Raw genomic sequence first — 115,343 nt, forward strand, 5'->3', positions numbered from 1 at the left:
CCTGCCTATGGCTATAAAGTGCTGCGCTGCCTGGAGTCGCTCTCCTGATACGTTGCTACACATGCTGCTAGTGAGACTAAATTGAAATAACATACACTCCATTGCTACAGGCAAGACCGTGTTCCTCCAATCAGAGGTCACGGTCTTGCCTATTCTGCCCTTCCTATAGGAATAGCATACACAGATAGCATGATCCCACATCGCTCAGCAAGGACATTCGCTTTGTTGTCCTACACGCGCAACGGCTATTTTACACATTTATCCTAAAATAGACTTGCCTCCAGCGCGTATATGGCATATGGTTGTATACGCACAATCGCCGTACAGACCCTCATGTTAGGATATGAAGTAAGCTTATAGATGGCATACCTCATACTTCATCATAAGAGTAAGGGCGAATCGATTGGCTTCTTTTTGCATCCTTTTGGAGTTGCATACGCCTCCCAATAAGCGATGGTGAGGCCTAAAGAAGCCGGGTTGCAGTTTGATTATTTTCATGGCAGGAGGGCCTTTCACTTATGAGTGTTTCCAATGCTTCATCTATGCTGGCTGCCTGGCTCAGTCTGTTCAGTAATATTGCGTTAACACTGCTCAAGCTGATTGTCGGCTTTTTATTTAACAGTCAGGTCTTGATTGCCGATGGTATTCACAATGCTGGCGACGTGATTGCTTCTGCGACAGCGCTTGGCTCGATGCGCATCTCAGCGATTCCACCGGATGAGGATCATCCGTATGGACATGGTAAGGCCGAGGTGGTCGGGGCAAGTATGGTAGCGGTTATTTTGATGCTGGCGGCATTTTATATTGGGTATCATTCGATTATGCTTCTGTTTGAACCACCCGCGCAGCCGCATGTGATCGCGCTGATCGCGGCGGCGATATCGATGGTATGGAAGCTCGCACTGTATGTGTACACGATGAAGGCAGGACGTGCAGCGAACAGCAAGGGGCTGATCGCAACCGCACAGGATCATCTAGCCGATGTGTATGCATCTGCGGCGGCATTTCTCGGAATCGGGCTGGCGCTGATCGGAGAATATTATGGCTATTCCTTGTTAGCGTATGGCGATCCGATCGCAGGTATTATTGTCGCGCTGCTTATTTTAAAGCTCGCCTACGAGACAGGACGCGAATCGATCGATATTTTAATGGAAAAAGCTGTTCAGCCACAAAAGATCGACGATTATACTGCGGTGCTGAGCGCTATGCCAGAGGTAAAACGGATCGACCGTATCCGCGCTCGTGAGCATGGTCATTATATCGTCGTCGATATTCGTATCGGTGTAGACGCGACGCTGACAATTCAGCAAGGGCATGACATTTCCAGATTGATGAAGAGGAATATTATGCAGGCTGATGCACAGGTGACTGAGGTGCTGGTGCATTTGAATCCTTGGTATGCCGATGAAAAAGAGGCTCCGTCTGCGACTGTCACAACGAAGTCTGCTCCACCAACTTCCTCTCCATAAAAGCAGATAGACTGTATCGCGCATGCGATAGATCGGCAGTATGACACCATGTTATATGGAATGTTTTAGTTTAGAATTGCCATTGTGATATGCAAGTAGCCTGATAAATGATAAGATCAGGCTGCTTGCTTACTGCTTACTGCTTACTGCTTACTGCTTACTGCTTACTGCTTACTGCTTACTGCTTACTGCTTACTAAGTATGCCATCATCTCTAAAGCAATTCCTCCCTCTGCTTCTCCCTTCTTCTCCACTCTTTTCTCAGCGAGCTTTCTTTTTAGCAAATTATTGTGTGTATGTTTAGACAAGTTTATTCGCGGTTTAATACATATCGTATACATGCAATTTATGGTATTTTTGCCAACTAACTTATACCTCTCTATCGGGCACTTCCATATTCACGATCCAGCAATGATGAGTATGTCGTTATTTGTCACATCATGATGGTGTGTTTTACGGTTAGCCGCTTGTCATTTTTATACATACACCGCCACGCGGCTGAAGTGCATTTCCTCTTATCCCATCTTTACTTTCCTTTATTTGCAAGGCTTTCTTTACCTTTGTCCCTTATGCACAGAGGACAATTTATGGCATCTTTCAATTGATGTCGACGGATGAAAGGCATAAAATTTGAAATATAGAACCTAGTTCTTCTTTCTTAGTAGAATGTTCATGGTATCGTTTACAATCGGATATTTGGAAAGGAGGTTTTCGATTTTGAAGAAGCTGACCGACAGGCTGACGATGATGCTTCAGTTTTTGATCGGTTCACATGGCGAATATATTACGATCCGCGATGTGTCGGATCATCTGGACGTCAGCGAAAAAACGGTCAAGCGTGAGCTACCTGCGGTCGAGGAATGGTTACGTCAGCATGAGCTCAAATTGATTCGAAAGCCTGGTACTGGTCTTGCCCTCGAAGGCGATGAGCCTGCGCTTCATGCAGCACGTCAGGAGCTGGAAGGGCAAACCCCGCGTAAAGATTATACTCGCGAGGAAAGGCATTACTTCATAATCAGCGAACTCCTCCTTTCTCGTGAACCGATTAAACTGTATGCTTTTGCTTCACAATTTAAGGTGACCGAGGGCACACTGAGCAATGATCTGGATCGTATTGAGCAGTGGCTAGCCTCCTTCGATATTACACTTGTGCGGAAGCCCGGACTTGGCGTATACATCGAAGGCACCGAGAGTAGCATCCGCTCGGCGCTTGTACATTTATTGTATGAGAGTGTGGATGAATATCAGCTTACTCATCTGGTGCGCGATCGCTTCCCAGCAGATGAAGAGCCGGGACGAGTACAGTTTCATATCCGCAATCGACTGCTTAATCTGGTCGATGATGGCATGATGGATCAGCTTCAGCAATATCTCGGCGCTTTGGAACGCGATATGCATATGAAGCTGACGGATAGCGCCTACATCGGGCTCACCGTCCATCTGGCACTTGCGATTGAACGTATTCGCAGCGGACAGCGCATTAAGATTGCTCCACGCGTGCTGGATGAATTGAAGCAGCTAAGCGAATTTCGTATCGCTCGCCAGCTTGCCGAGCGGCTGGAGGAATCGTTTCAAATTACGATCCCTGAGGATGAGATGGGCTACATTACTATGCACCTCAAGGGAGCCGAAACCCGGCTTGGTGCCGAATCAGATTCGTATTATGAGCATGTCAGCTTTGAACTGGTCAAACTCGCCCGTGACATCCTCAAGATGGCTGAGGCAGAAACCGGCTTTGAGCTAAAAGGAAACAGCAAGCTATTCGCAGGCTTTATTAATCATCTGGGGCCAGCGATTGAACGACTACGATTAGGTCTGGATATTCGCAATCCACTGCTCGCTCAGATCAAGGAGCAATACGGCGCCACCTTTGAAATCGCTCGCAAATGTGCAGGGCTGCTTGCTGATTTTACTGGACGTGATGTACCGGAAGCGGAGATTGGCTATCTGGCGATGCATATCGGTGCCATGTCCGAATATGCCGCTGCACAGACGAAGCCGCTTAAAGCAATCATCGCCTGCGCTAGCGGAATGGGCACCTCCAGCTTGCTCTCCATTCGAGTGAAGCGTGAGTTCCCATCGCTGCAAATTATCGATGTGGTGTCCTCCTCGGAGGCTGCTCGCATGGAAACGCGCGCCGATGTGATCATCTCCACGGTTGAGGTGGATAGCCATATCCCGACCATTCGCGTGTCGCCGCTGTTATCGCCAGAGGATATTAACGATATACGCAAAATGCTATCGAGGCTGGAGGTTCGTAGCACCAGTCGTCCACAGCTACAGCGTCCTTCGGATCCAGCAGAGCGACTCACCGATACACTCGGATCGCACAAGGATACCGTAACCGGTATTCTTGACCTGACTGCCGGACTTGTCATCCGGGATGCCTTCCGTATCGAATCTGTATCGGATTTGATCCATCAGCTTGCTGGCATGTTTACCGGCTCAGCCGAACGCGCCAGCATTCTAGAACAGGAGCTACATGAACGAGAGCGGATGGGTGAGACGGTATTGTCTCAGGATGGATTGATTCTGCTCCACTGTCGTTCCAGCGTCGTGCCTAAGCTGTTTCTAGGAATTATCCGGTTCTCCGAACCGATTCAGGCAGCAACCCAATCGGTGGATCTATACGCCGCCATCGTGTTGCTCGCTCCGAAGGACAGTAGCAAATCGTATCTGGAAGCCGTTAACGAAGTGAGCAAATCGCTCATTGACCGCCCTGGTTTTGTCACAAGGCTCGTCTCGGATCAACCGTCCGAGCTCAAGTCCGAAATATCCGGTATGATGCGGGATCTGTACACCCGTAAAATCGAACAATATATGATGGAGGTTGAACAATTATGAGCACAGTCAATACTTCTGCTCCTGCTAAACGCAGCGCACGCGACCGCGTACAAGGCTTTGGACGCTTTCTTAGCTCGATGGTTATGCCAAATATCGGCGCATTTATCGCATGGGGATTATTAACAGCACTGTTTATCCCAACTGGCTGGTTTCCAAATTCCACGCTAGCAACAATGGTCGATCCGATGATCAAATACCTGCTGCCGCTGCTCATTGCTTATACTGGTGGTAAGGTTGTCCATGATCATCGTGGTGGTGTACTTGGTGCTATCGCTGCTATGGGTGTTATCGTCGGTGCGGAGATCCCTATGTTCATCGGAGCCATGATTATGGGTCCACTTGGCGGCTGGGTAATCAAGCAATTCGACAGAGCAATCGAAGGTAAAATCAAAGCTGGTTTCGAAATGCTCGTCAATAACTTTTCAGCCGGTATTATCGGTATGTTACTGGCAATTCTGGGCTATGTCGGAATCGGTCCTCTGGTACAGGGCTTTACGCACCTGATCGAGGCAGGCGTTAACTTCCTCGTTGCCCATGACCTGTTGCCACTCGTTTCCCTGTTTGTAGAGCCTGGTAAAATTCTGTTCCTAAACAATGCGATCAACCATGGTATCTTCACACCGCTGGGCGCACAGCAATCACTGGAAACTGGTAAATCGATTTTCTACCTGCTGGAAGCTAACCCGGGTCCAGGTCTTGGCGTACTGCTCGCCTACTGGTTGTTTGGTAAAGGTTCGATTAAAGCTTCTGCACCAGGTGCAATTATCATCCAATTCTTTGGTGGGATTCACGAAATTTACTTCCCGTATGTACTGATGAAGCCAATTCTGTTCGTATCTGTTATTCTCGGTGGTATGGCGGGTGTATTCGTAAATAGCATTCTCGGTAGCGGTCTGACCAGTGCTGCTTCTCCTGGTAGTATTATCGCTATTCTCGCACTTGCTCCAAAAGGCGGTATATTACAAGTTATCGCTGGTGTAGCTGCGGCTGCACTCGTATCGTTCTCGCTATCTGCATTCTTCCTGCGTCGTTCGCCAGTAAACGAAGGCGATCTGGAAAAAGCACAAGCGGCATCGAAGAGCATGAAAAGCACAGGTGGCGCTACACCTGCACTGGCACTGACAACAGCTAGCGATCTGCAAACAGGTAATGTTCGTAAAATCGTCTTCGCTTGTGATGCAGGTATGGGTTCAAGCGCAATGGGCGCATCGTCATTCCGTAAAAAAGTTCAACAAGCCGGTCTGCCAATTCAGGTTACCAACTCGGCAGTTGATTCGATTCCAGGCGATGCTGATATCGTCGTTACTCAGCAAAACCTGACCAGCCGTGCACGCGGTAAAGCACCAAATGCACAGCACGTATCGATTGATAATTTTATTAACAACCCGATCTATGATGATATGATCCAGAAGCTCAAAGACGCAACCTCTGGTAATGCTGCATCCTCCGTACCGAAAGAAGCGGCTGGTGTACGCGAAGAAGTAAGCGAGGTACTAAGCCACAACGCACCGCATATCGTTGCCGATACGCAGGATGGTGCTTCCGCTGCTACAGGTACAGGCGTACTGCGTAAAGAGAACATTGTCCTCGGTCTCGCGAGTGAGCCAAAGGAAGAAGCGATTCGTAGAGCAGGCGAACTGCTCGCAGCTTCCGGTTATGTGAAGCCAGACTATGTAGCCGCTATGCATGAGCGTGAAAAGGTAGCCACGACTTACATCGGTAATGGCGTAGCCATCCCGCACGGCGTAGGCGAAGCGAAAAAACAAATTCAAACCTCGGGTATCGTAGTACTGCAATATCCGCAGGGTGTTGATTTTGAAGGCGGCAAAGCGTATCTCGTTATCGGTATCGCTGGTGCAGGTGGAGAGCATTTGCAAATCCTGACCAAAATCGCAGAAACAATTGAAGACGAGTCAGTTGTACAGCATCTGGCAAAAGTAACCGATGCAGACGAAATCTATCGCACATTCTCGATCTAATCGGGTACACATGAGCCAGCTACTGGTTACAAATAGAGTATGAATGGTTAAATCAGCAGCGAATAGGCTGCTGATTTAACCTGTTTATTGGTCTGTTTCTGTTCATCTGTTATGTAGTTATCACATATTCAACCTATCCAAAGCAGCTTGTCTTTGCCTATCCTTGCGAGAATCAATCTTCTGGCAATCTCCATATAAATGCAAACGGCAAGCTGCCCTATACTTACGGAGGTGCAAGTTATGAAAAAAGCAATTCAATTCGGAGCAGGTAATATCGGTCGTGGATTTATCGGAGCACTGCTAGCTAACGCAGGCTATCATGTCGTTTTTGCCGATGTAAACGAGCAAATGATCAACGCGCTGAACGAGCAAAAGAGCTACAACATTCATATCCTTGATCTCGAAAAAAGTGTGCAGACCATTACGAACGTATCAGGCTGCATGTCAAATGGAACGGAGATTATCGATGAGATCGCTACAGCGGAGATCATTACAACTGCTGTCGGTCCAAACGTACTTAAATTTATCGCCCCAACAATTGCACAGGGCATTGAGGCACGTCGAAATGCGGGGGCAGGCGCACTGAACATTATCGCGTGTGAAAATATGGTTGGCGCTACAAGCCACCTGCAAGAGCAAGTGGAGAGCCATCTGTCCGAGGAAGGCAAAGCATACGCACAGGAGCATGTCGGCTTCGCAAACTGCTCTGTTGACCGCATCGTGCCTCCATTCCAGGGCGACAATCTGCTTGACGTGGGTGTAGAAGCATTCCATGAGTGGATCGTCGAGGAGCCGAAGCTCAAAGGAGGTACACCTCAGATCGATGGTATGAAGCTGACCGATAACCTTGTTGCCTATGTACAGCGCAAGCTGTTCACACTCAACACCGGTCATGCGATCACTGCTTACCTGGGCTTCCTGAAAGGCATTGAAACGATTGACCAGAGCATCCAGGATGAATCGGTACGCGCTATCGTACGCCCAGCCATGGAAGAAAGCGGCGCAGCCCTTGTGAAAAAGCATGGCTTCGACGCAGACGAGCATGCCAAATACATCGACAAAATCGAAACACGCTTTAAAAATCCATATATCCGCGACGAGGTTATCCGCGTTGGACGTGAGCCTCTACGTAAGCTCGGCCCTGCTGATCGTCTGATCGGCCCTGCCAATATGGCGGCTGAGCTAGGTCTTGGACGCGATCATCTACTGCAAGGCGCAGCAGCGGCATTCCATTACGACAATGCCAATGATCCCCAATCCGCTGAGTTGCAAGGGCGTATTCAGGCTGAAGGCGTAGGCCCGGTCGTGAGCGATGTGACTGGCTTTGCTAAGGATAGTGAGGATTATAATAAAGTGATGGCTGCTTATGAGGAACTGAAAAGCTTGAAGGGCTAATGCCTGCCCTCGTAAGACATGATAAGACATGACAGGTCGTCCGCTCTGTCCCCAACAGGTCACTCGTCATATTTTGGACTAAAAAAGGAACAACGTTTATATCCAAACTACTGCTTATCATGTCACATGTTACATGGTGAGCCTTGAAAATATACTGCCAGCAGTATAAAATGAGGTTAATTCTAGTTAACTGTCGTTCATTACGGTTAACGGCAATACAAAATAGCCCTACCGCGCCAACGGTAGAGCTATGGGACATAAAGCGTGGTAGAACCCACGGCGCGCTATACCCTCAGGTATTTATCCAACCCACCGAAGGCGGTCAACCTTACTCGGTGGGTTTTTTCTGCTTGTTTTTAAGCTTGCGACGAACAAGACGGTACAGCCTTCGTCCGCTGAGTACAATACTAAGCGAAGCAGCTATCATCTTTAATACATCCGCAAACTCAATCAAAACAAGTGCGATCATGGCATCACCTCCTCATGGAAGGCTGCGCCGTGATCGCCCCACCGAAACGCTCTATATCTTCCTATAATTGTAGCATAACTCGTAGGATTCACCTATCCGTATATCTACCAATCGCACATTGGAATACACAGTAAAAAGCCCCCTTCTACTTGAAAGGGGCTTGCCGTTTTTGTTTATATGACGATCTAAAACTTGTTTTCATGTGAATCTATATTCCCAGCCACTTATCTAGCAACAGGCTGATCTGCCGGTCTTCCAAACAAATACCCCTGCCCCAGATTAATTCCGATGCTACGGCAAAATTCAAACTCCTCACGGCGTTCGATCCCCTCTGCCAGCACACGGCTACCTGTAGCAAGTGAACGCTCCACGATATGCTCAATCTGCTGCTGCTTCGCCTTATCCTGATCACAATGGTCGATCAATCCACGATCGATCTTCACATAATCCGGCTTCAGCTTATCGATCAGCTCGGGCTTGGAATAACCAGAGCCCACATCATCCAGCGCTACAAAAATACCATTGCTACGATACACGTCAAAAATATTTTGTAGCTTGGGCATATGCAAAATATTTTCCGTCTCCACTACTTCAAATACGAAGTCCTTCGGGTCGAGATTCAAGCGTTCAATCGCCGCAAAGGTATGACTGAGACAATACTGCGGATTGTAGATCGACGATGGTAAAAAGTTAATAAACCGCTTGATTCCGCGTGGCAGATGCTCTGCACTGGTCTCGATTGCCGAGATCCGTGCCGCACGATCCAGAAAGGAATGCAATCCGGTACGATGCGCAATATCGAACAGACGATAGGGCTGAAACGAAGGTCCATCTACAATCGGACGCAGCAGGAATTCGTAAGCGACCACCTGCTCCTGTTCATCCACAATCGGCTGCATATGACTTGTAAATTGACGCCGACGTATAATATCGACAATATCGTAATTTTGCAAGCGGGAGATAATCACCGTTGCTGGAAGCCAGGAAGGCTCCCCTCCAATATTGCCTGCTCCCCAAATTCCCACCTGCAAATCGCTTCCTTCCACCATAGGCAGCCTGCACACCCATTGTAAAATATCCAGCATCTGTTCTCTCGAATAATAATCGATCGATACTGTGTCCCCTATAATTACAAAGTCAAACTCCTGACCGTGCATCGTTTGCTCTAATGAAGCCGACAGCGGTCGCAATGACACGACACCCTGATCCTCAATTGGTTGAATATAGCTACATTCGCTACAATTCATAGTTACCCTCCCCGGGTCGAATACGATGTGCTGTACACCAAACGGCTGCATTTTCTGCGCGCCTGTAAGACGAATACTATTGAATCAAGCCTTCTGACAGCACATTAGCTGACTGAAGCTATTTCCAGTATACACTCACTGGCTTCCCCCGCAAACGCTATCGTGGCAGACCAATCGATAGTATAGCTTCATCCTTTTCTATTTATTTGGCTTCTTAAAACGTCATTCACTTCAGGTCATATTCAAATAAGGTACGGATATTTTGCTACGCAAAAATCCCTTTTTCATTTTACCTCGCGTTTATGGTGCCAAACGCTAGAATGGTGCAAGATTATCGATATCGTAAGATCGTTTGCTTTGAAAATATCACTTTTCATTGAACCTCGTGTTAGGAGGTCGCTAACACGGTAAATGGAATGGGCGACCGTTATCGTTCGCTTATCGTCCGCTCATAAATAGTTCTATTTACCCATAATGAATACATATTAATCACAACAAGTAACTTTCAATGTGACCTGAAGAGATGCCAATCGTTATCGGGGAAGTCACCTTCGTTTAACAAAAGAGCTGCAGTGTTATACACCGCAGCTCTTCGGGTTTAGCTCGTTCCTATAGCAGTCAATCAGTTGGCTGGAATCTCAAGCACATCTCCAACCTGCAAGCGTGTCGGGTCTGTAATCTTATTGAATTTCGCTAGCTCTTCCCAGGATACGCCATATTTCAGACCGATCCGGTACAGATTGTCACCGCGTTTAATGGTGTAAGTTTGATCCGAGGAGCCCTTAACAGGTGGCGCTGTCGGTGTAGCTGGCTTCACTGGCTCTGCTGGTTTGGTTCCTGGTGTAGCAGGCGTTGCAGGCTTCGCCGGAGTTGCCGGTTTCGCTGGCTCACTACCTTTTACTGGCGCTGTTGCGCTCGACAGATCAATCGTATATTTGGCAAATCCATCTGCTGCAGTACCTTCATAAGCGATTGCTTCACCTGCACCCGCTACAGCGGACTTCGTGGACAATGCGCTTTGTGCATTTGGCGATGTATTGAAGGTAACATTTGCTTTGCCTTTAATTGGCGCGAATGACCAGTTGCCATCAGCAGTTGGGTTGATCGTTTTGTTTTCACGGATATAATCGATGATCACCTGACGGTTCTCATCTGGAGCAGCCAGTACGATACGCTTGCCATCTGGATTCGCCAGCTTGGACGAGGATGCGCGATAGTTATTGGTTGCTACGATGAATTCCTGCTTTGGATCGATCGGCTTGCCGTTGTATTCCAAATTCACGATACGGTTCGCAGATTCGTTCACAACGGTGCCTTTGCCATCGTATTTCGCTGGCTGAGTCACATCGATCTGGTACGTTACGCCATCGATGACGTCAAAATTGTACGTTGGGAAGTCCATGTTGATCAGCGGCTGTTCGCCCGTTTTGGACGGATCGATCTGGTTGAATTGGCCTGCTGACCATTCGAGCCAGTTCTTCACCTCTGCACCGTTCACTTTTACTGCATATACGGTATTTGGATACACGTACAGGTCAGATACGTTTTTGATCGCAATAGTGCCAGCAGGGATATCGGTGTAGTAGTTCGCACCGGAACGTCCGCCTGCTTTGAATGGCGCACCTGCGGACAGGATTGGCATCCCTTCATAGTCTGTACCCTGCAGTTTCTGCTCCAGATACCACTTTTGAGCGTTCGTTACGATCTGGATCGATGGATCATCCTTCACCAGTGCAAAATAGCTAGTAATACGGGATGTTGTGGTACCAACTGGCCCACGGATGTAATCCAGTGTTTCCTCGTGTTCTTTGTATACGGAATCTACGACGCTTTGGTCTGCACCGACAAGTGCGGATTTGGTCGCTTTGTCATAGATTGGACGTGCTTCTACTTTGGAATTCGTTACTTTCCATTTGTCGCCATCCTGAGTCAGCTCCATATCGATAATACCGAGATGGTCGCCCCAGAAGCCAGGCTCTACGGAAGGTACGCCATTGATCGTTCCTTTTTCCAGATCCACGCCTGTTTTACCAGCGAAGTCGCTGCTTGGGAACACCTTGTGTGCGTGACCGAACATGATCGCATCAATGCCTGGCACCTTGCTCAGGTACAGCACAGAGTTTTCCATTAGCTCCGTTTGTGGGATATCCTCGAAGCCGGAGTGTGGAACCGCGATAATGATATCTGCACCTTCTGCCTTCATTTGCGGGATAAACTTGTTAGCGGTTTCCACGATATCCTTCACGACAACCTTGCCGTTCAGGTTCGCGCTGTCCCACTGCATAATTTGTGGTGGAACGAAGCCGATCACACCAACCTTCAGATCATGTGTCGCACCGCTCTCATCCGTTACTTTTTTGTCGAGAATGAGGTAAGGGGTAAAGTAGTTTTTCTCGCCTTTGCCTGTACCGTCATCGGTATAGATATTGGCATTCACATACGGGAAATTAGCGCCCTTTACAGCATTCGCCAGGAAGTCCAGACCATAGTTGAACTCATGGTTACCATAGTTACCTGCATCGTAGCCGAACTGATTCATCGCTTTGTACACAGGATGAACTTCGCCTGGCTTGAGCGGATTAACTTTTGCCATGTAATCGCCCAGCGGTGTGCCTTGCAGCAGGTCACCATTGTCGATCAGTACGCTGTTTTTCGCTTCGGCGCGTGCTTGCTTGATCAGTGTTGCCGTTTTGGCATAGCCATACTCATCAGTCGGCTTGTCGGAGTAATAATCATAGTTCACAACGTTGGTGTGAATATCCGTTGTCTCCATCAAACGAATCTTAACGACGGCACTACCAGTCGTTTCCGCTGCGAATACCGGAACGGCTGTTACAGCGAAGAGCTGTAGTGCGACCAAAGCGGTCACTGCTTTACGAATTGTCTTTTTCTCCAGTTTCAAAATGCATAACCCCTCCCGCATGATGTTGGGCACGTATCAGAGTCATTTTGTATCGCTTCCAAATCCGGTCATAAAAACAGGTGGCCGAAGCCAGATATGTACAAACAGCATGATCAAAGCACATTTCACTAAGATCAATTAAATATTGACCGGTGGTAAAATCGAAGCTAACAAACTTCCTTACGTGCGATTGCTTGGTAAAATTGTATACTATTGATTACAATATTTGAAGCAGAAGTTAACGTTTCTTTACTATTTTTTTAAATTTAATGTAAAAGCTACGATCGGGTGTTACGTTGGTGTCGTATTTCAAACAGGATGTAATGGCTTTGTTGTCTTCGCTTCCAGCATTATTATCGCGCATCGTAAGCTATTTAGTCTGCTCTACGGATGCTTCCCCTGTGCTCTATCGATGGCTATAGCTTCTGCGTCCTAGAAACTGTCCTGCATAGAGCATCGTATCTCTACACAGGACAGAGCCATCTCGCCAGATCAATTTTATTGCTCTTCAAAGGTAAGGGCAAAATGCAGTACATCTCGGCTCGCATTGCTACTACCCGCCGCATATACAATCTCTACGCGTGAGCCCTGCTGTAGCACAGTCGGTGCAGGTGCATCGGTATGCACCATGATGTTCAGTCCGGGTAAATGCCAGCCCTGCTGGGTCATGCCAAGCTGCTCCTGCGCCAGACCATCCAGCTCAAATACAAGCTCCATCGACACATCCGTCTGGAACCGTGCTGTAATATCCAGCCTGCGTACACCGACCTCTACCTCAAAGCTCATGCCGCGTAAATGCGTGTTCCAGCTCTGCCCCTGCTCGCGCCGCACCATGCGCATCGAATACCGCTCTCCAGCTGTTGTCATCCAATGCGCTGTTGCATGGTGCATCTGTCCATTCGTATTGCGACTGCCCGACAATCCACCGATCATCAGCCGATCTGTAATCCATGCCTTCGCTGTGCATACATGGCGATTTTGCCCGGGCAGATCGCGTTCACATAGCTCTTTGAATTGACGGGTGACAAAGCGCTCGGTGCCTCGATGCAGTAGCCGTTCTCTCGTCTGCTCCTGCATATCCACGCCCACAAGCGCGATCAATAGATTATGACTGGTTTCACAATTCACACGCGTCAGGTGACGATATTCTTCGCCAAGCGCCAGATAGAGCAGCACACCGATTGAGCTATGCTCAGTGATATCATTCTCATAGCTACGGGCAAAGGGACCGCAAATATTTTCCAGCTTCGGGCCGTAAAAGTCGGCGATATCCTGCCATAATCCATGCTCCAGCTCCAAGCCGATATGACGAAATGACAGTGTACGTCCGTACACACGCCACATCCCTAGCACCGTCAGATCAACGCCATAATACGTGCTGGAATTAAACTCAGCAAAGGAATGTAGCTCTATATAATCACGGTGCAGCATCGCCGCTCCCTGCTCTGCATGTGTCATCCATTCCAGATGTCCATAACGATGCCCGTAATAATGCGTAATAAACAGGTGCATTAGCTCAATATTCGTATTAGTCGGAATCGATTGGGAGCGATAGCGCTCCAGCGAGGTCGTCACTGTAAGCTGCATCGCACGATCCATTCGCTCCACCAGCTCTACGGGCAATTCATGCTCAAAATGCTCTAATATCACCGCAAATGTCGATGCGATAAATTCACGCCAGTTCGGATCAAAGCTCTCCCATACACGTGGAAATACTTCATCTGTCGCCTGCCGAAATAGCTGTGCGAGCTGCTCATCACCTGCCAGCTTGCCATATTCGGCAAAACGGCGATACACCTCATCCAGCGCGTCAGACTGCGCATAGCCAAAGCCCGGCGGGAAGCTGCTCCAGGCACTATGCCCGGCTGGCGGCACCGGACGTTCCAGTGAGGTATTGAAGGTGCCATCATAGATTTCGCCTGGCTGTACGAGCTGTAGCTCAAGAATTTGCTCGATGATCCGGCAGGCTGTCTTCACTTCTTCCGCACCGCCGCGCAGGAGTAGTCCAAGCGCGTAATGTGCACTTTCCCGTGTATCATGCTGATCCTCTTCTCCGCGAATCATATGCACATCTGCATCATAGCGTGCATCCAGCTCATCCATTGCCTGCTGTATCAAAAATTGCTTGTCCGGTGATAATGATGCGATGTTATTGCGTTTGCCCATCCTCCATACCGCCCCTTCCCCATATCGATGAATGCTTCAAAGTATGCTGCACGATCGCTTCATCTGGCAATAAACTTGTTTGCAACCATAAACCGTATGCCCGATGCGATCCACCTGATAACGATGACTGCGCCATTTTCCATCTCGTTCACTCCATAACAAAAAAACGTCAAACCGGCATAGAGCCAGCTTGGCGTTTTCATTTTCAGCCTTCCAAAGGTGTCTGTGGAAAGCAATTGTCATTCAAATCACGAGACAGTTTTCTATTTTTAAGCTGTTTATGATACAGATAGGAATCCATAATCCGATCGAGTTGCTCGGATTGATCGATCACGCGGTGGTCACAAATGCCATGCTCGGCAGCCATCTGATTCAAAATACGGCGCTCCTGCTCGATTTGCTGTTCCATCTTTTTCAAATCCAAGGAAACCACCTCCCGTCGTTTATCCCTTCCGGCATCCATAACCCGCGCTGACAAGCAGCTCTAGCGGCTGCTATGGAGGAGACTCCGTATGGAAACGGTATGTCACCTTATTGTATGATCGCTCATACGAAATAGGGTGCTACATCCTGCTATAAAAACATCGTTTGACTCTACCGTATGAACACGATATGAGCCACATGCTTAATAACTAAAATTTGTAGCTTTATATTCGTTATACCTTAATTTTACAAGCAGTTTCAAGTTCCTACAGTCCCTATTTTATCCTGATAATGGAAGCAAAAACTGACAAAAAATCCGTTCCACTCTGTCGGTATGTATACGTAAATATTACAAATTTCGATAACGAATAAACGTGTATTTTGCATCATGCCTGTCACACAGCGCAAAAAACGGACCCCAGCAATCGTGCCAGAGTCCGTTTACCGTTTGTTCCAAAGCGCTGAATAGCGCTAATTTTGTCGGATCATCGACGCGTTACATGTCAGCGATTAGGCTTCCCATGTTTGACGATTACCGTCTTGGTCAATATATTCAATCATTTGTGGCGTGATATCCAGTACAACATAATCCGGATCGTCTGGGCCATCCAGCCATTTTTTAAATTCATCTTTCCAGACACGTTGCTTCAGCTCGCTATCGCTGGACACTTTGCAGGTCGCTTCGATCTGTACCACTTCACTGTTACCGCCCTTTTCATAACCAAGTAGCAAGTAGCAGTTCGGGTTTTGCTCCAACTCTTCGACTTTATGCGTTTTGCGGTCAGTCGCGAGATGGATGTGCAGCCCATCATTATATAGTGCCATGTAACGTACACGAGGCTTATTGTTTTCTACTGTACCAAATGCGCAAAATGGATTGTTCTCCAGGGCTTTGATGATTGCTTGTTCTGTAGTTGCTGTACTCATGATCAAGCTCCTTCCGCAATTCGAATTAGTATTTAGAGGAACACTAACACTAATGTGTTAGGAATTCGCTAACACTGTAGTTCCATGTGTCGCGTCGTTCGCGTTCATGTCTCCACTCGTTACATACCCGCTCTGTTACCTGCTGAACCGTACGCCCCTTCCACTATCCTACTGGACAGGCTGGAACGGCTCGTCTATAATTACACCTAGAAAAAGCGCATAACGTGTGGGGAGCTGGAGGAGTCCGGCTGAGAGTGTATTCGATTAATACTGACCCTTATACCTGATCTGGATAATGCCAGCGTAGGAAGCTACACATGCCATGTATGTAAGCTCATATATGCACCTATGTCGTCCCGGGTCCGGGGCGCTTTTTTATTTTATACAGCAATTTGCAGGACGAATGGGTTACTACGAAGGGAGCAACAACCGTAATGAGAAGAATCGGAACTACACTGGGCATCCTGCTCATCGCAGGTGCACTGCTTGTCATGACAGCATGTGGACAAAAACAAAACACCACCTCATCCGGCGCATCAGGCGGCAATTCACCTGCACTCAAGGATGTACAGGTCGTGCTGGACTGGACACCCAATACGAATCATACCGGGCTGTATGTCGCTCAGCAGATAGGCTATTACAAGGACGCAGGCTTGAATGTAGAGATCATCCAGCCGGGTCAGAGCGGCGCGGATACGCTCGTTGCCTCCGGTAAAGTACCATTTGGCATCAGCTATCAGGAGAGCGTCACGCAGGCACGTGTACAGGGCGTACCGCTCGTCTCCATCGCAGCCGTCATTCAGCATAATACATCCGGCTTTGCCGCACCGGTCGATCGCGGTATCAAAACGCCGAAGGACATGGAAGGCAAATCCTATGGCGCATGGGGCTCCCCCGTGGAAGAAGCCGTTATGAAGTCGATCATGGATACCGATGGCGGTGATGTGACCAAGGTAAAAAGCGTCAACATCGGCGATGCCGACTATTTTACAGCCGTGAAAAAAGGAATTGATTTTGCCTGGATCTACTACGGCTGGACGGGTATCGAAGCCAAGCTGCGCGGCGAACCACTGGATATGCTGTACGTCAAAGACTACTCACCTAGTCTCGACTACTACACACCTGTCATCACTACCAACGAGCAGCAAATCCAAAAAGACCCTGAGCTCGTCAAAGCCTTTATGAGCGCAACCGCCAAAGGCTACGAATACGCCATCGCCAATCCCGACAAAGCAGCCGACATCCTGACCAAAGCCGTACCCGATCTCGATCCCAAGCTCGTCAAAGCCAGTCAGGAATGGCTATCTCCACGCTATCAAGACGACGCTTCCCAGTGGGGACTGCAAAAAGAACAGGTATGGAAAGGCTACGCCGACTGGATGTACAAGCAAAAACTACTCGAACAACCACTCGACGCCAGCAAAGCATTTACGAATGATTTCTTACCAGCTGCAACGAGTAAATAATTGCTACTAATCGTAATTGCTTGGAGTATGCTTGATTTTATAGAGGTTGCTTTGTGACCTCCATATTGCTTCATTGCTTTGATCACGCATCGGAGCGTTAATGAGAAGTGAGTTTCATTTTATCTGGAGAGTAGCTTTTATCTTATTTAAAGTACGGTTTAGGAATAAGGTAAGATTTAGGATGAAATTGCGCGGTATGAACTAGATTACCATCAGTGATGAAGCAGATGATTTTTTATAAAATATCTTTATACAGTAGGTATGAATTCCAAATGTGCATTTAAAGTAACATGCTTTTACGGATACAAAATAACCTTGGTAATATAACATCCCTTTGTCAGACATGTATGCCAAATTATGATGCGAGCATCACGGAACGAAGGGAAGGAAATAAGGGGAAAGGACTCCTTTGGAGGGGCGGGAATCTACAAGCCACTCCTACTCCGTAGATTCCCGCGGCTCCACCCGAGTCCGTCCCCTTATTCCTTCCCGTAGTGTCTGATGCCCCACAATCAAAAGTTTGCACATACACACGCACCAGCAAAGGATGTTTATTCCCACTTCAGGAGGCACACAATGGCTAACACTTTACTCAGCATCCAGGTCATTCCCAAAACCCAGCCCGGCGAAAACTCCTACGATTACGTAGACACAGCCATCGAGGTCATTCAATCATCCGGCGTAAAATACGAGGTGCATCCGCTCGAAACAACAATGGAAGGCGAGCTGCCAGAGCTGCTGGATATCGTTCGTCGTATGCATGAGGCGCTTGTGGAGAAGGGTAGCCCCAGCATCATTTCCCAGATCAAAATCGCCCACAATCCAGACGGCATCAGTATGAATGGATTGACGGAGAAGTATCGCTAATGTCCATACGTGACTGGTGGAAAGGCATATGGCCGCCCTTAGGGGCGGTCGTTTTGTTCCTCATCTTCTGGCAGGCGGCAACATCATTCTTCCACATTGAGGACTGGATTCTCCCCAGTCCAGCGCGGATCGTAAGCGAAGCGAGCCATAGCTATGAGCGTCTGATCGGGCATACATGGGCGACGCTACAACTCACACTGGAGGGCTTTGGCATCGGTGTGGTAATCGGTCTACTGGTAGCAGGCATTCTGCATGTGATTCCATTTCTTCGTCAGGCGTTATATCCACTGCTTATTTTGAGTCAAAATATTCCGGTGATTGCACTCGGCCCGTTGCTCATTATCTGGTTCGGCTTTGGCATCCTGTCGAAGCTGATCGTGATTGTGCTGGTCTGCTTCTTCCCGATTACAGTCGCGGCGCTAGGTGGACTTGCTGGAACCGATCGGACGATGCTCAATTATATGCAGATGATCGGCGCGTCACGCGGTCAGATTTTCTGGAAGCTGGAGCTGCCGTACAGTCTGCCTGCTGTCTTTTCGGGACTGCGTATCGCCGCAACATATAGCATCATGGGCGCAATTATTGCGGAATGGATTAGCAGTGATCAAGGACTTGGGTATTATATGCTATTGCAGCAATCAGCGTTTCGCACGGATCGGATGTTTGTAGCGATTCTGATCGTGATCGCACTCAGTCTGGTGATGTTCTCGCTAATCGTACTGCTGGAGCACTGGTGTATCCGCTGGCAACGAACGAATCATGAACGACAAGGAGGACGATGAGATGAAGAGTCCTAATCTATCGACAGATCACAAGTCCCCCGTACCAAGCAGTAATTTTGCGAATCTGGCTCAATCTGATTTTCCAAAGCCAGACGCGCCTTTTCTGGAGCTACGTCATATTCGCAAAGCCTTCGGTAAGGGCAAAAAGCAGCTTCATGTGATGGACAATATCTCGCTTACTGTGCAGGAGGGTGAGTTTGTCTCGATTATCGGGCCTTCGGGTTCAGGTAAAAGTACATTATTGCAAATGATCGGCGGTGTACTCTTGCCCGATGATGGCGCCATTATGCTACAGGGCAAGCGCATCAATGGACAGCGTGGACGTGCTGGCTATATGCCACAGCAGCCTGCCCTGTTTCCATGGCGTACGATTGAGCAAAATGTTGTACTCGCACGCGAGACGGCCGGCTTGCCACAGCAGGAATCGCTAGAGCTGGCGCGAGCCTGGCTGGATAAGGTCGGTCTGGGCGAATTCCGGCAGGCGTATCCACATATGCTGTCTGGCGGAATGCAGCAGCGTGTCGCTTTCCTGCGCGCACTGCTTGGTCCGCAGTCATTACTCTGTCTGGATGAGCCATTCAGTGCGCTGGATGCCTTTACTCGCAGTGAAATGCAAAGCTGGCTGCTGCGCATCTGGGAGGAAAATCGGCGCTCTGTTGTTTTTATCACGCATCATATTGAAGAAGCTTTACTGCTATCTGACACGATCTATGTACTATCCAATCGTCCAGCACGGGTGCTGGAGCGAGTTGAGGTTCCTTTTGAACGTCCACGGCGTGAGGAGCTGGTAGATAGCCCTTCCTTTATTGCCCTACGCAGACGACTGACCGAGCTGCTGCGCGAGGAGGTGAGCGCAAAATGACCCCAGTGTCATGGATCGACGCTCATATTCATCTGGATCAATATCGCGATAGCGAGGTGCGCTCTATCATTCGTGAGCTGCCGCGTCATGGACTGAATACGCTGATCGCCGTATCGATGAATCGGGAGTCGTGTCAGCGTACCGAATCGCTGGCACGTACGTATCCCGGTATCGTCAAGCCTGCATATGGTTATCATCCTGAGCAGCCATTGCCCACTCCTCAGCAGACAGGAGCATTGCTGCAATGGATCGAGGCGCGAATTAGCGAAGCGGTAGCGATCGGTGAGATCGGTCTGCCCTACTATCGACGACAGGAATTAGTGGCTGAGGGCTATGCACTGGATGAACAGGGCTATATCGATCTGCTGGATCAGCAGCTACAATTAGCCCAGCGATGCGATAAGCCTGTCGTGCTACATGCCGTGTATGAGGATGCAGACACGGTATGCGATATGCTAGAGCAGCACGGCATAACACGGGCTCATTTTCACTGGTTTAAAGGCTCTGCGGCGCAGATTAAGCGGCTAGCACAGCGCGGATATTATATCTCGTTTACACCGGATATTGTGTATGAGACTGAAATTCGTGAGCTGGCTGCTGTCTATCCGCGGGAACTGGTCATGACGGAAACGGATGGGCCGTGGCCGTTTGAAGGGCCTTTTGCCGGGAGACCAACTGTACCTGGGATGGTACGTGAAGTGTGCCGTGCATGGGCGCAGATTCAAGGGCTGGAAGAGACAGCGGCTGCCGAGCAGCTATATGCTAATGCGCGCCGTTTATATCAGCTATAGCACGTTGATAGGCTACCTATAGCATCCGCTAACGACGACTTTGTAAAATCGATGTATTTTGGTACTTGACCGTACAGGGCGAACCGGATACGATATTGAACGCATTCATTTGGCATTACCTGCCATTCACATCTCAGGTCCAATACAGAAAGAAGGAAACTGCTTCGATGTCCAAGCAAACGAACCGCTCGATGGTAACGGTGGGCTTGCTGGCTGCCCTATTCATCGGGGCGCTTGATTCTACCGTTGTCAGTACGGCTTCACCACGTATTATTGATTCACTTGGCGGACTCAGCCTGATTAGCTGGATTTTCTCCGTCTATACATTAACAACCTGCATCGCTACCCCGATCTTCGGTAAGCTTGGCGATCTGTACGGTCGCAGGCTCGTGTTTGCGATTGGTCTTGGTCTGTTCGTCGTCGGCTCAATGCTGTGCGGATTGGCTGGCTCAATGACCGAGCTGATCTGGTATCGCGCGCTGCAAGGGATTGGCGCAGGTGCGCTGACACCGGTGACCTTTACGATCGTGGGCGATCTGTATCCAGGTAAGGAACGCGCCAAGGTGCAGGGGATTTTCTCCTCGGTCTGGTCGATTGCCGGCCTGTTCGGGCCACTGGTAGGTGGTTATTTTGTCGACTATATTTCATGGCGCTGGATTTTCTTTATTAATCTGCCGGTTGGCATTATCGCGATCATGTTTATTTTCCTGTATTATCATGAATCATTCGCCAAGCAGAAAAAGGCGATCGACTATGCAGGTGCGATTACCTTTACCGTCGGGATGACCGCTCTACTGCTCGCTCTACTCACAGGCGGTGAGGAATATGCGTGGAATTCTCCGGTAATTCTGGTGATGTTCCTCGTAACGGTTGTCTTCCTCGGTCTGTTCCTGTGGATTGAGCGTCGAGCGTCTGAACCGATGCTGCCGCTGAGCCTGTTCCGCAATCCCGTGCTGAATATCCCGTATATTCTCGGCTTCACCACCCGCTGGATGGTGATGGGGGTAACGGTCTATTGCGCTCTCTGGATGCAGGATGTATCTGGCTCCAGTGCAACACTGGCAGGGCTTGCGCTCATGCCGATGTCGATCGCATGGCCGCTCGCATCGACGCTGTCCGGTAGACTGATGTACCGCATCGGTGCCAAATGGCTCATTATCTTCGGCTCGGTGCTCGTCGTAGCAGGCAGTCTACTGGTGGCGATTATGCAAGCAGGCTCTACGTATGGACTGATCGTTGCCTCGCTGGTGCTGATCGGACTGGGCATGGGCTGCATCGTCACACCATCGATGGTCATTATTCAGGGCGCCGTCGACTTCCGTATGCGTAGCGTAGCAACCTCGACGAATACACTGATGAACTCACTTGGTCAAACGGTTAGTGTTGCTGTATTTGGTCTGGTGTTTAATTCGGTCGTTACCGCAGACAGCCCGGAGCAGATTGCTAATGGGATTCATGCGGTGTTCCTGCTCATGCTTGCTGTAGCGGTGCTGAATCTGGTGGTCGCGTTGTTCTTGCCGCCGAGTAGTAAGCTGTTGAATCATCAGCAGTAACTGAAAGTTTTATATGGACAGCAATAGACTGACGTCAGAATTTATAATGGCGTCAGTCTATTTACTTACTGCATCTAGTTTGATATAACCACAGCAATAATATTGCATATTTTATTGAACAAGGAGCTTCTATGTTGAATAATCTACATATCATTGGTCACTATCCAGACAGATTTTTGAATTATTCCGGTATTTCTTTCAATGATCGATTTCATTTTTTTCATGTAAGTAAAGATATGAATCAAGAGGAGGAGCTATCTGCCGATAGTCAAGCAGGTATTCTGCGTTTTGATACTGTTCATCAGCAACATCAATTTTCTTCTTATTCTTCTTGTATATCTTTTGAGAGTTATACTCCGGGTCAAACCACTCTACATACGGCAAGCTTACAATGGACGAACCGTGAAGCAACGCTCATCATATATGCATTCAATTGTAAGACAATGAGAGAAAGCGAAGTGTACCGTCATTCTTTTATAGATGATATAGCCGAAGATACTGAAAATTCCTCGCTGTGGCGTCTTGAGCTCTATAGTCTAGATGATCAATATGTGTTAATCAAAGTGCCTGAACTTGATCCCTTTTCGAGAAATGAGAATTACGGATTTTCTGAATGTTTGCTGATCGATCTGAATGAACAACAAGCTTATACAGTTCCGTCATACTTGAGCCAACATGATTCTTTACTAAATCTCTCTCATATTGAGCGGCATATGTATGACGGAATTGATTTTTTGCTCCTTAGTACAGGTAGAGTTTCTCTGAACAATAAAAGAGAATCGTGGAAGCAACGCAAGCACGACTTGTACAACACGATGAGTCACCAAACTAGAATCATCATTCCTCTACAACAATGGATTGCGGCTATCAAAGAATACCAGAGCTTAGGAGATCATTTTATCTTAGATGAATGTGACTTCTCTGCCGGGTATGTACAGCATATTCAATTTAACAATCAAATCTTTCTACTTAAAACACATTTTGCTACTGGTTCATCAGAATTAATTCATTATGAATTAAGCACGCAAGCTAAACATTCGTTACACTTTACTATGGAATTAGAGCGAGTGTTCATTAATGAAACATATTCAATCGGGATTGTTATAGATCAAGATCAATCAACCAAAAAGGTTTATCATTTAAATTCGGATATATTACCTTACAGTCTGAAACTAGAGCATACTGTAGAATTTTTTGATGAAAAGCTGATGGTTGTCAAATATAAAGACTCGCTTGGAATGGAACATATTCAGTTTTATAATGCACAAACTCATGAAATGCTAATGCACGACATAGGTTCACGCATAATGCTGTTCATGCCTGACTTGCACAATAATCGAACACCATTCCTTCTTCATATCCAACAATCATAAGCCGCACTAGAGCTTATTATTAATTCAAAAAGAGCGACTTTTCTCCAAATTCGAATGGGAAAAGTCGCTCTATTTTTATATTTATTCAAGCCAGCTATACGTCTACTGTATTAGCATATATGACATTTCAAAGTAGCATATCAACGCTTATTAAAACCCTTCTTCTCCAAAAATCCCTTCAGCTGCATGCGAGAAGGTGTGGTGAACTTCTGCGCCATCTGTTCAGACCATGGCGTTTTTTTGGTGCCGCCTGTGCGTTCGGTGAGATACTGTACCATCGTATCATCGTATTCCTCTACCGCTTGCAATGTTGCATCTGCATCGTAGGCTTCGTGATGCAATACTGCCTTCAGCGGCAAGCGTGGGCGCAGGCCTGGCTCCTGATTAGGGTAGCCGAGGCACATACCATAGATCGGGTAAACGTACTCCGGTAAGCCCAGCAGCTCGGATACACCCTCGATATCGGTACGGATACCGCCAATGTATACAACGCCCAGACCCATCGATTCAGCAGCGATCGCTGCGTTCTGAGCAGCCAGTGTCACATCTGCGGTTGCAACGATAAAGTTCTCGACGGCATCTACATACGATTCCTTTTCTGGCGCATGCTTCTGTACGGCGTGCTCCAAACGATACAGGTCTGCACACCATACGAGGAATACGGGGCATTCTTCGATGTAACGCTGACTTCCTGCCATATGGGCAAGGCTTGCTTTGCGCTCAGGATCTTTTACTGCAATCACGCTATACGCCTGCACATTGCTAGAGCTGGACGCCATCTGCCCTGCTGCTACAATGGCTTCTAATTGTTCGTCGGTTACCGCGTCTGGCTTGTAGCTGCGGATCGAGCGGTGATTCATTAATAAACGGATTGTATCATTCATCCGGTAGTCACTCCTGTCTGCATGTGGTTCTCTACTAATGTTTCATAAGTATATTACCTTATTAACACAATAGAAGCCAAATCACGCAGGGGATGGAGTGTTTGATGATATGGACGATAAGCAGTTTTGGGCAACCATCACTTCCGGTAAGGAATAGAGATATGTCTTCTGGTGGAACACAGGAATCTACGGAATAGCAAACTGCTGTCAGCGATCAGCAATAGATCCATTGGTAATTAGATACCCTATCGTGTATCTATATAGCGCTGCATCGTCTGTAACCGTATCGATTATTCGTCTATCTAGCATTTCAGATCAGACCTGCTCACGTTGCAGCTTAATTCGCTGTAGGCGCAGGGAATTAAGCACGACAGATACGGAGCTGAATGCCATTGCAGCTCCCGCTAGCCATGGGGCGAGTAAGCCGATGGCTGCGATGGGGATGCCGATGACGTTATAGGCGAGTGCCCAGAATAGGTTTTGACGGATATTGCGGATGGTGCGGCGGCTGATCATGATCGCGTCAGCGATACCGTCGAGATCACCGCGCATCAGGGTGATGTCGGCGGCTTCCATGGCAACATCGGTTCCAGTGCCGATAGCGATGCCAGTATTCGCAGTAGCAAGTGCAGGAGCGTCATTGATGCCATCGCCTACCATCGCTACGATGCGCCCTTCGTCTTGCAGACGCTTGATCGCGGCGGCTTTGCCTTCAGGCAGCACACCTGCCAGCATCTGCTTGATGCCAGTCTGTGCGGCAATCGCTTGTGCTGTGCGTTCGTTATCGCCTGTGATCATGATAACGTTCAGCCCCATTTGCTGTAGCCGCTCGATGGCTCTGGCAGATGTGTCCTTGACGGTATCGGCAACGGCAATCCAACCTGCGTAGCGATCATTTACAGCGGTGAGCATCACCGTTTTCCCCTGCTGTTCCAGCTCTTGAAGCGCAGCCTCCAGCGTGTCTGTGGCTATCCCTGCCTCCTGCATCAGCAGGCGTGTACCGATACGAATCGTATGCTGCCCACTGATAGCGGTGATACCCTTGCCCGGTATATTGTCAAAGGATTGAAGCGGCGCGGGTGTCACCTGCTGCTCCTGTAAGCCCTGCACAATTGCACGCGCCAGTGGGTGCTCGGATGCACCTTCTGCTCCAGCTACAAGTGCCAGCCATGCTGCCTCTGGCAATACATTTGGCTCCGCATACCAGTCGGTTAATACCGGCTCACCGCGTGTGATCGTACCGGTCTTATCCAGTACAACCGTATCAATGCGATGCGCCGTCTCCAGATGCTCGCCGCCCTTGAACAGGATGCCATACTCGGCAGCTCTACCTGAGCCTGCCATGATCGAGGTTGGCGTTGCCAGACCCAGTGCACACGGACAGGCGATCACCAGCACAGCGATTGCCTTTTCCAGTGCTCCGCTGAATTGTCCCGGCTCCACTCCAAAGTAAAAGATCCCAAACGTTAGCAGCGCAATGCCGATCACGATCGGTACGAATATACCGGAGATGACATCTGACATGCGCTGAATAGGTGCCTTGGACACCTGAGCCTGCTCCACGACCTGAATAATTTGCGCCAGAGCGGTATGCTTGCCGATTCGCTCAGCGCGAAAGCGTAGTCGCCCATTCTGGTTAATCGTCGCTCCGATCACACGATCTCCGTTCGTTTTATCTACCGGCAGACTCTCGCCTGTCAGCATCGACTCATCGACCGAGGAACGTCCCTCCAGTACGATGCCATCGACAGGAATCTTCTCACCGGGCTTCACGATCACGATATCACCGACGCGTACCTCTTCAGCTGCAATCTGTACCTCTTGTCCATCTCGCTCGACAAGTGCATGCTGAGCGCGCAGATTCATCAGACTGCGAATCGCTGACGAGGAACGACTTTTCGCACGATGCTCCAGCCATTTGCCCAGCAGAATCAGCGTAATCAGCATACTACTTACTTCAAAATACAGTGGAGCCTGAAAGCCTGGCTCGATCCACTCACGAATCATCAGAAATACGCTGTAAAAATAAGCCGCTGATGTCCCCAGCACAACGAGCACGTCCATATTCGCACTACCGCCGCGAAGTGCCTTATACGCACCACGGTAAAATTGCCAGCCGATCACAAGCTGTACCGGCGTGGCGAGCAGCCATTGCACCCACGGAATCATCAGTACATGCGGCATATAGATCCATGATGTGAAGCTAAAATGCGCCACCATCGTCCACAACAACGGTAACGATAATATCAGCGAACTGATCAGCTGCAAGCCGCGTTGATGCTGCAATTGATGGCGGCGTTCCTCCGCTCCCTCCTGTTCCTGAACCGTCGCCTTATAACCGAGACGTGCTACTTTATCCGTAATATCCTGCACACTGACTGTACCTGCATCAAAGCTCACCCGTGCCGTTTCCAGCATCAGATTCACCTGTGCCTCGGATATGCCCTCCATTCGGTTCAGCCCTTTTTCGATGCGAGCAGAGCAAGCCGCACACGTCATACCAGAAATGTCCAGATACACCGTCTCATGCAGCACCGAGTAGCCGAGCTTCCCGATTTTTTGCTCAATCTCGTCTGCCTGTAGCTGCTTCGGATTATACGTGACCAGTGCATTTTCCATTGCCAGATTCACATTCGCTTCTGCCACACCGTCCATACGACGCAGTCCCTTTTCGATCCGTGTCGCACAGGCAGCACAGGTCATACCGCCGATTTGCAGCTTTAATTGTTGAAGCTCGGCAACAGAAGGAGCCGCTGCTTCGGATGGGGTGTCCGGAGCTGGAGTTGTTGTATTCGGTTCAGGCTCATGCTGAGTCATGGGTATACCTCCTTTGATATAAATGATGCTATAAAAGAAATACATCGTACCTGAACATCGATCATTTCTAATAACGGATAGATAAGCGTATATCTTATATGTGCGCCGTTTTTTGTTTGCGTCTTATGTTCTATACTGCTTACGAAGTGTTCCATGTGCCTCTCATTGGATAGATTCACATGCCTATAGCTGTAAAGCTCCAATAAAGGCTTGCAATTCACCATACCATTACACCACTACCGCCTATCCTCACCTGCGTAGATATCCTTTTGTGAAAGGAAAATAGAAAATGACTCGTCGTCTTTATATGCTACATTCGCTTTATCCTCATCCATATACAGGAGGGGGGTATATATCATCCCTGAAAAAACCTGATTCTACACTCCAGAGCATTCTTACGAATCAGGCTTTTCAGCTATATTCTATTCACTACGATAACTATTCACAGTGTTAACTTCTTGTCACTACGCTAACTAACTGGACTTATATCATCTAACTGTGTCTATATTCACGGTTCAGCTTTTGCTTCAATAATACCGCCAATTCGTACCAGTGACGTCCATCCAGTCGATTGTCGATCTCTTCTTGCTCCATACCGAGCCAGTATTCACCTTCCAGCAGCTCGAACATAAGATAATGGGTCAACCACTGGCATAATGGATGCTGAGCTACCGTCTGCATCGGTGCATAGCTATCATCCCAGTTATAGCTCTGGACGACAGCGTGCAGAACAGCGGCAGTCTGGATATGGCGAATGATCTCACAGGCAGCCTCTACCGATTCCTCGTATATGACCTGATCCACAATCGCCTGCTCTTCATCGGTCAAACGTAAGCGAATCGCGCCCGGTGTATTGCCAAGCAGCTCGGCAGCCGTAATATCACCACGCCGATGCGCTTCATACCAGGCAGTATGTGGCAAGCCTTGCGCATGATCAAGCTTTGCTCCTGCTTCGACCAGTAGCTGTAAGCCTGCATATTGCTTGAACTTGACCGACTTGAATAGCGCGGTTTCACCCAGCTTATCCCTTGCCTCCAGATCAGCACCATGCTCGATTAGCATGGAAAGCTGGTCTACAGGTCGCTTGTTCGTAATGCATAGCATGAGCGGTGTGCGTCCCCGTTCATCCCGCTCGTTCACATCGGATTGCTGAAGGGCAAGTTGCAATTGCTCCAGCGTGCCACTTCGGCATAATTCTTTCCAGTTCATGGCGTGCACTCCTTCGTTCCTCAGCTATAATGTCATATGAAGCCAGTGCCGTTTAGTTGTCGCTATTTCTAAGCTACCTGTTTATCTGCTGATCTGTGATGCTCAGGCACCAGCAGAGATCACATCATAGCCCTGCTCTTCAATCGCTTCGGTCAGCTTGACCACGTCCAGCTTGGATTCATCGTAGCTGATATCAACCGATTTGCCTTCCAAATTGACTTTACCGCTTGCACCAATCTCCGCCAGTGCGCCTTCAACTGCTTGTACGCAATGCTGACAGGACATACCTTCTACTTCTAATTTTACCTGTGCCATCCTAATAGCCTCCTTGATATCGTTTAATGTACTCGCCTGCACGAATGACATAGCAATGCTTCATCTGTAAAGGAAAAACGTTTTATTTCAATTTATTTCAACAGCTTATTGATCGTGACCAGTAGCTCGTCAATGACTTCATGCTCACCGGATTCGATCCGTTCCACCACACAGCTTTTCATATGACCCTCTAGCAGCAATCGACCAACCGAGTTCAGTGCTGATTGAGCAGCGGCGATCTGATTTAACACATCATCACAATACGTGTCCTTCTCGATCATGCCCTTAATACCTCGAATCTGACCCTCGACACGGTTTAATCGACGTACCAGATTGTGCTTCATTTCTTCCGAGTGGTGACTCTGGCGACCGGAATGATCGCCGGCTGCACAAGCGTCTACATCGTTCTTATTCGGTAGCTCCGTCGCGACCATTTCCTGCTCACTGGCGTTCATATTTTCCATTGCGCGTCCCCCTTCACGTCTGCTCTTAGCTGTCTGAGCTTAACCGGACAACCCAAAAAGCAAATCGTTATACATCCATCCTAACATACCCCCATAGGGTATGCAAGCGAGTGATATACTAGATTTGCTAGAGCCGTGCTATTCCTTATGTAATTACCTATCAAATATTTCTAAAAATATGCTTCATCCTCCATTTGTAAACGCATTTATGCTACACTTGGAGTGACTCAGGATAAAGTAGCCTGCGTTCTTCTAGCACTGGTGCTAACAACCACAAAAGCTACTTTATCAGCATATACAGAAGCGATCGTTCACTTCTGTAACCGGTTAAACAGGTTCTCGATCATCGTTCAGCGTGCTGGAGCCAGCCACGGATTCGGTAGCTTGCTGTGACGACTCGTCTGCTTCCGGATCGGATATCCCCAGATGCCCCATCACACGTTCAACAAGCTGAGGTGGGTCAACCGGCTTGGTCAAAAAGTCGATCGCACCGCCGCGAACACCCTTCCTCACCATCTCCGGTCGCGAATCGCCGGAGAGCAGCAATACCGGAATATCACGCGTCGCCTCGGTACGTTTGAGCTGATCCAGCACATCCAGCCCGTCTCGATCCGGCAGATTGATATCTAAAATGATCAGATCATACCCGGTAATACGTGAAGGAATGCGGAAAAACTCAATCGCATCCTCATACGATTCGACCACTACATTTTCAGGCTCCAATAACTGCTTGACCAGCATTACAAACGGGCTGCTATCATCAACAATACCAATCTTTTTCATCTACCGCTTCACATCCTTATTCATGATTAAAGGGAGGCTTCCCATGTCCAAAGCAGAACGTTATCGGCAGATTATCGAGCAGACCCGAGTCCGCTTTCTACAAGATGCCACGATCAAAATGCAGGATATACACGCAGGCTTGACGAGCTACAATGGGCTGGATGAGCCAGATGCGGACGCAGGTCTGGCGCTCGCGAATCAGATTCATCGCCATGTGCATGCGATCAAAGGACTTGCACTTACCCTGTCGTACGCTGAGATTGATGAGCTATGCGGTGATATGATTAACTACATTTTAAACGATCCAGCTAGAATATGGAAACGGGAGCATGTCGATCGTCTACAGCAGCAGGTAAGCCAGCTCCAACAGCTGATTGACGATGCTAGAGCCAGCTCCAGCATCACGTAAATCGGTAGCCCCTTCGCGTCCACCGGAATCTCCACGTTATATCTTTCTACCGGGTTGGTCTGTTCTCCTTTTCCTGATACAATAGATCAGGTTGTACGCGCGAATTTACGGAGAAAGGGGCTCTTTTCGTTGGCACAATTGTTTTTTAAGTACGGAGCCATGAATAGCGGCAAATCGATTGAGATTCTTAAAGTCGCCCATAATTACGAGGAACAAAACAAGCATGTTCTGATCTTCACGTCTGCACTGGATACACGAGACGAGATCGGCTATGTCTCCTCCCGTATCGGTGTGCGTCGTCAGGCGATTGCCATTCATGAGGATACAGATATTTTTGCTATCGTTAAAAAGGTTACACCCAAGCCATCCTGCGTGCTGATTGATGAATGTCAGTTTTTAAAAAAGGATATGGTATTGCAACTCGTTGATATCGTGGATAAGCTGAATATCCCGGTGATGGGCTTCGGGCTCAAAAATGACTTCCAAAACCAGCTATTCGAAGGCAGTCAGTATATGCTGCTGTACGCGGATAAGATTGAAGAAATGAAGACAATCTGCTGGTTCTGCGAACGCAAAGCGACGATGAATATGCGGATGCTGGATGGGCATCCGGTCTATACGGGTGAGCAGATTCAGATCGGCGGTAATGAAAGCTATTATCCTGTCTGCCGCAAATGCTACAATAATCCACCTATTGCATAACGGAGCAAGTAGGTCGAATTGCTCGTTTCATGTTCTGGCAAGCGTATGGCGACGATCTAAATGGGGATATACAGCCCATGCAGCCACTGCATCTGCCATACTCTATGTATCCAGGAGCTGTCTAATTCTGTAACGGGATTAGGCAGCTTTTTGTGCTTATTGATTAACTTTATCAAAAACAGCCACATTCGATGCGTAGATCGACCGATGTGGCTGTTCGCTTGATGATTATTCTATTATGCTACCGTGTAGCTAATAAGCTTAGTTTACGCGCTCTACCTTTGGCTCCTCTTGTGGGCCTTTCGTATCCAGCTCGAATTCTTTACGTGTTTTTACATCCACGATATTCAGGTTGATCTCTACGACTTCCAAGCCTGTCATGCGGTTTACCGCTTCAGTTACCTTTTTGATCAGCTCGTTGAAGATGGTAGGGATGCTTTTGCCGTATTCAACAGTTGCGACCAGATCCAGGGCAACCTGCTTTTCGCCTACTTCTACATCTACACCACGAATAACGTTTTCGGCGTTGCTGAAACGACCTGCCAGATTACTGAAGAAGCCACCTTCCAGAGACAGGATACCCTGTACCTCATTTGCCGCCAATGCCGCGATCTTCTGAATAACCTGATCTTCAAAAGTCAGGGAGTTTTTGCGCACCTGTGTTCCTTGTACTTGAGTCTCGATTGTGTCCAGTCTGGTTTCTGCCATGTTCAGTCATCCTTTCTGTGTTCCATTCATTTTTGCGCTACTATGCGTTGATAGCAGCAATTGGTAAGACCTCATCGACGTTGTTACCATTCAGGTGAGGCAAGCACGGTATTCACGGTTGCCCCATATTATTTGCAATATGCAATTTATAGTAAAAGGATTCGCCCGGCATACACCGGAGTGCGATAATCCTGAATACCTGTTAAAGCGATCTTTATCGTATTTTTCTTCTTTACGGGCTATTGGCTATCTCGTAAAAAACTGAACCCACTTCTGCACATTCAGTGCACCATCCTGCCATTTACCGATCAGATAACCAACCAGCATACAGGCGACGATCAGCAACGTATAGCCAAAGCCAATCGTGATCCATAGAATACCAACAATTAATCCCAGCAATGTCCACAGTATCCGTCTACGGTACGGCAACAATAATTCCATCATATCCAATGCAGACTCCCTCCTTTAAATGACGCGGGGTACATTTTTGTTTTTGCTTGGCGTTTCTTCCTGACGCTCATCTACACGAACCTCGACACGTACACGCTCGATTTGCAGTAGCTGCTTCAGCTGATGTTCCACGTGAAGCTGTAGCTCACTGGCGGCATCAACCACATTGCTTGTCGGAATCAATCCGCCGCGAATGCTCGTGTATACGGATCGGTTACTCTTTTTGAGTCGTGTGTAGATCTGAGGCTGCTTGAGCACATTCTTCTCCTGTACAGCATGGAAAATCGTCTGCTCAATCATATTTTGCGTCAGGCGAATATTACCGACTGGAGTCGTAATATACAGCGCCCGTGTCTTCGGACGAGCCAGCAGTCCGATCAAAAACAATAGCGCAAATAGTACAAAGAATACGAGTGCCACGATCGCGACGGTCTGCACTGCCCATAGCTGTGCTTGCAGGTAATTGTCGACCATCGTTGAGAAGTTGCCCAGTGGATATACGATTGCGCCAAATACTGCCATCGCGGCCATTCCCACCAGTCCGATGAGTAAAAAAGATAAACGTGTCAGCCTGTTCATGCCATCTCTCCTTCACTTGTGAGCAATCCGTGCGTGCAGCCTTCTCATGCATAAAAGTGAGAATCGCAATCGCTACGGGTGTGTTTTCAAGCTGTTAACATTATGTTGACATGTGTTGGTTAAAAGCTGCGGCATCATATCCACTCGATCCAGACGTGCAAGCTGTCATGTTACATGGCGTGCCTGTACACCGTATCGTTTAGCATCTTTAGTCCATTTAGGTGCATAGATTGACCTAATGATACGCCGCAATGCAAAGGTTACAAAATTGTTAATTAGAAGTTAGATGAAATATTGCACATTTTTTGGCGGCCAGCCCATCTTTCTTACTTCAAAGAACCTTATCATCATCCAGAAGGCGTTCCTCCCGTTGATCCTCTACGCGTCATTCGCTCAAGGATAATGAGAAGAATGCGGAGTATTGCATCATGCCTGCACATCCGTATGAGCACAAAAGACTTATACACAATCGCATATACGCCTTATATCTCGTACCCAATTGGTTTGTGCCAGCTTCAAACCTGTTATTAACATAACCAGCCTTTTCGATAGTTGAATCACTTATTTATATTACTAAATTGTAAATTATGTTAACCAAAAAGGGTGAGTTATGTAAATTTAAACAGCACAGTTTTGGTCATAAAAAAGGACTTCCACCCCATCAGCAAAAGCCGATTACGTTGGAAGTCCTTTGGTAGCGATGATGTTTATAGCAGTAATTGTTAGATCAATATCGAGCATTATGATTCGTCTAACAACACACTGATATCGATAACTATATCATCTCATTTTCATTGTATAAATTAACTGTTGTATACAGAGAGCGATCTCATCGGAACACGATCTACACAAATGCACTTTAAGCTCCAGGCTTCACATAGCCAACCGATGCCAGCAAGCTACTGGTTAATTGTTCCAGATGCTCATCTGGTGACAATGGCTGCTCATCCAGAATCGGTAGCATCGGATACGACTTGGCTGCATTACTCGAAAAGACGATGCTGCCCGTCATTTGCAGGAGCGCCAGATCAAGCGATTGAAAATGAAAGATCCCCTGCGCCCTGCCCTGCTCCAGATAATGACGCAGCAAGCTCCACGCTGGCAGCGTATAGCGCTGAATGATAGCGATTCGCTCCGAGCGCAGTGCAAATTCCTGATGCAAAATAAGCGAAATCTCCGGGTCTTGCTGCCATAGCGCAAATAAACGAGCAACGAGTCGCTCCAGTCCAGTTACCGGATCAAGCCTCTCCTGCCGCAATGCATCTGAAAATGGTCTGCCCAGCATAAACTCATCCAGCATCGCTTCAAACAGCTGCTCCTTGCCGCCATAATAATACGAGACAAGCGATATATTCGCATCCGCTTCGCGGCATATCTCGCGCACCGTTGTCACGTCAAAGCCGCGAGCAGCTGCCAGCTTGCGTGTAGCCTTTAAAATACGAAGTTTGACGTGCTCTTCATCCTTAGTCACAGAAGTCACTTCCCTATATCCCATTCATTCCGTTGGTCTCAGTACACCTATGTTACGGTAGATATCACGATAGCTATTACGATTCCGTGATCACTACGGGAGCTGGAGTCGGAATGCGATCCTGCTGCCGTGCGGTAGCGATCACGATAATGATTAACGCTACGATCATAATGATCACCAGCGCTAGCGCATCCTTCGCTGTACCCGTTCCTCCGAACAGTATATTCATCAAGCCCTGTACCGCATACGTAGCCGGGAAAACTTCACCCAGACCTTGATAAAATGCTGGCAATAGCTCACGTGGCATCATCGCTCCCGACGATACAAGCTGTGCCGACAGGATCAAAATGTTAAACAGCATGCCTGCCATACCAAATACAAACAGGAACATTTGAGATACGAACATAAAGGTCAGTAGGAACAATGCCTGAAAGCCCCATAGCGCAAAGAAGCCATGTCCAAGCTGCCCACCTAGCAATGCAACAAGCGAGGTGCCGACCAGCGATACGACAACAGATGAGCCTGCTGTCACAAGCAGACGGACTGCCATCCGTTGCCAGCGACCAAAGCGTGTAGCGAGCGCACGCGACGAAACTTCAAAGTTCTGTCCCATGATCATCGCGCCGACATACGAGGCAAGGATCATCATCATCGGCACCATCTGATTGTTCATGCCCTGTACCGGATTGACTGATTCAATATTGGATACAACGCGCTGTGACAACGCCGTCGCCATGCCCTGCGTCTGCTGTGCGGACATCTGTGAAGAGCTGCCCAGCACGCTTTGTAATCCATTTTCAATAGCGACCTTGTTCACACTGGCGGTAATACCATCAGCGATGCCAGTCATCATATTTTTGATCATGACCGGATTCGATTCATTCACCAGATAATGTAGTTGGGCTGGATTCGTCGAGGTGATCGTCGCTCCAAAATCAGCTGGAATCTCGACGATCATCTGAATATCACGTGCCTGAAGCTGCTGCTGTGCCTGCTCCATCGTCAGCCCCGTCTTGAGCTGTACAGGCAGCTTGCCGTTCAGACCGTTCACTACCTGCTCCCCGAATGTCTGATCTTCGTTGACCACCGCTACACTTAACTGATTCAAACGATCTGTAATTCCATGATACCCTGTCATCCAGACGACCGCAAAAATCAACTGAAACAACACCGCCGTAATGATCCCGACACGAGTGGTCGGTAGCTTGAGAAATGCTCCAAAAATAGGTTTCATACCGTCTCCTTTGTGTGCTCTTTTTCTATGTTCAACCGTTGTTCGTGATATCCCTTTGTCATTTCAAACAGACGTTTTAAACATTTGTTTTATAACTATAAAAGTTGTAAGCGTATACTGTCAAAGTTAAAATTTGAATGATTTTCAGATCTACTCCAAGACATGCAAAAAGGGCGTATATCATGACCTGCTATCGGAATGATATACGCCCTTTACCTTATATCAAATGCTCTACAACATTGGTTGTAGATGATTATATGGCTGTACTTAGTGAATCCTCAGTTGTAGACGATCATACGACTATACTTAGTTAATCCATTGTACGACTTGCTCAGTAGTACGTCTTTCTTTTGAACGCAGCTCTTTGTCGGTACGATAACCGAAAGCGACCATCACGCTCACGCCGAATTCGCTATCATCCATCAAGCCTTCTTCTTTGAGCAGCTTCTCTACATTGTCCAGCTGGAAGCCTTCGATCGGGCAAGAATCGATGCCGATCTCTGCCGCTGCTGTCATCATATTGCCAAGAGCGATATACGTCTGCTTGGAAGCCCAGTCAAACAAAGCGCGCTCATTTTCCAAAATTTTCAGATCGTTTTCCTGGAATTCACGATAGCGTCCCAGTACCTGATTGAACACTTCTTCTGGCATTTTTTTCACTTCAAGCATTTGCTCGCGTAAGTAAGGGGAATCATAGCGTACGTTTTTGCGTGCAAGCATGATCACAAAGTGACTTGCTGTTGGCAGCTGCCCCTGTGCACCCCACGTGATCTGACGCAACTTGCTACGCAGCTCTTCATTTTGCACAACGAGGAATTTCCATGGCTCTGAACCGACCGAGCTTGGTGACAGACGTCCTGTTTCCAAAATAAATGCAAAATCGTCCTCCGAAATTTTACGCTCTGGATCGAAAGCCTTTGTTGCATGTCTGAAATGGTATGCGTCTAGAATCTGTTGCTTTCTTTGCTCTTTATCCATGTATGGTTCCTCCGATAATCTATATATTAATAACATGTTTACTTTTAGTAACAATGAAATTATAGATTGTATTCAATGGACTGTCAACTAACGCTTAACCGGTATGGAATCGCTCATGCAAATCGATCAGGTCATGCAGCGGATCATGAATTGGAAAATATTCAATGCCCACGTACCCGTCATAGTCGAGCTGCTTGATCGCATCCAGCACATAATCATAATTCAGCTCGCTCATGTATAGCTCATGTCGTCCCGGTGCCCCGGCTGCCTGAATATGACCGACATGCCTGATATGATTTTGCAGTCGAGTGAGCACATTGCCCTCCATCACCTGCACATGGTACATGTCGTAGCAAACCTTGACGAGCGGATGATTCACCTCTGCCACGATGTCAAAAGCGAGCTGAGAGGTGTTCAGCACATACCCGCTTAGCTCGCGGTCTGTCGTTGTATTGAGCGGCTCAATCGCGGTAGTTACACCGGTCTGCTCTAAAATCGGGATCGCCGCGTGTAGCCCGTCGATCAGGCTTTGCAGCATTTCATCGCGCGATAATCCTTCTTTTTCAAAGCCAATCGTATGCACCATTGTGGCGCAATGAAGTGATTGGGCTGCCTCTGCGGATTCGCGCAGGGCTTGCAGGGCTTCATCACGGCGTTCTGGCTCGACCATGGTGGAGGGGCTGACGACGAGGGTTGCCACCTTTATGCCTAACTCGGCTTGTAATTGCCGCATCGCCTCCAGATTCTTATCCTGCCATGACCAGAATTCGATGGTATCCAGACCATGCTCGTGCAGCAGCTTTATCACTTCTACGATATCTCGTCCCTGGAACAGTGTCTCAGTGTTGTATGACAGCTTCATGGTGTTCACTCCTAATGTAAAAAGATGGTAATTACGATTATGTATACACTTAAATGTTGTTGGTCAATCATACAGGGTGGGGAGAAGCTAGAATGTTAAGCTATGATGTGTTTGAGTTCTAGGTGTGGTGTATGTGTTGAAGGTGTTGTATTTGTTAGAATTGTTGCCTATGTGGACTTGGCTGCGGGGCAACAATCACTCCGGGAAGGAATAAGGGGACGGACTCGGGTGGAGCCGCGGGAATCTTTTGGATTAGCAGTGAATGAAGATTCCCGCCCCTCCAAAGGAGTCCTTTCCCCTTATTTCCTTCCCTCCGTTACGTGCTTGTATGGTCAAGCTTTTATATACAAAATCTTAAATACAAGGTCTTGAATGCAGATTTTTAAGTGCAACTTCTCTAGTGTAGGTATGGATATATATATCTATATATGTAGTTGTATAACTTACATGTAGTTGTATAAATCTGTTTGCATTTATGGGCTTGTATTCGTATGTTTACAGTCTCGTTTTATAGGAAGTTATTTTGATAAGAAGTTATATGAATACCTTTGAAACTTCTGGATGATCTGGCATTTGTACTCTTGTATGAATGTCAGACATTTAGGTGCGTCAGCATATTTAGTGTGATGGGAGGATTGTGATAGTAGACCGTACAAAAAAGGCTCCTACAACCGTAATCGTTGCAGGAGCTTTTTAATAGGATGGTATTAAGGTAGTAATTTCCGATGGTTTGAGAGGATTGGATGGTGTGGTTATAGAGAATGCGTTCGGGCAATAGGTGCTTTGATCAGGTTGGGAGGATGATCGTATAGGTGCCTGAGGCTTGAACGAGAAAGCGCAGTCCATGTGGATAGGATGCATTGTAGTCTATTAGGGAAGCATCTACATAATGTTGCTCTCCATCTGGATTCTGCCATTGCACTTTAAGCTGCTTGAGCTGCTCAGGAGTTAATGACGTATTTTCGATAGGCAAAGTAACATACATTTCGCCCATGTTATTTTCTATATTTATTTGCATGGAGGTCGATTGGGCGCCTGCTGGCTTTGTCAGGGTATGGTCGGTGTGTAGCTGTACCTTTATGTCCTGCTGGGTAGAAGCTTTCATCGTCTCGACTGGAATGACAAGCTCACCATATAATGCTCTAACAATCAACCCATAGTCTGAATTCGCCATCATCTCTCCACCCGCTCTAGTTAAGGTGAAGTATAGGTCGGCAATCTGAACTGGATCAGCGGCAGGCATATTATAAACGCCCATACTACCTCCATCTTTGCGTAGCATATCTACGGTTAGAGCAGATTCCTTCGGGCCGATGACTAGCTTGTCGCCAAGCCATTGATCTGTGTTTACCTTACGCTCTACAGCGAGAGAAACTGGACGTTTACCACCAGGCTGATTGCTGACCATCTGTCCGGCAGGGTAACTCGTAATGGCAGTGGCTGCGGGATCAGGTAATGCCTCTATCGGTACAGCCTCGCCTGTTGGCACCTTGATCAGATCCGAAGAAGTCTCGTTCCCATTGGCTTGATTAACTAGCGACGATGCGGTAACCGATGCAGATGCAGCATTCGCAGGTGCTGCATTGGCTGTGTCACCCTGCTCTGGCTCGGATAACATAACAATAGAGACCGCACTTATCCCACAGAGCAGCACGATTCCTGCTCCGGTTACACCTACGGTATGGGTGCGTACGAAACGACGAGTGGCTTTCAACAAATCCTGTAATTTCATATCCCGATTCTCCTTAATGTTCTGACTAATGCATCGTTAAGCCTCTGTAAGTCGCTACTCTTCATTAGCCTGTATAGTCAGGAAAACGCAAGCCTTTACGACAGCCTTGATATCTATGGGTTTCTATGATGCAGTGAACCAGCTTTTGAAGGCGAATAAACGCCACTTCATCCTTACACTTTCCTCTCGCCAGTCCTTACATTCATAAGCTCATATTCGCGAAGTAATATTTATAATTTACAGTTGATGATTTTTCAAAAGCGCAGCAAATGTTTACAGAATAGGGCTATTCGCCCTTGCTATATACCGATTATAAAACATTTTAATTAGTAATAGTTGGAAATTGGAATAAATAGGACATTATTCCCATAACCTATTTTTTAGGATATTATTCTATTATTTATACGCACTATTTATACATAAGGTTGATACCGATTGAAGAATTTGTAAAAATAGTTTTGAGCCTTTTGTTGAAGGGTAAAGACAGAAGGAACTCTCTTTGAGGAGGTACTGCATATGGGATTTATGGAAAATTGGAAAGCACTTCAGAAGTATTCTGCCAAATCGGCAGAGCGGTTTTTGACCATCTATCTGAACACTGAGCCAACTGCCAACACCCAGCCGGAATGGAAAATACGCCTCAAGAACGGTTTTAAAAAGCTAGCCGAGTATACTGAGGCTGGCGAGGAAAAACGCTATCTCGATATGCTGCTCGACATGCAAGCCAAGGTAGAAGAACGTATCGAAAACAGTCGCACGGAGATGAAAAAGGGTCTGATCATCGTTACCGATTCGTCAGGTGGATTATTCTTCTGCGAGAAGGTGCAGACCGGGGTGCCTAATGCTTTTTATTTTGAAGCGGAGCCGCATCTGGAAGAGCTGGAAGCGATCATGTCACGTTGCCCGGCAGCCGGAATTGTACAGCTAAGTAATGACACCGTTACGATCATCGACAGTCTGCTCTGCGAAATTCATGGTGAGCATTACTACGAATGGGATCTGGTTAATGATGAATGGCGTGAACGCTCCAGTCAGAATACAAGCGATCTCAAATCCGCTGTGAACAAGCAGCGCGAGAATTATCCTGAGCAATGGGATGTCATCCGTCCACGCTGGATCAAGCGTCTGGTGCCTATTATCGAAAATATGGCAAAGGAAAAGCAGTGGGAGGAAATCATTCTAAGCGGCGAAAAGCAAATCGCTTCTCAGGTGAAGGAAGCACTAAATACACGTATTTCCGTCCATGTTGTACCGAAAAACTTGAGTAATATGAAGCCGAAGGATGTGCTTCAGGAGGCATACGCTGTCCTGCAAGCATAAATCCGCATGAAGGCTCTTGAATTCATTACCTTGCAGGACGGAGTTAGTGGAAGTCTGTGCTGGTAATGAGCATTGTCCCTACGTTGTGAAAGTAACAGCTCTCCGCTGAATCGAACTGAGCTTCGATTCGGCAGGAGGGCTTTTTTTGGATCGATGGATACCGCTCAACGGTGGAACATGTACCGTACTTATATCCCAGCTTGGATACCTACAAAACAAACGAAGCGATAGGATGTATCAGAACACTTGTTCCTGTACAATTATTTGTGTTATGCTACATCTAACAGTAACATAGTGAGTAAGGAGCAGACGTACACAAAGCCATTTTACATATAACTTGATCGATACCCATCATGACATGATCCATGTCTGCGCCAACTGTTACGCACGATTCTGTTGCAGGATACAGCGACAGGCAAGTGCACATTTCAGAGAATGTACATCGATGACATCTCATCACGTTAGGAGGAATATAATGAACATCCAGGTCACTGTCAAAAGTCCATCGCGCCGCCGCAGTAGCTTGATGAATCAGACGATTGAGCTGGCAGGAGAACCCGCAACATTACAGGAGCTGCTCACGATGATTGTACAGTCCAGTGTGAACGCATTTATCGAACGGCAAAATACGGGCAGTATACTGCCGTATCTGACCGAGCAGGAAGTACAGCAGAGTGCGGAGACAGGTAAGATTGGCTTTGGGCATGTAGAGGATACACGCAAGCCCGATGAGCAAAAAGCGATTGATGCGGCACTGCTCGCATTCCAGGATGGACTGTATCGCGTATTCTTACGCGACGAGGAGCTGACCGAGCTGAACGCTCCCTTATCGCTACAGGAGAACGATACACTGGTGCTTATTCGGCTAACGATGCTGGCTGGACGACTATGGTAGACAATGAACGACAGATGAGGAATATGCTATGAACCGAAGACAACGACAGAAGATTGTGCCATCGACCTGGTTGATTGTTCATCGACAGACGGCACAGCAATCGTACTACTGCATTTATATGCTTGATTGGAAGCGCGGAGCTTGCTTTAGCTGGGAGGAATGGACGAACGTATCGGAGCTGATGTCATTCCGCATTCCTGTGCGTAGCAAGATTGGCGGACATCGCTATACTTCCCAGCCACTGGCGAAAATTAGTAAAAAAGCGATCTGGCTCCATATCGATGAGCAGCAATATGAGCAGCTAGAGCAATTATTTTATCGACCGGTTTCCCGTAAGCAATGGGCGAACTGGCTACAGTAACTTTTCTATAAAGGTATCCCTGCGCATCACTACAACCATCAATTGAATCCGAGAGGAGCATTCCAATGGCAAGAAGCTGGTATGAAATGACGGTAGAAGTGAAAGAACGTTTTTACGAGATTAGTGATACATTACAAGGTGATGAGCAAAAGATCGCGGAGCTGTGTATACAGCTCATGCAAACGATGTATGTAGCCAATAGTGAGGCGTACGAGCCGCTATGCAAGAAGCTGGATGAATTAGCAGGTGGAGATGACGCACGCTTATTTGATCCTCTTTTAACTGTAGCTGAGCGTCTGGCTGGCGCGGAGATCACCCCTCCATTACAGTATGTGATCAAGCATGCTCCCGAATATCCGTACAGCACAGGGTATATGCGCAAACCATACCGTACACGTAATATCCAACTACATAAAGCTCGAATCATTAGCAAAATCAGCTCCTTGCTTCGTCTGTATGGTGGCGGTTTTGATCTACATGAATATTTGCAGCAGCCGAATTATGAATGGCACAACATGCCTGACGAATTCGCGATTCCTGATATGATCGCCTATGCGCTGGATGAAGGAGATACTACGGCACGTGGACTGCTGATGGATATTATTCATGGCGAGAATCAAGCGGTATTGCTCAAGCACTCTATGCTCAGAGGTATGCTGATGTCGCACCAGCAGGATTGCTACAAGACCGTTGCCGATCTGCTGGTTGCTGCACGTCTACAGGAGGGCTTGCGCCAGACGATTGCCGAGATGATGGACGAAGGCACGATCGAGTCGATGAATATGCTGCTTGGTACGATCATTGAGCATGATCTGATTCGTTATAGTGCTATCGTGCGTGCGCTGGATGTGTGGACAGGCATGAATCTGGAAGCCTCGCAGCAACGTGTAGCTCAGCAGGTGATCCAGTATGTATATGATGCCCTAAAGGACGACGCATTGCGTCAGGAATGGTTGACCAACGAAAATGCCAACCAGATCTATATCAGTCTCTGGGCAACCGCAGTACACGAAGAAATGGATCTGCCTGCACGCATCCAGACCGTAATCGACTCCGATATTCGTTATCGCAAGCTGGTGGCGCTGTATGTGCTGGCAAACAGTCAGTATGATGAGCTACGATTCACGATTGCGCGCAAGCTACTGCATGAGCAGGAGCTGAATCCCGCTACCGATCCAGAGCTTGCGTATAGCGTGATGGTCAATTATGTGTACGGCTGTGAATTTGTCTGGGAGTACATTGATGATGCATTCAACTCCGAAAGAGTGATGAAAATTCGCCGCACACCAGCTTTAGAGGATCAGGCAGAGCGTGAGCGCGATTTTGCTCGTATTCGTGCGCTATTACAAATGATGCCATCCAATGAGCTGTCTGGAACATCGGATACACTCACCTTCTCAAGCTATCATTTACACACCGATCTGCTGATGAACAAGTTGCTCTATCTGGCAAGCTATGAGCCTGATCCGGTGCGTATCTCGCAGATACTGGATATGAAGGATCGGATGTCTCCTGATCTGCGCGGTCAGATTCTGGAGTATGTCATCAAGGATGGCGAAGACCCGGCACAGCGCCGTTTTGCACTGGATGCACTAAGCGACAAAAGTATGAGCAACCGTGAAAAAGCAGTGCGCTGCGCGACTAACTTCACACTGAACGACGAGGAAATTCAGCGTTTTGAGGATTTATTCCGTCTGAAAACAGGCTCACTGCGTCAGGGCGGCATTCGTATGCTGTTATCGCAGCCAGAGGAACGTCTGGAACCGGTAATTCCGCGTCTATTAAGCAGCAAAAATGAACTGCAACGTCTGGCTGGATTGGAGTTGTTGAATGAGCTGCAAGGAAAATCATCCAGACAGGAGCAATTTGCACGGCTGGTTCAAGCGGCAGCATCGTTAACCGAGCCAACTGCGAAGGAGCAGGTATTGCTGGATAAGCTTCAGGGTGAGCAGGAGGAATATACAGCTAGCAATGGATATGGTCTATACGATCCAGAGCTTAGTGAACCGTGGCTCGATGAAATGGTGGATACCAGTCAATTCCATATCGCCAGCGATATACTGACGATGAAGCCAGCGCGAATCAAGCAAATTTTTCAGGAGCTTAATGATCTCATCTATGAGCATCGAGATGTGGAATATGAGGTAGCCTACTCCAGGAGCTATAAGGTAGAACAATTGATTGGTAATAGTCTTCAAAGGAAAACATCATTGTCTATACTTGAACCAGATCCAGAAACGTACAATCTACTCGATGATTATCCACTGGCTGAAGTATGGCGTGGTTATTTTGATACGCTCAAGCTGACACCGAGTGAATTGCTGCAACTGCAATTTTATATTCGTCTGGAGGACTTGAAGAGCACGATTCATAATGTCAGCTATTTCTGGTACTATCGTCAGTATTTCCCTAACAATGAGAACCTGCTAGAGGGCTGGCGTGAAGAGTATATTCAGTTGGTGTACCCGGTTGATCAGATTTTGGATATTCAGCAGGCAAGGGAAAAGCTCGTATACAGAAATCAAATGGATTCGCTGCTAGCTGCACTGGCAGATGAAATGCTGGATAACCAATCGTATCATCGTAGTAATCTGGCTATTCATAAGCTTCTGCAATCTTTTCCGCAGGAGCATTTAAAAAAAGAAGGCTTTGTTCTTAATCTGCTGATCAATCCGTGGGTTCGTGTGTTAAACGAGCATAGAGTGGATGATGAATTATTCAAGGAACGCTTCCGCACATTTTACGCGATTGAACAAACTAGCAAAGATATGGGCTATGAATTACATGGTGCGAATACACTTGAAGATTATGGACGTGCACATCAGATCGGCTGTGTTAGCGATCAGGCAATCTATCGGCTTGTGATGCACAACCCGAATAGTAATCGCCAGTTGATGTACGAAATGACGAATACGTATGCGAACAAAACTGTGGTCGATCGCTTCCCGAATTTGAAGCCAATCCGTGAAAATATTATTGCTCGAGTACTGGACATCGAGCTTAAACGTGGCGAACTACCGACACCCGTATCGCCAATTGCTGCCCGTATTATGCGCTATTATGGCATGAAGTATTTCGTCTCCATTTTGACCCATTTGCAAAAGGAAACATTTGTACGCGGTTATATGTACGGTGGCGACTTTACGAAAAAAGAAATGTTCAGCTTCCTGCTCAAAAACTGCTATCCGCTTGAGGGTGAGGACGAGACATTACTGGCAGAACTATTGCAAAGCCAGCCCGTATCCGAGCGTCGCCTACTGGAAGCAGCGATGTATTCACCACAATGGCTGGAGATCGTAGCCAAGCACCTGAACTGGAAAGGTCTGCGCAGTGCAGCATGGTACTTCCATGCTCATATTAACGAAACCTTCTCTGCGGAAAAGGAAACGATCGTCGCTCACTATTCGCCAATCACACCACAGCAGTTCAATGACGGCGCATTCGATCTGAACTGGTTCCAGCAGGCTTATGAGGAGATTGGCGAGGAGCGTTTTGCAGTTTTATACGATTGTGCCAAGTATATCTCCGGTGGTGCGAACCATCGCCGCAGTCAGCTGTTCGCCGATGCGGTACTCGGTAAGCTGGATCTGGAAAAAACGCAAAAGCAAGTCGCCGATAAACGCACCAAGGATCAGCTGCTCGCTTACAGCCTGATTCCACTGGCATCCGGTGAGGAACGCGATACCGATCTGCGTGAGCGGTATGAATTTATTCAATTGTTCCTGAAGCAGAGCAAGGCATTCGGTGCACAGCGCCGTGCTAGTGAGAGCACTACAGCGGCGATTGCACTGGATAACCTAGCACGTAATGCAGGTTATGCCGATGTGACCCGTCTGACATGGGATCTGGAGGCACGTAAGCTGGACGAGCTGCTGTTCTATTTTAATGACTATGAGGTCGAGCCTGGCTTGCTCGTCCGTCTGGATATCGATAACGAAGGTCAAACTAGCGTACTCGCCTCCAAAGATGGCAAGCTGCTCAAATCCGTTCCTTCCAGACTGAATAAAGACGAGTATATCGTGAAGCTCAAAGAGCTAAAGACCGATCTACGCGATCAATACAAGCGTGCTCGTCAGGAGCTGGAGCGCTCGATGATCAATGAAACTGCATTCCGAGCAGAGGAGATCGTGAAGCTGCTGAACAATCCGGTGCTGGCACCATTGTTCAAGTCCCTCGTCTTCCGTAAAGTAGCAGACGGCAGTCTCGGTTACTTGTCCGAGGATGGAACGAGCCTGAACACTACCTTTGCACCAGAACCGGCAAAGCTGCAAGCAACAGATGAAGTGACCGTGGCGCATCCTGTTCATCTGTTCGAGAGCGGTCAATGGCAAGCATTCCAGCGTGATGCATTGGAGCGTCAATTCTATGCCCAGCAAGCGGATCGTGCGGATCAGGTACGTCGTGAACCGTTCAAGCAGGTATTCCGTGAGCTGTATCTGCCAAATGCCGATGAGAAGGCAAGTGGCATCATTTCCCGTCGTTATGCCGGGCATCAGGTACAGCCGAGCAAGACGAGTGCGCTGCTACGTGGGCGTGGCTGGACGGTAAGCTATGAAGAAGGGCTGCAAAAGGTAGATTACAAGCATAATCTGATCGCCAGCATCTATGCGCTAGCTGACTGGTTCTCCCCTGCGGATACCGAAGCGCCTACGCTGGAGACGGTGCAGTTCCATGATCGCTCCACGTACAAGCCGATTCCGCTGGAGGATGTACCACCGATCGTATTCTCAGAGGTGATGCGTGATCTGGATCTGGTCGTGAGCGTCGCTCATGTCGGCGGCGTTGATCCAGAAGCCAGTCTGACGACCATCGAGCTACGCCGTGTGATCGTTGAAGAAACCACTCGTTTGTTAAAGCTGGATAATGTGAAGATCGATCGTAATCACGCGATGATTCAGGGTAAACTGGGCGAATACAATGTTCACCTCGGTAGTGCGATCGTGCATAAACAAACCGTTGGAGCGATTCATATTGTGCCCGTTCATTCCCAGCACCGTGGTCGCCTGTTCTTGCCGTTTCTGGACGAGGATCCACGCACAGCAGAGATCGTGTCCAAAATTCTGCTACTGGCAGAGGATCAGAAGATCAAAGATCCGCAAATTTTGGAGCAGCTACGGCAATAAGGAGATTAACCTATGAACCTATATTGTCAGAGTGTATTCCAGCAGATGGATATGGCTATCGATTCGGTATTGCAAATGATCGGCACCCTGCGAGAAGAGGATTTAGCATTTCGCCCTACGGCTAATAAAATGTCAGTGGGCGAGCTGCTTGCTCATCTGGCGGTGCTGTGCGAAGCCGACTATCTTATCGGAGCGGGCGCTTCGGAGGAAGAGATGGATCTTTTTTATGTGCAAAGTGAGCCAGCTATGAATTGCAAAGCGCTTCAACACGCATTAACGATGCATTATGCTGCGCTCAAGCAAGGTATTGCTGGTTTGAGTGATGAAGAGCTGTTCACACATACGACTGCATTTTGGGGCGGCGTACATTCACGATTTGAATGGTTGTTAGATACGCAGGCGCACTTTTACCATCATCGCGGACAGCTTCATGCGATGCTCGTTCATAGCTTGAAGCATGATCCCGGGGTTCGTTTGTTTGAATAGAATTCATACTCCAACCTGTACCCTAACAAAACTCCAGCGACTGTCTGTAGATGACAATCGCTGGAGTTTTTTATTTATTGGCTATTTGGGTTGGTTATTTGCTATTTGCTTTTCATTCATATAAAGAAATCATACGTGTATATAAAGAGATTATAGGTTTGGCTACAATGCTGGGGAAATAGATAATAGACATTACTATAGCTAGGCATCACAGCTCATACTCATTCCACACCATCACTGCGGCTCCGGTGGACACGGCGGTTTCCTGCAATATGCCCCGTGAGAACTCTGGATGATAGCTGCCAGAATAATAAATATTTTGTTCAGCGACTGAAATCGCTGTGTTATAAAATAGATCGCCTGCACTGATCATCACGCCGCCCAGAATAATCTGCTCTGGGTGAAGTACATTGATCAGATTCGCCAGCCCGATCCCGAGATAGGCTGCCGATTGGGCGAAAATCTCCCGTACATATTCATTGCCAGATTCCAGCGCCTGCACAATCGTGGCAAAGTTGATTGCTTCTGGCTTGATCGCCAGACTGCCGCCGCCCCAGTGCTCCCGATTCATTTTACTGCGTGCGCGTACCTGCTGCTCCACCGCCTGCACCGAAGCAAAAGCTTCCAATGCCCCATAGTTCCCAGTGCCATGCAGACGTGGGCCATCCGTTTGAATAATCATTTGCCCGATCGAGCCTTCCATATCGACTGCACCGTGTACAATTTGTCCGTTCGATAGCATGGCAGAGCGCAGGCCTGTACCGACATGCACATACAGCATATGCCGAATATGCTCGCTGCGTACCATCCAGTGCTCCCCGATCAGCGCTGTATTAGCGCCATTTTCTACGATAACTGGCAGGCTTGTTACTTCTTCCAGCCACTGACGCAGTGGCACATCATTCCAGCCCGAAGCAGCAAAATAAAGCGGGTTTAGAATGCGCCCCTGCTCCCGACTTAGCGGCCCAACCGCACCAACTCCCAGACCAAGCACATGGTCCGCAGGAATACGATGGCGCTCCAGCAACTCGCGTACCTTCTCACCGACATGCTGAGTCAGACGCTGTGGTGTCATCTGCTCATCCATATTCCAGCGCACCAGCTCCAGCGGTCTCATTTCCATATCGTATAAACCCAGCACTGAATAGATGCGAGAGATGTCCAAGCCAAATATATACCGATGCCCCGGATTAATCTGATACAAAATCGGTCTGCGTCCCCCGGTCGACTGCCCGAAGCCGGATTCCATAATCCAGCCTTCGCGCGACAGCTCATCCAGCAACCGGGTCAGACTGCTACTCGTCAACTGGAATTGCTCCATGATCTCTGCCTTTGAAATATCTCGCTGTGCAGCAATGCGATCGTATACCGCTTTTTTGACGGACGGCATCCCTTTGAACTGTTTAGCCATATCGCCCCACCATTTCCTATAATTCTGATCGGAATTGTTTTAACTATTATATCCGCTTTTGAATGGGAATGCTATGGATTTATGTCATTTATTTAGTTGTTTACCAGCATCATATTGGCTCCTCGGCATGCTTAGCTCCGCCATCGTTACTCTGGTCTGGATCGGTGGCATGAATGAGACGATGGCTTTGCTGCATAATTTCAGCATGGGCAAAGTAGGTGTACACCCGATTCGGTTCATCCTTGAATACGACCTCGACATAAAAGCTAGGTAGCATAATGCCCCATATTCCCCGGATGGAAGCAATCTGCTCTGGCTTGTAATGCTTTTGCTCGATTAAATATGTATGTACACGCTCGGCAAACACTTGCTTTTGATACTGCACGGCGATAAATGGAGAAGCAGCGCCGACGACTATAAGGATGGCTAGTAGGGTGGTGAGTAGGCGACGAATGATCAAGCGAGGACGCGAGCTACGTGGATGGTGAGAGTTTGAGTCCGAGGTTGCGTGGTCGATAGCAGGTGAAGATGTAGTTGAATTGAATAATTGGGTCTGTTCTGATGTAGAGGAAGTATGGGAATGAGACGGCGATACAGTCGGTTTTGAAGATAGTTTGGATGACATGATGATGACCTCCATTGTGGGTATGGCATGAATTAATAATGTATGTAGGGCAGGATGTGAGATGTCGGATGTATGTTCTAAAAGACTATCATAGTACGAAGTTACATAAAATTCCAGATTGTATTTGTAGCCTGTATCATCTGTAGATTGGTAAATGATCGATATCATCCTATCCCATGCAGGCGTTTTAATTTTGGTACGTTGTATGGGGTACTCCTTTTTGCTCCATGCTTCGTTCTTCGTTCTTCGTTCTTCGTTCTTCGTTCTTCGTTCTTCGTTCTTCGTTCTTCGTTCTTCGTTCTTCGTTCTTCGTTCTTCGTTCTTCGTTCTTCGTTCTTCGTTCTTCGTTCTTCGTTCTTCGTTCTTCGTTCTAAAGGGTTAACGACATCCGTTCAAGCATGAAACACCAAAAAAGCCACTATCATCGGGATAGTCGCTTTTTTGGTGTATTTATTTTATGGATTGCAGAGGGAGCGTTCGTATACGTTTTATCCGTTTATGGTCGATCAGATCAACGGAATTTACTTGAACGCTCCGGAGTCACACTCACTGACCGATCTTGTGTATCGATCTTACGAAGACCGACTTACCGATAACGATTTGTAGCTTAGTTCTAACAACTCGTAGCTTACTTCGCTTCCGTTACAACGCTGATGCGCTCGCCTACATGAGCGGCTTTTTCCGCCTCGTCTACGATGGCGATGGCGTAGTCTGCGTAGCTGGAATAGCTATTGCCTTCGCTATTGACGGTCAGCTTCTCGCCTGCCAGTGTGTAGGTGCCTGTGCGCGGGCCGTTCGGATCAAAGAATGCACCTGGACTTACAAATGTCCAGCGGATACCTGAGGATTGCTTCAGGTCTTGCAGGTTTTGTCCCTGATTGGACGCCGTTGGCTTGTACGCATCCGGGAAGTCTGGTGTGTCGACTAGACGTGTAGTGAGTGCATCGTCTACATACAAGCTACCTGCGCCACCCACGACGATCAGACGCGTGTTACCAGCTCCTTTTAAAATATCGATCAGATGACGACCCACTGTTACGTGTTGCTCCGCATGAGGTGTGCCAAATGCATTAACAAGCACGTCAAAGCTGCCAACATCCTCTGTTGTGAGTTCAGTTACTTCCTTTTCCATTACGTTCAGCTTGCTGTTTTGTACTTTGCTTGCATCACGCACGATTGCTGTTACCTCGTGACCACGGTTCAATGCTTCCTCTGCGATCAACGAGCCTGCTTTACCTGTTGCTCCGATAACTCCGATTTTCATGTGTATATCCTCCTTGGATTGTAGGTTGATGTGTATAGGGTGAAGCTTTTGTTCTAATTCGCTTACATGTAACTATTTTAGTTACAATTAAATTCACTGTCAACTTTTTCTCCAAAATAATGATGGGCAGGCAATTAGAGGTCGTTGGTGTATGTACAGGCAGTTGTTGCCTATCGGCTTGTGGAGTCTGCATCGTGGGGAGTCTGTGTTTAGATACATACTTCCGATGCTAGAGGGCTTTGACGATAGATAGCTTTAAACATCACTTGATGGCACGATATTCGATGCGACTACACCTGTATGCTACAATACGTACACAGCTTCTACATGTACAATAAGCCTGCGTTTCCCTATTCGCTATAAGGGTGAAATACATACAGGACACGTTGTTAGCTCTACAGGTATCATTGTACTGTCTGCTTCATCATGAAACCTTATTTTTCTATTTATCCCACATTCAAGCAAGGAGTGACCCTTATGAAAAAGCTCGCATGGATCGGTACCGGACATATGGGATTGCCGATGGCACGCAATCTGCTCAAAGCTGGTTATTCGGTGCAGGTATATAATCGCACAGCGGACAAAGCCGCCCCTCTCCAGCAAGACGGTGCAGCTCTTGCATCGACACCTGGCGAAGCAGTAAGTGATGCAGATACCGTCTTTATTATGCTTACAAAAGGCGATGCCGTGAAGGCAGTGCTGGAAGGTGAGCAAGGCATTTTGAAGCATATTCGCGAGGGCGCCAGCATTATTAATATGAGTACGATCAGCCCGGATGAGGCGCGAGCCTTTGCAGCGATGGCAAACGAAGTCGGTGCGGTCTATGTGGATGCACCCGTATCCGGCACGGTAGCGCCTGCTGAGCAAGGTCAGCTGGTCATTCTAGCAGGCAGTTCAGCGGAAGCGGTAGAGCAAAGTCAGCCGTATTTTGACGTTCTGGGCAAGCATACGATCCATTTCGGTGAGGTTGGCGCTGGGAGCTCAGCCAAGCTATCGATTAATCTGATGCTCGGCGTGACAATGCAGGGGATCGCCGAAGCGCTCGTGATCGGTGAGCATGCGGGACTACAACGTGAGCAATTGCTGGAAATGATCGGCCAATCTGCGGTCGCCACACCGATGCTAAATGCCAAGCAAAAAATGCTGCTACAGGAGCAATTCCCTTCGGCATTTATGGTTAGTCTGCTGGCAAAGGATCTGGGACTGCTTATGGACGAAGCACGTAAAGACGATATCGACCTTCCACTGTCTGCGGCAGCAAGTCGCACCTTTGCCGATGCGGTAGAGCATGGGAAGGGCGAAATGGATATGGCAGCCATCTGGCTGGAGTTGCAGGAGCGGAATCGCAAATAGATACACTACGGCATTACAATAATTACAAGCAAGCATAGGAAAAACCGTCCAGTATGGAGAACTACAGGTGAATGACACCTGCATCTGCTCAGCATATGGACGGTTTTTTGTGTGCGTATGACATGTTCGTTTGTATGCGTTACTTCTGCTTCTTGTTAGACTCCTCACCCAATAACACGCATATGCGATATATTACCACCTATTTATAGCTGCCCCTATGAAGCATTAATAAGAGATAGAAAAGGATAAATTATACTCTATTTCTGTTCCAATCCAAGACGAATATAATCGATAATCGACTCCGCTACACGAAACTGGCTCTCGTCGTTACGAATGACCATATCACATTGGGATAGCGCAGCAATCTCCTCGTCAAATGAAGCCATACGGAACTGCTGTTCCTCTATACTCACTTTGCGTTCAAATAGTCTACGTTCCAGCTGCTCGCGGCTGGCACTCACACCGATCAGTAGCGCTCGCTCACCCAGTAGCTCCTTAACCAGCCGTGCTCCCTTTGCCTCCATCACGCTGGAGCGCACCTGTCCATCCTGCCCGGCTTCCTCCAGCGAGCTAATGCTCGTTCCATACAGATTACCGCGATATTCATTAATCTCCAGCATCCGTCCTTGACGGTGCATCAATTCCATCTGCTCGCGTGTGGCAAAATGGTATTCTCGTCCATCCTGCTCGCCTGCACGCGGTGCACGTGATGTCCAGGTCACGATGCGTGGCAATCCAAGTCGCGCTTGCAGTGTACTTTTACCCGAGGCGCTCGGGCCTTGAAAAACAATGATTGAAAACGACATAATATCCCTCCGGTGCTGTTCTGGTTGAAGCTTTCCTATACAGGTAATTCAATTTGAAATGGTCTAGCTATAATGCACTGATACGGTTGAACGGCTAATTCATTCCTAGCTAACTAGCTCATATATAACATGAATAACAACAAACGATATGCTCGTATTATATGCTAAAAGCAGCCTCTACTAAAGCGATAGATATCCGATCCATCTAGCATAGCAGCGCATTATTCACCCCTTCAACAGCCTGATCTCCCCTTTACCTTTTGACCAAACTCCAATATTTTCGTAAACAAATTCCAAACCGAGGGGTTGCAATTTGGAAAATAGGAGCATATAATCACTAATAATTTCACAGGCATGCTGTGATGTGCCTGATACCATTTCGAGGAGGAGAAGCAATGAATAGCATCGATATGATTACTACACTTGATCTAACATGTGCCAGCTCCACTCGTTTTGTAACCGGAAAGCTGTATCATTTTCATAGGCGTTAGCCACTCTGTTTGATTAATCAACAGGGCGGCTAGCGCTTTTCGCGTTTGCCTCCCTGCGGGATATGAAGCGCGCAGGACCAAGAGGTCTTGCGCGTTTTTTTGTGTGGTACAGCTGAGCCGACACATCCTACTTATCCCAAAGGAGCGATTTTCTATGCAAACTGTACAAATGCAAAATGTCAAAGGCACGTCGGATTACATTAGCGGCGAACAACGGTTACGCCGACAGATTCGCAATCTACTGGAGCAACAATTTTACTGTTTTGGTTATGAAGAAGCGGAAACGTCTGCACTGAGCGAACTGGAATGGCTTACTTCCAAATACGGCGGTGGCGAAGAAATCACTAAAGAAATCTATCGTTTAAGCGATCAGCGCGGACGAGAGCTGGGCTTGCGTTATGACCTGACGATGCCACTGGCACGATTGCTAACCTTAAATCCAGGTTTGCGTTTGCCGTACCGTCGTTTTGAAATGGGTAAAGTATTTCGCGATGGCCCTACCAAGCGCGGACGGCTACGCGAATTCTGGCAATGTGATGCTGATGTGGTCGGTGTTGCCGGGCCAGAAGCCGAGCTGGAGTTGTTTCAATTGGCTATACAATCCTTCGACAAACTGGATATTCCCGTGATCATCCGCTGGAATAATCGCAGTCTGCTAGCAGAAGTGCTGATGGCGCTTGAAGTACCCGAATCTCTGCTTTCCTCTGTTATGCTAACGCTGGACAAATTAGCGAAAATTTCCCGAGCCGATGTTGCTGCCGAATTAAGCAGTAAAGGGTTGAATGCCTCAGCAACGAAACAATTAATGGAGCTGATCAACCGTGATCCACAACAATTGACGCTAAATGCCCTTGCGGCTACTTACACATTAGACGATCAGCCAGGGTATAGGGAAGCTCAAACGTTGCAGCAATTGCTTAACTCTTTAGAAATAGATAACGTCTGTGTATTCGACCTGTTTCTATCGCGTGGGTTGTCCTTTTATACCGGTACCGTATACGAAATTTTCGATGCTACCGGGCAATACACATCCAGTCTTGGCAGCGGCGGACGATACGACGGTATGATTGGTAAACTATCCGATCGCTCGGAATTGGAACTGCCTGCGGTTGGGTTGTCATTCGGTTTGGAATCAGTGATGGAATTATACCGTCAGCAGACGCAAGCACAAGCCGTGTTACGCACTCCTATCGATATTGATGTAGCCGTTATACCCATTGGCAATACACTGGTCGAAGCTATACGTACTAGCGGATTACTACGTAATGCTGGTATTACTACCATTACGGATACGAGTGGTCGTAAGCTCGGTAAACTGCTGAATAGCCTGTATACACGCGGTATTCGGTTTGTCATATTGATCGGCGAAGATGAAGTGCGCGCAGAAAAGGTGAAGCTACGTGACCTGGCAGAAGGAGTAGAGATCGCTGTACCAGTAGAGGAAGCCTTATATCGTCTCACGCAAATTTGTTTGTAAATGATTTTCGATTCGTTTATGTGCAAAGGAAAAAGAGTAGAGCGGATTATCATTCATCCGCTCCACTCTTTTATACATACGACTCAATTTAAAATGCTACTTAAAACATATGATCAGCTGTATCAAGTACGTCTTGATCTGCTGACATATCCCTGACCGTAATTCTTGCTATATGATTCGATCCATCACTAGAAAATTGAGACAGTGCTGTTGTTCGTCCTTCCGTCCATTCCGTTTGAAAGCGAAAAGGCTTATATTGCATATCATTAGCCAGTTGCATCCATTGTTTTGGCGTCGACGGAGTTGTAAACGATTGGTCATTGGACGCTGCCCCGTATACTTTATTCAAACCATTTTTAACCTTTGTATAGATGTGCAGCACAGCCGCCGTTCCTTCCGCATTGGCTGCAAAATCCGACAAATGCATATTCATCGTTATTTGAACTAATTTATCGTTATAAAAAATTAAATATACATCGCTGGTTACGCCCTCGTTTTCTTCTCTATATTGCAATGCAGTCATGTTATTTTCAGATATTTTTTTAATAAATGTGCCATGGTGATTAACGGATTTCATATAGTCTGATGGCGCGCCCCATAAATTCTCCCATGGATTCAAAATCGGCTTTTCACCAATCCAGGCAGCAGAACGGAGGTTATCGACGCCATAAGCCTCTCCTGTCATCTTACTGAGTGATGTAAGCGAAATATATGCAGTTCCGTTTATGATTTGCGGAGCTATTGATAAAGTTTGTGGCTTACCATTCACTTTTGCATGCTTACTGTTCATATTGAGCACCATAGAATGACCTTCATCATTGCTCATACTCCATGTATTAGATTGGATGCTTATCGTGTAACCAAGTGCAGTAAATACGCTTTTCATCGGGACAAGTATCGTTCCATTTTGAGCAAAAGAAGCAGAACTAGCATCGATCTGAACCAGATTCACATACAATCGATAAAGCGGAGCTGCTACGACACGATTTAGATAAAAACCATTACTGATAGATAAAGCTAAAATAAATACCAAGCTTGCCAGTACAAACTTCTTCATTCTATGTAACTCCTTTGGCTATGTAATATACAATAATTATACTACTGATTCCGATAATTCATTTCTGCAAACAACGAATAATTTATATGCTAAAAGCTTTCCTTTGCTGTTTTAAAATCCTGCTATCTTCATGTATGTGTTCAGCTTCATTCGCTATTTACAACCATGCTATAATAGAGCAGGCATGAACGATCCCGATCGCTCATGCTATGTACTGGATCATCAATTGCAATATAACATGGACTTGGCTTGGATACAGTCTTCGTTTTACGGATGATGTAGTGTTACCGATACTATAGATACGAATACGCGCAGCAACGACTGGCGCTGGGAGGATACATTGATGGAGATTACAGGCTACGAGGTGGAATGGATTCGCGATCCATTTGGTATTTTAACGGGCAAACGTTACGAATTCAGATTGGATCTGGATGTAGATGCAGAGGACGATCTGTATACACCGAATGGTGTCTATATTCGCGCTGTATATCGCGTGGAAAACGAGCAAGGCAAGCTGGTTACCTATGATCTGGTGGAAAAGGGAACCGATCGCCTGCTGGAGTTCGATCTGGAAGATGAGGAAGAAATCGAGCTTGCTGCTTTTTGTGAGCAACACTGGCAGGAAGCGGAGTAATCATAAGGCGCATTATTGCGCGTAGAGTGACGGCAGGCGATGATGATATTGCCTGCTGTTTGCTTATTACCTGGCTGTTCGCTGTTCAATAGGAACGAAGCAACAGACTGCTTGGGAACATTGCAAATAGAATATTCGCATATAGCCTATAATTCCAATATAACTATAACGTGCATAGGTACGAGGCTGGGAGGAATGGAACATGAAGATTACTTTACTCGGTGCGACTGGACGAACTGGACGATTGGTTTTGCAGTATTTACTGCATGCTGGACATGATGTAACGGTGCTGGTACGTTCGCCGGAGCGCTTGCAGGAGCAGCTGTACACGACTGCGATTCCTTCGCTGGATCAGCAGGGCAAGCCGCTTCGTGATGAGCTGGAGCAGCTTCCAGCTTCATTTGCCGATCAGGTGGAGACGATTATTCCTGCTGTGGCTGGTTGGACACATAGCCCAAAAGCACGTCTGCACATCTTACATGGTGATACGCGCGACAGCAAACAGCTATTTGCCGCATTGCAGAATGCCGAGGCTGTGATTAGCGCGATTGGTACGGATAAATCGGATGCACTCACCGTTACGATGAAGGCGTTAATTTCGCTGATGCAGCAGCAAGATGTGAATCGGCTGATTACGATTGGTACGGCAGGTATTTTGCAAAGTCGCACGGCTTCCGATAAGTACCGCTACGAAACGTCCGAGTCGCGTCAGCGCAGTACCCGTGCTGCTGAGGAGCATCGTAAAGTATATGAATGGCTGACTGCATCCTCACTGCACTGGACGATTGTGTGTCCGACGTATTTGCCAGATGGGGATTATACGGGTGGCTACCGGATGGAACATGATACGCTGCCAGAGGGTGGAACGAGCATTTCCACTGGTGATACGGCTTATGTGGTGTACAGTCAATTGCAGGATGAGCGCTATGTAGGCTGTCGGATTGGGCTGGCGTATTGATCTATAGTCGCAGCTGCTTGCGCTCTAACTCTGCGTATTCGTAAAAAATATAGAGCCTTTTCGGGCAGTGTACAACAAAAAAACTCATCCGTTGCAATTCGCCATTGGATGAGTTTTTTGTGTATCTACATGTTCTAAACGAATGTAAATCGGGCGGCATCCATCACTGCGGAAAAGAATAAGGGGACGGGCTCCCTTACTCAAAAGAAGTACGATATGTTGCATCATATAAATGTAGTAATTCTAGTGAAAATGCACCTCTTAAATTACCAGCAGGCGTTCACTATAGATTTCGCATTCTCAGTTATGATAGCTTCTCCTTCTACCGCAGTACATTCAATGCTCCAACACATGCTTTTGCTGACGATATTCAGTAGGCGTCAGCATATACTTTTTACGGAATACCTGTGTAAAATGACGTACACTCGCATAGCCAATCTGCTCGGCAATATCGACCAGTCGCAGCCCCGGATTCATCAGCAGCTCACATGCCTGATCCATCCGCAGTGAGATCACATACTCTTTGTACCCCTGCCCGGTTTTCTGCTTGAACAGCTGGCTGAAATAGACCGGATTCAAAAACACAACCGATGCCACCTTTTCGAGTGAAAGCTCTTCTTGAAAATGAGCATCAATATATTGCAGCGCCATCCGAATCGCGGTATCGCCGCTACTGCCTTCTGTCTGCTCAGTCAGCATGATCGGACGCTGCCCACGTCGCAATCGATTCGCATGTTCAGCGATATGCTCGAAGCCATGATGTGGTCCGGAGTGCAGACTTGTAAATGGCTGCGACTTCAAGCATCTTGCGAGCTGCTCATTCACACGCTCCTGTAGCTCCTCCATCGTACCGTCGGATTTGAGCGCTACTAGCGACAGCAGACTACTGCGATCCAGACTCACGACAAAGCCATGACCATAGGCGCGAATCAGCTCGGTTAATACATTTTCCACGATAAAATGCTCCAGCGGCCCGCTACGCTGCTCATCGCCCAGATTTACAGATAGCAGGTAATATTCTGGATACTGCTCCAGCAGCGGCTCCAAACTCAGCTTGCCTACACTGAGCCCGGCTGCCAGACGTTGAAATGCGGCTGACCGCAAATATTGCAGACCCTCGCGTAGTGTCTCCTCCTCCTGCACATGTGCCTGCTGCTGGCGAATCTCTTCGCTCAACGTTTCGATCAGCTCCACCAGCTTGGGCTTACCAATCGGCTTGAGCAGGTAATCACGCGCACCGAGATGCACCGCCTGCTGGGCATAGCTGAACTCCGAATGTGCCGAGATCACGACCCATTTCGCCTGCGGCTGCTTGCGCCGTGAAATCTTCATTAGCTCCAGCCCGTTAATACCGGGCATTAAAATATCGGTCAGCACGATGTCCATCCGATGCTGACTCATGAGCTCGACCGCTTCCTCAGCCGAAGCCGCCAGATGCACATCGTAGTCTGGAAACGCATTTCCTATCGTACGCTTGATGCCCTCACGAATAAAATTCTCGTCATCGGTAATCAAAATATGCATCTTTGTTATCCCCCTCTTTTTGCGGAATGTCATATTGTGTTGTCGTTCCTTCCGGTAACGGCAAGCGCAGTGTCACTCTTGTACCCTCTCCAGGCTTACTTTCAATTCCAATACCATATTCATCACCAAACATATATTTGAGCCGCTGATGTACATTTTGCATGCCGATGCCCTGACGACCACGTGCCGCCACTGCTGCTTCATCCTGCGGTTCATTTTCCGGTACGAGTAAGGAGCGGTGCAGGTTATACAGCGTCTCAGCCGTCATCCCGGCTCCGTTATCGCTCACACGAATATTCAGATACTGCTCATCCGGCACTGCCTCAACGACGAGTAGCCCCTGACCACGATTCGCTTCTAAGCCATGCTTGACCGCATTCTCGATCACCGGCTGTAGCAGCATTTTCGGTACGATCAGATCCATCCAGCGTTCATCGATCCGAATCTCAACCGTCAGCCGATCTTCCAGTCGCATCTGAATAATGGTCAAATAATGACGAATCTGCTCCACTTCTTCTCGCAACATCACCTCTGCCTTGCCTTCCCAGTGACTGCTATAGCGGAACATCTGCGATAGGGAGAGCACAACCTCACCCAGACGATCATTGCCCTTTTCATCCAGCATCCAGTAGATCATATCCAGTGTGTTATATAGAAAATGCGGATTCACCTGCGATTGCAGTGCATGTAGCTCCGCGTTCTTTTCGCTAACAGAAGATAGCTTCACACGCTCGATCAACTCCTCCACTCGCCTCACCATATGGTTAAAGGAGGCGACCAGTCCGTTAATCTCCTCATAGGAAGTCACGTTGACCATGCCGCGGAAGTTCCCATTTTCAACCTGCTTCATCTGCCGTACGAGCCGTGCCAGTGGCGACGATATCGTGCGAGATACGATGAGAGCGATCAGTGCCGAGACGATAATCAGAATGGTGACAACGATCAGCAGATAGCGCTTCGTCTGCGTCAGCTCCACATTCAAATCCTGAGATGGCGTAGTGCTCACAATCGTCCAATCAATCTTGTCCAGCTTGGACGCAGCGACGAGTGTACTGCCATCCTGCTGTACAGCGACCTCACCGGGCACATCCGGTAGCTTGAGATGCTCCGGTAAGCGTGCTGGACGTGGATTCGCCTCCAGCGAAATGGCAACCGGATGACCGGCACCATTTACGATGCTCACCTGGCTGTTCGGGCCGAGCTTCAGGTTACCTACCGCATCGACCACTGTATCCGCTTTCGCTTCAAACAGCACGATACCAATCTGGTGCTGCTCGTTCAGGTCAAAGATCGGTCGTCCAAAAGCGAATACGGGCGAATCCTCCATTTTGTCGATCAGGGAATGGGAGAACACGCCCAGCCAGATCATTTTGCCAGTAGAGGCGCTAATCTGCTTGTACCAATCGGACGAAGCATAATTCGGGTCGGCTACGGTCGTATAGTTGCCGTAGTCATAGATTTTACCGTTCTCGCCAATGATATGAATACCGACCAGATCATCACGGGAAAAATAGATCGTGCCCATCATATTCGTAATCGCATGCTGGTTCGCATACTCCACCTGCGGCGGAAGCTGCCGCTTCTCGGCAACGAGCCTTAAAATATCTGCGTTCGTACTGATTGATTTGGACAGACTATCATAGCTCGCCAGCAGAAGATCAAGCAGGCCAGCGGTCTGGGAAACATTTTTACGGGCGATCTCGCCCAGCTTGTCGTGAAATTGAGTCGTCGTACGATTGTAAAAAAGCACTGTCACAATGAGCAAAATTGCAGTCATACAGACGAGAAACAGCACAAACAGCCGATGGTGAATCGAACGGAATCTGCGCGGCAATTCAAATCCTCCTTTGCAGGAATACTCCTGTCCTCCAAAAAGCCAAACAGCGACAGCAGCAAGCGGCTATTTTTGCCCTGCTTGCTACGCTGTCGCCAGCCTCTCACTTCACGATCATACCAGATGGAGCGGGAAATGAGGGATAATTTTACAAATTTTATGGGTGCGTGAGGGGCTTTGTGCTTGGAGAGGGGCCACTTCGGGAAGGAATAAGGGGACGGACTCGGGTGGAGCCGCGGGAATCTACTGGATTAGGATTGAATGTAGATTCCCGCCCCTCCAAAGGAGTCCTTTCCCCTTATTTTCTTCCCGCAGTGAAGTGCTCCTTGCAGCATAAGCCCTCGCGCGGGTGGGGCGGCATTTTTTAGAGCTTAGAAGAGCTTTGAAAGCTTTAGGTACTTGGGATAAGGTACTTTGGATAAAATACTTTGGTTGACGATATTTGTGATTGATGTCTGGTTGGTACAGACTTGGAACTCTTATATAGTGAGACGTTGATGTTGGTTCTAGGTGCTCTTTACTTTAGATATACGTATACTCGTACAGAGCAGAGCTGCGGTTAGGCAGTTTGTCTGTACGAGTATGAGGGGTTGTTTAGCCTTTTACTGCACCTGCTACCATACCCTTGGTGATGCGTTCGGATAGGATGAAGTAGATGATGAGTACAGGTAGTGCTCCCATGACGAGGAATGCGCCGATGTTGCCGTAGTTGACAGAATATTGGCTGACGAAGGTGTAGACGCCGAATGGGAGTGTTTTTAGATTTTCGGATGAGATGAATGTTGCGGCTACGATGTACTCGTTCCAGATGTTGATGAAGGTCAGAATGCAGACCGTCATCACTGGTGGGAGTGAGATCGGTAGGATGATGCTTCGGAAAATTCGGTATACGCTGGCGCCGTCCATGAATGCGGATTCCTCGATATCCGTTGGAATGGAGCGCATAAAGTTACTCAGGATGAAGACGGCGATCGGTAATGCGAATGCGGTATACGGGATGATGATTGACCAGCGTGTATCGAGCAGGTCGAGATTTTTGAAAATGATCATTAGCGGCAGCAGTGTCGCTTGCATCGGGATCATCATACCGAGCAGGAACAGCAGCATGACGTACGGGCCGTATTTCCAGCGGAAACGGGCAATCGCGTAGGCGGTCATGGAGCTGAGGATGATAACTGCGAGCAGTGTGACGGTCGTTACAAGCACACTGTTACCGAGATATTTGAGATAGCTACCAGATGTGTATGCCTCAGCATAGTTATGCCACTGCGGTACGATCGGTAGGGAGAAAAAGCTGCCGCTCAAAATTTCTTCGTTTGTTTTGAGAGAATACATGAGCAGCCAGAACAGCGGGTAGATCTGCGTCACAACCAGAATGGCGAAGAGCAGATAGACAAACCATTTTTTGATTTTGGACATCGTATATGCTCCTCCTTCAGGTTACTTTGCGCTCAACCCGGTTGAAAATAAAGTTGATGATAACGGTAATAATGAGACAGAATACAACCAGGAATGTCGCTACCGCACTACCGTAGCCGTATTTCTGGGATAGGAACGACATATTGTACATATGCGTCGCAATCGTATCGGTTGCGTGCGCCGGGCCACCGCCTGTCATGACCATAACGAGCTCGAACGCTTGCAGGGAACCGATAAACGCGAGCACGACCGAGATTTTGAAGATCGGCACGATCATCGGGAAGGTGATATAACGATCTGCCTTGAAGCCCTCCGCACCGTCGATACGTGCTGCTTCGTAGATTTCGTCCGGAATATTTTGTACCCCGGTAAATTGAATAAGCAGATGGTAACCAAAATATTGCCACAGCGATACGAAGTAGAGTGCGTACATCGCATACGCTGGTTCAGTCAGCCAGCTATGTGTCCAGCTTTCCAGACCGAGCTGTACGAGCACGCCGTTCAGCATACCGCCCATGGAAGTCGGGTTGTAAATCGTTTTCCATAATTGACCGAGAATAACGTTAGACAGGATAACCGGGATAAAGTAGATCGTTACGAGTCGGCTACCTTTACGTACATAACGGTTAAGCAAAATAGCGAATAATAAACAGAATGGAATCTCCACGATGGAGAAGACCGCATACATCAATGTACGGCGAACCGAAGGCCAGAAATTGTTATCTTCAAACAACAGGGTATGGAAGTTTGCCAATCCGATAAACTTGGCATCGCCGATCCCGTTCCAATCCAGTGTCGAGGTGTAAAAGGACACCAGAATCGGGATAAACACCGTACCGATATAGAGCAAAACACAAGGCAAGACAAAGACCGCAATCGTGCGCGCCGGAACCTTGAGTACATTCATTGGCTTCTCCTCCTTCCTTTATTTAGCGTTTCTCTGTGTAGTCAAACGTGATCCATAGTTAGATGAGCGCATTCCTTGCCCCGATATCCAGCATGTCGGATACCGGGCAGGGAATGTGTGTAGCATGACGTCAAGCGTGTACCAAGTTCAGCCGCTTGATCGCTTCAATGCGCTTGCACGTACATGATCATGATGAAGCTTCTTTGTGAAAACTTTCCCGTAGGCTATATGGTCAGGAGCAATTGCTTACTTGTTCGCTTCAAATGCTGCCTGATGCTCTTCTGCTACTTGCTTAGGATCAACCTGCTGTACGAACAGGTTTTGAATGCTGCTCAGGTGAACCTGGGATACGGCTGGATTCATCGTGTTATCAAATGACAGGTCGCCACCTTTGATATTTTTGAACATATCGAGAATCTCGATTGCCAGTGGGGAGTAGCCTGCTGTTTTGAAGTCGCCGTCTACCTTTTGTCCAAGACCAACCGCGTTTTTCATATCAAATGATGCTTTTGGATAGTTGGATGTGAAGAAGTGCAGGAAATCTTTTGTTTCTGCCAGGTGCTCACTGTTTGCAGATACCGCATACGCGCTACCTGGTGCCAGCATGTACTCATCCAGATTACCTTTACCGTTAACGGTTGGGAATTTGAATACGCCGATGTCTTTACCTACAGTGGATGCATCATTGGAGCCTGTTTCCCATGTACCGATGAAGAACATCGCTGCCTGTCCCGTACGGAACATGTTACCGCCTGCTGTAGCATCGATCGCTGTTGCACCGTCAGGGAATGCGCCCGCTTGAACGAGCTTCTGGAATGCTTCAACCGCTTCAATAAACGCTGGATCGTTAAATGTCTTTTTGCCATCCGCTACATCTTGCAGGAAGCCAGGGCCGCCATTTGTACGAAGCAGAATGTTCATGAACAGGAAGGAGCCTGTCCAGGAGTCTTTTTCACCGATTGCGATTGGCGTGATGCCTGCGGCTTTCAGCTTGCCTACATCTGCGAGCAGCTCGTCAAATGTCGTTGGTGGTGCATCGATACCTGCTTTGGCAAACAGTGCTTTGTTATAGAAGCCTACCTCAATATTATTGCCATCCGGCAGTGCATATACTTTGTTGTCTTTGCTGTAATAATCGAGCAGACCTTTTTGATATGTATCGCGAAGGCCATCTTTATCCAGCACATCATCCAGTGGTGCGAGCAGACCTGCGTCCACATATGGCTTCATTTGTGCTGCCGGGTTCACCATTGTAATGTCTGGAATTTCGCGCGAAGCTGCCTGCGTTTTCAGCTTCAGCTTTTGCTGGTCGGTGTTCAGGGTGTCGAGTGCGATCTCTACGTTTGGATGCTCTTTTTGATACTCGGCTACCAGCTGACGAATGATTTTGTATGCTGGTGTGGTTGGGTCAGGTGAGATGTTCTGGAACGTGATCGTTACCTTTTCACCGCTACTGCTACCGCCGCTTGCTCCGCTGCTGCTGGAATCACTTTTCCCGCATGCGGTAAGTCCTACTGTCAGTGCGCCCGCGAGTAGCAATGCGAGCACTTTACCTGTTTTTTTCATTTTCCGTTCGCCCCTTTGGAAGTTGAGTGAATGGGTGCTGGCATGTCGCCGCGCCCAGACTGAATATTCACATTATCTTGTAAACGCTTACGGAGGGCAATGCAGAAAATCAAGAATTGGGGTTCGTAATTTCAAGGTATTGGTAAAGGGAGCTTAATTTTGCTGCTGGGGTGTGGTCGTGGCAGTGCTGTGGAGGTGCGGATGGACATTGAAAAAGTGTGTGTTTTGAGAGGGGGTTAGGTGGTTAGGAGGTGGGTTAGTTGGTTTTAGTAATTCGGAGTTTTCTCTTTGGGCTGATGATCGGGGAGGATTATTTGCGAATCGTTCTGTGATTATTTTTCGGGTTCTGTTAGTTGTTCGTAAGTGGTTATTTGAGTGTGGTAGTTACTATTTTGAAAAGGCTGGTGATGGAGCGCGCGAGTTAGTTGTAGTGTTGGGGCATCAAGCACTTCGGGAAGGAATAAGGGAACGGACTCAGGTGGAGCCGCGGGAATCTTTTGGATTAGCAGTGAATGAAGATTCCCGCCCCTCCAAAATCGTCCTTTTCCCTTATTTCCTTCCCTTCGTTTTGTGCTTGTTGCAGCATATTAGAAAGAGCTCTGCGTAGTGGATCATGCTTCTATATAGGATAGCTCGGTTCACTATTGAGCTGGGAGTGAACTTAGCATAAATGAATTATGATTTCTAATATTGAGTTTTAATTCCTACTGCCTGCATTCACACTGCTGTTTTTCCCTATCCGTTCTGAACTTGGAGCCATATTATCCTGTATTACTGCCTATTACTTCATGAATAATCTCAATAGAACAGATAAATACTGCTCACAAGCCTTCTTTATCCATAATTTTCATTCATAACCTTTTTGTTCATCTCAACTCTTTACCATTTTCGCCATGACGCTGAATGATCTTTTCATTTCAACGCAACAGTTAGACGCTTAGATCATAGAGCCACGAAAAACATCTTTAAAATGAAATCGCGGCTCGTAGTTAGCTCAATTGAGCTTTAGAAAAAGAAATTACGTTCTGTGTGGTGGAGCAGCAGTATAGATTGTTTCCTGTGGCGCTCTATCGTTTTCCTATCTTTTTGACATTTCAATACTTTTAAGATCACATTAAGCCTGAAAATCTAGCTGGTACGTGCTGCCTGTCTCTACGTTAAACGTTAATAGGTTGTCTGCATCTGGTATTAGCTGTTCGCTTTGCTCACGGTGAGTGAGTGTAGCAGCTACTAGGGAACGGATGCGGCATACTTTGGATTGGGTAGCATGCAGTCGTAATTGTACTGGATTATGGTCTTTCCAGATTAAGTCTAGCTCAATACCACCGCGGGCGCGTAATCCTCGGAAGGAGCCGGTTGGCCAGCGTGATGGTAAGGCGGGTAATAGCTCGATCCAGCCTAGATGGGATTGCATGAGCATTTCGGCGATACCGGCGGTGGCGGCGAAGTTGCCGTCGATCTGGAATGGCGGGTGGGCGTCGAACAGGTTGGGGTAGACGCCGCCGCGTTCGTGCTGGTGTGGGCCATCTGGACGTACAAGTGTGAGCAGATTGGAGATGAGGGCGCGGGCGCGATCTCCGTTACGGAATCTTGCCCATAGTCCGATTTTCCAGCCCAGGCTCCAGCCTGTTCCACCATCGCCGCGTAGCTCCAGTGAGCGACGAGCAGCAGCGAACAGCTCGGGGGTGCTCTCTTCGGTCAGCAAGCGACCGGGATAGACGCCAACCAGATGGGAGACATGGCGGTGTTGCGGGTCTTCCTCCTGAAAGTCCTTTGACCACTCCTGTAGCTGTCCCTGTGCGCCGATTTGCAGTGGTAGTAGATGCTCAGCTGCGGCTTGCACTGTAGTCACCAGTTCCGCATCCAGCTCCAGTACCCGAGCCGCCTCGGTATACTGCTGGAACAGCTCACCGATCAGCGCGATATCCATCGTGGCAGCAGCACTGGTTGCAGCGTAGCCCTGCGGCGTAAGGAACTTATGCTCGGGCGAGGTGGATGGTGCGGTAACGAGTCGTCCCTCTCCATCCTCAACGAGCCAATCGAGGCAAAATAGCACAGCATCGCGCATGAGCGGATACGCGGTCTCGCGCAGATACGTCTGATCGCCACTAAACGCATAATGCTCCCACAAATGCTGAGTGAGCCATACTCCACCCAGTGGCCAGAATGCCCAGACAGGATCACCATCGCCATAGCCACCAACCGGAGCGGATTGTGCCCACAGATCGGCATTATGATGCGCTACCCAGCCACGTGCGCCATAGTTAACACGCGCGGTCTCGCGTCCATTTGCAGCGAGTCGTCCGATAAATTGCAGTAGCGGCTGATGCAGCTCGCTCATATTGCATACCTCGGCAGGCCAGTAGTTCATTTCAGCATTAATATTCAATGTATAATTACTGCTCCATGGCGCGCGCGTATCCTCATTCCATATGCCCTGTAGATTGGCAGGCTGTGTGCCTGCACGCGAGCTACCAAGTAGTAAATAACGTCCATAGTGGAATAGCAGCTCCACCAGCCCTGGATCATCTGCTCCATAGGCGGCAATGCGCTCATCTGTAGGCATCTGTTCATCCGCAGGTGAATCACCTAGCTTCAGATCGACTCGATGATAGAGCGCCTCATGATCTGCCACATGACGCTGCTTCAGCTCGTCATAACGGTATTGCTGCGCCTGCTGCACTTTCGCCGCTGTGATCGCCAGCGGATCGCGCGTCTCATCCTGCTTCCCCTGCTGCGCGTCAAAGCTCGTCGCCGCACTAAAATAGATCGTAACCGCATCCGCATCACGCACCGTAATTCCGGTCGTATCGGTCGCCACCTGACCGCCCTCCGCATGGACGGCAAGCCGCCCGCCGTAATTCAGCACAGGTGCCGTATCATCATATTGCACAGGCTGTGCCGCATCACGATAGCTTGGCTCCACATGTACAGGTGCTTTGCCGTGAAGGAGCAGATCGGTTCCGTCCACGCTCATCGTATGGCGAAGCTGGCTATCCAGCTTGGCACGGAAGCTAATTTGCCCCGGTTCACTTGCCGTTAGGCGTAATACCATTACGCCATCGGGATGGGAAACAAATACCTCACGTGCAAAATGTACATCTCCGATCGTATACGATACGGAGGCGATTCCGGTCGACAGCTCCAGCTGACGATGATAATCCTTGCCCAGCTGACCATGCTCCATCCGCAGTAACAGATCCCCAAATGGCAAATACGACTGCGTATACGGCCCCATCATCTGCTTCGTTACTTCATCGGCTTCCACATAACGCTCCTGCGCGATTAGCTCTCTCAGCTGCGGTAAGGCTTGTTGTGCCTCGGGATTATTCCAGTGGCGTGCATAACCTGACCAGAGTGTATCCTCATTCAGCGCAATGCGCTCCTTTTCAATCCCGCCAAATACCATACCGCCCAGGCGACCGTTCCCCACAGGCAATGCCTGTACCCAGTACACCGCTGGCTTTTGAAACTGAATTTTCATCTGCGATTCCCCCTGCTCTGCTGCCTGAATGCAGCATATGATCGGCTTACTAACAGACTTATAGACCTCCAGCTTACACACTTACCAGCGCTTTGATCACACCAGCCTCTGGCTTCGTCCATCCTTCTAATCGCTCTGGCAATTCCTCCAGTGTACATCGATGCGTTACATACCGCTCCAGATCGGCAAAACCTGCACCGAGCGCTTCACGTACCGTTTCAAAATCCTCCAGTGTCGCGTTGCGACTCGCCATCAGCGTCATCTCGCGACTATGAAAATGCGGATCATTAAACGTAATATCTCCTTTAAATAGACCGACAAATACAAGCGTACCGCCATGCCCAACCAGCTGAAATGCGTTCGTCATTGATGCGACGCTACCGGTTGCATCGAACACGAGTAGAGGTAATTCACCATCCAGCAGCTCCAATAAACGCGCCTGCACATCGTCCTTCGCATGAATCGTATCGTTCACACCTGCCCATGATTGGCAAAACTCCAATCGCTCCTCATTCATATCCAGCGCAATCACATGCGCCCCCTGATGTCTGGCGAGTGCCATCACACCGAGACCGATCGGGCCAGCACCGATCACTAACACCGATTGCCCTGCGGTTAATGCAGAACGACGAACGGCATGTGCACCGATTGCCAGCGGCTCTAATAGTGCCGCTTGATCCAGTGTTAGATCATGAGCAGGAATCAGGTGCGTAATCGGCACAGCGATACGCTCACGCATCCCACCATCCTCATGCACGCCCATCACCTTCATGCTGCGGCAACAGTTGGTTTTACCCGAACGACAGGCAGCACACTGTCCACAGTGCAGGTAGGGAATGATGCTCACTGGATCACCGACCTTCAAGTCGCTATTATGATCACTTATCGCCTCGATCACACCGGATAGCTCATGCCCAAGAATCCGTGGATAGGTGAAAAAAGGCTGCTGTCCCTGAAACGCATGCAGATCGGTACCACAAATGCCAATCCGACGAATCGCAACGATCGCATAGCCCGGCTGTAGCTCTGGCTCGGGTAGATTCGTCGTCCATACGAGCTGCCGAACTTCTTCACAGATAACTCCATTCATCACGCTTCGCCTCCATTGGTGACAGGACGGTTGTACATCTCTAGCCCGCTTGCCCAGGTCTGATTATGTACAGGCTTCAATATACGTAGCACCTCTTCCAGCACCTCGGTCTGAATCGGCTCCTCTATCCAGCGTACATTGCGAAGCACATTGTCCGGATTCGCTGTGCTGACCAGTGTCGTTGGAATCGACTCGTGCTGGACAGCAAATTGCATCGCTAGCTGGGCAATCTCTACTCCCTGCTGCTGGCAATATAGCGCCGCTTCATGACATACTCGCTTCAGCTCATCACCTGCTGGGTGCCAGTCTGCTACTGGGCGCGTGCTAAGCAGTCCCATCGATAGTGGAGAAGCACTAACCAGACCGATATGCTGACTTTCCAGCAAAGGAAGCAGGGACAGAAGTGAAGTATCGTTTAGTGCATAATGACAGTAGGATAGGATGGCATCCACTTCTATTTGCGGCAATAACAGCTCGAACATCGATAACGGCAGACCACTAATTCCGCCGAAGCGAATCTTACCCTGTTGCTTGAGCAGCTCTAATGTCGGCACCGATTCCTCTACAATCTGCTGCGGATCGCCGAACTCCACATCATGCAGAAATAGCATATCCAGATAATCTGTACCGAGTCGCTCCAGACTTTCATCCACACTACGTAAAATACGCTCACTCGAAAAATCGAATTCTCGTTCTCCATAGCGCCCGGCTTTGCTGGATAGCAGGTAGCGATCACGAGGTGCCGAACGTAGCGCTTGACCGAGCACGGTCTCCGCACGCGTCAGTCCATAATAAGGCGACACATCGATATAATTCATCCCGGCGTCAATCGCAGTATGCACGGTACGCATACTTTCTCCATCATCCGTACTGCGGAATACACCACCCAGTGAAGATGCTCCAAAGCTTAATACCGGTACGTCCAGTCCAGTCTTGCCTAGCTTTCGATATTTCATGTTGCAGCCTCCCTTTTGTGAGTAACCATGAGTATCTGTCGCAGGTTATCGCGGCATTCCTGCTATGATTAGCAAGCGCTTTCATATCCTGTTTCTGCTACAATGCCACGCTGTATAGGTGTTCGATCCTCTACTTCGCTGTACGCCCCTTTATCGATCCGATAGGCTCTGTTCCTTTTGTCTTCTCATCACACTACACATTGCCCATATGTTATCATCCAGTCGCGTATTTTGAAATGTGGTATTTTAACTATTTAAGGTGGACAATATTGCAGTTCATATAAGAAAAAGGAACATCAGCTTGTCGCCAATGTCCCTTTTTATCTTAGTCACTTATTTCATTCATAATAAAAATGCTTGTAACCGCAAATTATCAAGCTTTTTTAGCTACTGCGCTCCGTCTTCGTAGAAGCTCCATTCGCTCCAATAATAATGGATGGTAAAATAGCGAACTGTAGTGATTATTTATTCATTTTAAATTGCAGGAATAGCTCATTGTAATGCACGAGCATCTTTTTACCCAAATTATCGAACACCTCAAGGCGCTTCAGCACTTGCTTGGACGGATAAAAGCGCTCGTCACTGGAAATGTCCTCCGGTAGCAGCTTGAGTGCCGCATCATTCGGTGTTGCATAGCCGACATACTCGGCATTTTGCGCTGCTACCTCCGGGTTCATCATAAAGTTAATGAACTTATGCGCACCATCTATATTGGCTGCTGTCTTCGGAATAACCATATTATCAAACCATAGATTCGAGCCCTGATCCGGTACGACATAATCCAGATCCGGGTTCTGATCCATAATTTCCGAGGCATCGCCAGAGAACACCAGTCCAGCCGCCGCTTCATTGTTAGCCAGCAGCATTTTGATCTCGTCACCGACGATTGCTTTCACGTTGGGCGTTAGCTTTTTCAGCTTCGCAAGCGCCGCCTGTAGATGCTGGTCGTTCGTATCATTGAGCGAGTAACCAAGACTGCTCAGCGACATGCCCAGCACCTCACGCGCACCATCGGTTAGCAACACATTGTTGTGCAGTGATGGATTCCATAGATCATCCCAGCTATGGAATTTCAGATTCGTCAGCTTCGGATTATATACAATGCCGAGCGTTCCCCAGAAATACGGAGCTGAGTATTTGTTTTCTGGATCAAAGGATAGATTAAGAAACGATGGATCGATATTTTTCAAATTTGGCAGCTTGCTGTGATCCAGTGGAATAAGCAGGTTCTCCTCACGCATCTTGGAGATCGCATAATCGGATGGAATTGCCACATCAAAGGTCGTTCCACCCTGCTCGATCTTGGTCAGCATCGCTTCATTCGAATCAAATGTCTGGTAAATGACCGTAATGCCCGTTTCCTCCTGAAACTTGGTCAGCAGCTCGGGATCGATATAATCGCCCCAGTTATAGATCGTCAGCGTATTACTACCTGCATAGCCCTGACTCACATTCAGACGGTTCGCCACGAGCATGAGCAGCAGTGCTACCGCAATAATCACGATAAAGGTACGACTGATCGCTTTCATCTTATCTTGGCACCCCCATTTCAGCAGCCGGCTCATGCTTGCGACTGCGTCCCTGCGAACGGCGTGTGATCATATAATAGCCAACCACGAGCGCAGTCGTGAACAGGAAAATGAGCGTGGACAGCGCATTGATCGATAGCGATACACCCTGCCTTGCACGGGAGTAAATTTCGACCGATAGCGTAGAATAACCATTCCCAGTCACGAAGAACGTCACCGCAAAGTCATCCAGCGAATACGTGAACGCCATAAAGAATCCAGCAAAAATACCGGGCTTAATAAACGGTAAAATAACCTTGCTCAGCACATCACGACGACTGGCACCTAGATCGCGCGCCGCATCGATCAGCGTCGGACTCATTTCCTGCAAGCGCGGTAAAATCATCAGCACGGTAATCGGAATACTGAACGCAATATGCGAGATCAGCACCGAGGCAAAGCCCAGCTTGATGCCAACAATCGTGAACAAGATCAAGAACGACGCACCGATGATAACGTCCGGGCTAACGATCAACACATTGTTCAGCGACAACACCGCATCCTTGAGACGACGGCGACGAATCCGATCAATCGCCAGCGCACCGATAATACCGATCATCGTCGCGATTGTAGACGACAGCAGCGCGATCACCAGCGTATTAATCAAAATAATCATCAGGCGTGTATCCTGAAATACCTCACCATACCATTTCCATGTAAAGCCTTCAAACTGATGCATATTGTCCGCACTGTTGAACGAGTAGTACATCAAATACAGAATCGGCGCATACAGCACCGCAAAGACGAGCACCAGATACACATTGCCCCAGCGACCCTTATTTGCCATGACGCACCTCCTGTCCGAAGCCGCCGCTAAGCAGCATCAACAGTGCCATCGCAATGATCAGCACCACCGCTACCGTGGAGCCCATACCCCAATCCTGCGTAACAAGAAAGTGCTGCTCGATCGCCGTACCGAGCGTGATCACCTTATTGCCTGCGATCAGACGCGTAATCATAAATAGCGACAGCGACGGAATGAATACCGCCATACAGCCAGATTTGACCCCCGAGATCGTCAACGGAAAAATAACACGCTGGAACGTCGTCCAGCCCGAAGCACCCAGATCACGTGCTGCCGACACGAGCGATGGATTCATTTCCTCCAGCGCATTGTAGATCGGCAAAATCATAAATGGCACAAAAATATACACCGATACAAATACAAAGCTGAACGAATTAAACAGCAATTGTTGCTGTCCTACACCAATCGTTTCCAAAAAGGCATTGATCGGCCCATACGTACCAAAAATCCCGATAAACGCATACGTTTTCAGCAGTAGATTAATCCATGTCGGCAAAATAATCAGCAAAATCCACAGCTGCCGATGCTTCGTCCGTGTCAGCCAGTATGCCGCCGGATACGCGATCAACAGCGAGAACAGCGTCACCAGAAACGCATACCAGAACGAGCTGAGCGTCATCTGCAAATAGACCGGAGTGAAGAATGTACGGTAATTTTGCAGTGTAAACTGTCCATCTACATCAAAAAAGGAATAATACCCGACCAGCACCACAGGCGCTACGACGAACAGAACGATCCATACGTAGTAGGGCAGCATATAAATCGCGCGCGTATTAGCTTGCATGGTCGCCGCCCTCCCCGTAGCCCTCCAGACGGCGGTCGAAATCTTCCTCGCTCTCACCGAATCTCATAACGTGGATTGCTTCTGGATCAAAGTCCAGTCCGATACGACTTCCCGGCTCCGCCTTGCGAGTCGAATGCACCAACCATTCCTGACCGGAATCGTCATAACAGCTAATCTCATAATGCACACCACGGAACAGCTGCGTATCGACACGCACCTGTAGCTTGCCTTTTTCTTCTGTCGTCAGCTCCAGATCCTCTGGACGAATAACGATCTCTACATTTTCATTCGGACGCAGCCCGGCATCAACGCACTGGAACTGCTTGCCGTTGAACTCGACCAGATAATCCTCGATCATACGTGCAGGCACGATATTCGACTCCCCGATAAAGTCCGCTACAAAGCGGTTGATCGGCTCATCATAGATATCATTCGGCGTACCACTTTGCTCGATTTTGCCCTTGTTCATGACGAAAATATAATCCGACATCGCCAGCGCTTCCTCCTGATCATGCGTAACGAAGACGAACGTAATGCCCAGACGCTGCTGAATTTCGCGCAGCTCGTATTGCATTTCCGTACGCAGCTTCAGATCGAGCGCAGACAGCGGCTCATCCAGCAGCAGCACTTCCGGCTCGTTCACGAGCGCACGCGCAATCGCGACACGCTGACGCTGACCGCCGGACATTTCCGAGATCGCACGCTTGCCGTAGCCTTCCAGATTGACGAATTTCAGCGCTTCCTGCACCTTCGTCTCGATCGCGTCCTTTTTCATCTTTTTGACACGTAGCCCGAATGCTACATTTTCAAATACATTTAGATGAGGGAACAGCGCATAATCCTGAAATACCGTGTTCACCTGACGCTTGTTGGCAGGCACCTTGTTAATCACCTTGCCATTAAAATGAATATCGCCACCACTTGGCTCCGTAAAGCCAGCGATCATTCGCAAAATCGTCGTTTTTCCGCAGCCTGACGGCCCGAGCAGTGTATAGAACTTCCCACGCTCAATCTCGAAATCAATATGCTCCAGCACCTGCGTGCCATCATCATAACGCTTGCTTACTCCGTCAAAGCGGATAATGTTGTTGTCGCTCATAACAGCCTCCTTTTGGCATCCGGATTCTCTGACGACGGCCAGCCTGCCGCTCTCCGGTGCACCGTTTCCGTTTCCTTGCTTCACTGCTAATACTAGCAGCCCGCTACAACCTGCTTCATCGCCCATACCTTCACACTTAAAGATGAAGCACAATCCTTACCTCTACGATTCACAATCTACATATGTCATAGCCAGTCATCCTGTCATGAACGATTCCAAGCCTATCGTTACACGTACATTAACCAGCATAGATAACTGTAAAAGGTACATTTGCTATTATAACGTTTGAAATCTGTAGAAAACACCCTGTTTTTCAGCATTTTTCGTAAAATATAGTTCATTTCCACAAGCATCCATGTGCAAATTGCCATACACCCAATACAAAGACGCGCCACTCTTCATATGATAACGTAAACGTAACAACCAAACCGCTCACCCTGTGGCTTGCCACCCATTTGCCCAACCTATCTTCATTGCACTGCCTACAAACCAATCGAATAAGGTACAATATATACAGCTATATATACAGTTATAGAAACAGGTAGAGGTAGAGATATAGATGCAGATACAGAACACCAATCAAAAACCAAACCTTACCTTATCACTAACTATTAAACTACACACGATCTGTATCACTAACTGCATATAACCTGCTTCACCAGCATATTAACCTGTCAGTACATTGCACACTTTATGGCTGTATGCCCTTTTAAATGTTCATCTCTACAATCCAAGCAGTAATCTCTACCACCTTCTAAATAACACAATTTGCTCATATCACCATCAACGAAAGAACAGATGTTAAACCTACTGCTCCACCCCCTAACCTATGAGATGATACACAGCCATGTTTATGGAAAAATGATGTAGACCGCACGGAACGAAGGGAAGGAAATAAGGGGAAAGGACGACTTACAGTGTTAGCGATTTCCTAACACGGGGTTCAATGAAAAGTGATTTTTGCGGAAGCAAAATATCTTACTGCTTTGGAGGGGCGGGAATCTTCATTCCTTCCTCATCCAAAAGATTCCCGCGGCTCCACTGAGTCCGTCCCCTTATTCCTTCCCGAAGTGGCTTCTGCACCACACCAAAAGCTCGCGATATACATCATCTCATATCCCAACCACCATATTAAAAGGAGTCCTGCCCATGGAACATCTTATTCATGCCCCTCTACACGACATTCAAATCAGCGGCATCCGCAAAATCGCTACCGCTGCCGCACGCTATCCTGATGCGCTAGCACTCACGCTCGGTCAACCCGACTTCCCTACACCAGCCCATATTATTGAAGCAGCCGAGCAGGCGATGCAGCAGGGGAAAACGGTGTACACGCCCAATGCAGGCATTCCAGCACTGCGCCGAGCCGCTGCTGACTTCGTACGCACTCGCTATGGACAGTCATATGATATGGACACCGAGGTCATCGTTACCGTTGGTGCCAGTCAGGCGCTGGATGTGGCGCTACGCACGATTTTGTCACCGGGCGATGAGGTTATTTTGCCAGGCCCGATCTATCCCGGCTATGAGCCACTCATTCGCTTAGCTGGTGGTATTCCAGTCTATGTAGACACACGTAGTACAGGCTTCAAGCTCACAGCAGAGCTGCTCGAGCCGCATCTGTCGCCGCGTACAAAGGCAGTCGCGATTGGTTATCCATCTAATCCAACTGGACGCGTACTGGGCGAGCAGGAGCTGCAAGGACTGGCAGACTTACTGCGCGATCGTGAGCTATTCGTGATCTCGGATGAAATTTACAGCGAGCTCATTTACGATGAACCGCATCGCTCCATCTCTCTGCTGCCAGGCATGCGAGAGAAAACGATTGTGATCAACGGACTATCCAAGTCGCATTCGATGACCGGCTGGCGAATCGGCTTTACCTTTGCGCCAGCATGGCTTAGCGCTCATATGCTCAAGGTGCATCAGTATAATGTATCCTGCGCCAGCTCGATCAGCCAGTTTGCCGCTGTTGAGGCATTAACCCATGGTATCGATGATGCCCTCCCAATGCGTGAAGCATATCGTGAACGGCGCGATTATGTGTATGATCGCTTGCTTGCGATGGGTCTGCCGCTGGAGAAGCCAGAGGGCGCCTTTTATCTATTCCCGTCCATTGCGCATCTGGGCATTCCATCGATGGAATTTGCAATGCGATTGCTGGAGGAAGCACGCGTAGCTGTCGTGCCGGGCGATGCTTTTTCGATCTATGGCGAAGGCTATATTCGCCTATCCTATGCCTATGCGATGCCCGTATTAGAGCAATCGCTGGATCGACTGGAGCAGTTTATCCAGCAGCTCACTCGCTAAACGAACCTAACCAAGTAGACACCCTAACTCAAGTGCTATGTCTCATCGCTTCTTATCCTCATATGATGAGACATAGCCTCCTCTTTTCCGCACAACGAACCACCTACTACTCCGTGTCCATCAGCAATATGAATCTTTTTCTATATTTTCTGAAAAATTTCATAAATGGTAATGCTTTATCTAATTAACTTTTTCATCTGCTCTCTAAATTGATACGATGGCTTGCCGATAATACTTGTATACAACCAAGCTACAGCGAAAAATGGAGGAGTCTAATGAAAAATCTAAAGCACGTATTGTTTAACCCTTCTCTCGGACGCAAGCTCATGCTGTCCTTCTGCGCTGTTCTTATCGCGGCACTTGTTACATCAAGTCTCGTCTCTTATGCCATTGCGAAGCGTACACTTAGTAATGAGCTTATCGGGAGCGCTACACTAAGCTCCAATACGCTTAGTTCTGTCGTAGATAACGATATGCAGCGTAATATAGATGCTGTTGATTACTTTGCTAAAGCGATCACCGAGCAAAGCTACAGCGATCAAGCGGAGCTGCTGGAGCAGCTACGTACGTATGACAAAGCAAGCTCTAACTTGGAAGGTATCTATGTAGGTACGAATCAAGGCGTATTTTACACTTCTTCCGACAAGCCTAATCCGCCCGGCTACGATCCAAGGCAGCGTCCGTGGTACAAGCTAGCAGAGGCTAATCCAGGCAAAGCCGTCATTACCCCTCCTTATGTATCGTCATCGACCCAGCAAATGACCGTGACTATAGCCAAACAAACCGATGATAATAGCGGTGTGGTCGGTCTTGACCTGAGTATCGCTTCATTGTTACAGATCACCTCCACCGTCAAAATCGGTGAAAAAGGCTATGCCTTCATTATCGCACCAGATGGCACGTACATTTCACATCCGACGATTGCTGCCGGACAGACGAATGACATTGCCAAGCGCATCATTGCCGAAAATAAAGAGCAAGGTCAATTTAGCTACGTATTTGAAGGTCAAGATAAACAACTCAGCTACGTAACCAGTCCAATCACCGGCTGGAAGCTAGTCGGCAACTTTAACCAGAGTGAAATCCAGGAAAAGGTTAGTCCTGTTCTGTATCAAACGCTTATCGTACTCGTTATCGCGCTCATCGTAGGCGGCATCGTAGTATGGCTGATCACACGTTCGATCAGCAAACGGATGAATCGTATCGTCGATGTCGCTCATGCGATCAGTCAGGGTGATCTCACTCGCTCCGTACAGGATCGCAGTCGTGATGAGCTTGGCAAATTATCCGTTGCCTTTAACGATATGAATCGCTCGCTCAGCTCGCTGGTCGGCTCCATTCAGGATACAGTCAGTGATGTAGTGGCAAGCTCCGAAGAACTGACCGCTAGCTCGGAGCAGACCAGTCGCGCAACCGAGCAGATTACAGAGGCGATCGAGCAATTTTCCGGTGGTAGCGACCGTCAGAATACGCATATTAGCCAGAGCGCACATCAATTGAGCGAGGTCGCTGGCTTCCTGAATCAAGTCCAGCAGCATTCCGGCTCCCTGCTCGGTCTATCCCAAACGTCTACACAGATGGCAGACAGCGGCGATCAGCTCGTACGCCGCACCGTATCCCAGATCGAGCAAATCGATCATGCCGTCAACGAAGCATATGGCGTAGTGAATGGTCTGTCGCATAAGTCTTCACAAATTAGCGATATTCTAAAAACGATCAATACGATCGCCGAGCAAACGAATCTGCTCTCCCTGAACGCTGCGATCGAAGCGGCACGTGCCGGTGAAGCAGGTAAAGGCTTTAGCGTCGTTGCAGGTGAGGTGAAAAAGCTCGCCGAGCAATCGCATCAATCGGCAGGTCATATCGAAGGCTTGCTACAGGATATTATTAGTGAAATCAACGAATCGATCTCTACCTTTGATCGAATTCACCAATCCGTTGGAGAAGGTCTGAGTGGCGTACAGCAATCCGCAGACCAGTTCCAGCAGCTGAAGTCGAACGCTCACCATATTTCCTCCAGTTTGCAGGAAATGAACACATTGATCAGCGATGTGAGCAACAACGCTGACGATGTAGCGCAATCTGTAGCCGAAGTGAGTGATATTGCTGGTAAAAATGCTGGAAACATGCACGATATCGCCGCCTCTGCGGAGGAGCAACTCGCGTCGATGGAAGAGATCAGCTCGTCTGCCCAATCCCTGTCCAAGCTGGCAGAGGATTTACAGAAGGAGATCGAACACTTCAAGATTGGGGAGTAAAGCATGTTATGCTAACGTTCTTACCTTTTCCACTTTATGTACAATAGATTGGATTGGCTGATAGAATGCATGATACCAAGTACGACTTGAGGCTCCATGTCGATGAGGAGTATTTCAGAAGATCGCTTTATATTAGTGATCGCTTCATTCATGCAATTCAGCTTACTTGTTGCAGCTATTGTGCAGCCTATTCCTCTCTAAACAAGCATCATAAATAAAAATTTTCAGCCTTCCTTTGCTGCCTTATGTGTAGCTATCAGGAAGGCTGTTTTTTTGCTACCCATTGTTAGTGTTATGTCAGCGGAAAGCGCTTATGACGAAAGCGGCATATCGATGATTTTCAGGCTTCATTATCACCATGCCATTCTCGCTTCTATGCTAGCTGACTATTTGTTGCAGCAACAATCTTTCGGGTTATATACACAACGAAAGCTGTTAAATACTGGTTACAAAGGAGCGAACATCATGGCAAAAGCGTTAGCGACTCACGAAATGCTGGAAGTTCACGAGCTGCTCATTTTCAAAACATCATGTGTGACCAAAGCAATGGCAATGCGCGAGCTGGTAAAAGATGAAGACCTGCGCAAAATTATCGATGAGGACATTCAGGAATCGACCAAAGCAATCGAAGACCTGCGTTCTATTCTGGAAAAACAACAATAAGGAGGGATTCACGATGGCTGCAAATAACATGACCAAAGAAATGCTCGTCAATGCAACGGCTCCGCTAGATGATCTGGCAATCGCTACCGATCTGCTCATGTCTGCTAAGGCAGGCGTTCGCAACTATGCGGTAGCACTAACCGAGACGGCTACACCAGGAGTGCGCCGTACGCTGAAGGCCCAACTGCAAAAGGCGATTGATCTACATGAGAAAATCGCAACCTATATGATCGAGAATGAGATGTATCATGCTTACAATATTGAAGAGCAGGTGAAGCATGATCTGGTGAAAGCAGATACGGCGTTGGAGCTGATTAAGAGTAAGTCCTAATTGTGCTGGGGTGGTGCTTGTCGTAAGCATATGATCGTAAGCATGGAACCGGTGCTTGGGATATGTGTAAATTCATATTGTGCTAGGGCGACTACTACTGCGGGAAGGAATAAGGGAACGGACTCAGGTGGAGCCGCGGGAATCTACTGGATTGGGAATGAAGGTAGATTCCCGCCCCTCCTCAGAGGTAAGATATTTTGCTACGCAAAAATCACTTTTCATTGAACCCCGTGTTAGAAAATCGCTAACACTGTAAGTCATCCTTTTCCCTTATTTCCTTCCCTTCGTTCCTCCCTTGTCGCAGTATATGAGATTACTTACATTCGCTGCTCAATTCAGTGTACTATGTGAGGCTGCACTGCTATCCGATAATTGAATATTGTTTTGAACGCAGATAAAAGCCGGATCGCTCCATTTAAGCGATCCGGCTTTTATCTGTTGAGATATTTGTATTAATTTTTCAAGCCTGAATACGAAGAAACCCGCACCAATTAAAACGGATATCTTGCCTACAAGCCTCGTTACTTCGACAGCTCCAGAAAGCCTTCGCCAAATACATCGCGTACATCATGGATGGTGATAAACGCATTCGGATCTTCTTTACGAACGATCTTCTTCAGCACCGACACTTCCTGCTTACTGATCACGATATATAGCACTTCCTTCGGCGTTTTGGTGTAATAGCCATGTCCGGACAGTACAGTTACGCCACGATCCATCACGGTAATGACCTTTTCTGCAATCGCATCCTGATGCGAGGAGATGATCGTCACCGCCTTTTTTGGATTCAAACCCTCGATAATAAAGTCCATCACCTTTGTACCGATATATAGTGCGATAATCGTCAGCATCAGACGCTCTGGCCCGATAATGAACAATGACGAGAATGCTACGATCAGATCAAAGAACAGCAGTCCATAGCTAATATTCCAGTCCAGATACTTATGCGTAATGCGTGCCAGAATCGCAGTACCTGCGGTCGTACCGCCTGCACGGATAATCAGGCCCAAACCTACACCTACGAGCACACCTGCGAACACAGCATTCACGACAATCTCGTTAGACTCAATTCGCCAGCCCTCCGTCAGATGCAGGAAGAGCGAGTTCAGTGCGACCGCAATAATCGTGTACACGATACTCGTTTTATCCAAAAACCTATACCCGATCAGAATCAAAAAAGAGTTAATGACGAGGTTAACAAGCCCTGGTGACCACTGGAATAAATAGTACAAAATAATCGTAACCCCGGTTACGCCACCTTCACCGAGATTGTTCGGAATAATAAATAGATTGACCGCCAGCGCGAACAGAAAGGCGCCGACAGTTAGCAATATCATATCGTAAATACGTTTTTTCATTCACCCATACTCCTTCTATAGTTACCTTCCCAATGGGAGTTGTTATGAACATGCTACAATGCTGTTTGTATAGATCATGGTCTCTATCTTTTGTTACCTCTATGCGCATCATGTACGCACACGGCGATAGAGCCCATTCATTAATTACTATATAAATATCAAGCGACTATCGTTTTCATCCTTATCTATCGCTATAGAGCTGCCCACCCATCTGGTACTGTCATACAGCATATATACAGTATTCCTTCTAGTATGCCTGCTCTAGATCACGAGAGGATGAAATCTTTGTAAAGCGCGAGAAAACAACGCCAAACGCCAAAAATCAGCGAATTCGGCAAGAAACATAGCAAAATAGCCCCATTTCCATCCTTACCCGCCAAATGAGTATTTTAAGCCCCGTCTTGCAGCAAGTCAAAGCTTTTTTCCTATCCTTTGCCCATTCATTTCATTGCCTGATTAACGTAAAAAAGCGCGCTGTTACATGAACATGCAGCGCATCTTATGAATATAAAGTAAATGTGCAAATGATTCTTTTTATAGGAAAGTCGAAAATTATTTTCTCTATTCCAGACTAAATAGTCTATTTATTATTGACTATTTAGTCTGGAATAATTATATTTGTATACATAAGCTCTGCAGAGCCGATCATGTAGATGTCTATTTTGATTGTACGGCCATTTGAATAACAAATAAAATGGCTATCCGTGTATGTATAGTACAAACCAAGTGTATGCGCCACATGGTTTTAATGATCAAATGCTTTGTTATCAAGGTTCACCATTCTCATTACAAAGTGAGGTTACCGTTATGAATTCTTCTACTAATCAAACGTCAATTGCTACGCTTCAGCAACAGCAAGAAAAGGCCGCAGTTTTGATGAATCGTTTTACTACACTATTGCTAGAGCAAAAGCGTGAGGAATGGCTCGATTTATTCGATGAAAAGGTCATATTTGAGTTTCCGTATGTACGTCCTGCGGACGCTAATCGTGTAGAAGGGAAGCAGGCGCTGGCAGAGCATATGCGCTATTTTGATACGATCATCGCTATGAAATCCATGTCAGAGCCGCTCATTCATCAGACCCTACAACCACATGTATTTATCGCACAATTTCAAGGACGTGGACAATTGCTCCAAACAGGACAGGTGTATGATCAGAACTACATTTCGGTCATTGAGGTAAAGGATGGACGAATCATTCGTTATGAGGATTATTGGAACCCACTCGCTGTGACAGTCGATTAAAAATATTGGAACATAAAGGAGGATGAACATGAACTCTGAGCCTATTTCATATCATACAGATGCCGATAAAGACACGACGACACTCCCAGGCCCTATACCATCTACGATTCTACTAACCGCTGGCAATGGTAAAACATCACTGCGGATCGCAGAGCAATTGCACGCACGTAACTATCATGTACGGAATGGGGTTCGTAGACCGAACCAATCTACAGAGACAGAACGCGAGGAAATCTATTTTGATTGGTACGATACGGACAGTTATGCAGCGGCACTGGAAGGCATGCAGGCGGTATATCTGGTCGCTCCAACAATGGATTTACAGCCAGAACGTGTGATGAATCCATTTATCGAGCAGGCATTAGCGTTAGGAATACGCCGATTCGTGTTGCTGTCCAGTGCCTCTATTGCTGAAAATGGTCCCTTAATGGGCAAGGTTCATCATTTTCTGAATCAGCATGCACCAGAATGGGCAGCGTTACAACCATCTTATTTTATGCAGAATTTCACGGAAGTCGCTCATGCGGAAACCATTCGTACAGTCGGCAAGATCATTACTGCCACAGGCGACGGCAAAATCGGCTTTGTCGATGCAGATGATATCGCTGCTGTTGCCGCACGTCTGCTGACCGATACCATTCCAGCCAATCGAGGCTATATGATTACCGGGCCAGAATCGCTTAGCTACGCCGAAGCCGCAGCGATTATTAGCAATGTCATTGGTAAAATGGTTGTACACCAATCGATCAGTGAGCAAGAGCTGCGAGACCATATGATTGCTGCGGGGATGGATGCCACCTATGCTAGCGCACTTGCGGGTCTGGATACTGCGATTCGCTTGCAAGGTATCGAGGATCAGGTATCAAATACGGTACAGGAGGTTACAGGTAAGCCTCCGCGTTCACTTCGACAATTCATGATGGACGAGATGAATAAGGTAATCCAGCCTGCTAACGCTGCTCCACCATCTAATTAAGTACAAGCATTTACTTTAAACGGATAGCTCTCCTGCACGCCACAAATACTCATAACAGATCAACACGAGTTCAAAGTGTGGCGGAGTAAAGCTTAACACTATCTATGTGAATCACATCTAGGATGAACAAGCCAAAAAAGCAGGTGAGCTATTCACGCTCTCCTGCTTTTTACGTTATCAATATAGTGTTGCATGATCGCTATATAGCAGCTTGATAGCATATTTTCATTCATAAACGCGATAATTACATTACAGCTCTGAATGATTCCTACTACCACATTTCCAGCTTGATTCGCTCATTGCAACGCTCTTGTCTGTCTCGTCATTCAGATCTATGCGCCACTCGGATCAATCATATGTCTACTCACGAGCGATAACACCAGGCGAGTCACCGTACGTAGACGTGCTTCATCCATACCTGCACGTGCCGAGAAAACAAGCGCAAGACGCTCATGTGCTAGAAATTGTGCTAACGCCGTTACATCTTCATCTGCCGCTAGCTCTTGCTGCTGAATCGCTCGCTCCAGCAGGGACTGAAACACCTGCTCAATACGCTGCTGATTCTGCTGCACATAATCCTGTAGCTCCGCATCTCGCCCTGCTTCTTCTACCGCACTCGCAATAATAAAACATTCCGAAGATAGCTCGGGATGAAGCAGCGTATCCACCATCGTTGCAAAAACCTGCTCCAGCAGTGGCAATATCGCTCCCTGCTCTGTCAGCATCGCTTCCAGCATATTAGCCTTACCATCCATATAGAGTTTGACCGCTGCAATAAAAAGCTCGCGCTTCGTTCCATACGTATCATATAGACTCTGACGCGCGATCCCCAGCTCCTTGAGCAAATCCGGCAATGTCGCTCCTTCATATCCGTGAACACCAAAAGCCTTCATCGCTCGATGCAGCACAGCTGTGGTATCAAATGCTTTTGTTCTAGCCATTCACGCTTTGCCTCCTGTATCCCGTACTTCCTTTGTTACTACTCCTACAGCTTCCGTTATACCGTCACAGCGCCAGCCGACTGCCAGCGCAGATAATCCGTCACTGTGCGCACAGCCACATCGATTGCAGCCTCACTCGGCTCCAGCTTCGCGTGGTGCAGGCCATACGGCGTATCCACACCAAGCCAGAACATAAAGCCCGGAATACGTTCTAGAAAATAACCGAAATCCTCACCCGTCATCGCTTCGGTGCATTCAAATAGCGTCACATCGTCACGCTTCGCGAGCCAGCTCATAAATTCAGCCGTCAGCTTCTCTTCATTATACACCTGCATATAGTTAGCGCCCCAGTCAATCTCAGCGCGACAGTCGAAGCCTGCTTCAATACCCTTGACCAGCGCTTCAATGCGTGATTTGATCAGCACCATCGTCTCTGCGGATAGCGTACGAATTGTGCCCTCCAGCCTTGCCCGCTCGGCGATAATATTTTGCTTCGTACCGCCTTCAATTTTGCCGATCGTAATGACAGCCGAATCGAGCGGATTCACATTGCGCGCCACAATACTTTGCAATTGTCCAACCAGCTGGCAGCCAGCCACCACCATATCGTTAGCACGATGCGGATACGCCGCATGTCCACCCGTACCGATCAGATCGATGAACAGCTCCGATGTATTCGCAAACAGGATGCCCTGCCGAACGGCAATCGTACCGACCGGATACTCTGGCGCAACATGTAGCCCGATCATTTGCTCCGGCATCCAATCTGCTAGCTCTGCACTCGCCAGCATCGGCTGCGCCCCACCAGGCCCTTCCTCAGCAGGTTGGAAAATAACGATCAGATCATCCTCCATCCGCTGCTGTACCATCGCAGTCAGCACGCCGAGCCCAATCGTCATATGCAGATCATGCCCACATGCGTGCATATAGCCAGGATGCTCACTTTTAAAATCATAACCCGTTTCTTCTACAATTGGCAGTCCATCCATATCCGCACGGTAGCCAAAGCGGCGCTTCGGCGCGGTGCCATGTGTATAGACGAGAATACCTGTTTTCCACGTGCGTACCTCGATATGCTCCTGTGGTAATGTTGCAATATAATCCAGCAAATAACGCTGCGTTTTAAACTCCTGAAATCCCGCTTCTGGAATGCGGTGTAGATCACGACGAATATCGATCAGATTAAGGTTAGTCATCACAAATACTCCTTTAACTCTGGTAAAATAAACAATAATAACCGCAGGTAAAATGGATTAACACATTCATGCGAATCCCTAGAGACTACAGATACAGATACAGATACAGATACAGATACAGACCTATTTTATGACACGGAGGCTTTGAAATGAAGAAAAAGAAATCGACACCGCTAAAGCTCCAGGTTAAATATTATCACTCACCCGATATCGATCACATTGAGCAATGGATGCCCGACAACGATAATGTCTATTATCATTTGGAGATGGCAATTGGCTTGCAGGATGAACAAAGGGCTGATCTGTATTTTGTCATCATTGCCACTCCAGCTGGATTAGCTGAAGCTCGGCAAAGACATAGTTCGCTCAAGTCAGCTACTCATACGCGTATGATCGTACTGGATCACTACGCATGGAAAGACGTAGTAGCTCGAATTGAATCTGTTCTCGACTCGATTACGATCCTTGATCGGCAAGATTCGTTAGATGAGTTGCTCCATCATTTCAACTGGGAATATGAGCGTAACAATGCGACGAATGAGGACTGAGTTAATCGATCCTATTTATACTAGCAAAACGCTTCATTTAGATCATAAGAAGGCTGTCACCATTTTACTGTGACAGCCTTCTTTATTGGGGAACATTATGATTTTGCTTACAGTGTACGCAGGTCTTGCAGGATTTCGGTTTTGGACTTTGTTTTGTCGTCCACTTGCTTGATCACGCGTGCAGGTGTACCTGCAACAACGGAGAATGGAGGCACATCTTGCGTTACAACTGCGCCTGCGGCAACAACTGCACCTTCACCGATACGTACGCCTTCCAGTACAACAACGTTCGCACCGATCAATACATCGTCCTCAACGACAACTGGCTGTGCGCTTGGTGGCTCGATTACGCCTGCCAGTACGGAGCCTGCGCCGATGTGACACATTTTACCGACCTGTACACGACCGCCCAGTACAGCGCCCATATCGATCATTGTACCTTCACCGATCACAACACCGATGTTGATTACCGCGCCCATCATAATAACCGCGTTGTCGCCGATCGATACCATTTCACGAATAAATGCGCCCGGCTCGATACGTGCGTTGATGTTTTTCATGTCCAGCAGTGGGATCGCCGAGTTGCGACGGTCGCTCTCTACTACATGGTCTTCGATCTTCGCACTGTTTTCAGCCAGTACGCCTTGAATGTCAGCCCAGTCGCCGAAGATCACGCCTGTGTTGCCGTTAATGAATGTTTTTACATCTTCAGGGAACGTCAGACCTGTCAGATCACCTTTCAGGTGTACCTTCACCGGGGTTTTCTTTTTGCTTGTTTTGATCAGATTAATAATTTCATGCGTGTTCATCTCAGTAGACATATGTAGATGACAGCTCCTTTTTCATTATGATATCACCGCATCCTGCTCGGGGCGGTGTGCTCTATTCAACCGTATGACCTGCGCGGTCATAACCGAATGTACGGACACAGTTAGCTCCTGCTTCGAAGCTACATCCTTTATAGCACATATTGAAGACCCCTCGCAATTGATGGATGATATTTACACCAAATGTTTATACAGATAGTGCATGTGGGGATTTTGGATAAAGGTAGGTGGGGTATAAGCGCGAGGTACTCTAGCGAGAAGAGAACGTATATGAAGGAGCTGAACTGAGCTATTTTACGAATTATGTTAACATGTCTATTTTAGTATCATCTTGATTCCTTTTTCTGCAAATTTATCAACAAGAACCCATAAAAGTACATAAAATAAACTTCAAGCATTTTGTAGTATTAATATATATAATTTCTCGTCCAATAAAATAAAAGGGAAACAACTTAGATAGCACTATACATAGAGCGACTTAGCTACAAGCAGTAATACAGAAACAGACCATTCGCGGCTTGCCACATATCACAGATCAATTCAAATATCTCAGGTAGACTAACAACAGATTTACAAGATATATGAATATCGAAGTCGAAAATGATCCAAAGCATTTTTTAAAATGGAGTTTTCCATGTCTAACATGGCTCAAATATAAAATAAAAGGGGTTTTATTTCGCATGAGAATGAAGTTTGCTTTAGGTTTATTATGTACTCTTCTCTTAAGTATGACGTTTGCTTTTAACACAGCATCTGCAAAATCAGTTTTACGCCATGAGATGGATACAAACCCATTTAACAGAGGTACTGTTTCTAATGGCATTTGGAGCGATACCAATAGTGATACTTCTTCAACTGCATCTTATACGGGTGCTAACACTGCGGTATGGAATAATGCATGGGCGTATGACAATACGAAAGATTATGAATTAGTAGCAAAATATAATATTATCGCAACTGGTGCTAATAGTGCTGCTCAACTCGATCTTGGTTTAGTCAAAATCGGGTATATCAGAACCGATACAAAGGATTGGCTAATTAAAGGCATATCGATCCGCGATGGAAATTCATGGCAAAACATCTCCATGGATACTACAGGCAACCATGAGTGGCGAGTATCCTATCAAGCAGATAAGAACTTTATAATCTATAAAGATGGTACAGAAGTATACCGTAATAAAATATCCTCGCTAATACCAAGTAAAACGTTCCTGATCGATAATATTGTAAGAAATTCAACGGCGAGCATTGATTATATTTATATCAATGACGTTATCGCTCCAGTGGCACCGATGAATCTGAAAGCAACAGCTAAAGATACAACAGCTCTTTTAACATGGGATGCTTCCAATGTAGCGACAAACTATACAGTTTCTCGTTCAGTTTATGCAGAAGGTCCTTTTGAGCAGATCGCTCAAAATATTAAAGAAACCACTTTTAATGATACAGCAGTCAAAGCCGGAAACACATACTATTATACTGTAAAAGCTATAAACGAATCTGGTACAAGTCCAGCTTCCAACATCGCAAGCGTAACCTTTGAAGCTCCACGTATTCCATTGCTGGATGTGATCATCGCACCAGAAACCATAAAAGTCGGTGAAACGTTCACTGCGGATATCGCACTGAAAAACGTACAGGATATCTACGCAGAAGACTTTTCTCTCAGCTACGATCCAACACTCGTTCAATACGTTGGCTACGAAGCAGTAACAGGCTACAAAGTCTACAACGAAACGAAAGACACACCAGGCGCACTGCTGCCAGCCAGGGTAAATCCTTCGTAATTAACAATGATACAACAATCGTAAAACTGAAATTCAAAGCAATCGCTCCAGGTAACGCGAAGATTGATGCACTCAAAGCACATATTGCCGATACAACAAAAGAATACGATCTGGAAACAGCTAACGTACTAGAAGACACCATCCTGATCGAGAAACCCCGTTTTTTGGACGTAGATAGATCTGGTCAGTACACATTGCTGGATCTATCGCTGGATGCATTCTACTTCGGTATGAACGCTGCTGATACGAACAAAGACCTGCATGATGCTGACCAGACTGAGGATGATAAAGTCGGCGACGATGACTTGACGTACATCGTTGATCAGATCCTGCAAAACAAAGAGTACGCACCAAACAAATAAGTAACATGCATCATGTCTGTTTAGTCACTACATCTACTCGGACATAATGTGTATTGAATAGCCAGCTGCCGAGCCTCAGCTCTAGTTGTCGCTTTATCGTTAGGGCCATTATAGTTAGAGCTCCACAGTTATAGCGTTACAATCGAAAAAAGTCAGCCGCTATCTAAACTGTACCCTACAAGACGAACACTTTGAAAAAAGGTATCTTGTAGAGTATGGTTCAATCCTAGGCTGACTTTTTCTTTTCATTCTATGGCGTATACATGCCAAGCATGCATATTCACTATCATTTCTACTCCATCACACCTCTACCAACTCGTTCAATCAGCCAAATTCTCTATGTACCGCATCTCTCACCGCTTCAAAAAAATCTCGATTCCGCTGACTATAATTCGGCTTATTCAAAATCTCAAATGTACGCTCGACCCCTCTTTTAATTAACACTGGATCTTCAGTAAGCAATCCATAGCTGACAATCGTTACACAACAGTTAAATAGATCACTACCCGGCCACTGATGCGTTCGTTTAGTCAAATATTCTTCCACTGCCTTACTCTGATCCACGCGCGGTAGCAAATATGCGCTTTCCGCCATCATAATTTGCTCACAGGCTTGTCTAGCGGCCTCTTCTATATTGTCAGCGGTAACGTTCACTTGTTTCCTGTCATCTGTAACGGTTGACAATTTCTCTGTCGGGGCATACTTACTCACCCAGGAACCAAAGCCAACGGTAGGATGAGAAATCGCAGTAATCTCATGCTTACTTAAAAATTCATTCAGTCGTTCGGTTGCCGCAATATAACGACATCCCAATGTTGAGAAAACCGTATAAGGCGGCTGAGCATGACTCAAATGACTGTCCAGGTGCCACTCCACATCAGGATAAGCTTTTTTCAGAAAAGTATAATCTGTAGTTGAATAACTTTTGACGGGTATGTAATCGTGCTCTGCAATCAATGCTCCTAAGTGGGTGTAGAACTGCTTGCGAATGGCTTCTTTTTGTCCACGCATAAGAAATGTGTGCCTGCTTGTACTACCAAGCTCCTGCTTAACGTATTCAGCAGACTTCTCCTTTCATTAGTTTAGATCAATTAAAAAACAGAAATACTTGTTTAGCAATACTTTATTTTGACTATCTATACATACAAAAAAGACCCGCCACAACAATCCTTATGTTGATAGGTCGGGTCTGTCACATTTATGAAAGGAGTTCTATAACGACATGTATATCTTAATCACTTATATCGCTACGAGCTGCAAGCAACTCATGATTTCCTGAGCACGATGAACATACGTATGATGATTCAAAATATGCTCCCGAATCGCCATCGTCAGCTCGATTCGTTGCTCTGGATGGGTTAAGAAATAATCTGCTTTAATAACAAGATCCTCTAGATCGTGGAAGCTAATCTCCTCGCTAACCCCTGGAAAGACGATATCCATATCCGTCTTATAGTCACTCAACACAAAGGCACCTGAAGCAAAAACATCAAATACGCGGTTGTTTACCGAGGTTTCAAGCTGTAGCGACGAAATATTTAAATTCACCGCGTATTGCTGATACGTGGCGGATAAATGCGCATAAGGAACTGGCTCATGATAAATAATACTGGATGGATGCCCTGTTTGCTGCGAAGCACCATATACATGCAAATCTACACCAGACAAATTACTCAAAATGTTATTTCTGTAAATCGAGCTTCCCTGTGCATGGATGGAATAATAAATATACTTATAAAACAATAAAGGCTGCTGTTGGCGAACAGCTTGGACAGCTTGGAATTGAGTAAGCTGCTCGGCAGCCTGACAGATTTCATGTAATGGCTGGTCGAAGTTATTCAGCTTCTCCTTAATTACATAATTAATAAACATTTGCTCCAGTGACTCTTCTTTCCTAAATTGGCTTTCACCCAGACTACCTACAAAGGCAAGCGTTCCTTCCTCTTGCAGTGCATAAGGATGCACGTAAAACTTCTTCTCATTCGTAGCCAGCATAATAGGATGCACATTCAGTACACCACGACCCTGTAGTAGCTCCTGACAATGCTTATCCCATACAAAATGATAATAATATTCAGGATATTGTATAAATTCCTGTTCAAATTGCTCATCCAATACAAACAATGGATTATCATAATGCAGGCATACTACGGGAATATTACTTTCTCTGAGTAAAAAATGGCCATCTGAGCTTTTTAAAATTCCTACAAATCCATATCCCAACACGATATCCGGTTTGAAATCGAGCATATTTTGGTAGTCTGTATTGTTAAAGCCCTTATGTATTTTTACCAAAAGAACATCGTGTTGCAACGCCTCAAATGCTTGTTTGTAGTCATCAATAACATGAGGAGCAATAATTCCATTTCCAGATAAAAGAACAATTCTCATCCTGTTCTCCTCTTTTCTTATTAATCTTCATTAGGTTGATATTTTATCTAGCTAACTGTCTTGTTTTCTATCATAGCACAGGCACAATTAATGAGCATATAAAAAGAATGGACTCTTTTATAAAAGAGCCCATTCTTTGTTATGAGTATACTTTTATCTTTCTATTTTAAAAGGAAAGTATAGTTGTTCCTCACTTCACTTCCAGCGTCCAGCCAAACGGATCTTCCTCGACACCCTTCTGGATACCAGTCAGTGTCTCGTACAGCTTCGCGGACAGCTCGCCTGTTTTGCCTTCGTTGATCAGCATTTTCTCGCCCTGCCAGTTCAGCTCGCCCATTGGGGAGATGACGGCTGCGGTGCCTGTGCCGAATGCTTCTTCCAGCGTACCTGCTTTGTGGGCTTCTTCCAGCTCATCGATCGACAGCAGGCGCTCCTCCACTGGGATATTCCAGTGCTTGAGCAGCTGAATGATCGAATCACGTGTGATCCCGTTCAGGATACTGCCGTTCAGGGCAGGCGTTACAACGGTGCCGTCGATTTTGAAGAAGACGTTCATGCTGCCGACTTCCTCGATATATTTACGATGCACGCCATCCAGCCAGAGCACTTGAGAATAACCCAGCTCGGTAGCGCCTTCCTGTGCTTTCAGTCCAGCTGCGTAGTTACCCGCGGTTTTCGCCATGCCTACGCCACCTGGAACGGCACGTACGTACTTGGATTCCACGTAGATTTTAACCGGATTGATCCCTTCTGCATAGTAAGCAGCAACCGGGGACAGAATGATCATGAATTTGTATTTCAGCGATGGGGCAACGCCCAGCGCAGGCTCAGTCGCAATAACGAATGGGCGCACATACAGGGATGTACCTTCGCCCTCCGGAATCCAATCCTTGTCGAGCAGGATCAGCTGACGCAGTGCTTCCAGTGCGATCTCTGGATCGATCTCTGGAATGCTCAGACGCTCATTGGACAGGTTTAGACGCTCAATGTTTTTTGTGGGACGGAACATGAGGATGCGTCCATCTTCAGCAAGATATGCTTTCAGACCCTCGAAAATGGTCTGACCGTAATGGAATACCTTTGCTGCTGGGTCCAGGCTAATATTTTGATAAGGAACGATGCGTGCATCGTGCCAGCCTATGCCTTGCTCATAGTCCAGAATGAACATATGATCTGTAAATTTGCTTCCGAATACGAGCCCCTGTGTAGCTGGCTTCTCTTTCGGTGTGGTTGTCTTTTCGATCTTGATCTCGATACTCATCGCCATGTCTCCTTACGGATAGTCCTAATTAATTATGATTTCATTAAATCATATCACTTTTAACCCTTTTGCGAAAATAGCAAAATAGAACAGATGCGAGTCTAGTTTGTGCTTGAGGCATAATCGACCGATGTTGTAAGCGTTCTACTCGCTGCTGTGCTTCGCTAAACGGCTCGTTTTAACGTTATCCTCTATCTTCTTTTTTTCTAAAACAGAAAATGTACATCGGCTACATAAGTGTACGAATAGGACAAACTACTTACAGATTACGTATAGATACGATGCGCTGACGATGCAAGCATCCAAATATGCTATACTCTGCACAGAACAGATTGGAAGCCAGCCAGAGGATCAACTGGACAACAGGCACCTATGAGAGCTTGCACAGGCAGGTATCGGATACATGATTCTATTTATGGAAGGGAGAATGTCCATATGAATATTCCTGAGAACAATTCAGTATCGAACATTAACCGCTTTAACGGATTTGATGAGCTGTATGATCGGAATCGTCCGCAGCCACCGCAATTAGTTGCCGATCTGCTGGTGAATTATTTGCAAAAGCGTCCCCGGCTGGTGCTGGATGTCGGCTGTGGAACCGGGCTGTCTACGATGATCTGGGCGGGCAAGACAGCCGAAATCATCGGCATCGATGCTAATCATGATATGCTGGGACGCGCTCAGATGAAGCTAGAGCAGCAGCCCGTGTCCGGTATATCGTTCCAGCATGGCTATTCCAATGAGCTACCCGCTTCCGCTGGTACCGTCGATGTGGTGACCTGCTCACAGTCGTTTCACTGGATGGAGCCTGCAAGTACCCTGCAAGAGGTGAAGCGTGTGCTGCGAGATGGCGGAATCTTTGCTGCCTATGATTGTGATTGGCCGCCAGTACTGAACTGGCAGCTGGAGCGTGAGTATGAGCACCTGCTTGATCTGTCTGAACGCCTACTGGATCAGCATGGCGATCCAGAGCAACAGGCAGTCAAACGGGACAAGTCCACCCATCTGCACACGTTACAGCATAGCGGGCATTTCCGCTTTGTACGCGAAATTGTGTTCCATCATACGGAGCCATGCAGTGCTGAGCGCTACACAGGGCTGCTGCTCAGTCAGGGCGGCATTCAGGCAGCCTTGAAGCTAGGCGTACCTGCCGCGCATCTTGAATCTGAGATTGGTGTGCTTAAAGCGATGGCAGATGACTTTTTCCGTGGCGGTATGATTAATGTGCTGTTCAGCTACCGAATGCGATTGGGGATTAAATAGGATCACTGTTATAACTACCATGTTATAAATGCCAGATGAACACGGATCACCAAACTGGTTGAAGATTCTGATGCGATGAATACAGATACAGATACAGATACAATGAATTTTAAAATACACCTATGTACAAGCAAAGCCGCAGGCGATGAATGCCTGCGGCTTTTTCTTTTATATGTTGGTGCTCCAGTTCCTAATGACCCGACTCACTTTTTCAGTAGATTAATATGATCCAGATCGGTGCTGCTGTTGAAGATGAACTCCAGCTTGTAGCTACCACGTACATAGGTGACCTTTGTTTGCTCGGATTTTCCTTTACCGATCTTGGATACTGCGGATGGAGCGTACCATTTTTCCCGTAGCAGCTTCATCGTGATGCCGCCGATATTCGTCTGCCGCTCTACATTTGTACCGAAGTAACGCATCTGATCGAGTACATTGCTTTTATTATAGTGAAATGCATAGCCCGGATGCCCCATATCGGCGGTGTAGTTATCATAGCCATTGGCGTTCGAGCGTGGCATCTCGGCTGGGCCGAAGCGATTGAGCACATCACTGCGCTTCGTTTTACCGATCGTAAAGCTATTCACATCACCAGGGAACTTCCCTTGTAAGGCTGGCTTATAAAAGCTGTTCAGCGTCTCTACGGCAAGCTGATGCTGATACGCCGCATCGCTACTCGCTGAGGCTGCTGCCTGTGTGGTGAAGGCTGTACTCATTCCTACTGTTCCAGCTAGTGCTACACCGGTTACCGTCGCTACCAGTGCTAATTTACGTATCGGTGCTGTCCATCTATTCATGTTCATTCCTCCTGTATTTCCCCTTCCATTACTACGTCTATACTCTGTCATTCGCTCTTCTCTGGAAGCCCTACAGACGATCTAACCAGCTCTAGTATACTGCTGTGCCTCAGCATGTAAGTTACCGTCATATCACAATCCGGTAACAATGTAGTTGCCAGCATTTTCGTTGCAGATGATCTGGCTGATCGGAAAGCCCAGCCGATGAGGTTAGTTATCTATAAAAGGTTGAAACAGCCGCAAACAGGGTATTGGAAAAACATACACTATTCATTGTCCGTAGTCTGACACTCTGTTATTACCCATGCGATAGGTGATCGATAAACGATCCCGATATCGCGCAGGTCGAACGAATATTGAAGGATTGGATGAGGTGAAATGATGAACGAGACATCCAGCAATTCCCCATTGCAACATACAACGTCGGAGAATTATGCATCCGGTAACGATACGGCAACCTCCGTAACTGATTCTACAATGACAGCAAGCACGCAGGAGCAGGTTCCTGCGGCGGACGAGACGAGTCAACGCTCTGAGTTTACAACACGTCGTCCGCGTATCGTATTAACCGGAGCGACGGGTTATATTGGCAAAAATCTATTGCAGCAGCTTGTGCGTGACTATGACATTATCGCTCTGTCACGTCATGACCGCTCCGAGCATAACAATGAGCATGTCGAATGGCGTGCCTGTGATCTATTTTCTATGTCGGCGGCAGAGAAGGCATTGGAGGGCGCCGACTATGCGATTTATTTGGTGCACTCGATGATGCCAACCGCCAAGCTGACACAAGCGAAATTTGAGGATATGGATATTATTCTGGCAGATCATTTTGCCCGTGCTGCCTGTAAGCATGGGATTAAGCAGATCGTGTACTTGAGTGGTATTATTCCGCAAAATGTTCCACGTGAGAAGCTATCTCGCCATCTACGCAGCCGGCTGGAGGTCGAGGAGGTGCTCGGCTCATGCGGCATTCCAGTGACGACCATCCGTGCGGGGCTGATCGTTGGGCCTCAGGGCTCTTCGTTCCCGATTCTAGCACGCCTGGTGCAGCGTCTGCCTGTGATGACACTGCCGGAATGGACGCGCACGCTCACGCATCCGATCGCGCTCTCTGACGTGCTACACGCCCTGCAACACAGCATTGGCTCGCCACAGCTCTATGGACGTGCGATCGATGTCGGTGGCCCGGATATTATGACGTACAAGCAGATGATGGAAAAAACGGCCGAGGTAATGGGCAAGCGACGCGTTTTCATCGATCTACCGCTACTGACGATTCATCTATCTCGTCTATGGGTCACACTGGTCACCCGTATGCCACGCGAAATGGTCTATCCACTCGTGGAAAGTCTGGCGCATCCGATGGTTGCGCATGAAGATCGAATCGTCAAAGGCATTAGCGATGGTAAAATCCCGTTTGAGGAAGCAGCACGTACGGCGCTGGAGCAGGAATCGCAGCAAAATAGCCAATCCAGCTCCAACACGCGCGCGTCCGATTCGACCGATCCAAAAGTATCCGATGTACGCTCGATTCAGCGCGTATTGTTACCCGATGGTAAAAATGCGCGCTGGGCAGGCGATTACTATATGGAATGGCTGGGACGCTTTATGCCAGCACTCGTGCGCACGCAGCGTATCGGCGAGGATCGCTACCAGGTGTTTTTACGCTTCATCGAGAAGCCGCTACTGGAGCTTACCTTCTCCCCTGAGCGTAGTGATGATGAAAGTGCGGTCTACCATATCACTGGCGGTGTGTTCGCTCGTATAAAGGAAACACATGAAGGGCGACTCGAATTTCAGCAAATTCCCGGCACACAGGAATGTGTTATCGCCATTCACGACTATATGCCATCTCTACCGTGGTTTCTGTACAAATACACACAGGCAAAAGTACATCTGATCGTCATGCATGCGTTCCGTCGACATCTGCTGCGATTGATTGCTCGTGATCAGCGGAATCAGCCTGGTTCAAGCTCCACTACTGTTTCTACTCACCGTCCCGGATGATGCGCAGCTGCGCGTCACCCGGGCTTTTTTTATCTATAGGTATACACCGTGATACATAGGCAGCGTTCCTTTTTAGGCGTGTGATTTTTTGTGCTACAATAACAGCATGAGCTGGAGCGTGCAGGATGCGCTCCCCGTATAGAGAGAGGAGTCTGACCCGATGAAACAAGAACTAATTGAACGCTTGACCTCCTACGTGCAGATCGATACCCAATCCAGTGAGGAGAGCGATACATGTCCTTCCACTCCCGGACAATGGGACCTACTGCGTCAGCTGGAGCAGGAGCTGCACACACTCGGTATGCAAGAGATCACTTTGAATGAAAATGGCTATCTGATGGCGACGCTGCCTGCGAATACCGATAAGGATGTGCCTGTAATCGGCTTTATGGCGCATGTGGACACAGCGACTGATTTTACAGGCAAAGGCGTGAAGCCACAGCTCGTAGAATATACAGGCGGAGATATCGTGCTGAATGAAGCTCAGCGTATTGTATTGTCGCCGTCTGACTTTCCAGAGCTGGAGCGTTATCACGGACATACACTGATCACAACCGACGGCACGACACTGCTCGGTGCCGATAACAAAGCCGGTATTGCCGAGATTATGACAGCGATGCATTATCTGCTGGATCATCCCGAAATCAAGCATGGTAAAATCCGCGTTGCCTTTACACCGGACGAAGAAATCGGACGCGGGCCGCATCTGTTCGACGTTGCTGCTTATGGTGCAAAATACGCCTATACCGTCGATGGTGGACCACTTGGTGAACTGGAATACGAAACCTTTAATGCTGCCGCTGCCCGCGTTGTATGCAAAGGCACCAACGTACATCCAGGCACAGCCAAAGGCAAGATGATCAACGCCTCCAAAATTGCGATGGAGCTGCATCGTCGTCTGCCTGTTGATGAAGCACCTGAATTTACCGATGGCTATGACGGCTTCTATCATCTGAGCTCCTTCCACGGCGATGTGGAGCGTGCAGAACTGTCGTATATCATCCGTGACTTTGACCGTGAATCGTTCGAGCATCGCAAAAATACAATGACCAGCATCGTCAATGAATTCCGTCAAACGTACGGTGAGGAGCAGATCGAGCTGGAGCTGCGTGACCAGTATTACAATATGCGCGAGAAGATCGAGCCGGTCATGCATATCGTTGATATCGCAGGTCAGGCGATGAAGAATCTGGATATTGAGCCGCATATCACACCGGTACGCGGAGGCACAGATGGTGCACAGCTCTCCTATATGGGCTTGCCTACGCCGAATATTTTCACAGGTGGCGAGAACTTCCACGGGAAGTATGAATATGCATCGGTCGATACAATGGTTAAGGCAACGAAAGTAATTGTGGAGATCGCTAGATTGTTTGAAGAGCAGGCATAACGTAAAGTACAACATGCTTAGATACCCTTGCCGTTCAGGCTATATCTGGGCGATCTAATACGAAGTTTATTGCTGAAATATTTGATTCCCTTTACGCATACAAATGATTATTTATACATGAAATATACATTTTAACTGTATAAATGATTTACAACGAAAGTAATCTCTGCTACGATGCAACATAACAGTTTATTCCTATAAAGAAAGTAGGTTATTGTTTATGTCATCTTCATCCTCTTTGCTGCGTACTACTGCACCGTTTCGTGCGGATCATGTAGGCAGTCTACTTCGTACTGAAAAGATCAAAAAAGCCCGTTTGCAGCATACGGCTGGTGTGATTACAGCTGAGCAGCTACGTGAACTGGAAAATGAAGAGATTCGTCGAATCGTTGCCAAGCAAGAAGAGATTGGCTTGCAGTCGATCACAGATGGCGAATTCCGCCGTGCCTGGTGGCACTTTGACTTTCTGGAAAACCTCGATGGTGTAGAAGCCTTTGAAGCGGAGCAGGGCATTCAATTCCACGGCGTTACGACGAAGCCGCGTGGTATCAAGGTCACCGATCGCATCGACTTTACGAATCATCCGCATCTGGACGATTACAAATTTCTGCACAGCATTGTGAGTGCGGATCGTACCGCCAAGATGACGATTCCAAGTCCGAATATGCTGCAATTCCGTGGTAAAGTGGCGACTGAGCGTTATGAGGACAGCGATGTATTGCTACAGGATCTCGGTCTTGCGTATCAAAAAGCACTGCGTGCCTTCTATGATGCAGGCTGCCGTTATTTACAGCTCGATGATACATCCTGGGCATCGTTCTTCTCCGAGGAAACGAAGCAAAAGCTGCGCGCCGATGGTAAAGACCCGGATCGTATGCTTGCCGATGCCGTGAAACTGCTGAATCTGTCCGTAGCGAACCGCCCGGACGATATGGTCATTACGATGCACATCTGCCGCGGTAACTTCCGCTCCACCTGGACAGCATCCGGTGGTTACGATGGTGCAGCCGATGCGATTCTGGATCAACTGAACCTGAACGGACTGTTCATGGAATTCGATGATGAGCGATCTGGCTCGCTGGACGTATTGAGTCATGTGAAGCGTAAGGATCTGCAAATCGTACTCGGTCTGGTAACGTCCAAAACAGGCGAGCTGGAAAGCAAGGATGCAATCAAACGCCGCATCGATGAAGCCGCTCGCTTCGTGAATCTGGATCAGCTGTGCCTGAGCCCACAATGCGGCTTTGCTTCTACCGAAGAAGGTAATCTGCTGACCGAAGAGCAGCAATGGGATAAGCTTCGTCATGTGATTGAGATTGCAGACGAGGTATGGTCATAATCGAATAAGCTTTGTGTTAAATCTTGCAAAAACTGCTGTATACAAGCCAGCCGTACATTGTCTTCTCCAGAGAATGTACGGCTGGCCTTTTTATGTATGTCCATGTATAGGCTTATATATGAATATACGCCCATGTATTCCTTTAGCTCATGGTAATCATTTGATCGGTGTGCACTGGAGAGGATGCTAATGATGCTTGCAATCGTCCTGGTTCCCCTGCACAGCTACGCAGCACATCCCCTCTGGACATGCTTACCAATTAACGATATGCTAAACGTCCACTCTCATCCCGGTCTAGCTACTATTGAGGCTACGAAGCCGAGCAGGCTGTTATTGGATCGCTTTGTTGCGAATCGATGCAGACGATGCTACTTTATTATAGAGCTAGCGCTACGATTCTAGCTTACGGGTTGAACGGTGTATCTGGTAAGGAGGATATATCTATGGAATGTCGTGCTGGTTGCGCTGCCTGTTGTATTGTAATCTCAATCTCATCTCCACTACCGGGGTTGCCACAGGGCAAGCCTGCGGGAATGCCCTGCCCTCATCTGACTGCGGAACGTCGCTGTGCCTTATTCGGTCAGCCTCAGCGTCCGGCTGTATGTGGCGAGCTACCTGCTTCACTGGAAATGTGTGGAACGACCGATGAGCATGCTTTTGCCTATTTGGAGGAACTGGAACGTCTCACTTCGCCCCACTCCTCTCACTAATCCCTCACTGCACGACCCCTTCCACTCTAACCCTTCACCCTGATTTTGTGCAGAATCGCGTGTCTTACGAATATATTTTTAAATTTTTTTGGGTGATTCAAATGGCGTTTTAGTGGAATTTTGCTGCATTTTCACGACTTTTCCCGCAATTTATGTATATATCTCCCATTTATACGTACTATAACTGCATAATATGGTTGAAAATATGTTTATTATCATTTTTTTACTATTACTTAGCCGCTAAATTTTCTCTTTCCCGAGCCCGATACATATACAATGTACTGTATTCTCCGAATAGGGAAGTGATCAGATTGAGTATCATTCAAGCATTGATTAAAACTGCACCGATCTTCGCTCAAGCGATGCGCGAGCAATTCACGATTTCTGTATACGACGAGACACACATTGTCTACTACTATCAGAGAGGTAACTTCGATCTTGGTTTTAAGACAGGCGATCCTGTAGCCCCTGGTTTTGAGAACTTCAAAATGCTGGAAGACAAAGTAAATCCGACACGCGTATTTTTCCCGGCAGATATGTTTGGCTATCCGTTGGAAGGGATCACAATTCCTATTCATGAAGATGGTAAGCTGGCAGCTGTATTCGGTATTTATTACGAGCAGACCAATCAGCAAAATCTAGAAGGTGTTGTATCCGAAAGTAAATCGATCTCGGAAAGTCTGGTCGATATGGTACAGCACGTTGCTTCGCATGCGCAGCAGCTGCAAGCAACAAGCGAGCAGATTTTGCAAAACAGCCGGATCACGGTCGAGAAATCGTCCAAAATCAACGAAGTCGCTTCTCTGATTAAGGAAATTTCGGAGCAAACGAACCTGCTTGGTTTGAATGCTGCGATTGAAGCTGCGCGTGTTGGTGAGCTGGGCGCTGGCTTTGGCGTGGTTGCTACCGAGGTTCGTAAGCTATCGGTCAATGCGAAGCAAGCGACAGGCGATATCGAAAATGCACTGCGCGAAGTACAGGAGTCTATCCGTAACATGGAGCGCGAGATTGAGCAGATCACTTCTTCTTCACAGGAGCAGGCAACACTTGTAGGCTCCTTTACCGATGTGATCGAGCGTTTGCAGGCGTCAAGCACAACAATGCAGGAGTTATCCGACAATCTGTATCACTATGCCGTCAAAAAATAATTCACATCCAGAATAAGCATGGTTTACACCATGCTCCGTCTGATCTGTATACAAAATGAATGCAGTTCAGACAACCCTACTGTATATAAAGAGATACACTACAGAGATTATGAGTGGAGAAGGAGTTTGAGTATTATGGGAGTGGTCGATTCTTTGTTGGGCATCATGCCATATATCGGCAAAATGCTGAGAGAGAAAGCGACGGTTAGCATGTATGACCGGAAAAAGGTGCTGTACTATGAGCAACTGGGGGATTTTGATCTTGGCTTCCGTACAGGCGTTGACCTGGCTCCGGGGTTTGAGGATTTTCAAGGGGTTGCCGATAAGGTAAATGCAACGATGGTCAGCTATCCGCAGGAGCTATTTGGCGTGCCACTGGAAGGTGTAAATATTCCAGTATACGACGGCAGTGAGCTCGTGGCGATGCTGCTCGTGATGTATGAGCAAACGAACCAGAATCATCTGGAGGCAATTATCGCAGAGAGCCGTTCGATCTCCGATAATCTGGTCGATATGGTACAGCATGTTGCTGCTCATGCAGAAGAGCTGCAAGCGACCAGTGAGCAGATTTTGGAGAACAGCCGGGTTACGGTCGAGAAATCGTCCAAAATCAATGAAGTTGCTACACTCATTAAGGAAATTTCCGAGCAAACGAATCTGCTGGGGCTGAATGCTGCGATTGAGGCTGCACGCGTCGGTGAGCTGGGCGCTGGCTTTGGCGTGGTCGCTACCGAGGTGCGCAAGCTGTCGGTCAATGCGAAGCAAGCAACGGGCGATATTGAGAATGCACTGCGTGAGGTGCAGGATTCGATTCGTAAAATGGAGCTGGAGATCGCACAGATCACTTCTTCCTCGCAGGAGCAAGCATCGCTCGTTAGCTCGTTTACCGATGTGATCGAGCGTCTGCACGGAACAAGCTCGACCATGCAGTCGCTGGCGAACAATCTGTATCATTATTCGGTTGCTTCGAAGTAAGCTGGACAGGGCTAGTCTGTAATCGCATCAGCATGTTGTAGAAGATATCGGCTAACCTATGGATGAAGTGGTTATCCGAGCTGATCACTATGAGGCGATGGACTGCTTTGGTACCGGTTTGCATGCAACGAATAGATAAAAAACCGCTATCGTATAGAACACCATACATCGGCAGAGATGAAGGACAGTCCAGGCTTAGTAGCTGGCTGTGGATTCGATCTGCTGGGTAGGTGATGCGATAGCGGTTTTTTGCTGTGAAATGCGGATGTTCTTATATATGCGTTTAATGGTACATGTATCGTATCAGTTGTCGATCCTACAGACGTTCCGATATTCCGATTCAAATACCTGCTTTTTGTTGAGCGAATACCTGCGCTAGAATATCCACGCCGCGCACGATCTGTTCGTCAGACGGAGTAGAGAAGTTCAGGCGCAATGCCTGGCATGGCTCGGATTCGTCGACAAGGAAGGCATTGCCGGGTACGACTGCGACGCCGCTGGCTGCGGCTTGCTTGCAGTAGTCCAGCATCGGGACAGAGGCAGGCAGCTCGCACCAGAGGAAGAGTCCGCCATCTGGACGAGTGAACGTGACCGCAGCGTCCATTTTTTGCTCCAGTGCTTGTAGCATCAGCTCGCTTTTACGGCGATAGACGTTACATACGAGTCCGATATGACTATCATAGTCGTATTCGGTCATAAAGCGGTGAGCGATCATTTGGGGCAGGGTCGCTGTATGTACGTCCTCGCCCTGCTTGGCGACTGCCATCTTTTGAATGACCTCGTCTGGTGCCAGCACATAGCCGACACGCAGTCCAGCAGACAGCACCTTGGAGAAGGAGCCTACGTAGATGACGCGCTGATCGGTATCCAGCGATTTGATAACAGGCACGTCCTCGCCCTGAAAGCGTAGCTCGCCGTATGGATTATCTTCGAGGATCATCACATCGTATTGGCGTGCAAGTGCGTAGATGCCTTTGCGCTTTTCAAGCGATGTGGTGATGCCTGTTGGATTCTGGAAGCTTGGGATCATGTAGATCAGCTTCACGTTCGGCTCACGCTTGAGCGCGGCTTCCAGCTGCTCCAGATCGATACCATCTGCTTCCATCGGTACACCTGCCAGACGAATCCCTGCGGAGCGGAAGGTGTTCAGTGAGCCGATAAAGCTTGGGCTTTCGCAGATGATCGTATCGCCTTCACTGCAAAATACTTTGGCTGCCAGCTCAATCCCCTGCTGTGCGCCGGAAACGACCATCAGCGAATTACCTGTCGTATCCACATGAAAACGCTGCTGCACATGACCGAGCAGGCGCTCACGTAGTGGCTCATAGCCTTCTGTCACACCATATTGAAGGGCAGCGACTGGATTCTCCAATAGAATCGACTCGGTAAAGGAACGGATTGCTTCGAGTGGAAAGGTTTCAGCAGCTGGATTCCCTGCTGCAAACGGAATAACAGAGCCGCCACCACTTGATTTTAAAATTTCACGAATGATCGATGGCTTCATCGCCGTCATTCGTTCTGCAAATTTGTAGTCCATAGTTCTCTTCTCTCCTTAGCCAAATGAAGCTGGAGCAGACAGACGATCGATAGTATTCAATGCCAGCTACCTACCGTCTCTATTCCAACTCGTTATTTGTTCTAGCTTATCGCATCTGCCTATCTGCTGGAAATAGCCTTGATCCATTTTTTTGTATAAAAATAACCCCTCGCTCCAGCAGCATCACTAGTAACGAAGGGAATTATTTTCTGAATCAAGGAATGACAGGTGCGAAGTAGCACTGAATTCTTCCTATTGCAGCACGGCTTCTGCCTGCTCTTGATTGTAAATCGCAACCTGATTCTTGCCTGCTCGCTTGGCATTGTACAGCGCATGGTCACTAAGCTCATACAGCGTATTCAGCTGGATATTGCGCTGTGCCTGTACGGAAACGACACCCAGACTGATCGTATACGGTATAGGTAGAACATGCGAATCACTGTTAGCTACCGTTAACCGAAGCTGCTCCGCAATGCCTCCTGCCTTCGCCTCATCTACATCCGGCAGCAGCACGGCAAATTCATCACCGCCATAGCGTCCGAAAATATAGCGTTCATCCGTAAGCTCAGACAGCCTTTCCTTCAATCGCTCCGTCATATCCTGAAGCACACGATCCCCTGTAAAATGCCCATACGTATCATTAATCGTCTTATACGAATCCACATCGAACAAAATAAACGACACCTGACTCTGCCGCATCGCTAGCTGATGAATCATATTCCGACTCTCGACCATAAAGGTACGCCGATTCAGCACACCTGTCATCTCGTCATAGCTCGCAATCCGTAACAATTCCGCATCTGCCTGCTCCTTGGATAGTAGCACATAGCCAGTATTGCCCAGAATCATGATCATATATAGCGCGATGAATGAGAAGCTCTGGTACAAGCCCTGCGTGAACAAGCCCACCTGCTCCCCCAGATGAATCGCTGCACCCGCACGAAGCAGTAGACTGAGCGAGACGATTCCATATAGAATGCCCATCAGTCGCTTGAGCGTGGAAGCAGCACGATCTGTCGTCATATAATACACTGGATAAAATAAGAACATCGCTGTCGCCACCGACGCGTATACGATACGTGTACCTTCCGATACACCCAGCCCATAGATCAAGGCAAAGCCAGCAATGCATAGCACCGTGCCGATCAGATATAGCTGTTTGAGCCGTTTCGAAAAGACCTGCTGTAGGATAAGCAGCGCACTCGTCTCCAATGCCGCTCCCACGAATAAGAGCGTATTTGCTAATACAATCGACAATAGCTCTGGAACGACACCACGCACAATTAGCAACGCCCATGCAATCGCCTGGATGACCTTGGATAGAAAAAAAGCATTAACCGAACGATCCGGCACCGTATGCTTACGATACGCATTAATTAGAATGACCGTAAAAATATGTCCAAACACAAGCGATATAAAAATCGTCTTCATATCCAGATTGAAGCTCATAATGGATTTCACAACTCCGTGTTTTGCACGGCGCCTCAAGGTTAAAGCTGGTGAACAGGCGCAGCAATACGTACTTGCCAGCCTAAATGGATGACTGTGGACTCAGTATACCACCTTTATCAACGGCAAAGCGCATCATTACAACCCTGTTACCATAAAAATTTTAGATAGATTGCTCCCGATTTTGGAACTGTGCCAGCGCGGTATATTGCTGCTCCAGACTACGGAAGATCGAAACATAGATCGGCAATAGCTGATGATACACATGCGTATGCTCCGGCTTCGGCTCGTGCGCATGGGTGGAGCCGATCATACTGGATACGATATCAAGCGATTCGATGCGTCCCATCCCGTACAGACCGAGCACAACGGCACCGAGACAGGAGCTTTCGATACTTTCCGGTACGATAACCTCCTGATCAAAAATATCCGCCATCATTTGCCGCCATAACGAGGAACGAGCAAAGCCGCCTGTCGCATGAATTTTGGCAGGATGACCGATCTGTTCCTTCATCGCCAGCATGACCGTATACAGATTGAAAATGACACCCTCCAGCACCGAGCGAATCATATGCTCCTTCCGATGCTTCATCGTCAGCCCGATAAAGGAGCCGCGCGCATCCGGGTTCCATAGCGGCGCACGCTCACCTGTCAGATACGGATGGAATAACAGCCCTTCTGAACCCGCCGGTACCTGCTCGGCGATTCGAGTCAACACATCATAGGAATCAATACCGAGTCGCTTCGCCGTCTCTACCTCCGACGCGGCAAATTCATCGCGCACCCAGCGGAACAGCATGCCACCATTGTTCACCGGGCCGCCGATTACCCATTTATCCTCGGTCAGTGCATAACAGAAAATACGTCCCTTCGGATCGGTGATCGGCTGATCAACGACTGTCCGAATCGCACCGCTCGTACCGATCGTCACAGCGACAACACCCAGCTCAATCGCCCCTACCCCTAGATTGGACAGTACGCCATCGCTTGCGCCAACGATAAATGGAGTGTTCACCGACAAGCCCATCAGCATGGCTGCCTCTGAGTTCATTCCTGCCAGCTGATATGTTGTTGGCACCGGGCGAGACAGCTTGGCTGCCGTAATGCCTGCAATATTCAGTGCTTCGGCATCCCAGTCCAGCTCTCGCAGATTGAATAGTCCCGTACAGGAAGCGATCGAATGATCGACGACATATTCACCGAATAGACGAAGGAATACATACTCCTTGATCGAAATGAATTTATGTGTCCGTGCGACCAGATCAGGCTGCTCATCGCTCAGCCACATCAGCTTGGTCAAGGGCGACATCGGGTGAATCGGCGTGCCTGTACGCATATAGATGTCCTGTCCATTTAGCTCATGCTTGAGCTTACGTGCGTACGCTGCACTGCGATTATCCGCCCATGTAATGCAGCGTGTGAGCGGCTTGCCCTGCTCGTCAACAGCAATCAGACTGTGCATCGCCGAGCTAAAGGAGACGAATAGCACCTGCTCGGGCGAAGTACCGCTATCCTTCATCACACCCGCAATCGTATCCATGACTGCACGTAGAATTTCATCAGGGTCTTGCTCTGCCGTTGACGGGGTGGGCGTGTACAGCGGATACCCGATATTCGAGGTTGTCATGACCGTGCCATTTTCCTGAAATAACACCGCCTTCGTACTCGTTGTACCGATATCGACCCCAATCATGCGCATAGCGTCTGGCAGTGCCTCTGTATGTGGTAATGATCCATTTCCATTCGCTGTATCGTTCATCGTCATCATCCTTCTTTCGTAAAATAAATATTGCTTTGAAGATCCATATCGTTATCGTACAAAGCTATCTTCTACTATACGGCTGACTTTGCTCTACCGCCTTCGCAGAAGCATCATGCCGAAACAAAGTAAAGCAGCACGGGAAAGAAGCTCTTCCCCGCCCTGCTCATTCGCTTTTATTTTATACAAACACACTCAAAATCATAATAAAGATTAAGCCGACCACTGACAAAATCGTCTCCATCACCGTCCATGACTTGAGCGTCTGCCCCACCGTCATGCCGAAGAACTCCTTAATCATCCAGAAACCAGCATCATTCACATGAGACAGGATCAGCGATCCAGCACCTGTTGCCAGTACGACCAGCTCAACATTGACCCCGGTGCTTACCGCGAGCACGGGAGCGACAATCCCTGCCGCTGTCGTCATCGCCACAGTTGCCGAGCCTGTCGCTACGCGGATCAACGCTGCCACCAGCCATGCAAACAGGATCACGTTAATATGACTATGGCTGGCAATATCTGCAATCGCTTTGCCGACACCACTATCGATCAGCACCTGCTTGAACGCACCGCCACCACCAATAATCAAAATAATTCCTGCGGTTGGTGCCAGACATTCACTTGTGAATTTGGAAATATCGTCCTTGCTAAAGCCACGTGCAAAGCCCAGCGAGAAGAACGCGAATACTGCCGAGATCAGCAGTGCAATAATTTCATGACCGATAAATTCAGCCACATGAGTAAAGCCATGTACTGCCTCTGGATCCACAATCGATGCAATCGATCCGGTTAGCATCAGAATAACAGGTAGCAAAATTGTAAACAGCGTAATACCAAAGCCCGGCAGCTCACGATCACCCTTGGAAGCAAATTGCTCTGCAAGCTCCTTAGGCGGCTGCACCTCAATGCGGCTACCGATAAATTTACCGAAGATCGGGCCAGCAATAATCGCTGTTGGCAAGCCAACGATCAATGAGTACAGAATCGTACGTCCCAGATTGGCATTGTATGCATCAATCGCGATCATCGGTGCTGGATGCGGTGGCACTAGACCGTGTACAGTAGACAGACCTGCTAGAATCGGAATCCCGATCTTGAGCAGGGACAGCCCTGTTTTACGTGCAACCAGAAACACAATCGGAATTAACAAAATGAGTCCAACCTCAAAGAAAACCGGAATCCCGACGATAAAGCCGACCAGCATCATCGCCCAGTGCACACGTTTCTGACCAAAGCGATCAATCAGCGTGGTCGCGATACGCTCAGCACCGCCGGATTCAGCCATCATTTTACCAAGCATCGTACCGAGACCGATAACGATGGCGATCGTACCAAGCGTGCCGCCCAATCCACCCGTAACGGATTTGATCAGGTCTTGCGGATTCATCCCTGCCAGCAAACCGAGCATCAGTGCAGACAGCAATAGCGTAACGAACGGATTCCATTTAAATTTGGCGATCAGCACGATCAGGAAGACGATCGCAATCAGCGTCCACACGAGTAGTGTGGCATTATGACTAAGTCCAAACAATTGATCCAAGGAAATGACCTCCCTATGAAAATTTTCAGATTCTTTTTTTGCAAATTTGAAATGTTTTTCGTAAGTGGATAGAGCGCTTACAATAATGGTTTAGTATGGTGGTTATTGTATACTTGTCGACAAGTTGGAGCTGGTAAATGATTTAACTGGGTGATCTGGGTGACTGGTGTGATGTAGAGTGGCACCACTCCGGTAAGGAATAAGGGAACGGACTCGGGTGGAGCCGCGGGAATCTACGGATTAGGAATGAATTGTAGATTCCCGCCCCTCCAAAGCAGTAAGATATTTTGCTTCGCAAAAATCACTTCTCATTGAACCTCGTGTTAGGAGACCGCTAACACGATAAATCGTCCTTTTCCCTTATTTCCTTACCTCCGTTCTTTGCGGGTTGCAGCATGAAGGCATTCGGGCATTCGGGCATTCGTTGAGCAAGTGTATCGCAATAATTGTTTGCTAGTTTGTTTGCTTCATACTGCTAAACTCAAATGCGTATCTCTCGAAACTGATACGCTCTGAAAGTTATTGGGATCGCTAGCATCCTCAAACCCTTAAGAAGACTATAGACTGTAGGTCACGCATAGAGCTTAGATATTTAAATGTAATAGCGTGCAATATAAACGGTATCCTACTTGCAGAAAGCAAAAGTATAGAGCTTAGAGCTGGCAGAATGTAATCTACCATCTACAGTTTTGTTTTAGCTACAGTTCTCTTTTAGCCAAGTGTCTTATTTTAGCAGAGTATTATTTTGCTTATGCAAAAGCATTTTATTCGGGCATAAAAGCATACTAAGCAGTTCCTATGTTTGTATAGCAAAAGTATAGACTAAACTGCAAACTGGCGCTCTACGAGCCAGGAGAATGATCCGACCGACATTGGGCAGCTGCATATGATGAACTGCAAGCTGGCGTTCCTTGCTACTTTATGGCAAAGTGCGGCTTAATGTTTGGGCGGAGTCCTTAAAATAATCGTCGACGGCGCGGCGGATGACTTCGGCATCCTGTGAGCGGAGTCCGTTTAGGATTTTGTAGTGCTTGTCGGCGACCCAGTTCATGCGTTCTTCTCCAGTTTGAAAGCCTTTTTCGGTGGTGATCAGGATGACAGTCATGACGATCTGGCGAATGCTGTTCCAGAGGTGAATCATGCGCTGGTGCTGTGCCTGCATGACGATCATTTCGTGGAACATGAAGTCCTGATAGGCAAAATCTACATAGTCGCCATGCTTGACGGCTAGCTTCATTTTGTCGATGGTTCGATCCAGTTGGACGAACAATGCTTCATGATCGCCCTCGGCCAGACGGTGCTGGACAAAGCTTTCGATTAGGTAGCGCACATCGTACAGCTCGTTGACATCCTCCAGATTCAGTCCGAGCACAACCGCGCCCATACGTTCCAAACGAATCAAGCCTTCGCTGGATAGTGCCTTGAGTGCATCACGTACAGGCGAGCGACTGCTGCCGAAGTCAGCCGCGATCCGATTCTCTGAAATGATCTCTCCCGGCTTGATCGTTTCATTTATAATTTGCAGTCTGAGCTCACAGGCAATCGCTTCTCCGCGAGAAGCGCCCTGTAGCCAGGCGGATGGATATTGCATCGTTAACGTCCCCTTTTGTGCATAATCGCTGATGAACAGGCAGGTGTACAGACAGAGAGCGACATGCATGCTGTATGAATAGCTGTAGCCTATGCCGTACAGCCTCGCATCAATGTGACTTGCCATATAGTTCGATTTTAGCACAATCCGGTAATGTGAATATAACGTTTTCAATGATCGATCGCATCGTGCAGCTCATGGAGCAGGGAATCTCTGCGTGCCTCCAGTGTAGCTCTAATTATGCTGTAACGCCCCCTCTATCAAATAAGATCAAATCCGTATGTGTGCGGTGTCTCGTTTCTATATTTTCGAAAGAAAACAGCCGCGTAAGAAGAATCCGGTGAAAAGAATAAATTAAGATAACAGATCATTTTGTTGTGTACTTGTATACAACTTTAAAACTTTGATTTTTATCTTACTACTCTAATTTGGGAATGTAAAGCTTTTCATGTAAGCGTTCTATAAATTATTTGCTACAATTTTAGAATTCGAATCCTGCGAATATAGACTTTAAATAAAGTGAAAATTTAACATATATATGTTCATTATGGATGCTCTACGTTAAACTATTACAATGAGAATAACGAGAAAACAACTTTATAGGATGTTGAAAATCACAGCAATTGCAGGCGTAATCCTGCTAGGAATAGTTCGTTTATTCCATGACTTTGATACTCCCACCAAACGTGTACAGCCAGAAAATTTAAATGCTTTTATCCAAAAAGAGAATATACTCAATCCTAAAATCATCCGTCTCATTGATTCCAAATCCTACCTATTTTCGGATGAAATGAATACCATATATGTATATGAAGGTAATGGAAATTCAAAAATTAGTTATGGAGTTCCCAGAGATGGAGTTGTTTTCGGAGGGCTAGAAAAAGGTTCGTTTGGCTTGATTATTCACAATAATGATATTCTGCAACATGGGAGTTATTACAGATTAATTATTGATGGGGAGAGTAAAACGTACGATTACAATCGTGAGAGTAATCTGATTGTGCAAGACAATCGAATATGGAACCCAGTTCCACAGGTGACCATTGAGTTTTTAAGCAAACAAAGAAAGACACTATTCAAGCAAACCTTTTAGATCAAATAAGATTTTTAAAAAGAAGGCGTTCAATAGAGCGGCCTTTTTTTATTTATAATTTCAGCCGTAGAGAAGGACAACGATACTCACATCGCTAACACTGGAAAATTTAAAACATTAATATCTAGTCCATACAACGATAGCAAAACAATATTTTAGAAGAAATGAAAACAACTCGCACTCTTCATTTAATTAAGAATGCGAGCTGCTCACTGATAATAGACTTTATTTATAATTTAAATCGACCTGCCTGGGCATCCTTTTCCCTTACTCCGACTCCCCATTCAAATAATTAAAGAACGGCTGATCTACCCAGAAGTCGTAGCCTGTAATCGTCGCGTCAGGTGCCAGCTTGCGGAAGCCGTCGCGGATTGCTTGTGCTTTATCAGTTAACGAGAACGATTGAGCATAATAATTACCCAGTGTAATCTTCGTATTTGAAATCACCGGATAGCCAGACAGCTCGGTTGGCGAATAGTATAGCGGCTGCCACCAGGAGCTATAGATCAGCGGTGCAGTCGTGTTGCTATTCTTTTTCGCATAGGTGGAAATGATCTTATTAAAGCGTTCCTTATCTGCGATCGTATTGAACTCAAACTGAATATCGTACTCCTTCGCATAAGCGATATAGTTACCATTTTCGATCTGAGTCACTTTGTAATCCGGTGTTTCCTTTGGTGTACCCCATTCCTTGAGATAGATAAATGCAGAGGTCTTGGGCTGGAACTGAACATCTGCATCGATGCCCTCACTGCGCAGCAAGCCGATCAGCTGTACCGCGTGCTTAATATCATCATGTCCATACGTAAGCGTCAGGCTATCGATAAAATTGGAATCATAACGGCTATCCTTGAGGTTGTAGCCAGTCACCAGATTGTTACGAAGCGCCTGATCCACAATTGTACGCAGCTCAGGAGCCTCGATCAAATCCGCTGTACGGTAAGCCGCATATAGCTTCTCGTAAATGTCGCTATCGCTGGTGCGTCCAATCTCATTTTTGTATTTGCCCAGACTGGTTAGCGTTTTACCCAGCAGCACGTTTGCGGTATTGCGGTCGATCGCCCCACCCTTGCGCAATGTCGGATATAGACTCTCCGGTACGACCCCGGTATCGATCGCTGCTGCCAGCTCCTGTGCTGCCTGTCCCTGTACGCGATCCTTGGCGATGCCTGCCTTTGCCAGCGCCGCATCTACCTTTGTCTGCGGATATGTATAGGCGAGTTCCTTGAAGCCAGCCGCTTTTACTGCGATGAATACGGCTGCGTATACGCTCAGTGCATCATTCGCATGAACCGTTTGATCTGACAAAATGCCTTGCTGGGCGAGAGCTACCGCTGCATCATATGCCGCATCGCCAGACTTGAGATCGGTAAAGGTCGGTGTCTTCGCTTCTTCCGTCGATGCGGCTGGAGCTGGCACAATAGCAGCAAGCGCACGTAAAAAGTCGCCTCGTTTCACCAGCTGTGGAAGCTGAATATTGTATTTCGCTTGCAAAAATTGGGCGTAATCTGCTGCCGTTTCCTGATGTGGGGTAATGCTGTTCGCCTTTGCTGGAGTTGCCGCTGGTGTCTTCGTTGGAACTGCTGCGGGTGCTTTCGTCGGTAGTGACTTTGCAGGTGTCTCGGCTACAGCCGCAAATGTGGATGGAGTAGGAACAATACCTGCTCCTAAAATAGCAGGTGCAGCAACCAGTGCAGCGAGCGTGAAACGGGTCATCTTTTTCAAGGGAACGCCTCCTCAGATAGGGTAATCATGGGAAATACACAGGATATTCCAATTCTTATAATTCCGATGCGAATTAAAATATTGCAATGAATTTAGCATGAATAAATATGCAGTGTCAACGAAAAAATAAGCCAGCTACAAAGTAGCTGACTCCAACATATAGAGCTTGCTGATTCGCTTGTGGCTTTTATGTATAAAATGAACCTAACCTGAGCCTTCGCTTACACAGTCTCCTCTACTGCTTCCATGTATTCATACCTGTATGCATAGTACCCATCTGTTATGCAAGATAGCTACGATGTCCACACCGATACACATACACGGGCGTATGATACCAGTCTGAGCACAAAATAATCTGCTCTGGTTCCCACTCTGGTACTGCAAAACAAGCGCTAATCACATACGTATGGGGACGACAGCACTGCTCCAGGATCGGACGAAGCTTGCGCATAGCACCCGGAAACAAATAGCAGACGACAATATCTGCTTGTTCATAGGGATACAGGTAGATATCACCCTGCTGAAATTGAATATTCGTACGCTTCCATCTGCTCAGTAGTCGAGAGCAAAATAGAGGCAATGGCGAATTCTCAATACCAGTTATACGAATATTCGGATTATTCTGAATGATGTGCAGAGCGAGCGTCCCCCAGCCTGAGCCTGCTTCGATGACTTGCAGAGGAGTTTCCGAAGTGGTGCGAGATAGCGGCTCAACTGGCGGGCTGGATTTGGATTCGATTGGTCGGGCAGATGATATCATGGAGTCAGTAAACAATGCTAGCGAATCGGTAGCAGATGAATGCGATGTTGACCAAACTGACTGTGCCTTGTCCGGTTCCACTTCCGTAGCTATCTGCCTCGATATCTGTGGCATCTGCTGTGTAATCGTATCGATCTTGTCTTGCTGCAACTGTATAATTCGTTCAGCCGCAAGGCCCACCTGCTCGCTCATTGTACGGCGGACTCGGGCTGATGCGGGCATCGGTGATATTCCATTTCGCCAGCTATAATATACAAGTACAAGCAGCGCTGGAATTGCCAGCATAATGACTACGCATAACACTACTATTCCGTAGAAACCCAATTCGCTCTCCCCCCCTATCGCTTTAGCAGCTCCGATTGATTGTTTATACAAGTATTTCACGATATGTAGTCCGTAGTCCGTAGTCCGTAGTCCGTAGTCCGTAGTCCGTAGTCCGTAGTCCGTAGTCCGTAGTCCGTAGTCCGTAGTCCGTAGTCCGTAGTCCGTAGTCCGTAGTCCGTGCCAAGGATACGATGGATCGCTCTCTCATGCAACATTAACAAAAAAGTGCTGCCGAAGAAATCGACAGCACTCTTTTACCTCATGTTTATTCTAAACCTCATCAGCACGCAATCGACACGGTACAGCTTACCGTCAGGTCACCGCAGAAGGGGGAATGCTTTGACCTTGGACATCTGTGTAAGTCTGTCTGGTTGTCCTTGTCTGTACTGGATGAGTCCTGCGATCAGCCCTTGACCGAACCACCCAGTAAGCCACGTACAAAGTACTTTTGCAGTGCGAAGAACACAGCCAGCGGTGTCAGCATCGAGATGAATGCAGCCGATGTGAGCAGATGCCAGTCGTTACCACGCGAGCCGACCAGGTTGGCGATACTCATCGACAGTACCTGCACCTCTGGCTGAGAGCCGAGGAAGATGAGGGAAACGAGGTAGTCGTTCCATACCCACAGGAACTGGAAGATAGAGATCGATGCCAGCGCAGGTACAGACAGTGGCAGGATCAGTCTGGAGAAAATGGTGAAGTTAGTCGCTCCATCCATAAACGCCGATTCAAACAGATCCTTTGGCAGCTGACTGATCGAGTTGTACATAAAGTAGGTGATCAGCGGCAAGCCAAACGCGGTATGCGCCATCCAGATCCCAAAGTACGTCCCGTTCAAGCCGAGTGTCGTATAGTCGCGCAAAATCGGAATGAGTGCGACCTGAAGCGGCACAACGAGCAGCGCGATAATCACGATGAAGAAGATATTACGTCCTCGGAACTTCAGCCAGGCAAACGCATACGCGGCAAAGGAAGCGATAAAGATCGGAATCACCGTTGATGGAATAACGACAGCAATCGTATTCCAGAACGAGCGTCCCATCCCGCTACCCTGCTCGGTTTTGATCG

At 47.6% G+C, this 115,343-nt stretch carries 93 protein-coding genes and 1 riboswitch (2 of these 94 running past the window's edge); of the genes, 40 read left to right on the plus strand and 53 right to left on the minus strand.

The window, feature by feature from the left end; translation table 11 throughout:
• The 5 genes from SK066_RS21640 to SK066_RS21660 all read left to right on the plus strand — a co-directional run.
• On the plus strand, positions 1-48 hold the end of the coding sequence (locus tag SK066_RS21640; RefSeq protein ID WP_320542970.1) for an alpha-glycosidase. It extends 1,704 nt beyond the left edge of the window; 48 of the gene's 1,752 nt are visible here — the last part of the coding sequence; its start codon lies beyond the left edge, outside the window; its stop codon occupies positions 46-48.
• Positions 49-518: 470 nt separating this feature from the next.
• Positions 519-1,469 carry a cation diffusion facilitator family transporter gene (locus SK066_RS21645; RefSeq protein WP_320542971.1) on the plus strand — a complete coding sequence of 317 codons (951 nt, stop codon included), beginning with the start codon at positions 519-521 and terminating at the stop codon, positions 1,467-1,469.
• Positions 1,470-2,185: 716 nt separating this feature from the next.
• On the plus strand, positions 2,186-4,312 hold the full coding sequence (locus SK066_RS21650) for a BglG family transcription antiterminator (protein WP_320542972.1): 2,127 nt from the start codon (positions 2,186-2,188) through the stop codon (positions 4,310-4,312).
• On the plus strand, positions 4,309-6,291 hold the full coding sequence (locus SK066_RS21655; protein ID WP_320542973.1) for a PTS mannitol transporter subunit IICBA: 1,983 nt from the start codon (positions 4,309-4,311) through the stop codon (positions 6,289-6,291). Before SK066_RS21650 ends, SK066_RS21655 begins: the two co-directional genes overlap by 4 nt.
• Positions 6,292-6,531: 240 nt before the next feature.
• Complete coding sequence (locus tag SK066_RS21660) at positions 6,532-7,686, plus strand: mannitol-1-phosphate 5-dehydrogenase (protein ID WP_250343869.1); 1,155 nt, start codon at positions 6,532-6,534, stop codon at positions 7,684-7,686.
• A gap of 328 nt (positions 7,687-8,014) precedes the next feature.
• Here SK066_RS21660 and SK066_RS21665 read toward each other — a convergent pair whose 3' ends face one another.
• The 6 genes from SK066_RS21665 to SK066_RS21690 all read right to left on the minus strand — a co-directional run bounded on the left by SK066_RS21665 (position 8,015) and on the right by SK066_RS21690 (position 15,820).
• Positions 8,015-8,155, minus strand: coding sequence for a hypothetical protein (locus tag SK066_RS21665; RefSeq protein WP_250343870.1), 141 nt, complete (start codon positions 8,153-8,155; stop codon positions 8,015-8,017).
• Positions 8,156-8,379: 224 nt separating this feature from the next.
• Positions 8,380-9,402 carry an EAL domain-containing protein gene (locus tag SK066_RS21670; RefSeq protein ID WP_320542974.1) on the minus strand — a complete coding sequence of 341 codons (1,023 nt, stop codon included), beginning with the start codon at positions 9,400-9,402 and terminating at the stop codon, positions 8,380-8,382.
• A 622-nt stretch (positions 9,403-10,024) separates the two neighbouring features.
• Positions 10,025-12,304, minus strand: coding sequence for a bifunctional 2',3'-cyclic-nucleotide 2'-phosphodiesterase/3'-nucleotidase (locus SK066_RS21675; protein WP_320542975.1), 2,280 nt, complete (start codon positions 12,302-12,304; stop codon positions 10,025-10,027).
• 498 nt (positions 12,305-12,802) lie between these two features.
• The gene (locus tag SK066_RS21680; protein WP_320542976.1) at positions 12,803-14,470 is read right to left on the minus strand and encodes a hypothetical protein; all 1,668 of its coding nucleotides are present in this window, start codon (positions 14,468-14,470) and stop codon (positions 12,803-12,805) included.
• A 205-nt stretch (positions 14,471-14,675) separates the two neighbouring features.
• On the minus strand, positions 14,676-14,894 hold the full coding sequence (locus tag SK066_RS21685) for an aspartyl-phosphate phosphatase Spo0E family protein (protein WP_188775838.1): 219 nt from the start codon (positions 14,892-14,894) through the stop codon (positions 14,676-14,678).
• A gap of 509 nt (positions 14,895-15,403) precedes the next feature.
• Positions 15,404-15,820 carry a pyridoxamine 5'-phosphate oxidase family protein gene (locus SK066_RS21690; protein ID WP_188775839.1) on the minus strand — a complete coding sequence of 139 codons (417 nt, stop codon included), beginning with the start codon at positions 15,818-15,820 and terminating at the stop codon, positions 15,404-15,406.
• 217 nt (positions 15,821-16,037) lie between these two features.
• Positions 16,038-16,149: riboswitch (TPP riboswitch) on the plus strand.
• 105 nt (positions 16,150-16,254) lie between these two features.
• Between SK066_RS21690 and SK066_RS21695 the strand changes: the two genes are divergently transcribed.
• The 7 genes from SK066_RS21695 to SK066_RS21725 all read left to right on the plus strand — a co-directional run bounded on the left by SK066_RS21695 (position 16,255) and on the right by SK066_RS21725 (position 23,514).
• Positions 16,255-17,286 carry an ABC transporter substrate-binding protein gene (locus SK066_RS21695; RefSeq protein WP_320542977.1) on the plus strand — a complete coding sequence of 344 codons (1,032 nt, stop codon included), beginning with the start codon at positions 16,255-16,257 and terminating at the stop codon, positions 17,284-17,286.
• A 576-nt stretch (positions 17,287-17,862) separates the two neighbouring features.
• Positions 17,863-18,153: a thiamine-binding protein gene (locus SK066_RS21700; RefSeq protein ID WP_188775841.1), complete on the plus strand. Its 291-nt coding sequence runs from the start codon at positions 17,863-17,865 to the stop codon at positions 18,151-18,153.
• On the plus strand, positions 18,153-18,935 hold the full coding sequence (locus tag SK066_RS21705) for an ABC transporter permease (protein WP_188776071.1): 783 nt from the start codon (positions 18,153-18,155) through the stop codon (positions 18,933-18,935). Before SK066_RS21700 ends, SK066_RS21705 begins: the two co-directional genes overlap by 1 nt.
• A gap of 1 nt (position 18,936) precedes the next feature.
• Positions 18,937-19,797 carry an ABC transporter ATP-binding protein gene (locus tag SK066_RS21710; protein ID WP_320542978.1) on the plus strand — a complete coding sequence of 287 codons (861 nt, stop codon included), beginning with the start codon at positions 18,937-18,939 and terminating at the stop codon, positions 19,795-19,797.
• The gene (locus tag SK066_RS21715) at positions 19,794-20,588 is read left to right on the plus strand and encodes a TatD family hydrolase (protein ID WP_320542979.1); all 795 of its coding nucleotides are present in this window, start codon (positions 19,794-19,796) and stop codon (positions 20,586-20,588) included. Before SK066_RS21710 ends, SK066_RS21715 begins: the two co-directional genes overlap by 4 nt.
• Before the next feature lie 167 nt (positions 20,589-20,755).
• Positions 20,756-22,141, plus strand: a complete 1,386-nt coding sequence (locus tag SK066_RS21720; protein ID WP_320542980.1) for an MDR family MFS transporter — start codon at positions 20,756-20,758, stop codon at positions 22,139-22,141.
• Between the two features lie 131 nt (positions 22,142-22,272).
• The gene (locus SK066_RS21725; protein ID WP_320542981.1) at positions 22,273-23,514 is read left to right on the plus strand and encodes a hypothetical protein; all 1,242 of its coding nucleotides are present in this window, start codon (positions 22,273-22,275) and stop codon (positions 23,512-23,514) included.
• Between the two features lie 140 nt (positions 23,515-23,654).
• Here SK066_RS21725 and nfsA read toward each other — a convergent pair whose 3' ends face one another.
• From nfsA to SK066_RS21755, 6 genes are all read right to left on the minus strand, one after another.
• Positions 23,655-24,398, minus strand: coding sequence for an oxygen-insensitive NADPH nitroreductase (gene nfsA, locus SK066_RS21730; protein WP_320542982.1), 744 nt, complete (start codon positions 24,396-24,398; stop codon positions 23,655-23,657).
• Positions 24,399-24,713: 315 nt separating this feature from the next.
• On the minus strand, positions 24,714-27,101 hold the full coding sequence (locus SK066_RS21735) for a heavy metal translocating P-type ATPase (RefSeq protein WP_320544938.1): 2,388 nt from the start codon (positions 27,099-27,101) through the stop codon (positions 24,714-24,716).
• A gap of 606 nt (positions 27,102-27,707) precedes the next feature.
• Complete coding sequence (locus SK066_RS21740; protein ID WP_320542983.1) at positions 27,708-28,424, minus strand: DUF4274 domain-containing protein; 717 nt, start codon at positions 28,422-28,424, stop codon at positions 27,708-27,710.
• Between the two features lie 102 nt (positions 28,425-28,526).
• Entirely contained in the window at positions 28,527-28,739 is a 213-nt protein-coding gene (locus tag SK066_RS21745) for a copper ion binding protein (protein ID WP_188775849.1), read from the minus strand.
• A gap of 92 nt (positions 28,740-28,831) precedes the next feature.
• Complete coding sequence (locus SK066_RS21750; RefSeq protein WP_407673718.1) at positions 28,832-29,203, minus strand: metal-sensitive transcriptional regulator; 372 nt, start codon at positions 29,201-29,203, stop codon at positions 28,832-28,834.
• A 327-nt stretch (positions 29,204-29,530) separates the two neighbouring features.
• Positions 29,531-29,986: a response regulator gene (locus SK066_RS21755; RefSeq protein ID WP_320542984.1), complete on the minus strand. Its 456-nt coding sequence runs from the start codon at positions 29,984-29,986 to the stop codon at positions 29,531-29,533.
• A gap of 43 nt (positions 29,987-30,029) precedes the next feature.
• Between SK066_RS21755 and SK066_RS21760 the strand changes: the two genes are divergently transcribed.
• Entirely contained in the window at positions 30,030-30,395 is a 366-nt protein-coding gene (locus SK066_RS21760; RefSeq protein ID WP_320542985.1) for an Hpt domain-containing protein, read from the plus strand.
• A gap of 129 nt (positions 30,396-30,524) precedes the next feature.
• Entirely contained in the window at positions 30,525-31,097 is a 573-nt protein-coding gene (locus tag SK066_RS21765) for a thymidine kinase (RefSeq protein WP_320542986.1), read from the plus strand.
• Between the two features lie 261 nt (positions 31,098-31,358).
• Here SK066_RS21765 and SK066_RS21770 read toward each other — a convergent pair whose 3' ends face one another.
• The 8 genes from SK066_RS21770 to SK066_RS21805 all read right to left on the minus strand — a co-directional run bounded on the left by SK066_RS21770 (position 31,359) and on the right by SK066_RS21805 (position 39,111).
• Positions 31,359-31,805 carry an Asp23/Gls24 family envelope stress response protein gene (locus SK066_RS21770; protein WP_188775853.1) on the minus strand — a complete coding sequence of 149 codons (447 nt, stop codon included), beginning with the start codon at positions 31,803-31,805 and terminating at the stop codon, positions 31,359-31,361.
• Positions 31,806-32,051: 246 nt separating this feature from the next.
• Complete coding sequence (locus SK066_RS21775; RefSeq protein ID WP_229685771.1) at positions 32,052-32,249, minus strand: DUF2273 domain-containing protein; 198 nt, start codon at positions 32,247-32,249, stop codon at positions 32,052-32,054.
• Between the two features lie 21 nt (positions 32,250-32,270).
• Positions 32,271-32,834, minus strand: coding sequence for an alkaline shock response membrane anchor protein AmaP (gene amaP, locus SK066_RS21780; protein ID WP_188775855.1), 564 nt, complete (start codon positions 32,832-32,834; stop codon positions 32,271-32,273).
• 859 nt (positions 32,835-33,693) lie between these two features.
• Positions 33,694-34,305, minus strand: coding sequence for a TetR/AcrR family transcriptional regulator (locus SK066_RS21785; RefSeq protein WP_320542987.1), 612 nt, complete (start codon positions 34,303-34,305; stop codon positions 33,694-33,696).
• Positions 34,306-34,381: 76 nt separating this feature from the next.
• Complete coding sequence (locus SK066_RS21790; RefSeq protein WP_320542988.1) at positions 34,382-35,539, minus strand: YhgE/Pip domain-containing protein; 1,158 nt, start codon at positions 35,537-35,539, stop codon at positions 34,382-34,384.
• 306 nt (positions 35,540-35,845) lie between these two features.
• A complete protein-coding gene (locus SK066_RS21795; protein ID WP_320542989.1) occupies positions 35,846-36,517 on the minus strand; it encodes an NAD(P)H-dependent oxidoreductase in 672 nt (223 codons plus the stop codon).
• A gap of 94 nt (positions 36,518-36,611) precedes the next feature.
• A complete protein-coding gene (locus SK066_RS21800) occupies positions 36,612-37,379 on the minus strand; it encodes a TIM barrel protein (protein ID WP_320542990.1) in 768 nt (255 codons plus the stop codon).
• Between the two features lie 787 nt (positions 37,380-38,166).
• Positions 38,167-39,111: a hypothetical protein gene (locus SK066_RS21805; protein ID WP_320542991.1), complete on the minus strand. Its 945-nt coding sequence runs from the start codon at positions 39,109-39,111 to the stop codon at positions 38,167-38,169.
• Between the two features lie 516 nt (positions 39,112-39,627).
• On the opposite strand from SK066_RS21805, the gene SK066_RS21810 reads away from it, so the two are divergent.
• From SK066_RS21810 to SK066_RS21830, 5 genes are all read left to right on the plus strand, one after another.
• A complete protein-coding gene (locus SK066_RS21810; RefSeq protein WP_320542992.1) occupies positions 39,628-40,431 on the plus strand; it encodes a VLRF1 family aeRF1-type release factor in 804 nt (267 codons plus the stop codon).
• A 475-nt stretch (positions 40,432-40,906) separates the two neighbouring features.
• On the plus strand, positions 40,907-41,326 hold the full coding sequence (locus tag SK066_RS21815; RefSeq protein WP_320542993.1) for a hypothetical protein: 420 nt from the start codon (positions 40,907-40,909) through the stop codon (positions 41,324-41,326).
• A 28-nt stretch (positions 41,327-41,354) separates the two neighbouring features.
• Positions 41,355-41,687 (plus strand): hypothetical protein, encoded by a 333-nt coding sequence (locus SK066_RS21820; protein ID WP_320542994.1) that lies wholly within the window; start codon positions 41,355-41,357, stop codon positions 41,685-41,687.
• A gap of 65 nt (positions 41,688-41,752) precedes the next feature.
• Complete coding sequence (locus SK066_RS21825; RefSeq protein ID WP_320542995.1) at positions 41,753-46,810, plus strand: DUF4132 domain-containing protein; 5,058 nt, start codon at positions 41,753-41,755, stop codon at positions 46,808-46,810.
• 12 nt (positions 46,811-46,822) lie between these two features.
• Positions 46,823-47,296: a DinB family protein gene (locus SK066_RS21830; protein ID WP_320542996.1), complete on the plus strand. Its 474-nt coding sequence runs from the start codon at positions 46,823-46,825 to the stop codon at positions 47,294-47,296.
• A gap of 208 nt (positions 47,297-47,504) precedes the next feature.
• On the opposite strand, the gene SK066_RS21835 is transcribed toward SK066_RS21830, so the two are convergent.
• The 3 genes from SK066_RS21835 to SK066_RS21845 all read right to left on the minus strand — a co-directional run bounded on the left by SK066_RS21835 (position 47,505) and on the right by SK066_RS21845 (position 50,596).
• On the minus strand, positions 47,505-48,707 hold the full coding sequence (locus tag SK066_RS21835) for an ROK family transcriptional regulator (RefSeq protein WP_250343888.1): 1,203 nt from the start codon (positions 48,705-48,707) through the stop codon (positions 47,505-47,507).
• Between the two features lie 109 nt (positions 48,708-48,816).
• Positions 48,817-49,332, minus strand: coding sequence for a DUF3139 domain-containing protein (locus SK066_RS21840; protein ID WP_320542997.1), 516 nt, complete (start codon positions 49,330-49,332; stop codon positions 48,817-48,819).
• 628 nt (positions 49,333-49,960) lie between these two features.
• On the minus strand, positions 49,961-50,596 hold the full coding sequence (locus tag SK066_RS21845) for an NAD(P)-dependent oxidoreductase (protein WP_320542998.1): 636 nt from the start codon (positions 50,594-50,596) through the stop codon (positions 49,961-49,963).
• Between the two features lie 477 nt (positions 50,597-51,073).
• Between SK066_RS21845 and SK066_RS21850 the strand changes: the two genes are divergently transcribed.
• On the plus strand, positions 51,074-51,949 hold the full coding sequence (locus SK066_RS21850) for an NAD(P)-dependent oxidoreductase (protein ID WP_320542999.1): 876 nt from the start codon (positions 51,074-51,076) through the stop codon (positions 51,947-51,949).
• Positions 51,950-52,206: 257 nt separating this feature from the next.
• Here SK066_RS21850 and SK066_RS21855 read toward each other — a convergent pair whose 3' ends face one another.
• Complete coding sequence (locus SK066_RS21855) at positions 52,207-52,755, minus strand: guanylate kinase (RefSeq protein ID WP_320543000.1); 549 nt, start codon at positions 52,753-52,755, stop codon at positions 52,207-52,209.
• Between the two features lie 645 nt (positions 52,756-53,400).
• On the opposite strand from SK066_RS21855, the gene hisS reads away from it, so the two are divergent.
• The gene (gene hisS, locus SK066_RS21860; protein ID WP_320543001.1) at positions 53,401-54,723 is read left to right on the plus strand and encodes a histidine--tRNA ligase; all 1,323 of its coding nucleotides are present in this window, start codon (positions 53,401-53,403) and stop codon (positions 54,721-54,723) included.
• A gap of 100 nt (positions 54,724-54,823) precedes the next feature.
• Here hisS and SK066_RS21865 read toward each other — a convergent pair whose 3' ends face one another.
• Positions 54,824-55,780, minus strand: a complete 957-nt coding sequence (locus SK066_RS21865; protein ID WP_320543002.1) for a copper amine oxidase N-terminal domain-containing protein — start codon at positions 55,778-55,780, stop codon at positions 54,824-54,826.
• Positions 55,781-56,123: 343 nt separating this feature from the next.
• On the opposite strand from SK066_RS21865, the gene SK066_RS21870 reads away from it, so the two are divergent.
• Positions 56,124-56,414 (plus strand): DUF6509 family protein, encoded by a 291-nt coding sequence (locus SK066_RS21870; protein WP_250343896.1) that lies wholly within the window; start codon positions 56,124-56,126, stop codon positions 56,412-56,414.
• Positions 56,415-56,616: 202 nt separating this feature from the next.
• Positions 56,617-57,372 (plus strand): NAD(P)-dependent oxidoreductase, encoded by a 756-nt coding sequence (locus SK066_RS21875; RefSeq protein WP_320543003.1) that lies wholly within the window; start codon positions 56,617-56,619, stop codon positions 57,370-57,372.
• Between the two features lie 336 nt (positions 57,373-57,708).
• Here SK066_RS21875 and SK066_RS21880 read toward each other — a convergent pair whose 3' ends face one another.
• From SK066_RS21880 to SK066_RS21935, 12 genes are all read right to left on the minus strand, one after another.
• Positions 57,709-58,896, minus strand: a complete 1,188-nt coding sequence (locus SK066_RS21880; protein WP_188775870.1) for a response regulator — start codon at positions 58,894-58,896, stop codon at positions 57,709-57,711.
• Positions 58,874-60,730, minus strand: coding sequence for a cache domain-containing sensor histidine kinase (locus SK066_RS21885; RefSeq protein WP_320543004.1), 1,857 nt, complete (start codon positions 60,728-60,730; stop codon positions 58,874-58,876). Before SK066_RS21885 ends, SK066_RS21880 begins: the two co-directional genes overlap by 23 nt.
• A 594-nt stretch (positions 60,731-61,324) precedes the next feature.
• Positions 61,325-62,149: a carbohydrate ABC transporter permease gene (locus SK066_RS21890; protein WP_188775872.1), complete on the minus strand. Its 825-nt coding sequence runs from the start codon at positions 62,147-62,149 to the stop codon at positions 61,325-61,327.
• 16 nt (positions 62,150-62,165) lie between these two features.
• Positions 62,166-63,056, minus strand: coding sequence for a carbohydrate ABC transporter permease (locus SK066_RS21895; RefSeq protein ID WP_188775873.1), 891 nt, complete (start codon positions 63,054-63,056; stop codon positions 62,166-62,168).
• A gap of 246 nt (positions 63,057-63,302) precedes the next feature.
• On the minus strand, positions 63,303-64,622 hold the full coding sequence (locus SK066_RS21900) for a sugar ABC transporter substrate-binding protein (protein ID WP_320543005.1): 1,320 nt from the start codon (positions 64,620-64,622) through the stop codon (positions 63,303-63,305).
• A gap of 1,114 nt (positions 64,623-65,736) precedes the next feature.
• Complete coding sequence (locus SK066_RS21905; RefSeq protein ID WP_320543006.1) at positions 65,737-68,106, minus strand: glycoside hydrolase family 95 protein; 2,370 nt, start codon at positions 68,104-68,106, stop codon at positions 65,737-65,739.
• Positions 68,107-68,179: 73 nt separating this feature from the next.
• Positions 68,180-69,196 (minus strand): zinc-binding alcohol dehydrogenase family protein, encoded by a 1,017-nt coding sequence (locus SK066_RS21910; RefSeq protein WP_320543007.1) that lies wholly within the window; start codon positions 69,194-69,196, stop codon positions 68,180-68,182.
• On the minus strand, positions 69,196-70,152 hold the full coding sequence (locus tag SK066_RS21915; RefSeq protein WP_320543008.1) for an aldo/keto reductase: 957 nt from the start codon (positions 70,150-70,152) through the stop codon (positions 69,196-69,198). Before SK066_RS21915 ends, SK066_RS21910 begins: the two co-directional genes overlap by 1 nt.
• Positions 70,153-70,613: 461 nt before the next feature.
• Positions 70,614-71,681 carry an ABC transporter substrate-binding protein gene (locus SK066_RS21920; protein ID WP_320543009.1) on the minus strand — a complete coding sequence of 356 codons (1,068 nt, stop codon included), beginning with the start codon at positions 71,679-71,681 and terminating at the stop codon, positions 70,614-70,616.
• Position 71,682: 1 nt separating this feature from the next.
• A complete protein-coding gene (locus SK066_RS21925) occupies positions 71,683-72,507 on the minus strand; it encodes an ABC transporter permease (RefSeq protein ID WP_188775879.1) in 825 nt (274 codons plus the stop codon).
• Entirely contained in the window at positions 72,497-73,309 is an 813-nt protein-coding gene (locus SK066_RS21930; protein WP_320543010.1) for an ABC transporter permease, read from the minus strand. Before SK066_RS21930 ends, SK066_RS21925 begins: the two co-directional genes overlap by 11 nt.
• Positions 73,299-74,408, minus strand: a complete 1,110-nt coding sequence (locus tag SK066_RS21935; RefSeq protein ID WP_188775881.1) for an ABC transporter ATP-binding protein — start codon at positions 74,406-74,408, stop codon at positions 73,299-73,301. Before SK066_RS21935 ends, SK066_RS21930 begins: the two co-directional genes overlap by 11 nt.
• A gap of 1,149 nt (positions 74,409-75,557) precedes the next feature.
• Between SK066_RS21935 and SK066_RS21940 the strand changes: the two genes are divergently transcribed.
• From SK066_RS21940 to SK066_RS21955, 4 genes are all read left to right on the plus strand, one after another.
• On the plus strand, positions 75,558-76,718 hold the full coding sequence (locus tag SK066_RS21940; RefSeq protein ID WP_320543011.1) for an aminotransferase A: 1,161 nt from the start codon (positions 75,558-75,560) through the stop codon (positions 76,716-76,718).
• A 275-nt stretch (positions 76,719-76,993) separates the two neighbouring features.
• Entirely contained in the window at positions 76,994-78,976 is a 1,983-nt protein-coding gene (locus SK066_RS21945) for a methyl-accepting chemotaxis protein (RefSeq protein ID WP_320543012.1), read from the plus strand.
• Between the two features lie 465 nt (positions 78,977-79,441).
• Positions 79,442-79,639, plus strand: coding sequence for a spore coat protein (locus SK066_RS21950; protein WP_320543013.1), 198 nt, complete (start codon positions 79,442-79,444; stop codon positions 79,637-79,639).
• 13 nt (positions 79,640-79,652) lie between these two features.
• Positions 79,653-79,970 (plus strand): spore coat protein, encoded by a 318-nt coding sequence (locus SK066_RS21955; RefSeq protein WP_320543014.1) that lies wholly within the window; start codon positions 79,653-79,655, stop codon positions 79,968-79,970.
• 521 nt (positions 79,971-80,491) lie between these two features.
• Here SK066_RS21955 and SK066_RS21960 read toward each other — a convergent pair.
• On the minus strand, positions 80,492-81,328 hold the full coding sequence (locus SK066_RS21960; RefSeq protein ID WP_320543015.1) for a YitT family protein: 837 nt from the start codon (positions 81,326-81,328) through the stop codon (positions 80,492-80,494).
• A gap of 807 nt (positions 81,329-82,135) precedes the next feature.
• On the opposite strand from SK066_RS21960, the gene SK066_RS21965 reads away from it, so the two are divergent.
• Both SK066_RS21965 and SK066_RS21970 read left to right on the plus strand, forming a co-directional pair.
• Positions 82,136-82,573: a nuclear transport factor 2 family protein gene (locus SK066_RS21965; protein ID WP_320543016.1), complete on the plus strand. Its 438-nt coding sequence runs from the start codon at positions 82,136-82,138 to the stop codon at positions 82,571-82,573.
• A 28-nt stretch (positions 82,574-82,601) separates the two neighbouring features.
• Positions 82,602-83,549 (plus strand): NAD(P)H-binding protein, encoded by a 948-nt coding sequence (locus SK066_RS21970; protein ID WP_320543017.1) that lies wholly within the window; start codon positions 82,602-82,604, stop codon positions 83,547-83,549.
• A 332-nt stretch (positions 83,550-83,881) separates the two neighbouring features.
• On the opposite strand, the gene SK066_RS21975 is transcribed toward SK066_RS21970, so the two are convergent.
• Together SK066_RS21975 and SK066_RS21980 are read right to left on the minus strand one after the other, a co-directional pair.
• Positions 83,882-84,490, minus strand: a complete 609-nt coding sequence (locus tag SK066_RS21975; protein WP_320543018.1) for a TetR/AcrR family transcriptional regulator — start codon at positions 84,488-84,490, stop codon at positions 83,882-83,884.
• A 56-nt stretch (positions 84,491-84,546) separates the two neighbouring features.
• Positions 84,547-85,686, minus strand: a complete 1,140-nt coding sequence (locus SK066_RS21980) for an N-acetyldiaminopimelate deacetylase (RefSeq protein ID WP_320543019.1) — start codon at positions 85,684-85,686, stop codon at positions 84,547-84,549.
• A gap of 149 nt (positions 85,687-85,835) precedes the next feature.
• Between SK066_RS21980 and SK066_RS21985 the strand changes: the two genes are divergently transcribed.
• Entirely contained in the window at positions 85,836-86,234 is a 399-nt protein-coding gene (locus SK066_RS21985) for an Imm8 family immunity protein (protein ID WP_320543020.1), read from the plus strand.
• A 107-nt stretch (positions 86,235-86,341) separates the two neighbouring features.
• Here the strand turns inward: SK066_RS21985 and dapD are convergent, their stop codons facing one another.
• Positions 86,342-87,055 (minus strand): 2,3,4,5-tetrahydropyridine-2,6-dicarboxylate N-acetyltransferase, encoded by a 714-nt coding sequence (gene dapD, locus SK066_RS21990; RefSeq protein ID WP_320543021.1) that lies wholly within the window; start codon positions 87,053-87,055, stop codon positions 86,342-86,344.
• A gap of 686 nt (positions 87,056-87,741) precedes the next feature.
• Between dapD and SK066_RS21995 the strand changes: the two genes are divergently transcribed.
• Positions 87,742-88,848, plus strand: a complete 1,107-nt coding sequence (locus SK066_RS21995; protein WP_320543022.1) for a cohesin domain-containing protein — start codon at positions 87,742-87,744, stop codon at positions 88,846-88,848.
• Between the two features lie 164 nt (positions 88,849-89,012).
• Positions 89,013-89,210, plus strand: coding sequence for a hypothetical protein (locus SK066_RS22000; RefSeq protein WP_320543023.1), 198 nt, complete (start codon positions 89,013-89,015; stop codon positions 89,208-89,210).
• A gap of 324 nt (positions 89,211-89,534) precedes the next feature.
• Here the strand turns inward: SK066_RS22000 and SK066_RS22005 are convergent, their stop codons facing one another.
• The 3 genes from SK066_RS22005 to SK066_RS22015 form a co-directional block, all read right to left on the minus strand.
• A complete protein-coding gene (locus SK066_RS22005; protein ID WP_320543024.1) occupies positions 89,535-90,221 on the minus strand; it encodes a hypothetical protein in 687 nt (228 codons plus the stop codon).
• Between the two features lie 228 nt (positions 90,222-90,449).
• A complete protein-coding gene (locus tag SK066_RS22010; RefSeq protein ID WP_320543025.1) occupies positions 90,450-91,601 on the minus strand; it encodes a CgeB family protein in 1,152 nt (383 codons plus the stop codon).
• 190 nt (positions 91,602-91,791) lie between these two features.
• Complete coding sequence (locus tag SK066_RS22015) at positions 91,792-92,862, minus strand: branched-chain amino acid aminotransferase (protein ID WP_320543026.1); 1,071 nt, start codon at positions 92,860-92,862, stop codon at positions 91,792-91,794.
• Between the two features lie 435 nt (positions 92,863-93,297).
• On the opposite strand from SK066_RS22015, the gene SK066_RS22020 reads away from it, so the two are divergent.
• Positions 93,298-94,125: a class I SAM-dependent methyltransferase gene (locus tag SK066_RS22020; protein ID WP_320543027.1), complete on the plus strand. Its 828-nt coding sequence runs from the start codon at positions 93,298-93,300 to the stop codon at positions 94,123-94,125.
• Between the two features lie 203 nt (positions 94,126-94,328).
• On the opposite strand, the gene SK066_RS22025 is transcribed toward SK066_RS22020, so the two are convergent.
• Positions 94,329-94,922, minus strand: a complete 594-nt coding sequence (locus SK066_RS22025) for a YjgB family protein (protein WP_320543028.1) — start codon at positions 94,920-94,922, stop codon at positions 94,329-94,331.
• A 378-nt stretch (positions 94,923-95,300) separates the two neighbouring features.
• Here SK066_RS22025 and SK066_RS22030 point away from each other — a divergent pair, with 378 nt between their 5' ends.
• The 6 genes from SK066_RS22030 (at position 95,301) to SK066_RS22055 (ending at position 102,494) form a co-directional block, all read left to right on the plus strand.
• Positions 95,301-96,932: an NAD(P)H-binding protein gene (locus SK066_RS22030; protein WP_320543029.1), complete on the plus strand. Its 1,632-nt coding sequence runs from the start codon at positions 95,301-95,303 to the stop codon at positions 96,930-96,932.
• Positions 96,933-97,092: 160 nt separating this feature from the next.
• Positions 97,093-98,322, plus strand: a complete 1,230-nt coding sequence (gene pepT / locus SK066_RS22035; protein ID WP_320543030.1) for a peptidase T — start codon at positions 97,093-97,095, stop codon at positions 98,320-98,322.
• Between the two features lie 220 nt (positions 98,323-98,542).
• Positions 98,543-99,661: a 5-methyltetrahydropteroyltriglutamate--homocysteine S-methyltransferase gene (locus tag SK066_RS22040; RefSeq protein WP_320543031.1), complete on the plus strand. Its 1,119-nt coding sequence runs from the start codon at positions 98,543-98,545 to the stop codon at positions 99,659-99,661.
• A 443-nt stretch (positions 99,662-100,104) separates the two neighbouring features.
• The gene (locus tag SK066_RS22045; RefSeq protein ID WP_188775896.1) at positions 100,105-100,371 is read left to right on the plus strand and encodes a YkgJ family cysteine cluster protein; all 267 of its coding nucleotides are present in this window, start codon (positions 100,105-100,107) and stop codon (positions 100,369-100,371) included.
• Between the two features lie 311 nt (positions 100,372-100,682).
• A complete protein-coding gene (locus SK066_RS22050; RefSeq protein WP_407673719.1) occupies positions 100,683-101,519 on the plus strand; it encodes a methyl-accepting chemotaxis protein in 837 nt (278 codons plus the stop codon).
• A 135-nt stretch (positions 101,520-101,654) separates the two neighbouring features.
• Positions 101,655-102,494 carry a methyl-accepting chemotaxis protein gene (locus tag SK066_RS22055; RefSeq protein ID WP_188776078.1) on the plus strand — a complete coding sequence of 280 codons (840 nt, stop codon included), beginning with the start codon at positions 101,655-101,657 and terminating at the stop codon, positions 102,492-102,494.
• Positions 102,495-102,834: 340 nt separating this feature from the next.
• Here the strand turns inward: SK066_RS22055 and SK066_RS22060 are convergent, their stop codons facing one another.
• From SK066_RS22060 to SK066_RS22080, 5 genes are all read right to left on the minus strand, one after another.
• Positions 102,835-104,031 carry an aminotransferase-like domain-containing protein gene (locus SK066_RS22060; protein ID WP_320543032.1) on the minus strand — a complete coding sequence of 399 codons (1,197 nt, stop codon included), beginning with the start codon at positions 104,029-104,031 and terminating at the stop codon, positions 102,835-102,837.
• 252 nt (positions 104,032-104,283) lie between these two features.
• On the minus strand, positions 104,284-105,480 hold the full coding sequence (locus tag SK066_RS22065) for a GGDEF domain-containing protein (RefSeq protein WP_320543033.1): 1,197 nt from the start codon (positions 105,478-105,480) through the stop codon (positions 104,284-104,286).
• A gap of 163 nt (positions 105,481-105,643) precedes the next feature.
• On the minus strand, positions 105,644-107,179 hold the full coding sequence (gene gntK, locus SK066_RS22070; protein ID WP_320544941.1) for a gluconokinase: 1,536 nt from the start codon (positions 107,177-107,179) through the stop codon (positions 105,644-105,646).
• A 241-nt stretch (positions 107,180-107,420) separates the two neighbouring features.
• Complete coding sequence (locus SK066_RS22075; RefSeq protein ID WP_188775900.1) at positions 107,421-108,782, minus strand: GntP family permease; 1,362 nt, start codon at positions 108,780-108,782, stop codon at positions 107,421-107,423.
• Between the two features lie 919 nt (positions 108,783-109,701).
• Positions 109,702-110,373 carry a GntR family transcriptional regulator gene (locus SK066_RS22080; protein WP_250343922.1) on the minus strand — a complete coding sequence of 224 codons (672 nt, stop codon included), beginning with the start codon at positions 110,371-110,373 and terminating at the stop codon, positions 109,702-109,704.
• A 604-nt stretch (positions 110,374-110,977) separates the two neighbouring features.
• On the opposite strand from SK066_RS22080, the gene SK066_RS22085 reads away from it, so the two are divergent.
• Positions 110,978-111,466 carry a hypothetical protein gene (locus SK066_RS22085; protein ID WP_320543034.1) on the plus strand — a complete coding sequence of 163 codons (489 nt, stop codon included), beginning with the start codon at positions 110,978-110,980 and terminating at the stop codon, positions 111,464-111,466.
• 267 nt (positions 111,467-111,733) lie between these two features.
• On the opposite strand, the gene SK066_RS22090 is transcribed toward SK066_RS22085, so the two are convergent.
• The 3 genes from SK066_RS22090 to SK066_RS22100 all read right to left on the minus strand — a co-directional run.
• Complete coding sequence (locus tag SK066_RS22090; protein WP_320544942.1) at positions 111,734-113,182, minus strand: hypothetical protein; 1,449 nt, start codon at positions 113,180-113,182, stop codon at positions 111,734-111,736.
• Positions 113,183-113,471: 289 nt separating this feature from the next.
• Entirely contained in the window at positions 113,472-114,275 is an 804-nt protein-coding gene (locus SK066_RS22095; protein ID WP_320543035.1) for a class I SAM-dependent methyltransferase, read from the minus strand.
• Between the two features lie 403 nt (positions 114,276-114,678).
• Positions 114,679-115,343, minus strand: partial view of a carbohydrate ABC transporter permease gene (locus tag SK066_RS22100; RefSeq protein WP_320543036.1) — the 3' portion only. It continues 436 nt past the right edge of the window; only the last 665 of its 1,101 coding nucleotides appear in the window; its start codon lies off the right edge, out of view; it ends in the stop codon at positions 114,679-114,681.

Origin of the sequence: Paenibacillus hunanensis (genome assembly GCF_034055775.1) — a bacterium.
GTDB classification, from domain to species: domain Bacteria; phylum Bacillota; class Bacilli; order Paenibacillales; family Paenibacillaceae; genus Saccharibacillus; species Saccharibacillus hunanensis.

What these genes read in the sequence shown, in the direction of transcription:
- SK066_RS21645 (WP_320542971.1), top strand. Translation starts at nt 519, where the DNA reads ATGAGTGTTTCCAATGCTTCATCTATGCTGGCTGCCTGGCTCAGTCTG.
- SK066_RS21655 (WP_320542973.1), top strand. Translation starts at nt 4,309, where the DNA reads ATGAGCACAGTCAATACTTCTGCTCCTGCTAAACGCAGCGCACGCGAC.
- SK066_RS21660 (WP_250343869.1), top strand. Translation starts at nt 6,532, where the DNA reads ATGAAAAAAGCAATTCAATTCGGAGCAGGTAATATCGGTCGTGGATTT.
- SK066_RS21665 (WP_250343870.1), bottom strand. Translation starts at nt 8,155, where the DNA reads ATGATCGCACTTGTTTTGATTGAGTTTGCGGATGTATTAAAGATGATA.
- SK066_RS21670 (WP_320542974.1), bottom strand. Translation starts at nt 9,402, where the DNA reads ATGAATTGTAGCGAATGTAGCTATATTCAACCAATTGAGGATCAGGGT.
- SK066_RS21680 (WP_320542976.1), bottom strand. Translation starts at nt 14,470, where the DNA reads ATGGGCAAACGCAATAACATCGCATCATTATCACCGGACAAGCAATTT.
- SK066_RS21690 (WP_188775839.1), bottom strand. Translation starts at nt 15,820, where the DNA reads ATGAGTACAGCAACTACAGAACAAGCAATCATCAAAGCCCTGGAGAAC.
- SK066_RS21695 (WP_320542977.1), top strand. Translation starts at nt 16,255, where the DNA reads ATGAGAAGAATCGGAACTACACTGGGCATCCTGCTCATCGCAGGTGCA.
- SK066_RS21700 (WP_188775841.1), top strand. Translation starts at nt 17,863, where the DNA reads ATGGCTAACACTTTACTCAGCATCCAGGTCATTCCCAAAACCCAGCCC.
- SK066_RS21705 (WP_188776071.1), top strand. Translation starts at nt 18,153, where the DNA reads ATGTCCATACGTGACTGGTGGAAAGGCATATGGCCGCCCTTAGGGGCG.
- SK066_RS21710 (WP_320542978.1), top strand. Translation starts at nt 18,937, where the DNA reads ATGAAGAGTCCTAATCTATCGACAGATCACAAGTCCCCCGTACCAAGC.
- SK066_RS21715 (WP_320542979.1), top strand. Translation starts at nt 19,794, where the DNA reads ATGACCCCAGTGTCATGGATCGACGCTCATATTCATCTGGATCAATAT.
- SK066_RS21720 (WP_320542980.1), top strand. Translation starts at nt 20,756, where the DNA reads ATGTCCAAGCAAACGAACCGCTCGATGGTAACGGTGGGCTTGCTGGCT.
- SK066_RS21725 (WP_320542981.1), top strand. Translation starts at nt 22,273, where the DNA reads ATGTTGAATAATCTACATATCATTGGTCACTATCCAGACAGATTTTTG.
- nfsA (WP_320542982.1), bottom strand. Translation starts at nt 24,398, where the DNA reads ATGAATGATACAATCCGTTTATTAATGAATCACCGCTCGATCCGCAGC.
- SK066_RS21735 (WP_320544938.1), bottom strand. Translation starts at nt 27,101, where the DNA reads ATGACCTGTGCTGCCTGTGCGACACGGATCGAAAAGGGACTGCGTCGT.
- SK066_RS21740 (WP_320542983.1), bottom strand. Translation starts at nt 28,424, where the DNA reads ATGAACTGGAAAGAATTATGCCGAAGTGGCACGCTGGAGCAATTGCAA.
- SK066_RS21745 (WP_188775849.1), bottom strand. Translation starts at nt 28,739, where the DNA reads ATGGCACAGGTAAAATTAGAAGTAGAAGGTATGTCCTGTCAGCATTGC.
- SK066_RS21750 (WP_407673718.1), bottom strand. Translation starts at nt 29,203, where the DNA reads ATGGAAAATATGAACGCCAGTGAGCAGGAAATGGTCGCGACGGAGCTA.
- SK066_RS21755 (WP_320542984.1), bottom strand. Translation starts at nt 29,986, where the DNA reads ATGAAAAAGATTGGTATTGTTGATGATAGCAGCCCGTTTGTAATGCTG.
- SK066_RS21760 (WP_320542985.1), top strand. Translation starts at nt 30,030, where the DNA reads ATGTCCAAAGCAGAACGTTATCGGCAGATTATCGAGCAGACCCGAGTC.
- SK066_RS21770 (WP_188775853.1), bottom strand. Translation starts at nt 31,805, where the DNA reads ATGGCAGAAACCAGACTGGACACAATCGAGACTCAAGTACAAGGAACA.
- SK066_RS21775 (WP_229685771.1), bottom strand. Translation starts at nt 32,249, where the DNA reads ATGATGGAATTATTGTTGCCGTACCGTAGACGGATACTGTGGACATTG.
- amaP (WP_188775855.1), bottom strand. Translation starts at nt 32,834, where the DNA reads ATGAACAGGCTGACACGTTTATCTTTTTTACTCATCGGACTGGTGGGA.
- SK066_RS21790 (WP_320542988.1), bottom strand. Translation starts at nt 35,539, where the DNA reads ATGAAACCTATTTTTGGAGCATTTCTCAAGCTACCGACCACTCGTGTC.
- SK066_RS21795 (WP_320542989.1), bottom strand. Translation starts at nt 36,517, where the DNA reads ATGGATAAAGAGCAAAGAAAGCAACAGATTCTAGACGCATACCATTTC.
- SK066_RS21800 (WP_320542990.1), bottom strand. Translation starts at nt 37,379, where the DNA reads ATGAAGCTGTCATACAACACTGAGACACTGTTCCAGGGACGAGATATC.
- SK066_RS21805 (WP_320542991.1), bottom strand. Translation starts at nt 39,111, where the DNA reads ATGAAATTACAGGATTTGTTGAAAGCCACTCGTCGTTTCGTACGCACC.
- SK066_RS21810 (WP_320542992.1), top strand. Translation starts at nt 39,628, where the DNA reads ATGGGATTTATGGAAAATTGGAAAGCACTTCAGAAGTATTCTGCCAAA.
- SK066_RS21815 (WP_320542993.1), top strand. Translation starts at nt 40,907, where the DNA reads ATGAACATCCAGGTCACTGTCAAAAGTCCATCGCGCCGCCGCAGTAGC.
- SK066_RS21820 (WP_320542994.1), top strand. Translation starts at nt 41,355, where the DNA reads ATGAACCGAAGACAACGACAGAAGATTGTGCCATCGACCTGGTTGATT.
- SK066_RS21825 (WP_320542995.1), top strand. Translation starts at nt 41,753, where the DNA reads ATGGCAAGAAGCTGGTATGAAATGACGGTAGAAGTGAAAGAACGTTTT.
- SK066_RS21830 (WP_320542996.1), top strand. Translation starts at nt 46,823, where the DNA reads ATGAACCTATATTGTCAGAGTGTATTCCAGCAGATGGATATGGCTATC.
- SK066_RS21835 (WP_250343888.1), bottom strand. Translation starts at nt 48,707, where the DNA reads ATGGCTAAACAGTTCAAAGGGATGCCGTCCGTCAAAAAAGCGGTATAC.
- SK066_RS21840 (WP_320542997.1), bottom strand. Translation starts at nt 49,332, where the DNA reads ATGTCATCCAAACTATCTTCAAAACCGACTGTATCGCCGTCTCATTCC.
- SK066_RS21845 (WP_320542998.1), bottom strand. Translation starts at nt 50,596, where the DNA reads ATGAAAATCGGAGTTATCGGAGCAACAGGTAAAGCAGGCTCGTTGATC.
- SK066_RS21850 (WP_320542999.1), top strand. Translation starts at nt 51,074, where the DNA reads ATGAAAAAGCTCGCATGGATCGGTACCGGACATATGGGATTGCCGATG.
- SK066_RS21855 (WP_320543000.1), bottom strand. Translation starts at nt 52,755, where the DNA reads ATGTCGTTTTCAATCATTGTTTTTCAAGGCCCGAGCGCCTCGGGTAAA.
- hisS (WP_320543001.1), top strand. Translation starts at nt 53,401, where the DNA reads ATGCAAACTGTACAAATGCAAAATGTCAAAGGCACGTCGGATTACATT.
- SK066_RS21865 (WP_320543002.1), bottom strand. Translation starts at nt 55,780, where the DNA reads ATGAAGAAGTTTGTACTGGCAAGCTTGGTATTTATTTTAGCTTTATCT.
- SK066_RS21870 (WP_250343896.1), top strand. Translation starts at nt 56,124, where the DNA reads ATGGAGATTACAGGCTACGAGGTGGAATGGATTCGCGATCCATTTGGT.
- SK066_RS21875 (WP_320543003.1), top strand. Translation starts at nt 56,617, where the DNA reads ATGAAGATTACTTTACTCGGTGCGACTGGACGAACTGGACGATTGGTT.
- SK066_RS21880 (WP_188775870.1), bottom strand. Translation starts at nt 58,896, where the DNA reads ATGCATATTTTGATTACCGATGACGAGAATTTTATTCGTGAGGGCATC.
- SK066_RS21890 (WP_188775872.1), bottom strand. Translation starts at nt 62,149, where the DNA reads ATGTCCAAAATCAAAAAATGGTTTGTCTATCTGCTCTTCGCCATTCTG.
- SK066_RS21895 (WP_188775873.1), bottom strand. Translation starts at nt 63,056, where the DNA reads ATGAATGTACTCAAGGTTCCGGCGCGCACGATTGCGGTCTTTGTCTTG.
- SK066_RS21900 (WP_320543005.1), bottom strand. Translation starts at nt 64,622, where the DNA reads ATGAAAAAAACAGGTAAAGTGCTCGCATTGCTACTCGCGGGCGCACTG.
- SK066_RS21905 (WP_320543006.1), bottom strand. Translation starts at nt 68,106, where the DNA reads ATGAAAATTCAGTTTCAAAAGCCAGCGGTGTACTGGGTACAGGCATTG.
- SK066_RS21910 (WP_320543007.1), bottom strand. Translation starts at nt 69,196, where the DNA reads ATGAATGGAGTTATCTGTGAAGAAGTTCGGCAGCTCGTATGGACGACG.
- SK066_RS21915 (WP_320543008.1), bottom strand. Translation starts at nt 70,152, where the DNA reads ATGAAATATCGAAAGCTAGGCAAGACTGGACTGGACGTACCGGTATTA.
- SK066_RS21920 (WP_320543009.1), bottom strand. Translation starts at nt 71,681, where the DNA reads ATGAAAGCGATCAGTCGTACCTTTATCGTGATTATTGCGGTAGCACTG.
- SK066_RS21925 (WP_188775879.1), bottom strand. Translation starts at nt 72,507, where the DNA reads ATGGCAAATAAGGGTCGCTGGGGCAATGTGTATCTGGTGCTCGTCTTT.
- SK066_RS21930 (WP_320543010.1), bottom strand. Translation starts at nt 73,309, where the DNA reads ATGCAAGCTAATACGCGCGCGATTTATATGCTGCCCTACTACGTATGG.
- SK066_RS21935 (WP_188775881.1), bottom strand. Translation starts at nt 74,408, where the DNA reads ATGAGCGACAACAACATTATCCGCTTTGACGGAGTAAGCAAGCGTTAT.
- SK066_RS21940 (WP_320543011.1), top strand. Translation starts at nt 75,558, where the DNA reads ATGGAACATCTTATTCATGCCCCTCTACACGACATTCAAATCAGCGGC.
- SK066_RS21945 (WP_320543012.1), top strand. Translation starts at nt 76,994, where the DNA reads ATGAAAAATCTAAAGCACGTATTGTTTAACCCTTCTCTCGGACGCAAG.
- SK066_RS21950 (WP_320543013.1), top strand. Translation starts at nt 79,442, where the DNA reads ATGGCAAAAGCGTTAGCGACTCACGAAATGCTGGAAGTTCACGAGCTG.
- SK066_RS21955 (WP_320543014.1), top strand. Translation starts at nt 79,653, where the DNA reads ATGGCTGCAAATAACATGACCAAAGAAATGCTCGTCAATGCAACGGCT.
- SK066_RS21960 (WP_320543015.1), bottom strand. Translation starts at nt 81,328, where the DNA reads ATGAAAAAACGTATTTACGATATGATATTGCTAACTGTCGGCGCCTTT.
- SK066_RS21965 (WP_320543016.1), top strand. Translation starts at nt 82,136, where the DNA reads ATGAATTCTTCTACTAATCAAACGTCAATTGCTACGCTTCAGCAACAG.
- SK066_RS21970 (WP_320543017.1), top strand. Translation starts at nt 82,602, where the DNA reads ATGAACTCTGAGCCTATTTCATATCATACAGATGCCGATAAAGACACG.
- SK066_RS21975 (WP_320543018.1), bottom strand. Translation starts at nt 84,490, where the DNA reads ATGGCTAGAACAAAAGCATTTGATACCACAGCTGTGCTGCATCGAGCG.
- SK066_RS21980 (WP_320543019.1), bottom strand. Translation starts at nt 85,686, where the DNA reads ATGACTAACCTTAATCTGATCGATATTCGTCGTGATCTACACCGCATT.
- SK066_RS21985 (WP_320543020.1), top strand. Translation starts at nt 85,836, where the DNA reads ATGAAGAAAAAGAAATCGACACCGCTAAAGCTCCAGGTTAAATATTAT.
- dapD (WP_320543021.1), bottom strand. Translation starts at nt 87,055, where the DNA reads ATGTCTACTGAGATGAACACGCATGAAATTATTAATCTGATCAAAACA.
- SK066_RS21995 (WP_320543022.1), top strand. Translation starts at nt 87,742, where the DNA reads ATGAGAATGAAGTTTGCTTTAGGTTTATTATGTACTCTTCTCTTAAGT.
- SK066_RS22005 (WP_320543024.1), bottom strand. Translation starts at nt 90,221, where the DNA reads ATGCGTGGACAAAAAGAAGCCATTCGCAAGCAGTTCTACACCCACTTA.
- SK066_RS22010 (WP_320543025.1), bottom strand. Translation starts at nt 91,601, where the DNA reads ATGAGAATTGTTCTTTTATCTGGAAATGGAATTATTGCTCCTCATGTT.
- SK066_RS22015 (WP_320543026.1), bottom strand. Translation starts at nt 92,862, where the DNA reads ATGAGTATCGAGATCAAGATCGAAAAGACAACCACACCGAAAGAGAAG.
- SK066_RS22020 (WP_320543027.1), top strand. Translation starts at nt 93,298, where the DNA reads ATGAATATTCCTGAGAACAATTCAGTATCGAACATTAACCGCTTTAAC.
- SK066_RS22025 (WP_320543028.1), bottom strand. Translation starts at nt 94,922, where the DNA reads ATGAATAGATGGACAGCACCGATACGTAAATTAGCACTGGTAGCGACG.
- SK066_RS22030 (WP_320543029.1), top strand. Translation starts at nt 95,301, where the DNA reads ATGATGAACGAGACATCCAGCAATTCCCCATTGCAACATACAACGTCG.
- pepT (WP_320543030.1), top strand. Translation starts at nt 97,093, where the DNA reads ATGAAACAAGAACTAATTGAACGCTTGACCTCCTACGTGCAGATCGAT.
- SK066_RS22040 (WP_320543031.1), top strand. Translation starts at nt 98,543, where the DNA reads ATGTCATCTTCATCCTCTTTGCTGCGTACTACTGCACCGTTTCGTGCG.
- SK066_RS22045 (WP_188775896.1), top strand. Translation starts at nt 100,105, where the DNA reads ATGGAATGTCGTGCTGGTTGCGCTGCCTGTTGTATTGTAATCTCAATC.
- SK066_RS22055 (WP_188776078.1), top strand. Translation starts at nt 101,655, where the DNA reads ATGGGAGTGGTCGATTCTTTGTTGGGCATCATGCCATATATCGGCAAA.
- SK066_RS22060 (WP_320543032.1), bottom strand. Translation starts at nt 104,031, where the DNA reads ATGGACTACAAATTTGCAGAACGAATGACGGCGATGAAGCCATCGATC.
- SK066_RS22065 (WP_320543033.1), bottom strand. Translation starts at nt 105,480, where the DNA reads ATGAGCTTCAATCTGGATATGAAGACGATTTTTATATCGCTTGTGTTT.
- gntK (WP_320544941.1), bottom strand. Translation starts at nt 107,179, where the DNA reads ATGCGCATGATTGGGGTCGATATCGGTACAACGAGTACGAAGGCGGTG.
- SK066_RS22080 (WP_250343922.1), bottom strand. Translation starts at nt 110,373, where the DNA reads ATGCAATATCCATCCGCCTGGCTACAGGGCGCTTCTCGCGGAGAAGCG.
- SK066_RS22085 (WP_320543034.1), top strand. Translation starts at nt 110,978, where the DNA reads ATGTTGAAAATCACAGCAATTGCAGGCGTAATCCTGCTAGGAATAGTT.
- SK066_RS22090 (WP_320544942.1), bottom strand. Translation starts at nt 113,182, where the DNA reads ATGACCCGTTTCACGCTCGCTGCACTGGTTGCTGCACCTGCTATTTTA.